At 66.4% G+C, this 91,046-nt stretch carries 85 protein-coding genes, 1 pseudogene and 1 riboswitch; of the genes and pseudogenes, 50 read left to right on the forward strand and 36 right to left on the reverse strand.

Annotated features, from left to right (window positions below):
• Nucleotides 1-101: 101 nt before the first annotated feature.
• Complete coding sequence (gene infA, locus B4920_RS14625; protein ID WP_079435438.1) at nucleotides 102-365, forward strand: translation initiation factor IF-1; 264 nt, start codon at nucleotides 102-104, stop codon at nucleotides 363-365.
• A gap of 135 nt (nucleotides 366-500) precedes the next feature.
• Here the strand turns inward: infA and B4920_RS14630 are convergent, their stop codons facing one another.
• Entirely contained in the window at nucleotides 501-1,277 is a 777-nt protein-coding gene (locus B4920_RS14630) for a ferredoxin--NADP reductase (RefSeq protein ID WP_079435439.1), read from the reverse strand.
• Nucleotides 1,278-1,390: 113 nt separating this feature from the next.
• Here B4920_RS14630 and B4920_RS14635 point away from each other — a divergent pair, with 113 nt between their 5' ends.
• Nucleotides 1,391-2,110: a PEP-CTERM sorting domain-containing protein gene (locus tag B4920_RS14635; RefSeq protein WP_139379516.1), complete on the forward strand. Its 720-nt coding sequence runs from the start codon at nucleotides 1,391-1,393 to the stop codon at nucleotides 2,108-2,110.
• Nucleotides 2,111-2,216: 106 nt separating this feature from the next.
• On the opposite strand, the gene B4920_RS14640 is transcribed toward B4920_RS14635, so the two are convergent.
• A complete protein-coding gene (locus tag B4920_RS14640; protein ID WP_079435441.1) occupies nucleotides 2,217-2,945 on the reverse strand; it encodes a YebC/PmpR family DNA-binding transcriptional regulator in 729 nt (242 codons plus the stop codon).
• A 77-nt stretch (nucleotides 2,946-3,022) separates the two neighbouring features.
• Entirely contained in the window at nucleotides 3,023-4,570 is a 1,548-nt protein-coding gene (locus B4920_RS14645; protein WP_079435442.1) for a PHB depolymerase family esterase, read from the reverse strand.
• Between the two features lie 160 nt (nucleotides 4,571-4,730).
• On the opposite strand from B4920_RS14645, the gene B4920_RS14650 reads away from it, so the two are divergent.
• A complete protein-coding gene (locus tag B4920_RS14650; protein ID WP_079435443.1) occupies nucleotides 4,731-6,275 on the forward strand; it encodes a helicase HerA-like C-terminal domain-containing protein in 1,545 nt (514 codons plus the stop codon).
• A gap of 56 nt (nucleotides 6,276-6,331) precedes the next feature.
• Here the strand turns inward: B4920_RS14650 and B4920_RS14655 are convergent, their stop codons facing one another.
• Entirely contained in the window at nucleotides 6,332-7,039 is a 708-nt protein-coding gene (locus B4920_RS14655) for a uracil-DNA glycosylase family protein (RefSeq protein ID WP_079435444.1), read from the reverse strand.
• Between the two features lie 20 nt (nucleotides 7,040-7,059).
• The gene (locus B4920_RS14660; protein ID WP_079435445.1) at nucleotides 7,060-8,322 is read right to left on the reverse strand and encodes an AmpG family muropeptide MFS transporter; all 1,263 of its coding nucleotides are present in this window, start codon (nucleotides 8,320-8,322) and stop codon (nucleotides 7,060-7,062) included.
• A gap of 112 nt (nucleotides 8,323-8,434) precedes the next feature.
• Between B4920_RS14660 and B4920_RS14665 the strand changes: the two genes are divergently transcribed.
• Nucleotides 8,435-8,749, forward strand: a complete 315-nt coding sequence (locus B4920_RS14665; protein WP_079435446.1) for a hypothetical protein — start codon at nucleotides 8,435-8,437, stop codon at nucleotides 8,747-8,749.
• A 39-nt stretch (nucleotides 8,750-8,788) separates the two neighbouring features.
• Here B4920_RS14665 and B4920_RS14670 read toward each other — a convergent pair whose 3' ends face one another.
• The gene (locus B4920_RS14670) at nucleotides 8,789-9,748 is read right to left on the reverse strand and encodes a diguanylate cyclase (protein ID WP_079435447.1); all 960 of its coding nucleotides are present in this window, start codon (nucleotides 9,746-9,748) and stop codon (nucleotides 8,789-8,791) included.
• A 147-nt stretch (nucleotides 9,749-9,895) separates the two neighbouring features.
• Here B4920_RS14670 and B4920_RS14675 point away from each other — a divergent pair, with 147 nt between their 5' ends.
• From B4920_RS14675 to B4920_RS14685, 3 genes are read left to right on the forward strand one after another with little or no spacing between them, the layout of a single operon-like run.
• On the forward strand, nucleotides 9,896-10,486 hold the full coding sequence (locus B4920_RS14675; RefSeq protein ID WP_079435448.1) for a cytochrome c oxidase subunit 3 family protein: 591 nt from the start codon (nucleotides 9,896-9,898) through the stop codon (nucleotides 10,484-10,486).
• A complete protein-coding gene (locus tag B4920_RS14680; protein WP_079435449.1) occupies nucleotides 10,483-10,755 on the forward strand; it encodes a cytochrome C oxidase subunit IV family protein in 273 nt (90 codons plus the stop codon). The genes B4920_RS14675 and B4920_RS14680 overlap by 4 nt, the downstream gene beginning before the upstream one ends.
• Nucleotides 10,752-11,549 (forward strand): CbbQ/NirQ/NorQ/GpvN family protein, encoded by a 798-nt coding sequence (locus B4920_RS14685; protein WP_079435450.1) that lies wholly within the window; start codon nucleotides 10,752-10,754, stop codon nucleotides 11,547-11,549. The genes B4920_RS14680 and B4920_RS14685 overlap by 4 nt, the downstream gene beginning before the upstream one ends.
• Before the next feature lie 24 nt (nucleotides 11,550-11,573).
• Here the strand turns inward: B4920_RS14685 and B4920_RS14690 are convergent, their stop codons facing one another.
• The 3 genes from B4920_RS14690 to B4920_RS14700 all read right to left on the reverse strand — a co-directional run bounded on the left by B4920_RS14690 (nucleotide 11,574) and on the right by B4920_RS14700 (nucleotide 16,450).
• Nucleotides 11,574-12,209, reverse strand: a complete 636-nt coding sequence (locus B4920_RS14690) for a trimeric intracellular cation channel family protein (protein ID WP_079435451.1) — start codon at nucleotides 12,207-12,209, stop codon at nucleotides 11,574-11,576.
• Between the two features lie 93 nt (nucleotides 12,210-12,302).
• Entirely contained in the window at nucleotides 12,303-16,004 is a 3,702-nt protein-coding gene (gene metH / locus B4920_RS14695; protein ID WP_079435452.1) for a methionine synthase, read from the reverse strand.
• 85 nt (nucleotides 16,005-16,089) lie between these two features.
• Nucleotides 16,090-16,161: riboswitch (S-adenosyl-L-homocysteine riboswitch) on the reverse strand.
• Nucleotides 16,162-16,210: 49 nt separating this feature from the next.
• Nucleotides 16,211-16,450, reverse strand: a complete 240-nt coding sequence (locus B4920_RS14700) for an oxidoreductase-like domain-containing protein (protein ID WP_079435453.1) — start codon at nucleotides 16,448-16,450, stop codon at nucleotides 16,211-16,213.
• 151 nt (nucleotides 16,451-16,601) lie between these two features.
• Between B4920_RS14700 and B4920_RS14705 the strand changes: the two genes are divergently transcribed.
• Both B4920_RS14705 and B4920_RS14710 read left to right on the forward strand, forming a co-directional pair.
• Nucleotides 16,602-17,483 carry a toll/interleukin-1 receptor domain-containing protein gene (locus tag B4920_RS14705; RefSeq protein ID WP_079435454.1) on the forward strand — a complete coding sequence of 294 codons (882 nt, stop codon included), beginning with the start codon at nucleotides 16,602-16,604 and terminating at the stop codon, nucleotides 17,481-17,483.
• A gap of 65 nt (nucleotides 17,484-17,548) precedes the next feature.
• Complete coding sequence (locus B4920_RS14710) at nucleotides 17,549-18,982, forward strand: AAA family ATPase (protein ID WP_079435455.1); 1,434 nt, start codon at nucleotides 17,549-17,551, stop codon at nucleotides 18,980-18,982.
• Here the strand turns inward: B4920_RS14710 and B4920_RS14715 are convergent.
• From B4920_RS14715 to B4920_RS14730, 4 genes are all read right to left on the reverse strand, one after another.
• Complete coding sequence (locus B4920_RS14715; RefSeq protein WP_079435456.1) at nucleotides 18,961-19,284, reverse strand: hypothetical protein; 324 nt, start codon at nucleotides 19,282-19,284, stop codon at nucleotides 18,961-18,963. The genes B4920_RS14710 and B4920_RS14715 overlap by 22 nt on opposite strands.
• 36 nt (nucleotides 19,285-19,320) lie before the next feature.
• The gene (locus B4920_RS14720; RefSeq protein ID WP_088179476.1) at nucleotides 19,321-20,622 is read right to left on the reverse strand and encodes an ammonium transporter; all 1,302 of its coding nucleotides are present in this window, start codon (nucleotides 20,620-20,622) and stop codon (nucleotides 19,321-19,323) included.
• A 318-nt stretch (nucleotides 20,623-20,940) separates the two neighbouring features.
• Nucleotides 20,941-22,320 carry a cbb3-type cytochrome c oxidase subunit I gene (locus B4920_RS14725; RefSeq protein WP_079435457.1) on the reverse strand — a complete coding sequence of 460 codons (1,380 nt, stop codon included), beginning with the start codon at nucleotides 22,318-22,320 and terminating at the stop codon, nucleotides 20,941-20,943.
• 26 nt (nucleotides 22,321-22,346) lie between these two features.
• Complete coding sequence (locus B4920_RS14730) at nucleotides 22,347-22,772, reverse strand: cytochrome c (RefSeq protein WP_079435458.1); 426 nt, start codon at nucleotides 22,770-22,772, stop codon at nucleotides 22,347-22,349.
• Between the two features lie 290 nt (nucleotides 22,773-23,062).
• Between B4920_RS14730 and B4920_RS14735 the strand changes: the two genes are divergently transcribed.
• The gene (locus B4920_RS14735; RefSeq protein WP_079435459.1) at nucleotides 23,063-24,280 is read left to right on the forward strand and encodes a RimK family alpha-L-glutamate ligase; all 1,218 of its coding nucleotides are present in this window, start codon (nucleotides 23,063-23,065) and stop codon (nucleotides 24,278-24,280) included.
• A 10-nt stretch (nucleotides 24,281-24,290) separates the two neighbouring features.
• Nucleotides 24,291-25,409 carry a phosphoserine transaminase gene (locus tag B4920_RS14740; RefSeq protein WP_079435460.1) on the forward strand — a complete coding sequence of 373 codons (1,119 nt, stop codon included), beginning with the start codon at nucleotides 24,291-24,293 and terminating at the stop codon, nucleotides 25,407-25,409.
• A gap of 228 nt (nucleotides 25,410-25,637) precedes the next feature.
• Here the strand turns inward: B4920_RS14740 and B4920_RS14745 are convergent, their stop codons facing one another.
• From B4920_RS14745 to B4920_RS14780, 8 genes are all read right to left on the reverse strand, one after another.
• Entirely contained in the window at nucleotides 25,638-26,297 is a 660-nt protein-coding gene (locus B4920_RS14745; RefSeq protein ID WP_079435461.1) for a NapC/NirT family cytochrome c, read from the reverse strand.
• 23 nt (nucleotides 26,298-26,320) lie between these two features.
• Nucleotides 26,321-26,809, reverse strand: coding sequence for a nitrate reductase cytochrome c-type subunit (locus B4920_RS14750; RefSeq protein ID WP_079435462.1), 489 nt, complete (start codon nucleotides 26,807-26,809; stop codon nucleotides 26,321-26,323).
• Entirely contained in the window at nucleotides 26,809-27,669 is an 861-nt protein-coding gene (gene napH / locus B4920_RS14755; RefSeq protein ID WP_079435463.1) for a quinol dehydrogenase ferredoxin subunit NapH, read from the reverse strand. Before napH ends, B4920_RS14750 begins: the two co-directional genes overlap by 1 nt.
• A 2-nt stretch (nucleotides 27,670-27,671) precedes the next feature.
• Nucleotides 27,672-28,595, reverse strand: coding sequence for a ferredoxin-type protein NapG (napG, locus tag B4920_RS14760; protein WP_173862670.1), 924 nt, complete (start codon nucleotides 28,593-28,595; stop codon nucleotides 27,672-27,674).
• Nucleotides 28,596-28,687: 92 nt separating this feature from the next.
• Nucleotides 28,688-31,252, reverse strand: coding sequence for a nitrate reductase catalytic subunit NapA (gene napA / locus B4920_RS14765; protein WP_079435464.1), 2,565 nt, complete (start codon nucleotides 31,250-31,252; stop codon nucleotides 28,688-28,690).
• Complete coding sequence (locus tag B4920_RS14770) at nucleotides 31,249-31,536, reverse strand: chaperone NapD (RefSeq protein ID WP_079435465.1); 288 nt, start codon at nucleotides 31,534-31,536, stop codon at nucleotides 31,249-31,251. The genes napA and B4920_RS14770 overlap by 4 nt, the downstream gene beginning before the upstream one ends.
• Nucleotides 31,533-32,033 (reverse strand): ferredoxin-type protein NapF, encoded by a 501-nt coding sequence (gene napF / locus B4920_RS14775; RefSeq protein ID WP_079435466.1) that lies wholly within the window; start codon nucleotides 32,031-32,033, stop codon nucleotides 31,533-31,535. Before napF ends, B4920_RS14770 begins: the two co-directional genes overlap by 4 nt.
• A gap of 110 nt (nucleotides 32,034-32,143) precedes the next feature.
• A complete protein-coding gene (locus tag B4920_RS14780) occupies nucleotides 32,144-33,286 on the reverse strand; it encodes an ABC transporter substrate-binding protein (RefSeq protein ID WP_254050946.1) in 1,143 nt (380 codons plus the stop codon).
• 100 nt (nucleotides 33,287-33,386) lie between these two features.
• Between B4920_RS14780 and B4920_RS14785 the strand changes: the two genes are divergently transcribed.
• The gene (locus B4920_RS14785; RefSeq protein ID WP_079435467.1) at nucleotides 33,387-36,722 is read left to right on the forward strand and encodes an ATP-binding protein; all 3,336 of its coding nucleotides are present in this window, start codon (nucleotides 33,387-33,389) and stop codon (nucleotides 36,720-36,722) included.
• Nucleotides 36,723-36,735: 13 nt separating this feature from the next.
• Here the strand turns inward: B4920_RS14785 and B4920_RS14790 are convergent, their stop codons facing one another.
• Genes B4920_RS14790 through B4920_RS14800 form a run of 3 tightly spaced genes read right to left on the reverse strand, consistent with a single transcriptional unit; the run spans nucleotide 36,736 to nucleotide 44,964 of the window.
• Nucleotides 36,736-40,689 (reverse strand): response regulator, encoded by a 3,954-nt coding sequence (locus B4920_RS14790; RefSeq protein WP_079435468.1) that lies wholly within the window; start codon nucleotides 40,687-40,689, stop codon nucleotides 36,736-36,738.
• Nucleotides 40,690-40,693: 4 nt separating this feature from the next.
• Entirely contained in the window at nucleotides 40,694-43,783 is a 3,090-nt protein-coding gene (locus tag B4920_RS14795) for an ATP-binding protein (RefSeq protein ID WP_079435469.1), read from the reverse strand.
• On the reverse strand, nucleotides 43,780-44,964 hold the full coding sequence (locus tag B4920_RS14800; RefSeq protein WP_079435470.1) for a two-component system response regulator: 1,185 nt from the start codon (nucleotides 44,962-44,964) through the stop codon (nucleotides 43,780-43,782). Before B4920_RS14800 ends, B4920_RS14795 begins: the two co-directional genes overlap by 4 nt.
• A 327-nt stretch (nucleotides 44,965-45,291) precedes the next feature.
• On the opposite strand from B4920_RS14800, the gene rpoH reads away from it, so the two are divergent.
• Entirely contained in the window at nucleotides 45,292-46,146 is an 855-nt protein-coding gene (gene rpoH / locus B4920_RS14805; protein ID WP_079435471.1) for an RNA polymerase sigma factor RpoH, read from the forward strand.
• Nucleotides 46,147-46,258: 112 nt separating this feature from the next.
• Here the strand turns inward: rpoH and B4920_RS14810 are convergent, their stop codons facing one another.
• Nucleotides 46,259-46,867, reverse strand: coding sequence for an SCO family protein (locus B4920_RS14810; RefSeq protein ID WP_079435472.1), 609 nt, complete (start codon nucleotides 46,865-46,867; stop codon nucleotides 46,259-46,261).
• A 128-nt stretch (nucleotides 46,868-46,995) separates the two neighbouring features.
• Here B4920_RS14810 and B4920_RS14815 point away from each other — a divergent pair, with 128 nt between their 5' ends.
• The 5 genes from B4920_RS14815 to B4920_RS14835 all read left to right on the forward strand — a co-directional run bounded on the left by B4920_RS14815 (nucleotide 46,996) and on the right by B4920_RS14835 (nucleotide 51,880).
• A complete protein-coding gene (locus B4920_RS14815; protein WP_079435473.1) occupies nucleotides 46,996-47,469 on the forward strand; it encodes a DUF2244 domain-containing protein in 474 nt (157 codons plus the stop codon).
• A 44-nt stretch (nucleotides 47,470-47,513) separates the two neighbouring features.
• The gene (gene coxB / locus B4920_RS14820; protein WP_079435474.1) at nucleotides 47,514-48,689 is read left to right on the forward strand and encodes a cytochrome c oxidase subunit II; all 1,176 of its coding nucleotides are present in this window, start codon (nucleotides 47,514-47,516) and stop codon (nucleotides 48,687-48,689) included.
• 10 nt (nucleotides 48,690-48,699) lie between these two features.
• A complete protein-coding gene (gene ctaD, locus B4920_RS14825; RefSeq protein ID WP_079435475.1) occupies nucleotides 48,700-50,298 on the forward strand; it encodes a cytochrome c oxidase subunit I in 1,599 nt (532 codons plus the stop codon).
• A gap of 141 nt (nucleotides 50,299-50,439) precedes the next feature.
• Nucleotides 50,440-50,997, forward strand: coding sequence for a cytochrome c oxidase assembly protein (locus tag B4920_RS14830; RefSeq protein ID WP_079435476.1), 558 nt, complete (start codon nucleotides 50,440-50,442; stop codon nucleotides 50,995-50,997).
• A 10-nt stretch (nucleotides 50,998-51,007) separates the two neighbouring features.
• A complete protein-coding gene (locus tag B4920_RS14835) occupies nucleotides 51,008-51,880 on the forward strand; it encodes a cytochrome c oxidase subunit 3 (RefSeq protein ID WP_079435477.1) in 873 nt (290 codons plus the stop codon).
• On the opposite strand, the gene B4920_RS14840 is transcribed toward B4920_RS14835, so the two are convergent.
• Nucleotides 51,877-52,071, reverse strand: a complete 195-nt coding sequence (locus tag B4920_RS14840) for a twin transmembrane helix small protein (protein WP_088179474.1) — start codon at nucleotides 52,069-52,071, stop codon at nucleotides 51,877-51,879. The genes B4920_RS14835 and B4920_RS14840 overlap by 4 nt on opposite strands.
• Nucleotides 52,072-52,099: 28 nt before the next feature.
• On the opposite strand from B4920_RS14840, the gene B4920_RS14845 reads away from it, so the two are divergent.
• The 4 genes from B4920_RS14845 to B4920_RS14860 are packed head-to-tail and all read left to right on the forward strand — an operon-like array spanning nucleotide 52,100 to nucleotide 55,368.
• The gene (locus tag B4920_RS14845; protein WP_254050947.1) at nucleotides 52,100-52,831 is read left to right on the forward strand and encodes an SURF1 family protein; all 732 of its coding nucleotides are present in this window, start codon (nucleotides 52,100-52,102) and stop codon (nucleotides 52,829-52,831) included.
• The gene (locus B4920_RS14850; protein WP_079435480.1) at nucleotides 52,831-53,385 is read left to right on the forward strand and encodes a hypothetical protein; all 555 of its coding nucleotides are present in this window, start codon (nucleotides 52,831-52,833) and stop codon (nucleotides 53,383-53,385) included. Before B4920_RS14845 ends, B4920_RS14850 begins: the two co-directional genes overlap by 1 nt.
• A gap of 25 nt (nucleotides 53,386-53,410) precedes the next feature.
• Nucleotides 53,411-54,310: a heme o synthase gene (gene cyoE / locus B4920_RS14855; RefSeq protein ID WP_079435481.1), complete on the forward strand. Its 900-nt coding sequence runs from the start codon at nucleotides 53,411-53,413 to the stop codon at nucleotides 54,308-54,310.
• Nucleotides 54,307-55,368, forward strand: a complete 1,062-nt coding sequence (locus tag B4920_RS14860; protein WP_079435482.1) for a heme A synthase — start codon at nucleotides 54,307-54,309, stop codon at nucleotides 55,366-55,368. Before cyoE ends, B4920_RS14860 begins: the two co-directional genes overlap by 4 nt.
• Before the next feature lie 105 nt (nucleotides 55,369-55,473).
• On the opposite strand, the gene mpl is transcribed toward B4920_RS14860, so the two are convergent.
• Complete coding sequence (gene mpl, locus B4920_RS14865; RefSeq protein WP_079435483.1) at nucleotides 55,474-56,820, reverse strand: UDP-N-acetylmuramate:L-alanyl-gamma-D-glutamyl-meso-diaminopimelate ligase; 1,347 nt, start codon at nucleotides 56,818-56,820, stop codon at nucleotides 55,474-55,476.
• A 152-nt stretch (nucleotides 56,821-56,972) separates the two neighbouring features.
• On the opposite strand from mpl, the gene B4920_RS14870 reads away from it, so the two are divergent.
• The 11 genes from B4920_RS14870 to B4920_RS14920 all read left to right on the forward strand — a co-directional run bounded on the left by B4920_RS14870 (nucleotide 56,973) and on the right by B4920_RS14920 (nucleotide 66,215).
• Nucleotides 56,973-57,533, forward strand: a complete 561-nt coding sequence (locus B4920_RS14870) for a hypothetical protein (RefSeq protein ID WP_254050952.1) — start codon at nucleotides 56,973-56,975, stop codon at nucleotides 57,531-57,533.
• Nucleotides 57,530-58,090, forward strand: a complete 561-nt coding sequence (locus B4920_RS14875) for a TlpA disulfide reductase family protein (protein WP_079435485.1) — start codon at nucleotides 57,530-57,532, stop codon at nucleotides 58,088-58,090. Before B4920_RS14870 ends, B4920_RS14875 begins: the two co-directional genes overlap by 4 nt.
• A gap of 60 nt (nucleotides 58,091-58,150) precedes the next feature.
• Nucleotides 58,151-58,648 carry a type II 3-dehydroquinate dehydratase gene (gene aroQ, locus B4920_RS14880; RefSeq protein ID WP_079435486.1) on the forward strand — a complete coding sequence of 166 codons (498 nt, stop codon included), beginning with the start codon at nucleotides 58,151-58,153 and terminating at the stop codon, nucleotides 58,646-58,648.
• A gap of 58 nt (nucleotides 58,649-58,706) precedes the next feature.
• Nucleotides 58,707-59,168: an acetyl-CoA carboxylase biotin carboxyl carrier protein gene (accB, locus tag B4920_RS14885; protein WP_079435487.1), complete on the forward strand. Its 462-nt coding sequence runs from the start codon at nucleotides 58,707-58,709 to the stop codon at nucleotides 59,166-59,168.
• Between the two features lie 9 nt (nucleotides 59,169-59,177).
• Entirely contained in the window at nucleotides 59,178-60,539 is a 1,362-nt protein-coding gene (accC, locus tag B4920_RS14890; protein WP_079435523.1) for an acetyl-CoA carboxylase biotin carboxylase subunit, read from the forward strand.
• A gap of 47 nt (nucleotides 60,540-60,586) precedes the next feature.
• Nucleotides 60,587-61,489, forward strand: coding sequence for a 50S ribosomal protein L11 methyltransferase (gene prmA / locus B4920_RS14895; RefSeq protein WP_079435488.1), 903 nt, complete (start codon nucleotides 60,587-60,589; stop codon nucleotides 61,487-61,489).
• On the forward strand, nucleotides 61,486-62,934 hold the full coding sequence (locus tag B4920_RS14900; protein ID WP_079435524.1) for a DUF3426 domain-containing protein: 1,449 nt from the start codon (nucleotides 61,486-61,488) through the stop codon (nucleotides 62,932-62,934). Before prmA ends, B4920_RS14900 begins: the two co-directional genes overlap by 4 nt.
• A gap of 98 nt (nucleotides 62,935-63,032) precedes the next feature.
• Nucleotides 63,033-63,968 carry a carbohydrate kinase family protein gene (locus tag B4920_RS14905; protein ID WP_079435489.1) on the forward strand — a complete coding sequence of 312 codons (936 nt, stop codon included), beginning with the start codon at nucleotides 63,033-63,035 and terminating at the stop codon, nucleotides 63,966-63,968.
• A gap of 11 nt (nucleotides 63,969-63,979) precedes the next feature.
• Nucleotides 63,980-64,435 (forward strand): glycine zipper 2TM domain-containing protein, encoded by a 456-nt coding sequence (locus B4920_RS14910; RefSeq protein ID WP_079435490.1) that lies wholly within the window; start codon nucleotides 63,980-63,982, stop codon nucleotides 64,433-64,435.
• A 272-nt stretch (nucleotides 64,436-64,707) separates the two neighbouring features.
• Nucleotides 64,708-65,466: a GNAT family N-acetyltransferase gene (locus B4920_RS14915; RefSeq protein WP_079435491.1), complete on the forward strand. Its 759-nt coding sequence runs from the start codon at nucleotides 64,708-64,710 to the stop codon at nucleotides 65,464-65,466.
• A 77-nt stretch (nucleotides 65,467-65,543) separates the two neighbouring features.
• Complete coding sequence (locus B4920_RS14920; protein ID WP_173862668.1) at nucleotides 65,544-66,215, forward strand: 1-acyl-sn-glycerol-3-phosphate acyltransferase; 672 nt, start codon at nucleotides 65,544-65,546, stop codon at nucleotides 66,213-66,215.
• Between the two features lie 3 nt (nucleotides 66,216-66,218).
• On the opposite strand, the gene B4920_RS14925 is transcribed toward B4920_RS14920, so the two are convergent.
• The 3 genes from B4920_RS14925 to B4920_RS14935 are packed head-to-tail and all read right to left on the reverse strand — an operon-like array spanning nucleotide 66,219 to nucleotide 69,940.
• Nucleotides 66,219-67,052, reverse strand: coding sequence for a symmetrical bis(5'-nucleosyl)-tetraphosphatase (locus B4920_RS14925; protein WP_079435492.1), 834 nt, complete (start codon nucleotides 67,050-67,052; stop codon nucleotides 66,219-66,221).
• A gap of 3 nt (nucleotides 67,053-67,055) precedes the next feature.
• Nucleotides 67,056-68,921: a nucleoside-diphosphate sugar epimerase/dehydratase gene (locus B4920_RS14930; RefSeq protein WP_079435493.1), complete on the reverse strand. Its 1,866-nt coding sequence runs from the start codon at nucleotides 68,919-68,921 to the stop codon at nucleotides 67,056-67,058.
• An 8-nt stretch (nucleotides 68,922-68,929) separates the two neighbouring features.
• A complete protein-coding gene (locus tag B4920_RS14935) occupies nucleotides 68,930-69,940 on the reverse strand; it encodes a glycosyltransferase family 4 protein (protein WP_079435494.1) in 1,011 nt (336 codons plus the stop codon).
• 176 nt (nucleotides 69,941-70,116) lie between these two features.
• Between B4920_RS14935 and B4920_RS14940 the strand changes: the two genes are divergently transcribed.
• From B4920_RS14940 to B4920_RS15000, 12 genes are all read left to right on the forward strand, one after another.
• Entirely contained in the window at nucleotides 70,117-70,929 is an 813-nt protein-coding gene (locus tag B4920_RS14940; RefSeq protein WP_079435495.1) for an ABC transporter permease, read from the forward strand.
• Complete coding sequence (locus B4920_RS14945; protein ID WP_079435496.1) at nucleotides 70,919-72,169, forward strand: ABC transporter ATP-binding protein; 1,251 nt, start codon at nucleotides 70,919-70,921, stop codon at nucleotides 72,167-72,169. Before B4920_RS14940 ends, B4920_RS14945 begins: the two co-directional genes overlap by 11 nt.
• On the forward strand, nucleotides 72,150-73,130 hold the full coding sequence (locus B4920_RS28445) for a GNAT family N-acetyltransferase (protein ID WP_161493308.1): 981 nt from the start codon (nucleotides 72,150-72,152) through the stop codon (nucleotides 73,128-73,130). Before B4920_RS14945 ends, B4920_RS28445 begins: the two co-directional genes overlap by 20 nt.
• A complete protein-coding gene (locus B4920_RS14960) occupies nucleotides 73,131-74,171 on the forward strand; it encodes a glycosyltransferase family 4 protein (protein WP_079435498.1) in 1,041 nt (346 codons plus the stop codon).
• The gene (locus tag B4920_RS14965) at nucleotides 74,158-75,054 is read left to right on the forward strand and encodes a lysophospholipid acyltransferase family protein (protein WP_079435499.1); all 897 of its coding nucleotides are present in this window, start codon (nucleotides 74,158-74,160) and stop codon (nucleotides 75,052-75,054) included. Before B4920_RS14960 ends, B4920_RS14965 begins: the two co-directional genes overlap by 14 nt.
• Entirely contained in the window at nucleotides 75,051-76,133 is a 1,083-nt protein-coding gene (locus tag B4920_RS14970; protein WP_079435500.1) for a glycosyltransferase family 2 protein, read from the forward strand. The genes B4920_RS14965 and B4920_RS14970 overlap by 4 nt, the downstream gene beginning before the upstream one ends.
• Before the next feature lie 16 nt (nucleotides 76,134-76,149).
• Nucleotides 76,150-77,013: a PIG-L deacetylase family protein gene (locus B4920_RS14975; protein ID WP_079435501.1), complete on the forward strand. Its 864-nt coding sequence runs from the start codon at nucleotides 76,150-76,152 to the stop codon at nucleotides 77,011-77,013.
• Nucleotides 77,014-77,089: 76 nt separating this feature from the next.
• A complete protein-coding gene (locus tag B4920_RS14980; protein ID WP_216819881.1) occupies nucleotides 77,090-77,731 on the forward strand; it encodes a hypothetical protein in 642 nt (213 codons plus the stop codon).
• Between the two features lie 22 nt (nucleotides 77,732-77,753).
• The gene (locus B4920_RS14985) at nucleotides 77,754-79,478 is read left to right on the forward strand and encodes a type I secretion system permease/ATPase (RefSeq protein ID WP_079435503.1); all 1,725 of its coding nucleotides are present in this window, start codon (nucleotides 77,754-77,756) and stop codon (nucleotides 79,476-79,478) included.
• 29 nt (nucleotides 79,479-79,507) lie between these two features.
• Nucleotides 79,508-81,235 carry a type I secretion system permease/ATPase gene (locus B4920_RS14990; RefSeq protein ID WP_079435504.1) on the forward strand — a complete coding sequence of 576 codons (1,728 nt, stop codon included), beginning with the start codon at nucleotides 79,508-79,510 and terminating at the stop codon, nucleotides 81,233-81,235.
• 34 nt (nucleotides 81,236-81,269) lie between these two features.
• On the forward strand, nucleotides 81,270-82,643 hold the full coding sequence (locus tag B4920_RS14995; RefSeq protein ID WP_079435505.1) for an HlyD family type I secretion periplasmic adaptor subunit: 1,374 nt from the start codon (nucleotides 81,270-81,272) through the stop codon (nucleotides 82,641-82,643).
• A 3-nt stretch (nucleotides 82,644-82,646) separates the two neighbouring features.
• The gene (locus B4920_RS15000; protein WP_079435506.1) at nucleotides 82,647-84,026 is read left to right on the forward strand and encodes a TolC family outer membrane protein; all 1,380 of its coding nucleotides are present in this window, start codon (nucleotides 82,647-82,649) and stop codon (nucleotides 84,024-84,026) included.
• A gap of 66 nt (nucleotides 84,027-84,092) precedes the next feature.
• On the opposite strand, the gene B4920_RS15005 is transcribed toward B4920_RS15000, so the two are convergent.
• From B4920_RS15005 to B4920_RS15030, 6 genes are all read right to left on the reverse strand, one after another.
• Nucleotides 84,093-85,382, reverse strand: a complete 1,290-nt coding sequence (locus B4920_RS15005) for a glycosyltransferase (RefSeq protein WP_079435507.1) — start codon at nucleotides 85,380-85,382, stop codon at nucleotides 84,093-84,095.
• Between the two features lie 62 nt (nucleotides 85,383-85,444).
• Entirely contained in the window at nucleotides 85,445-86,650 is a 1,206-nt protein-coding gene (locus B4920_RS15010) for a Calx-beta domain-containing protein (RefSeq protein WP_079435508.1), read from the reverse strand.
• An 83-nt stretch (nucleotides 86,651-86,733) separates the two neighbouring features.
• Nucleotides 86,734-87,249 carry a hypothetical protein gene (locus tag B4920_RS15015; protein WP_079435509.1) on the reverse strand — a complete coding sequence of 172 codons (516 nt, stop codon included), beginning with the start codon at nucleotides 87,247-87,249 and terminating at the stop codon, nucleotides 86,734-86,736.
• A gap of 27 nt (nucleotides 87,250-87,276) precedes the next feature.
• Nucleotides 87,277-87,564: a type II toxin-antitoxin system RelE/ParE family toxin gene (locus B4920_RS15020; RefSeq protein WP_254050948.1), complete on the reverse strand. Its 288-nt coding sequence runs from the start codon at nucleotides 87,562-87,564 to the stop codon at nucleotides 87,277-87,279.
• A 28-nt stretch (nucleotides 87,565-87,592) separates the two neighbouring features.
• On the reverse strand, nucleotides 87,593-87,844 hold the full coding sequence (locus tag B4920_RS15025) for a type II toxin-antitoxin system prevent-host-death family antitoxin (RefSeq protein ID WP_079435511.1): 252 nt from the start codon (nucleotides 87,842-87,844) through the stop codon (nucleotides 87,593-87,595).
• Between the two features lie 127 nt (nucleotides 87,845-87,971).
• Complete coding sequence (locus B4920_RS15030; protein WP_079435512.1) at nucleotides 87,972-88,229, reverse strand: hypothetical protein; 258 nt, start codon at nucleotides 88,227-88,229, stop codon at nucleotides 87,972-87,974.
• Between B4920_RS15030 and B4920_RS28830 the strand changes: the two genes are divergently transcribed.
• From B4920_RS28830 to B4920_RS15050, 5 genes and pseudogenes are all read left to right on the forward strand, one after another.
• Nucleotides 88,228-88,539 (forward strand): hypothetical protein, encoded by a 312-nt coding sequence (locus B4920_RS28830; RefSeq protein ID WP_139379519.1) that lies wholly within the window; start codon nucleotides 88,228-88,230, stop codon nucleotides 88,537-88,539. The genes B4920_RS15030 and B4920_RS28830 overlap by 2 nt on opposite strands.
• Nucleotides 88,499-89,683 (forward strand): ATP/GTP-binding protein, encoded by a 1,185-nt coding sequence (locus B4920_RS15035; protein WP_079435513.1) that lies wholly within the window; start codon nucleotides 88,499-88,501, stop codon nucleotides 89,681-89,683. Before B4920_RS28830 ends, B4920_RS15035 begins: the two co-directional genes overlap by 41 nt.
• A 9-nt stretch (nucleotides 89,684-89,692) precedes the next feature.
• Nucleotides 89,693-90,199 carry an RloB domain-containing protein gene (locus B4920_RS15040; RefSeq protein ID WP_139379520.1) on the forward strand — a complete coding sequence of 169 codons (507 nt, stop codon included), beginning with the start codon at nucleotides 89,693-89,695 and terminating at the stop codon, nucleotides 90,197-90,199.
• A gap of 367 nt (nucleotides 90,200-90,566) precedes the next feature.
• Nucleotides 90,567-90,686: pseudogene (locus tag B4920_RS30470) on the forward strand (type II toxin-antitoxin system RelE/ParE family toxin); the annotation flags it as partial.
• Entirely contained in the window at nucleotides 90,676-90,993 is a 318-nt protein-coding gene (locus B4920_RS15050) for a helix-turn-helix transcriptional regulator (RefSeq protein WP_079435515.1), read from the forward strand. The pseudogene B4920_RS30470 and the gene B4920_RS15050, both read left to right, overlap by 11 nt.
• Nucleotides 90,994-91,046: the final 53 nt, after the last annotated feature.

The following is a 91,046-nucleotide window of genomic DNA, read 5'->3' on the forward strand; positions in this document are numbered from 1 at the left end:
CTTCGAGGCCCTGGCACAACCTGGCCCACCAAGGCGGTGGCGGGCCGCGGCCGACGCGCCCCATCCCGGGATGCCGCCCGGCCACCCTATGGAGCATGCACATGGCCAAAGAAGAACTTATCGAGATGCACGGCAAGGTTACTGAAGTTCTCCCCGACGGGCGTTATCGCGTCACCCTCGACAACGAGCACAACCTGATCGCCTACGCAGGCGGCAAGCTGAAGAAGAACCACATCCGCATCATCGCCGGTGACGAAGTCACCCTCGAAATGTCCCCCTACGATCTGAGCAAGGGACGCATCACCTTCCGCCACCTGCCGCCCAAGACCGGCAACATGGCGCCGCCGCCGGCCCGCCGCTACTGAGCACCTGCGCCGCAGAACAGCCTCACATCCGCCGCCGCGCAAACATGGCAGCGGATCATGAAAAAGCCCCTGACGACACAACGGCAGGGGCTTTTGATTTCGTACTTCAGCTGAACGCGTCTTTGCGTACGGCCATTACTTCTCCACGAAAGCGTGTTCGATCACGTAGTCACCGGGGTCGCCGATCCGTTTCGACATCTTGAACCCGCGCCGATCCAGCAGTTCGCGGGAATCCTTCAGCATCGCAGCACTGCCGCAGATCATGACCCGATCGACGGCCGGATCCAGCGGCGGCAGGCCGATATCCTCGAAAAGCTTGCCGCTTTCGATCAGGTCGGTGAGCCGCCCCTGGTTGCGGAAAGGCTCACGCGTCACGGTCGGGTAGTAGATGAGCTTGTCCCGCACAGCCTCGCCCAGGAACTCGTGATGCGGCAGCTCGTTGGTGATGTAGTGTTCGTAGGCGACTTCACTGACGGTGCGCACGCCATGGATCAGGATGACCTTCTCGAAACGGTCGTACACATCCAGATCGCGGATCACGCTCATGAACGGCGCCAGGCCGGTTCCGGTGGAGAACAGGTACAGATGCTTGCCCGGCAGCAGGTCGTGCAGCACCAGCGTCCCGGTAGGCTTGCGCGACACCAGCAGATCGTCCCCCGGCTTGAGGTGCTGCAGACGGGAAGTCAGCGGGCCATTGGGTACCTTGATACTGAAGAACTCCAGGGTCTCTTCGTAGTTGGCGCTGGCAATCGAGTAGGCACGCGTCAGCGGACGGCCATCCACCTCCAGACCGATCATCACGAACTGACCGTTCTCGAAGCGGATCGCCCGGTCACGCGTCGTGGTGAAGGAAAACAGGGTGTCGTTCCAGTGATGAACGGACAAGACTTTTTCGGTGATGTAGGCAGCCATGGGTTCCGTGAAAAAGAACGAAAGAACAAGGGCCAAATTCTATCGCGGGACACCCACTCCAATGCAGCCCACCCTCCGCGGCGCCTCTTCAAACGTGAAAAATCTATCGCAGAGTGTTACCAGCACCTCAAAACGGGCAGAAGGCCGACTTTCGTCACGGACGGTGCGCCAGTGGCTCCGCTATAAAGGCAGCCAATCTGCTCAACGGTGGCACCCAGGTCAAGAGCGGGGCTACGCTGTTCCCGGGCGGCGCCTTCATCACGCCTCAATCCCCTCTGCAGGATCTGAACAAGGACGGTCAGGTCAACGACCCGGGCTGGATCATGCTCGGCAAGTTCGAGCAGCAAGCCAATGGAGTCTGGGGCTTCACGGCAAACACCGTCGGCGGCCGCAGCGACATCGTGCCGAGTTCCTTCTTCAACGCCACCATCACCGGCGCCGGCACCGGAACCTGGTCGTTCACGCCCGACGCCACCGTTGCCCAGCGCACGAGCACTCTCCTCGGTCGTAACTACTTCGACCAGTTCGCGCTGGTGTTCAAGGCCGCCGACGCCTTCTCGATCTATGACTTCACGCCCGAGCAGTTCGGCATGGCCGCGCCGGAAGTGGACGATCCGGTCATGAACTGGTCCGGCACCTACGATGTAAGCGACACGCTGCGCGCCGGTGGCAAGGATGGCCTGAAGAATCCGGCCGGCCTGTCGCACATCAGCCTGTGGGTGCGCGACCCGGCGCAGACTGCACAGACCAGCCAGGTGCCTGAACCCAGCACGCTGGCGCTGCTGGGCCTGTCTGCCGCCGCACTGATCCGGACGCGCCGCAAGGCCGGCTGATCGCCAGCCCCGCAACAGGGCAAAAAAACCGGCACCGCCCCATGGCGCTGCCGGTTTTTTCATGGGCAGCCGTCCCGCGGGGGAAAGGCTGCAGCAAGAAGCGGCCTTACTCCTCGTCGATCGCTGCGGACGTATACACAGCCTGCACGTCGTCAAGTGACTCCAGCGCATCGAGCAGTTTCTGCATGCGCACGGCGTCATCACCGACCAGCTCGGTTTCGTTGAGGGACTTCATCGTCACTTCGCCGAACTCGGCGGTGAAGCCGGCCTTCTCGAGCGCCTCCTTCACGTCGCCGAACTGGTAGGGATCGGTAAGCACTTCGATGGAGCCGTCATCGTTACTGGCCACGTCATCGGCGCCGGCCTCCAGCGCAGCTTCCATCAGCGCGTCTTCCGACGTGCCCGGCGCGAACAGCAACTGCCCACAGTGCTTGAACTGAAAGGACACGCAACCGTCGGTCCCCATGTTGCCGCCGTACTTGTTGAAGGCGTGGCGCACATCCGCCACGGTACGGGTCTTGTTGTCGGTCAGGCAATCGACCATCACCGCCGCCCCGCCGATGCCATAACCTTCGTAACGGGCCTCCTCGTAAGTGACGCCCTCCAGCTCGCCCGTGCCCTTCTTGACCGCCCGGTCGATGTTGTCGGCCGGCATGTTCACCGCCTTGGCCTTGTCCACCGCAAGACGCAAGCGCGGATTAAAAGCAGCGTCGCCTCCGCCCATGCGGGCCGCGACGGTGATTTCCTTCGCCAGCCGCGAGAAGACTCGACCGCGCTTTTCGTCCTGCCGGCCCTTGCGATGCTGGATATTGGCCCACTTGGAATGACCCGCCATGATGCGCTAAACCTATAAATCGAAAGCTTTAAAGTATAGCGCACGGGCAGACCGGCTGCCCATGCGCGCGCATTCGATCAGGGACAGGTCTTCGTGGTCGGCCGCTTGGACTTGGTCACCGCCGTGTTCTTGGCCAGCGAGAAGTACGGATCACAAGCCGGAGCGAGCGTGGCAGTACGCGCGTCGGCCGCCGCAGACCAGGCCACATCGCCGCTGCCGAGCTCCGCGCTGACCCGGTAACGATAGGCACTGTCCGGGCTCAGCGCACCATCCACGAAATTCGTGCGGGACGCCGGGACTTTACCCACCTCGACCTCAGCCGCACCACCACTGGCGCGTGTCACGCGGTAAGCCGCAGCTCCCACCACCGGCGTCCAGACCAGCGCGACCTGGCGGGCACTGCGATCCACGACCTGCAGCGCCGGCACGCTTGCCTCCGGTGCGGACGGCGGCACAGGCGTCACGCGGGCAGCCAGCTTTTCGGCCATCCGCCACACCGCCGCGATCTGCGCGCCGCCCTTCTGGGCATAACGGCCGGCACTGGTGTCGTAGAGGAAATCGTTGTAGCCCCACCAGTCCCAACAGCCCATCGGATTCGTCGGCACGGACGACGAGGCCGGCGTAGTGATCGTGGATTGCGCCTGCGGGTACAACACCACGATGCGGTTCCTGTCCGCCCATTCGTTGAAGCCGGCGCCCGCCGCGAACTGGCTGCCGATGGAGCCCGCATCCTGCATGCAGCCATGGAAGGCGATGTGCAGACGACACGGTTCCCCTGCCTTGCAAGCCTGCGGAACATAGACATAACCGGTGTCGCCCATCGCCAGACGGATCGGCATCACCGGCGCGCCCTGGCGGTCCCGCGTGAAGGGCGTCTGCTCGAAGGCCTCCAGGCTACTGCCCAGCTGGGCTGTCACCGTACGCTGCAGAGGACCGTAGAAAAGCTGCAGCGCCGCGCCGGCGGCATCGTAAAGCCCGCCGGCACCAGGCTTGTCGGCGCAGGCATTGATGAACTTGCCGCCAGTCTGCGCACAGGGATTACAGGAACCGCTCGACGCGTCGGCACAGGCGGCGGAAATCTGCGCGTGGCCCGCGTTGAGATCATCCTTGTAGAAAACCTGGCTGGCCGGCGTGAAGCCGCCGTACCAGTCGCGCAGGGCATCGTTGGCCGGCTTCTTGACGATGCCGTCGTTATAGCCGTGGAACAGCCACACGGTCTGCCCGGCCAGACCGTCCACCGGGTCGACCAAGCCCCGGGCCGACCAGGCACGGGCTGCCGCCTGCATCTGCGCCAGCGTGTCGGCGGTGATCGGCGTCACGCCGTAGTCCGGATCACCCTGCATGCAGCGCCGGATCGCCCGGCTCACTCCGGCACCGCCCAAGGCGTCCTGCAACGCACAGAAGTACGGTCCGCCAGCCGTCGCAGCCACGCCCTTCACGGCGGCAGAATGGGCGACGCCCATCTGCACCGCCATGAAAGCCCCCGACGAAATGCCGGACACCGTGGTCTGGCTGAGATCGACGTTCAGTTCGGGCAGCGGTGCGGCCTGCAGCGCGGGGGCGAGCCCCAGCAGGACGGCCAGACGAAATGCCGCCGACGGCGACGACAGGGAAACGAAATGCATGAGCAGCTCCTGACGATGACAAATGGGATCAATCCAGCTTAGACGCCAGTGCTGCACAGCACAATGACAAAAAGATGATCGTTCGACGAACCTGCCCAACTGGCCGAAGTGACCTAATCCCGCTACCCTCACGGCTTCACCCGTTTGCCTGGAGCACCCCATGACCGAACCGCTGCTCATCGCCAAGACCAAGAACAAGGAAATCCACCTGCTGCCCCAGCTGGCCAACCGCCACGGCCTGATCACCGGCGCCACCGGCACCGGCAAGACGGTCACCCTGCAGAAGATGGCCGAGTCCTTCGCCCGCATCGGCGTACCCGTGTTCATGGCCGATGTGAAGGGCGATCTGTCGGGCATCGGCGCCGCCGGGGTCGAATCCGCCAAGTTGAAGGAGCGCCTGGCCGCCATCGACATCCACGAATTCACGCCGCGGGCCAACACCGCGGTGTTCTGGGACGTCTTCGGCGAAGCCGGCCACCCCGTGCGGGCCACCATCTCCGACATGGGCCCGCTGCTGCTGGCGCGCCTGCTCAACCTCAACGACACGCAAACCGGCGTGCTGCAACTGGTCTTCAAGATCGCCGACGACCAGGGCCTGCTGATCATCGACCTGAAGGACCTGCGCGCCACCATCCAGTACGTCGGCGACAATGCCAAGGACTTCACCACCCAGTACGGCAACATCTCGGCGGCCTCCATCGGCGCCATCCAGCGCGGCCTGCTGACGCTCGAGACCCAGGGCGGCGACAAGTTCTTCGGCGAGCCGATGCTCGACATCGCCGACCTGATCCAGACCGACGCCGACGGCCACGGCGTGATCAACGTCCTCGCCGCCGACAAGCTCTACAACTCGCCCAAGCTGTACTCCACCTTCCTGTTGTGGCTGCTCGCCGAGCTGTTCGAGCAACTGCCGGAAGTGGGCGACGTGGACAAGCCCAAGCTGGTGTTCTTCTTCGACGAAGCCCACCTGCTCTTCAACGAAGCACCCAAGGCCCTGCTGGAAAAGATCGAACAGGTAGTGCGCCTGATCCGCTCAAAGGGCGTCGGCGTCTATTTCGTCACCCAGAACCCGCTCGACGTGCCCGAATCCGTCCTCGGCCAGCTCGGCAACCGGGTCCAGCACGCACTACGGGCCTTCACGCCGAAGGACCAGAAGGCCGTCAAGACCGCCGCCGAAACCATGCGCGCCAACCCGGAATTCGACGCCGCGACGGCCATCATGGAACTGGGCGTCGGCGAGGCACTGATCTCCTTCCTCGACGAAAAAGGCCGTCCCGCCATCGTCGAACGCGGCTTCATCGTCGCCCCCGAATCGCGCCTCGGCCCGCTGACGCCGGCCGAGCGCAAGGCCGCCATCGAGGGCTCGGTGATCTACGGGCATTACGAACAGATGGTGGACCGGGAGTCGGCCTTCGAGAAACTCACCGGCGCGACCGCCTCCGGCAATGGCGCATCGGCAGCAAACGGCAGCGCCATACCGGGCAATACCGCCCCCGCGCAGGAAGAAAGCAGCGGCGGCGGCCTGTTCGGCGGCCTCAGCGAGATCCTGTTCGGCAGCACCGGGCCACGTGGCGGGCGTCACCCCGGCCTGGCGGAAACCGCCGCCCGCAGCGTGGCGCGCACCGTCGGCTCGACGATCGGGCGGGAAATCGTGCGCGGTGTGCTGGGCTCCATCCTCGGCGGCAGCAGCGGCCGCCGGCGCTGACGCAAAGGGCGAATGAATTCGCCCATCGCAGGAGAAAAAACCGCCCCAGTACAGCCTTACCAGACCCCTAGCGCGCTGAGCTGCTTCGTCGCCGCTTCACTCCAGCCCCGGTTGGCTGCCGGGCTGGCCGGGCTGGGGTGCAGCACGCGGCCGAACTTCAGCGGCAGACCGGCCAGCGCCTCGCGGGCGCGCAGCTCGGCCCACGCGCCGACCCCGATCACCCACTCCGGCTGCAGGGCCTCCACCACCTGGCGCAGATGTACGTCGCAGGCCGCCAACAGGGGCCCCTGCTCGGCCGCCGGCAGCTTGTCCGGCGTCACATTGCGCCCACCGTCGAAGAAGGCCAGCGGACAGTAGTTGGCGACGAAATGCTCGGCAAAGAAGGCCTCCGCCGAGCCGAAGCGTTCGGCAAACAAACCCCACAGACGCCGCCCGCTGACTTCCGAACGGGCACAGCCGAAGCCCTCGATGGGGCGCTTGGGGTTTTCTTCGGCCGGCTTCACGACCTCCGCCTCGATCCCCATCCAGTCGCGCACCGCGGCGATCTCGCCGAAGGGCACGCCGGTCTGCACCATGCCGAAGGGACCCGGGTTCATGCCGACGAAGACCACCTTCTTGCGGCCCTGGCCAAAACGCTGCAGGTACAGCGCGTTGGGCGCCCACGCATAACTGAGCGGGTTGTAGACGTGGGACACCGGCGCGGCAAAGCGCATCGGGTCGAGAATGTCGCACAGCGTGCGGGCAGCGGATTCGAGAGGCGTCATCGGTATCGGAAACGAAAGTCTCAGGCGGTCGCGACGCGCACTTCGCGCCACGGCGCCACCTTGAACAACAGCAGCATGCCGGGCACCGCCAGCACGCCGCACAGCATGAAGAAATCGAACCAGCCCAGGCTTTCCACCAGCCAGCCGGCGGAGGCGTTGATGAAGGTCCGCGGCACCGCCATCAGGCTGGTGAACAGAGCCAGCTGGGTCGCTGTATAGGCCGGGTGGGTGGTGCGCGCCATGTAGGCGACGAAAGCCGTCGTGCCGAGCCCCACCGCCAGCGCCTCCAGGCCGATGACCACCGCCAGCACGCCCAGGCGGCCGGCATCGGCCTCGGCCGGGCCGAGCCAGGCCAGCCACGCAAAGCCGTAGATCGCCAACCACTGGACGAAGCCGAACACCCACAGCGCACGGTTGATCCCCAGCTTGATCATCCACAAGCCGCCCAGCAGGCCGCCGATCACGCTCGGCCACAGGCCGGCGTTCTTCGCCACCAGGCCGATCTCCGTCTTCGAGAAGCCCATGTCCAAATAAAAGGGCGTCGCCAGCGCAGTACACAGGGAGTCGCCGAGCTTGTAGAGAAAGATGAAGGCCAGCACCACCAGCGCCGAACGCACCCCATGCCGGCCGAAGAACTCCCGGAAGGGCTCCACCACCGCGTCACGCAGCGTGCGCGGCGCCCCGCTCGCCGTCGCGGGCTCCTTCACCAGCAGCGTCATCGCCAGGCCCGGCAGCATGAACAGCGCGGTCACCAGGAAGACCTCAGCCCACGGCAGGTGATCGGCCAGCACCAGGGACAAGGAGCCCGGCACCAGCCCGGCCAACTTGTAGGCATTGACGTGGATCGCGTTACCGATACCCAGCTCGATCTCCGGCAGCAGCTCGCGCCGGTAGGCATCCAGCACGATGTCCTGGGTTGCCGACAGAAAGGCGATCAGCGCCGTCAGCCCTATCACCAGGCCGAGGTTGGCCGTCGGCGACAGGCTGCCCAGCCAGGCGATGGCTGCCAGCAGCAACAGCTGCGTCGCCCCCATCCAGCCCCGCCGCCGGCCAAGCAGCGGCAGCGCGTAGCGGTCGAGGAAAGGCGACCAGACGAACTTCCAGGTGTAGGGAAACTGGATCAGCGCAAAGGCGCCGATGGCCTTCAGGGACAGGCCCTCGGTCTTCAGCCAGGCAGGGACCAGGTTGAGCAGCAGGTACAGCGGCAACCCGGAAGAAAAACCGGTCAGCACGCAGATCAGCATGCGGCGATTGGCGAGGGCACGCCAGGGGGATTCGGTCATGGGGGACAAACGCTCGGAACGAGCGTTGAATGATAACAATCGGTTACTTGCTTCCGGCGATCCGGCGCCGAAAAATGCCACAAGGCTGGCAAAAGGGACAACGGAGAACAGCATGCATCAGGTCATCGTCGTGTTGCGGGCCGACCGGGAATACGAATTCACCGTGCACGCGGACGAAATCGCCAGCATCAGCAGCGAAAGCGCGCGGACATGGCTACTGGCGGAGTTCGACGCGCTGGAATGCACGCCGAGCAATCCAGTGGGCAAGATCCTGATCCTCGACGTGATCCTCAATGTCGCCAAGTACGCCGGCGAGGCACGCTTCGCCCAGGGCGGAGAATGGGCGCGGCGCTTCGCAGCCTGTGTGGGCGTAACCCTCGACCGGCCGGCAGTACGCGTGGACGTGCCAGCCTTCGTGGTCGGCTGACCCCCCAGCCGATGGCCTTCCTGACCAACCCTTATCGCTCTAGGGCGACTCGACGGCGACGGCGCACACCTCCGCGCGATTGCGCCCATCCCGCTTGGCTTGGTAGAGATTGGCGTCGGCACTGCGAAAGAGCAGTGCCAGGCGGCCTTCCGCCCGCTCCACGTAGGCACCGCCCACCGACAGGGTGACGATGCCCCAGTCGGCATTGAGGGCGTGGAGGATCTCCAGCCGACGCACCGCCTCGACCACCTTCTCGGCAACGTTCAGGTAATCCGCCTCGGCACAACGCGGCATCAGCACCGCGAACTCCTCGCCGCCATAGCGGGCAACGAAGGCATCCCGGGCCAGGCCGTCGGCATTGGCTTGCCCGGCCACCGCGGCAATGGCCCCGGCGATCGCCTTCAGGCAGTCATCACCGGCCTGATGGCCGTAGTGATCGTTGTAGCGCTTGAAATTGTCCACATCCACCAGCAGCAGGCCGAAGGGCGCCCCGCAGCGCAGCGCCTCGCCCCATTGGTGATCCAGGCGCAAGTCCATGTAGCGGCGGTTGTAGATGCCGGTCAGGCCGTCCTGGTGGGCCAGGGCCTCGAGCTTGTAGTTGGCCTCGAAGAGCTGTTTGCGCAGGCCCGCGATGCGCGCCATGGCCTTCATCTTGGCCTGCAGCACCGCCTCGGGCACCGTCTTGGCAATGAAATCGTCGCCGCCGGCCTCGATGGCGGTGACCAGATTCTCGGGCGTGTCGGATGCGGTAAGGAAGATGATCGGCGTCCACGCCCAGTCCTGCCGCGCCTCCAGGGCGCGGATCCGCTCGGCGGCAACGAAACCGTTCATCACCGGCATTTCCACATCCATCAGCACCAAGTCCGGCGGACAGCAGGCAAAATTCGCGACCCCCACCTCACCGTTCTCGGCCTGCGTCACCTCATGACCAAGAATGGTCAATCGGGCAGCCATCACGGCCGCCACCGCGCGCGAATCATCCACCAGCAGAATCCGCATCGTGCCCTCTTTCGATTTCTTTATATCGAAAGTAATAGTAGCGCAGTCCACACCGGAAATTGGCCTGATTACACATGCCTTAACAAGTCCTCGCGGAACTTGGGACAGATCAAGGTTTTGGCTGCTCCAGGCGATCAAACTGCCGGCATGGACATCGCCCCCGACACCCACCACACCGTCCCGGCGTCCGCACCACCGGGCGATCTGGCGATCTGGTTCTTCATCCTCGCCGAGCTGCTCGCCTTCGGCGTGTTCTTCGCCGCCTACGCCTTTGGCCGCGCGCACAACGTCGAGCTGTTCAACGAGATGCAGCAGACGCTGGACCGCAAGGCCGGCGCCGTCAACACCGTGCTGCTGATCACCGCCAGCTGGTGCGTGGCGCGCGCCGTCGAAGCCGTCGGGCGCAGCCGCCCGGCCACCGGCGCGCGCTGGCTGCTGGCCGGCATCGCCTGCGGTGGCGGCTTCCTGGTGGTGAAGGGTTTCGAATACGCCGACAAGATCAGCGCCGGCATCAACCTGTCCACCAACACCTTCTACATGTTCTACCTGTCGCTGACCTTCTTCCACTTCATGCACGTGATCCTCGGCCTGGTGATCCTCGTCGCCCTGTGGGTGAAGACCCGCCAGGGCGCCTACGGCCCGGCCGACATGAACGGCATCGAGAGCGGCGCGGCCTACTGGCACATGGTGGACCTGGTGTGGATCGTCCTCTTCCCCCTCGTCTATGTGATGCGATGAACACCCGTCACCTCAACACCGTCTGGGTCGTGCTGATGCTCGCCACGCTGGCGACGCTCGGCATCGGCGAGTTCGGCGCCCGCTTCGGGCTCGCCGGCCCCTTGGCGATGGCGGCGCTGCTGGCCATCTGCTTCGTCAAGGGCCGCCTCGTGGTGCTCGACTTCATGGGCCTGCGCGGGGTCAAGTTCTTCTGGCGCGGCCTGCTCCTCGGCTGGCTGCTGCTCGTCTCGGCGCTGATCGCCATCGCCTACTGGATCGCCCTCAAATGAACGCACCGCTGCCCACCGAAATCCCCTTCTACGAAGCCGCCGGCAACGAGATCACGGTCTTCGAGCAGGCCTGGAAGAACCGCCTGCCGCTGCTCATCAAAGGCCCCACCGGCGTCGGCAAGACGCGCTTCGTGGCTCACATGGCCGCCCGCCTCAAGCTGCCGCTGTACACCGTAGCCTGCCACGACGACCTCACCGCCGCCGACCTGGTCGGCCGCCACCTGCTCGGCGACGGCCAGACGGTGTGGTGCGACGGTCCGCTGACCCGCGCGGTGCGCGAAGGCGGCATCTGCTACCTGGACGAAGTGGTGGAAGCCCGCCGCGACACCACGGTGGTGATCCACCCGCTGGCCGACGACCGCCGCACGCTGCCCATCGAGCGCACCGGCGAAGTCCTGCACGCGCCGGACCGCTTCATGCTGGTGATGTCCTACAACCCGGGCTACCAGAATTTCCTCAAAGGCCTCAAGCCGTCCACCCGCCAGCGCTTCGTCAGCCTGCGCTTCGACTTCCCGGCAGCCAGCCGTGAAGAGACCATCCTCGTCGGCGAAACAGCCTGCGACCCGCTGCTGGCCCGCCAGCTCGTCTCCATCGCCCAGCGCCTGCGCAGCCTGAAGGACGTGGACCTGGAAGAAGTGGTATCGACGCGCCTGCTGGTCTACGCCGCCAAGCTCGTCAAGGTCGGCCTCGACCCGGTGGACGCCTGCCGCTCGGCGCTGGTGGAGAGCCTCACCGACGACGAGGATGTGGCAGACGCGCTGCTCGAGGTGGTGAAGGCGACCTTCGGGCGCTGAGTCCGGCGGCCCTGGGGCGACGCGTCAGCGCCCCTTTTCCGGCGGCCAGGCGGGAATCCGCCAGCCCCGACCCACGGCCAACAGACGCAGGCCGGTGATGGTGCAGATGCCGGTCAGCGTGGACAGCTGCGGTGCCACGCCCAGCGCATGCAGGCCGAGGAACAAGCCGCAGCCAATGAAGGCGCACAGCGTGTACGGCCGGTGGTCGTGGAAAACCTTCGGAATCTCGTTGCACAACACATCGCGCAGCACCCCGCCGAACACCGCGGTGATGGCCCCCATCAGCACCGCGACGATGCCCGGCATGCCCGCCGCCAGCGCCACCGACGCGCCGGAAATGGCGAACAGGCCCAGCCCGCAGGCATCGGCGGCCTCCATCAGGGTATCGGTCAGCTGCAGCCGGCGCGCGCGCAGCAGCAGCGGCGTGATCAACGTCATCCCGAGCACCAGCCACACGTATTCCTGATGCTGCACCCAGAACAGCGGGCGACGGTCGAGCAGCACGTCGCGCAAAGTGCCGCCGCCGAAAGCGCTGACGAAGGTCACCGAGAACACCCCGATGACGTCCATGCGCTTGCGCGTGGCCTCGATGAGACCCGACAGTGCAAAAGCGATGGTCGCGGCGATTTCGATGGCGGTGAGGAGGAGTTCGATCTTCATGGTGGAAACGGGGTGTCTGTACCAGCCCCCTGAAAAGCGCGGAGGGCGGCCACAGCCGCCCTCCAATCTAGACCGTTTTGCGCGATCGGCGTATTACAGCAGCGGCGTCAGCCACTTGCGGGCTTCGTCCACCGTCATGCCGGTGCGCGCCGCCCAGTCCGCCAACTGGTCCTGGCCGATCTTGCTGACCGCGAAGTAATGGCTGTCCGGGTGGGCGAAGTAGAAGCCACTGACCGCCGCCGCCGGCGTCATCGCGAAGCTCTCGGTGAGGCCCATGCCGGTGTTGGCCGGCGCGTCGAGCAGCGTGAACAGGTCGCCCTTGACGGTGTGGTCCGGGCAGGCCGGGTAGCCCGGCGCCGGGCGGATGCCGCGGTAGGTTTCCTTGATCAGCTCGTCGCAGCTCAGGGTCTCGGCCGGCGCGTAGGCCCACAGCTCCTTGCGCACCTTGGCGTGCAGCCATTCGGCGGCGGCTTCGGCGAAGCGGTCGGCCAGCGCCTTCAGCATGATCGCGTGGTAGTCGTCGTGGGTGCGCTCGTAGGCGGCCAGGCGGCCCTCGATGCCGAGGCCGGCGGTCACCGCGAAGGCCCCCACGTAGTCGGCCACGCCACTGTCCTTGCCAGCCACGAAGTCGGCCAGGCAGTAGTTGGGCTTGCCGGCCGGGCGTTCATGCTGCTGGCGCAGGCCGTGCCAGCTCATCAGCACCTCACTGCGTGACTCGTCAGCGTAGATCTCGATGTCGTCGCCCACCGCGTTGGCGGGGAACAGGCCGACCACCGCGCGAGCCTTGACCCACGGGTTGGTGTCCTGCTCGGCGACCATGCGGGCCAGCATCACTTCGGCGTCGGACTTCAACTCGCGGGCGGTTTCGCCGACGATGTCGTCGTGGAGGATCTTCGGGTAGCTGCCGGCCAAGTCCCAGGTCTGGAAGAACGGGCCCCAGTCGATGTAATCCACCAGCTCGGCGAGGTCGATGTCGAAGGCCTGCACGCCCAGCTGGGCTGGCTTCGGCGGCACGTAGGCCGGGTCGCCGTTCCACTTGAACGCATTGGCGCGGGCCTCCTCGAGCTTGACCAGCGTGACGCCCTTCTTGCCGGCGTGCTGGGCGCGGATCTTCTCGTAGTCGGCGGCCACCTCGGCAGCGTAGCTGGCGCTCTGCGTCTCGGACAGCAGGCTGGTCACCACGCCGACCGCGCGGGACGCATCCGGCACGTAGATCACCGGCTGGTCGTAGTGCGGGGCGATCTTGATCGCGGTGTGGGCGCGACTGGTGGTGGCGCCGCCGATCAGCAGCGGCACATCGAAGCCCTGGCGCTTCATCTCCGACGCCACATGGCTCATCTCTTCCAGCGACGGCGTGATCAGGCCGGACAGGCCGATGGCCTGGGCGCCGTGCTCCTTCGCTGCGGCAAGGATCTTGTCGCAGGGCACCATCACGCCCAGGTCGACGATGTCGTAGCCGTTGCAGCCGAGCACCACGCCGACAATGTTCTTGCCGATGTCGTGCACGTCGCCCTTCACGGTGGCGATGACGATCTTGCCCTTGCTGGTGGCGCCGGTGCGGGCCTTTTCCTCTTCGATGAAGGGGATCAGGTGGGCCACGGCCTGTTTCATCACGCGGGCCGACTTGACCACCTGGGGCAGGAACATCTTGCCGGCGCCGAACAGGTCGCCCACCACGTTCATGCCGGCCATCAGCGGGCCTTCGATCACCGCGAGGGGCGGCTTGCCTTCGGCGGCCAGCTTGGCGCGCACCTCTTCGGTGTCGGCGACGACGAAATCGGTGATGCCCTTCACCAGCGCGTGGCTGAGGCGCGCCTCGACGGGCTGCTCGCGCCACGACAGGTCGGGACCGGAATCCTTGGCCTTGCCTTCCTTGACGGTCTGCGCGAACTCCACCAGCGCCTCGCCGGCACCGGGGTTGCGGTTGAGCACCACGTCCTCGACCTTGGCGCGCAGCTCCGGCTCCAGGTCGTCATAGACGCCGAGCATGCCGGCATTGACGATGCCCATGCTCATGCCGGCCTTGATGGCGTGGTACAGGAAAACCGTGTGGATCGCCTCGCGCACCGGGTCGTTGCCGCGGAAGCTGAAGCTCACGTTGGACACGCCGCCGCTGATCTTGGCGTAGGGCAGGTTCTCCCGGATCCACGCCACGGCGTTGATGAAGTCCACCGCGTAGTTGTCGTGCTCCTCGATGCCGGTGGCGATCGCGAAGATGTTCGGGTCGAAGATGATGTCTTCCGGCGGAAAACCGATGCCGGTCAGCAGTTCGTAGGCCTTGGCGCAAATCTCGGTCTTGCGGGCGAAGGTATCGGCCTGGCCCTTCTCGTCGAAGGCCATCACGATCACCGCCGCGCCGTACTGGCGGCACAGGCGCGCCTGGCGCAGAAACTCGGCCTCGCCCTCCTTCATGGAGATGGAGTTGACGACGCCCTTGCCCTGGATGCACTTGAGGCCGGCCTCGATGACGCTCCACTTGGAGGAGTCGAGCATGATCGGCACGCGGGAGATGTCCGGCTCGGAGGCGATCAGCTTGAGGAATTTCTCCATCGCGGCCAGCGAATCGAGCATGGCCTCGTCCATGTTGATGTCGATGACCTGCGCGCCGTTCTCCACCTGCTGGCGGGCCACCGCCAGCGCGTCGTCGAAGCGGCCTTCGAGGATCATCCGCGCAAAGGCGCGGGAGCCGGTGACGTTGGTGCGCTCGCCGACGTTCACGAACAGCGATTCCGGGCCGACGTTGAAGGGCTCCAGGCCGGACAGGCGCAGCTTCTTCTCGATGTGCGGGATGCTTCGCGGGGTGACCAGCGCGACCGCCTCGGCAATCGCCTTGATATGCGCCGGCGAGGTACCGCAGCAGCCACCGACGATGTTCACCAGGCCGCTGCGCGCCCATTCGACGATCTCGGTGGCCAGTTGCTCCGGCGTCTCGTCGTAGCCGGTGGGCGACAGCGGGTTGGGCAGGCCGGCGTTGGGGTGGGCGGAGACGAAGGTGTCGCAGACGGTGGACAGCTCATCCACGTACTGGCGCAGCTCCTTGGCGCCCAGCGCACAGTTGAGGCCGAAGCTGATCGGCTGGGCGTGGCTGAGGGAGTTCCAGAAAGCCTCGGCGGTCTGGCCGGACAGGGTGCGGCCGGAGGCGTCGGTGATGGTGCCGGAGATCATCACCGGCACGCGCTGCTTGATGTCGGCGAACAGCTTCTCGACGGCGAAGACGGCCGCCTTGGCGTTGAGCGTATCGAAGATGGTCTCGATCAGCAGGATGTCGGCGCCGCCTTCGAGCAGGCCACGGGCCGAGTCGTAGTAGTCATCGACCAGCGCATCGAAGCTGATGTTGCGGAAGCCCGGATCGTTCACGTCCGGCGAGATCGACAGGGTGCGCGACGTGGGGCCGACCACGCCGGCACAGAAACGTGGCTTGGCCGGGTTGGCGGCGGTGAATTCGTCGCACAGCTCACGCACCAGGCGGGCGCCCTCCACGTTCAGCTCGTAGGCCACGTCGCCCAGCCCGTACTCGGCCTGGGACACGCGGGTGGCGTTGAAGGTGCAGGTCTCGATGATGTCCGCACCGGCTTCCAGGTAGGCCCGATGGATGCCGCCCACTACATCCGGGCGGGTCAGCACCAGCAGGTCGTTGTTGCCCTTCAGGTCCTTGGGATGATCGGCGAAGCGCTGGCCGCGGTAGTCGGCCTCACCGAGCTTGTGCTGCTGGATCATCGTGCCCATCGCCCCGTCGAGGATCAGGATGCGGTGGGTCAGGGCGGACTGGAGTTCGGCGGTGCGGTCGGCTTGCATGGATCTACCTCGGTACGGATTTGTCAGCCGGGAGAAATGCGCTGCAGCGACGCAAAAGCGAACGGCGCGGCAAACCCGGCTGGAAGGTTTGCGAGCGCCGTTGATGATTGCCGAGCCTGGCCCACGGCTTTCGCAGGTCGCAACGCTCCTCGGCAAGGGGCGGATTTTACGGGGTTTTCAGTCCATCTGCCAAGATCGGGCAGCGTTCAGGCGCTGGCAGCGGCGAGCAATTCGCGGGCGTCATCCCGCCACCAGCCGAGGGCCGCATAAAAGCCTTCCCACACGCAGCCGTTGCAGCCGCGCCCGCAGCAGCTGGTCGGCGCCGGCGGCGGATTGCGATGCGCCAGCCCGGCGGCGGCGAGCAGGCTGCGGATCGCCGCGATCTGCGCCTCGGCCTCGGCGAGGTTGGTTGAGCGACGGGTGAAGGGATCGGCAAACGCAGTCATGGCGGCAGCTCCGGCGGGGCCGCGACGATAACACGACGGCGCGGAGCGCCCCCAAAGGTCGATGGACTCTCCCTCCGCGCTGAACTAGATTCAAGACTGCGATCGGCTGCGATGCCCGCCGGGTATCGAGCTCACCGACAGGAGCGTTCCGATGCCCCGAGAAATCACCAGCAAACGCCCCAAGGCCGCCTCCCGCCCCCGTCAGGAGCGTGAAGGGACGGCGCCCCCCGACCACCCTTACGACGTGTTCGTCTCCCACCAGGCCGGCGACATCGAGCTGGCCCGCGACCTGTACCGGCACATCCGCGACACGCTGGGTTACGAGGCCTACTTCGACGAGCAGGACAGCGCGCCCGAGATGGATCCCGACACCGTCGATGCACGCACCGCCGAACGCCTGCGCAAGATCATGCGCAAGGCCGCCAGCCTGATCCTGGTGATCGGGCCGAACACCGCGCAGTCACGCTGGGTGCCCTGGGAACTGGGCTTCTTCGACGGCCGCCAGAGCTCCCAGCGGATCGGCATCTACCTGGCCGAAGGCGCGCAACTGCCCCCACAACAGGAGTACCTGGGCATCTACCCGAAGGTGCTGCGCAAGGCCGACGTACGCCACTTCCTGGCCGAAGCCACGATGGATGCCGCCGCCCTCGACAGCGTCACGCCGGACCTGCTGGAACGCCATCTGCACCATCTGCAGCGGGCCCCGTTCGACTACTGGCTGTCCCTGCTCCAGTGGCAGTTCGGTTTCCTCGGCAATCTGCTCGCCGACCACCCCGCCCAGGGGATGGCCGGCGATTTCCAGCCGGACGACCGGCCCGAAGTCCTGCAGGCCAATCCCTGGCTGGCCGCCCTGCGGCTGTGGCAGGACCAGCTGGCCACGGCCCGCCTCAACCTGTGGGAGACGAGCCGGCAGGGCCGTTTGCATCCCCTGGTCCTGCCCGCCCTCGATGCCGCAGCCTGGTGGCCACAGGGCCTCGGTGCCCCGGGCCCTGCGGCCGTCACCGTGGAGTACGGCCCGCGCGCCGGGCATTAGCGCCAAAGCGGGCGAACAGCCGGTTTTGCCCGCATGCTGCAACGCGGGGAGAGGATAATGCCGCCATGTCCGCCCCGCTCCCTCCCTGGCTCGAAGACTTCCGCGCACAGCTCGGCGCCAAGCTCGTCGAAACCCATATCTCCTGGCTGCTGCTCGCCGACGGTTTCGCCTGGAAGCTGAAGAAGCCGATTACCCTGCCTTTTCTCGACTACAGCTCGGCGGCCCGCCGGCAGTTCTTCTGCCAGGAGGAACTGCGCCTCAACCGGCGCTTCGCGCCCGAGCTCTACCTGGGCCTGGAGCCGGTCGGCGACAGCGGAGAATGGGCGATCAAGATGCGCCGCTTCGCCGAGAGCCAGCGCCTCGACCACGTGTGCGCCCGCGGTGCGCTGACGCCCGCTCACCTGTCGGCCCTCGCCCGCGTCGTGCATGCCTTCCACCGGGCCGCGGCGACGGCCCCGGCCGACAGCCGCTTCGGCAAACCGGAGCAGATCCGCAGCCCCGCCATCGACAACTTCACCGCCATCCGCGACCTGCGGCCGGACGCCGCGCCGCGCCTCGCCCGCCTGGAAGCCTGGAGCGAAGCTGAATTCACCCGCATCGCCCCGCAACTGGCAGCCCGCAAGGCGGCCGGCCGGGTGCGCGAATGCCATGGCGACCTGCACCTGGGCAACCTGGTTCTGCTGCATGGCGACGTGATCCCCTTCGACTGCATCGAGTTCAACGACGACTTCCGCTGGATCGACGTGGCCTCCGAGCTGGCCTTCACCTATGTGGACCTGCTCGACCACCAACGACCGGGGCTGGCCGCCTGGCTGCTCAACGAATGGCTGACCGAGTCCGGCGATTTCGACGCGGTGCCGGTGCTGCGCTTCTACGCGGTGTACAAGGCGATGGTGCGCGCCAAGGTCGCCGCCTTCGCCGGCCAGCCGGACACCACCGACGACTATCTGGCCCAGGCCGAGCGCCTGACCGCACCGCGCCGCCCGCGACTGGTGATCACCCACGGCCTGTCCGGCTCCGGCAAGAGCAGCCTCAGCGCCGAACTGCTGCGCGCCGATCCCCACGCCGCCACGCTGCGCCTGCGCTCCGACGTGGAACGCAAGCGCCTGTTCGGACTGCCACCGCTGGCCAGCAGCCGCTCCTGCGTGGCCGGCGGCATCTATACCCCGGAGGCAACCCGCCGCACTTACACGCGGCTGGCCGAGCTGGCCAGCCGGATGCTCGACGCCGGCTGGTCGGTGATCGTCGACGCGGCCTTCCTCAAGCGTAGCGAACGCGACAGCTTCGCCGAGCTGGCCCGGCGCCACGGCGCCGAATTCGCGATCCTCGCCTGCGAGGCGCCACTGGACGAACTGCGCTGCCGCTTGCGGGCCCGCCGCAACGACCCTTCCGAAGCCACCGTCGAAGTGCTCGAACGGCAGCTGGAGTGGATCGAAGCGCTCGACGCGGACGAGCAGGCCCGCGTCATCCCGCCGCCTCAGCGCAGGGAACCGACGTAACGCTCGGTCGGGTGGGTAGCGTTGGGCCGGGATGAACGCAGCCGCTCGAGGAGGCCCCGGGCCACCCGGTCGTTGGCGGCGTCACCGTCGGCCGACGACTCCTCCAGCCCCATGGCGGCGGTCAACCGCGTGGCCAGGTCGGCCAGCTCCGCATTGCCGGCCTCCAGGGCCAGGCGCACGATCTCCCGCGCATAGTCCTTGTTCACCCGCATGTATTCCACGTCGGTGATGCGGTTGCTGACCCTGCGCAGCAGCAGGTGGATACGGCCCAGCAGGCCGTAGATGACGGTATCGGATTCCATCGCGATTCCTTTCCGGTTCCGTTGAAAATGGGTTGATCAGGCGTGGCCGATGGTTTCGCCGTGTTCGACGAGATCAAGGCCTTCCGCTTCGGTCCGCTCGTCCACCCGCAAGCCCACCAGGCGGTCGACGAGCAGCAGCACGCAGAAGGTGGCCCCGCCGCTATAGACCAGCGTGGCGGCAATGCCGGCCAGCTGGGCCAGCAGGTCGCCCCGCACGCCACCGATGGCCGGCGAAGCCAGCCAGCCGGTCAGCAGCGCACCGAGGATACCGCCGACACCGTGGATGCCGAAGGCGTCCAGCGCATCGTCGTAGCCGAGCATGCGCTTCAGCAGCGTGGCGCCCAGGTAGCAGCCGACACCGGCGACGAGGCCGATCAGCAGCGCCGCCTGCGGCGTGACGTAGCCGGACGCCGGCGTCACCGCCACCAGCCCGCCGACCGCGCCGGACACCAGGCCGAGGGCGCTCGGCCGGCCGCGCATCAGCCATTCGGTACCCATCCAGGCCACCGCGGCCGTCGCCGCCGCCAGCGGGGTGGCCAGCATCGCCATGCCGGCGCGGCTGTCGGCCGCCAGCGCCGAGCCGGCATTGAAACCGAACCAACCCACCCATAGCAGCGCCGCGCCGGTCAGCGTCAGGGCCAGGTTATAGGGGGTCATGGCCTGCCGGCCGAAACCATCCCGCGGCCCCAGCACCACGGCGCAGACCAGACCGGCTACGCCGGCGTTGATGTGCACCACGGTGCCGCCGGCGTAATCCAGCGCCCCCATCGTCGCCAGCCAGCCGCCCGGCGCCCACACCCAGTGGGCCACCGGCGCATACACCAGCACCGACCACAGGGCCGCGAACAGCAGAACCGCCGAGAATTTCATGCGCTCCGCGAAGGCACCCGGCACCAGCGCGGTGGTGATGATCGCGAAGGTGAGCTGGAACATCGCGAACACCGACTCGGGAATGCCGGCCCCGGCATTCCCGGCCAGGGCATCCAGCTCCAGGCCGTCGAGGAACAGGCGGTCAAGACCGCCCAGCCAGGCAGAACCAGGTCGCAACGCCAGGCTGTAGCCGACGAGACACCAGGTCAGCGTCACCACGGCGGCAATCGCCACGCTCTGGCTCATGGTGGACAGCACGTTGCGGCGCCGGACCATGCCGCCGTAGAACAGCGCCACGCCGGGCAGCGTCATCAACAGCACCAGCGCACTCGCCGTCAGCATCCAGGCGGTGTTGCCGGCGTCGGAATGGGCCGGCGGCCCCGCCAGGACGACATCGGAAAGCAGTGACAGGAACGAGGGCAGCGCGGCATGGCGGACCAGGGCGGACAGGACGGGACTCTTCGGCATGAACACTTTCGGCAGACGGACAGCGCCCAGGTGGCGCATGTGCACATGCAGCAAATCTTGTGCCGGGCAAAATCGGCCGGAAAACCCCTGTTCTTGCGCCTCTTGCGCCCCCGGATGGCTCACTCACCCGACATGAAGCACCGGCCTGGTGCAGACCGCTGGCATCCGCCTGCAGCCAGTACGGCAAAGTCCGAGGGCGAATGAACTCGCCCCGACAGGCTTTCTCCGCCCTGCCGATCCGGCTCCGGACCGCCCCAAAATGCGCAAAGCCCGGCCGGAGCCGGGCTTTGCTACGTTACCGCGTCAGGAAGCGAAGGATCAGGCCGCCTTGGCCTTCTCGTTGCCGCCGACAAAGAAGCTGACGATGTAGAGCAGCAGACCGATCAGGAACATCACGCCGGTGCCTTCACGCAGCCAGTAGAAGATCGAGATCTGGTCCTGGGCCGCCATGAACGGGATCGGGGTGCTGCTGTAACGCTGCAGCCACACCTGCAGGATGCCCGCGGCGGTCAGGAACAGGGTGATGAACACCATCGCCACGGTCATCAGCCAGAAGGCCCACATCTCCAGCACCTGGGAACGCTCGCTGTTGGCGGCACGACCGCGCAGGATCGGCATCGCGTAGCTGATGATGGTGAGAACAACCATCGCGTAAGCGCCGTAGAAGGCCATGTGACCGTGGGCGGCGGTGATCTGCGTGCCGTGGGTGTAGTAGTTCACCGGAGCCAGGGTGTGCAGGAAGCCCCACACGCCGGCGCCGAGGAAGGACATCACGCCGGTGCCCAGGGCCCACAGGGTGGCGGCCTTGTTCGGGTGCTCGCGGCGGCGGCGGTTCACCATGTTGAAGGCGAACACGGTCATCGCGAAGAACGGGATCGGCTCCAGCGCGGAGAACACGGAACCCCACCACTGCCAGTATTCCGGCGTACCGATCCAGAAGTAGTGGTGGCCGGTACCGATGATGCCGGTGACCAGGGTCAGGGTGATGATCACGTACAGCCACTTCTCGATCACTTCGCGGTCGACGCCGGTCACCTTGATCAGCACGAAGGCCAGCAGGGAGCCGAGGATCAGTTCCCACACGCCTTCGACCCAAAGGTGCACGACCCACCACCAGAAGTACTTGTCGAGCACCAGGTTGGACGGGTTGTAGAAGGAGAACAGGAAGAACACCGCCAGGCCCCACAGACCCATCATCAGCACCAGGCTGATCGAGGTCTTGCGGCCCTTCAGCATGGTCATCGTGAGGTTGAACAGGAACACCAGCGCGACGACCACGATGCCGACCTTGGTGATCAGCGGCTGTTCAAGGAACTCCCGCCCCATCGTCTCGAGGATGTCGTTGCCGGTCAGGTGCGCCAGCGTGGCGTAGGGGACCAGCAGGTAGCCGAGGATGGTGGCCGCCCCCGCGACGAGGAAGACCCAGAACATCGCAATCGCCAGTTTCGGCGAATACAGCTCGGTCTCGGTTTCCTCCGGGATCATGTAATAAGCCGCGCCCATGAAGCCGAACAGCAGCCAGACGATCAGCAGGTTGGTGTGGACCATGCGGGCCACGTTGAACGGGATGGCGGGGAACAGGAAGTCCCCGATGACGTACTGCAGGCCCATGATCAGGCCGAACAGCACCTGACCGAGGAACAACCCGATGGCCGCGATGAAGTAGGGCTTCGCGACCGACTGGGAGGAATATTGCATGGTGATGGCTCCTTTCAGATCGGCGATCAGCCTTCGATGTTCGGCGGCCAGTTGGCGGTGTTGATTTCCGACGAGTACTTCAGGAATTCAACGAGGTCATTCAGCTGCTGTTCCGTCAGGTGGAAATTGGGCATCTGGCGACGGCCCGGCGCGCCGGTGGGCTGGGACTGGATCCACGCCTTGATGAACTCGGGGCCGCGACGCTTGTAGACGTTGCCCAGCTCCGGTGCAAAGTAGGCGCCCTCACCCATCAGGGTGTGGCAGCCGATGCAGTTGTTGGTCTCCCACACCTTCTTGCCCGCCACGACGGCCGGGGTGAGATTGGCGTGGTTGTCCCGCTTGGGGATGGTCTGCATCGAATCGAAGGTCAGCGCGAGGAACAGGAGCGCAAAAAACACGGTGCCCCCGTAAAAGATGTTACGCGCCATGGATTTTGTGAATGTCCCGCTCATGGAACCTCCCTGGATGGCTTCGCTGCACGGCGCAGCTTGGGCCGGATGTTCCGGATCGCGGGGGGCGACGTCCTTGACTCGGGTCAAGGGCGCCGGATGGCGCTCCGCGGCCGACGCCCCGCAACGCCATGGGAATACGCCCGCGCGCCCCCGCCAGGCGGTGCGGCATGCCGGATGGGAGACCCCGGTGGACGACCGGATGGTCGCCGTGAAACACGACGGTAGTCAGCCCTGCGGCGAGGCCCGATAATCGCGACCGTCCGAACGATCCCCGCGCCTCGCGCCCCGCCATGCCGCTCCGCCCCGAACTCGACTTCATCGGCCTTGCCCCCTTTCTGCGCCTGAGCATCGCCGGCGGTGACCTGCGCCAGGTGGCCCAAGTGCTGCTGGAGCAGGCCCGGCAGGACCAGGACAACCCCAACCTGTGGATGAACCTGGCCACCGCCTTCTTCACCCTCGGCGAGCGGGAGCTCGGCCTGACGATTCAGGGCCAGGCGTTGCAGATGCAGCGCCGCTACACCCTGCCGGCCCGTCGCCAGCCGGCCCGCTACCGCCTGCTGGTGCTGCTCAATGCCGGCGACCTGGCCGAGAACACGCCGATCGACTGCCTGCTCGAGGACAGCGACGTGGAGCTGATCTACCAGTACGTCAGCCAGGCCGAGCCGCTGCCCGCCGATCTGCCGGAGCACGACGCCGTCCTCGTGGGCCTGTCTGTCACCGACACCAGCCAACCCATCCTCGACGCCCTCGTGCCGCTGCTTGCCCACTGGCCACAGCCGGTCATCAACGCCCCGCAATACATTCCGAACGTGGAACGCGAGGCCGCCAGCGCGCTGCTGCAGGGCGTCCCCGGCCTGCTGATCCCGGCCACCTGGCCGGTGGATCGGTCCGCCCTGGCTGCCTTCGCCGACGGCAGCCGGGCCATCGAAGACAGCTTCCCTGGCGGCCGCTTCCCGGTGATCCTGCGGCCTACCGGCTCCCACGGCGGCCACGGTCTGGCGCGCATCGACAGTGCGGCGGAGATCGACGCCTACCTGGCGGCCGAGCCCGAAAACAGCTTCTACCTGTCGAACTTCATCGACTACAGCGGCCCCGACGGCCTGTTCCGCAAGCTGCGCGTGGCGCTGATCGACGGCCAGCCCTTCCCCTGCCACATGGGCGTGTCGTCCCACTGGATGATCCATTACCTCAACGCCGGCATGTACGAGGACGCCGCCAAGCGCGCCGCGGAGTTCGCGTTCATGGAAGGCTTCGCCGACTTCGCCGCACGCCACGCTACCGCGCTGGAGGCGATCCACCGCCGCTCGGGGCTGGACTACCTCTGCATCGACTGCGCCGAAACCCGTGACGGCACGCTGCTGATCTTCGAGATCGACCACGCGATGGTGGTCCATGCGATGGACCCGGAAGAACTCTTCCCCTACAAGCAGGTGCACATGCTGAAGGTGAGGCAGGCTTTCGAGGATTATCTTTACCGTCTCCAGGCTTCCCGGCCCACCCCGCTCTGAGCGCCCACCGATGACCATCCCAGCATCCAACCCGCTGAACGCGCTCAACTTCTCCGGCGGCCCCGGCGTGCTGCCAGACGTCGTGCTGCAGCAGGTGCAGGAAGCCATCCAGGCCGTGCCCGGCGTCGGCCTGTCCATCCTCGGCATCAGCCATCGCTCCGACTGGTTCGCGGCGGTGGTCAGCGAACTGGAGGACAACATCCGCAAACTGATGGGTCTGCCGGCGGACTACCGCGTGCTCTTCCTGCAAGGCGGTGCCACCCAGCAGTTCTCCATGCTGCCGATGAGCCTGCTGGCCGGCAGCACGGAACCCGCCGACTACCTGCACACCGGCTACTGGAGCGGCAAGGCGCTGCCCGAGGCGCGCAAGGTCGGGCCGGTGCGCGTGCTGTGGAGCGGTGAGTCCTGTCGCTTCCGGCAACTGCCGGCCGACGACGAACTCGATTTCAACCCCCAGGCGCCCTACCTGCACTATGTCTCCAACGAGACCGTCGAGGGCCTGCAGTTCCACCGGGTGCTCGGCCGCGACGACGTGCCGCGCATCTGCGACATGTCCTCCGACTTCCTGTCGGCGCCGGGCGACTACAGCCGCTTCGCGATGATCTACGCCCACGCCCAGAAGAACATCGGCCCGGCCGGGGTGACGGTGGTGGTACTGCGCGACGAACTGCTGGCCAACGCGCCGGACGACCTGCCGGCCTTCCTCGACTACCGGGCGCAGATCGCCGCCCACTCCATCCTCAACACCCCGCCGGTTTTCGCCATCTACGTGGTGCTGCTGGTAACCCGCTGGCTGCTGCAGGACATCGGCGGGCTCGCCGAGATGGACCGCCGCAACACCGCCAAGGCCGCGCGGCTGTACGGCGCGCTGGACGCCAGCCACGGCTTCTACACCGGCCACGCGGCCCCCGCCGACCGCTCGAAGATGAACGTGGTATTTCGCCTGCCGACCCCGGAACTGGAAGCCGCGTTCATCACGGAGGCCCGCTCGGCCGGCTTCTCGGGCCTGAATGGCCACCGCAGCATCGGCGGCATCCGCGCCTCGATCTACAACGGTCTGCAGCTGGCCGCCGTCGAAAAGCTGGTGGATTTCATGGACGGCTTCCGGCGGCGGGCACCGGCCCCCTGAGCACGCAGCAGGACTGCTGCTGTTGGGGGCGAATTCATTCGCCCGCGGAGGTGAAGTCACGCACAGAGGGCGAATGAATTCGCCCCAACAGGAAGGGCAGCCCCGACAGGCGCCCCTCCAGCCTGTATTTCCGGCACGCCAAAAAGCAGACGGGCCGCGAATGCGGCCCGCCTACTCCCCAGGGGCCGGGCCCGAAGACCCGGCGTCTGCTCCCCCCTTTTACAGCTCTCAGCTCTTCGGTGCCTTGTCCGCGGCCTCCGGCTTGGCCTCTTCGGGCTTCAGCGGCGGGTGGAATTCTTCCGGCGTCGCCCCGTCCTTCGGCGCACCGATGGCCTGTTCGACGGCCGGCAGCGTATGGGCGATGCCCTTGTGGCAGTCGATGCAGGTCTTGCCTTCGTTGAGGCCGGTCTGGTGCATGCGTGACGAACGGCGGCCCTGCTCGGCGTAGTCGAAGCCCTCGAAGTTGTGGCAGTTACGGCACTCGCGGGAATCGGTCTTCTTCATCCGCTCCCATTCATGCTTGGCCAGTTCCAGGCGCTTGGCGTTGAACTTCTCCGGCGTGTCGATGGAGCCGAGGATCTTGTGCAGCACCTCGTTGGACGCCTGGATCTTGCGGATCATCTTGTGCGTCCAGTCCTTCGGCACGTGGCAGTCCGGGCAGGTAGCCCGCACGCCCGAGCGGTTGGAGGCGTGGATGGTGTTGCGGTATTCCTGATAGACGTTGTCCTTCATCTCGTGACACGAGATGCAGAACTCTTCCCGGTTGGTGAATTCCATCGCGGTGTTGAAGGCGCCCCAGAACAGGATGCCGCCGATGAACAACATCGCGGCAAAACCCCAGCCCACTGAGCGGATGCGGCCGATAAAGCCTTTCTTGTTGGTATCCATTTGTCAGACTCCCTGGCTGGCGGTCAGCGCATGCCGGCGCCGGGCTTGAAGGTATTGCCCACCAAGGGGCGGGCGTCGCTCTGCGGCACGTGGCACTGGTTGCAGAAGTAGCGGCGCGGCGACACGCTGGACAGCTCCTGGCCTTCCCGGTCCTTGAAGTGGGTCACCGAGATCTTGGTCGCGCCGGTTTCCTTGGCGCGACTCCAGGCGTGGCAGTCCAGGCACTTGTTGAAGTTCTTGGTGATGTTGTAGCCGCGGATCTGGTGCGGGATCAATGGCGGTTGCTGCACGAAATCCCGCGGCAGCGGCGGCTGGTCGCGCCCGTAGCGGGTGCCGTCGCCTTCCGGATCGCTGGCGTTGATTTCGGCACCGCGCAGGCTTTGCAGCTTGACGGGCGCCTCCGTGGCGGCTTCGGCAACGGGAGCGAAAAAGCTCTGGACGAGGGCCGCAGACAGGGTCAGGGCCAGTGCGGCAGCCCGCAGACGGGCGGAATTGAAGGTCGGCTTGTTCATCACTCGCTCCTTTGGTCGAACCTATGAGTCATTTTGAAAACCTGTTTGTCACATACGTCGATGCAGCGCCCGCAGGTGGTGCAATCGGACGAAAGAATCAGCGGCCCGGCTTGCCCGACCGCCTTCAGCGCCGGGCGGATCACCTGCGGCTCGGGGCACACGGCAAAACAGTCCATGCAATCGTCGCAGGCGCTGCGCTTGGCGGCGGAAACCCGCAGCAGCGCGGTCCGGCCGAGCAGCCCGTAAAAGGCGCCCATCGGGCACAGGTGGCCGCACCAGCCGCGGCTGGCCACCAGCACGTCGTACACAAAGATGCCGGCGATCACGAACAGCCCGCCGCCCATTCCGAAGATCAGCCCCCGGTGCAGCAGGGACACCGGATTGACCCACTCCCAGGCCAGCCGGCCAGCGACGGCGGCGGCCACGAGGATGCCGCCGAGTAGCCAGTAGCGCGTTGCCGCGTCGGGCACCCGGCCGGTCTTGATGCCCAGCCGGCGGCGCGTCCATGCGGCAGTGTCGGTCACCACGTTCACCGGACACACCCAGCCGCAGAACACCCGCCCGCCGACCAGCAGATAGAAACCCAGCACGATGGCCGCGCCGGTCAGCGCCGCCGAATACGGCAGATGGCCGGTCAGCAGGGTCTGCAGCGCCAGCAGCGGATCGGTCAGCGGCAGCACGCCCAGCGTCAGCGACGAGGACAGGTTGCCCTTGGCGATCCACAGCCCGAACCACGGCCCGGACAGGAAGGCCAGCAGCACCAGCGCCTGGCTCAGCCTGCGCAACACCAGCCAGCGCTGACGCTGCCACAGGCTACGCGGCACGGAGGAATCGCTCGAAGACACGGGCAGGCGGGCCATGATCAGGGCTTCCAGTGGGAATCCAGACCACGGCGGAGCCCGCCGGACGCCTCCTTCGGCGACGGTACGGATGCCGCAGACGGGGCGGCGGAGGGCGCCGGCACGACGGGTGCCACCACCGTCTCGGTTGCGCTGCGCCCGGCCGTCGAGCCTTCGAAGCCGCGTACCGGCAATTCCACCTGCTCGCCGATCAGCGAGCCGCCATGGCGGGCCTTCTCTTCCCAGCCCTTGCGGTAATGGGCCGGCAGCGCGCCCTGGACCAGCTTGCGTGGCAGGACCTTGATCGCCGCCTCCGGCAGCACGCAGGACTTCTCGCACTTGCCGCAGCCGGTGCAGGCATCGGAATGCACCGTCGGCAGCAGCATCGCGTGGCGGTCCGAGCGCGGGTTGTGCTGGGTCTCCAGCGTAATTGCCTTGTCGATCGCCGGGCACACCCGGTAGCACACGTCGCAGCGCAGGCCGAGGAAGTTCAGGCAGCTCTCGTGGTCCACCAGGGCCGCAAGGCCCATGCGGGCCTGGTTGATGTCGGTGAGCGCCCGATCCAGCGCACCGGTCGGGCAGGCCTTCACGCACGGAATGTCCTCACACATCTCGCAGGGGAGCTGGCGTGCGGTGAAATACGGAGTGCCGGTCGACACCGGCTCGCCGAGATCGGCCAGCTTGAGGATGTGGTAGGGACAGTCGCGCACGCACAGCCCGCAACGCACGCAGGCGGCCAGAAAATCGTCTTCCGCCAGCGCCCCCGGCGGCCGCAGGGCCTGAGCCAGCAGCGCCGATGCACTACGCGAATACAGCCCCGCGCCGAGCGCCAGCAGGCAGCCGCCACCGGCGGCAGCGGCCACGCCGTTGATGAAACGGCGCCGCGCCGCCGATGCCGGCGATTCGGCAGCGGGCGACTTGCGAGCGGGTTGGCGGGCGGAATCCACGATCAGTCCATTCAGCGGGCACGTGCGACCCACGTCCCCGTGGGGGCGAATTCATTCGCCCCCACGGGTCGCGTCGCGCGTCATCCTCTAGCTCAGGCGCGCACCACCTTGACCGCGCACTTCTTGAAGTCGGTCTGCTTGGAAATCGGACAGGTCGCGTCGAGGGTGACCTTGTTGACCAGCTTGGACTCGTCGAAGAAGGGCACGAAGATCAGCCCAACCGGCGGCTTGTTGCGGCCCTTGGTTTCCAGGCGGGCAGTCATCTCGCCACGCCGGGACTGGACCTTGACCACCATGCCACGCTGCAGGCCGCGCTTCTTGGCGTCATCCGGGTGCATGAAGACCTGGGCTTCCGGTACCGCCTTGTGCAGCTCGGGCACGCGCCGGGTCATCGTGCCGGTGTGCCAGTGCTCCAGCACGCGGCCGGTGCACAGCCACATGTCGTAGTCGGCATCGGGCTTCTCGGGGGGATCCTGGTAAGGCAGCGCGAAGATCACCGCCTTGCCGTCCTTCTGGCCGTAGAACTTGATGCCCTCGCCGGCCTTCACATACGGGTCGTAGCCCTCGCGGTAACGCCACAGGGTTTCCTTGCCGTCCACCACCGGCCAGCGCAGACCGCGGGCCTTGTGGTACATGTCGAAGGGCGCCAGATCATGGCCGTGGCCGCGACCGAACAGGGCGTATTCCTCGAACAGACCCTTCTGCACGTAGAAGCCGAAAACCTCCGCTTCGTCATTGGTGTAGTTCTTGATGGCGTGCTCATTCACCTTCTGCACGTCGCTCTTCGGGAACTTGTTCACCACCTTGTTGGCGTACAGCACGTCGTACATCGTCTTGCCCTTGTACTCGGGCTTCTTGGCGAGCAGCTCGGCCGGCCACACCTCTTCCATCTTGAAGCGCTTGGAAAACTCGAGGAACTGCCACAGGTCGGACCTGGCCTCACCAGGCGCCTTGACCTGCTGGCGCCACACCTGGGTTCGCCGCTCGGCGTTGCCGAAGGCACCCTCCTTCTCGGTCCACATCGCTGCGGGCAGGATCAGGTCGGCGGCCATCGCCGACACGGTCGGATAAACATCGGAGACCACCACGAAGGCCGCCGGATTACGCCAGCCCGGATAAATTTCCTGGTTGACGTTGGGGCCGGCCTGCATGTTGTTGGTGGTGCTGGTCCAGTAGCACTTGAGCTTGCCGTCCTTCAGCGCGCGGCTCTGGGCCACCGCGTGATAGCCGATCTTGTCGGGGATGGTGCCTTCCGGCAGCTGCCAGATTTCCTCGGCGTGGTGGCGATGTTCGGGGTTGGTCACCACCATGTCGGCCGGCAACCGGTGGGCGAAGGTACCGACTTCCCGCGCGGTGCCACAGGCGGAGGGCTGGCCGGTCAGGGAGAACGGGCCGGACCCCGGCGTGGCGATCTTGCCCACCAGCAGGTGGACGTTGTAAATCATGTTGTTGGCCCAGGTGCCACGGGTGTGCTGGTTGAAACCCATGGTCCAGAAGCTGACGACCTTCTTCTTCGGGTCGGCGTACAGCTCGGCCAGCTTCTGCAGGCGCTCCTTCGGCACGCCGGACAGCTTGGAGGTGTAGTCCAGCGTGTAGGTGGACACGAACTTCTTGAAGTCCTCGAAGGTGATCGGCTTGGCGTCGTTGGGGTTGTTCTTCGGCTTGCCGTCGGCGCCGGGATAGCCGTTGAACTTGGCGTCCTTCTCCAGCGGGTTGTTGGGACGCAGGCCGTAGCCGATGTCGGTCTCGCCCTGCTTGAAGTTCACGTGGGCCTTCACGAACTCCTGGTTGACCTTGCCCGACTGGATAATGTGGTTGCAGATGTAATTGAGGATCGCCAGGTCGGTCTGCGGAGCGAAGACCATGCCGTTGTCGGCCAGCTCGAAGCTGCGGTGCTCGAAGGTGGACAGCACGTGCACCTGCACGTCGGTCTTGGTCAGGCGGCGGTCGGTGATGCGGGTCCACAGGATGGGGTGCATCTCGGCCATGTTGGAGCCCCACAGCACGAAGGCGTCGGCCTGTTCGATGTCGTCGTAGCAGCCCATCGGCTCGTCCATGCCGAAGGTGCGCATGAAGCCGGTCACCGCCGAGGCCATGCAGTGGCGGGCGTTGGGGTCGAGGTTGTTGGAGCGGAAGCCGGCCTTCATCAGCTTGGAAGCGGCGTAGCCCTCGAAGATCGTCCATTGGCCGGAGCCGAACATGCCGATGGCGCCCGGCCCTTCGGCCTTCAGCGCGGCCTTCCACTTCTCGGCCATGATGTCGAAGGCCTGGTTCCAGCTGATCGGTGTGAATTCGCCGTCCTTGCTGTACTTGCCGTCCTTCATGCGCAGCAGCGGACGGGTCAGGCGGTCCTCGCCGTACATGATCTTGGACAGGAAGTAGCCCTTGATGCAGTTCAGGCCGCGGTTGACCGGCGCGTCCGGGTCGCCCTGGGTGGCCACCACGCGGCCGTTCTGCACGCCGACCAGCACCGAACAGCCGGTGCCGCAGAAGCGGCACGGCGCCTTGTCCCAGCGCACCGCGTTGGCGTTGCCGGCGTCGGCCGGCGTCGGCGCGGCCTCTTTCTTGGCTGCGAGGGCGGGCAGCGAAACGCCGGCCGTGGCGGCAGCCGCGGCAATCGCCTGGGTCTTGATGAAGTCGCGTCGGTTGATGGTCATGATTGAGCCTCCTCGCAGGGGGAATCCGTTTCGGACTGTTGATTCGAAAGCAGGGGATCGTCGCGGTGCTCGTACGCCAGGGTGGCGGCCAGCACCTGCGGAATCCGGTGAATGGCGATCAGGGTGTCGGTCATCGCGGCGCCTTCCGCGTCCTCGACGGTGACGATCAGCTTGCCGTCGTCGGACATGCCGTGGCACTCGACGCCCGGAAAGGCAAGCAGCGCCGCTTCGGCGGCGGCGCGGGCATGGGGATGGATGCGCAGGACGAGACTGGCGATGTTCATGGCAACTCCGGAACAGGATCGAGGGCGACGCGCAGGATGGCCGTCGTGGGGCAAGGCGCCAGACAGGCGCCGCAACCGGTGCACAGGGTGTTGTCCACCTCGGGCACCGGAACGCCGCCGATGCGCGGCCGGAAACGGATCGCCGCCACATCGCAGATCTCGCCGCACACCCGGCACTCCACGTGGCGGGCCGCCAGGCAGCGCTCCTCGATGCGGATACCGAAGGCCCATGGGCTTTGCGTGGTGTCGCGGCCGATAGCGCCGGTGGGACAGGCCTTGGCACAGTCGCCACAGAAGGTGCACGCGGAGGACGTGAAATCCGCTTCCGGGTAGCCGCCGGCACCGCGCTTCAGCAAGCCGGTCGGGCAGGCCGGCAGACAGGCATCGCAGCGGGAACACAATTCGGTGAAGCGGTCTTCGGTGATGCTCCAGGGCGGGCGGAATGGAGACCCGCCGGGTGCCCTGACACCCAGAAAACGACGGCGGGAAACATCCATGGCAGGCTCGTGGTTTTTGTCGGACGGGGCGATCCTATTCCCCACCATAGAAAGAAACCTTGATCTATGCGAAGGAATTCGGCGCACAGCCGCACCAGGCCTGCCCGACGTCACCGGAAGCGCACGAAACGCCCGTCGCGGATCTCGGTAAAGAACACCTGGCGCGGCGTGTCGCCGTTGGCGTCGAAGGCGATCTGCTGCTGCAGGCCCTGATAGGGGCCGTACCGCAGCACCGCGTCCTTGACGCTCTCGCTCCGGCCATCGCGGCGGGCCAGCGCCTCCAGCAGCACAGTGGTGGCGTCGTAGGCGGACACCGCGCTGTAGCCCGGATTCTTCTGGAAGCGCTTGAAGTAGGCCTCGCGGAACAAGCGGAAACGTGGCGAGTCATCGTCCCGGTCGTAGTTCTGCACGATCACCAGGCCTTCGACCATCTGACCACCCAGTTCCAGCAACTGCTCGGTAGCCGCCCATTCCGAGGCTCCGAGCGGGAGCGCCGGCGCCAGGCGGCGAGCCTGCTGGGCGAGGCGGGCCACATCGAGGGCGCCGCTGATGAAGAACAGGCCATCGGGCCGGCCGGACAGCATGGTCCGGAGCACTGCGCCGAAATCCGTGTCGGCCGACGACTCGTAGGGCACCTCGGCCGCCAGACGACCGCCGAGGGCCGTGAAGGCATGGCGGAACTCCACCAGCCAGGATTCGCTGAACGAGCGATTGCGCACGTCGAAGGCGATCGCGATGCGGCGCTGGCCGCGCCCGTACAGCACCTTCGCGTAATCGGCGGCGTTGTCGCGGGTGGAGCGGTTGATGCGGACGAGGTTGTCGTCCTTGCCATAGAAATCCATCGAGGTCAGCGTCGGACTGACCGCCAGGATGCCGTGGTAGGCCAGGGTCGGCACTACGGCTGCCGCAACCCCGCTGGTGAACGGCCCGATCACGGCCTCCACCTTGGCCTGGGCCAGCTCGCGGGCCGAGCGCACCGACGTTTCCCGGTCCTGGGCGTCGTCGCGGGAGATCAGCTCGATCCGGCGACCGTGGATGCCCCCCGCCCGGTTGGCCTGCTCGATGGCCAGGATGACCCCGCTCTGGCCCGCCTGGCCGACATCGGAATTGCGGTCCGACAGGCCGCCGATGAAACCGATGCGGATCGGCTCCTGGCGCCCGCAGCCCGACAGGAACAGGGCAGTCAGAATCACCAGCAGACAGCGCACCAGCAGCGTGGGACTTTCTTTCGGATCGAGCAGGACAGATTTCACTTCCAAATTTTTATATTTCTGATAATAATATCAATTATACCAATTTTGTCGAATACATACAGACTTGCTGAAACGCTCCAGTTTCCGACGGAAGTTCTCCATGTACTCCCCGCCTCTGGTCAACGCGCTGCTTCCGTGGCGCAGTTCGTTACGGCTGCGCATGGTCGTCCTGGGCCTTGCCCCGCTGCTGATCGCCTTTCCGCTGATCCTCGGCATCCTCGTCATGGCCGGCGGCGCCCGTTACGACGAAATCCTCAGCGCCAACGCACGCAGCAATCTGGCCAGCGCCCATGCCTACATGGAGCAGATGCGCAACCAGACCCGGCAGCAGATCGAGGAGGTCACCCATTCGGAGCGCCTGACCCGCTGGCTGGACGACCAGGGCGACAACGCCGCCCGACTGCCGAACGCGCCCCTCGACCAAGCACTATCGGCCCGGGCCGAGGCTGCCCGCCTCGACTTCCTGATCGTCGCCACCCAGGACGGCCGGATCATCGCCTCGAGCGGCGGGCTCGCCCCCGGCAGCCTGCTGCCCCGCAGCTTCATCGCCCGCCAGGCCGCCATCGGAGTGTCCGGTGTCGCCTACGAGCTGTTCGACATGGCCGCCCTGCACGCGCTGTCTCCCGCGCTACCGGCCCGGGCCCGCCTCGAAGCGGGCGAGCATGGCGAGGCCGCCGAAACCCGCGGGCTGCTGATCACCGCCGCCGCCCACTTCCCCCTCAGCAACCACCACCCGGACGCGATCGTCGTCGGCGGCGTATTGCTCAACAACAACCAGACCGGCATCGACCGCATCCGCGATGTGGTCTTCCCGGTCGATCCCCACGTCGGCAGCAGTGACGGGGCGGCCTCCCTCTTTCTCGGCGAACGGCGCATTGCCACCACCCTCCCCCAGCGGGACGGACGCCGGGCCCTCGGCTCCCACGTCGCCGCCGGCGTGGCCGAACAGGTGATCGGGCGCGGTGAATCCGAAGCCCGGCGGGTGCCGGTGCTGGACAGCGGCTACTTCGCCGCCTACGAGCCGATTACGGACGGCGAGGGGCAACGCATCGGCATGCTCAGCACCGGCTTCCCCGAAGAGAAATTCCGCCAGGAAAAATGGCTGCTGACCGGCAGCGTCGGCGCCCTGCTGGCCGTCAGCATGCTGCTGCTGTCCCTGTCCTTCCTGCGTGGCGGGAATCGGCTGGCCAGCCGTCTGCTGAAGATCTCCGACACCATGCAGGCGGTACACGACGGCCAGCGGGCAGCCCGCGTCCCCGTCGATGGGGAACGCGACGAGATCGCCCAGCTGGGCGCCCATTTCAACACCCTGCTCGACACGCTGGACGCCCAGGACCAGGCACAGCGCCAGGCCCAGCAGGAGATCGCCCAGGAAGCCCTGCGCCGCCGCGCCCTGTTCGAGATGAACCGCGACGGCATCGTGGTGCTCGACAAGGCGGGCCGCGTCTACGAGGCCAACCCCCAGTTCGCGGCGATGCTCGGCTACCCCCTGGAAGCGCTCTCCACGCTGCATGCCTGGGACTGGAACGCCCTGTACGACCGGACCGCCATCCTCAATCAGATGCGCAGCCTGCCGCCGGAAGGCGAATCCCTCGAATTGCTGCTGCGCCGCCGGGACGGCAGCACCTCCCCCGCCGAAGCCCGGATCAGCCGCGTCCATTGGGGCGACGAGAGCTACGTGCTGTGCGTGCTGCGCGACATCACCGAACGCAAGCAGATGGACGATGAACTGCAGCGCTACCGCAACCACCTGGAAGAGCTGGTCGAACAACGTACGCTCGAACTGGCCGCCGCCCGTGACGAGGCGGAAAGCGCCAACCGGGCCAAGAGCGCCTTTCTGGCCAACATGAGCCACGAGATCCGCACCCCGATGAACGCCATCATCGGCCTGACCCACCTGCTGACACGGGACATCCGGGATGCACGCATCCTCGAACGCGTGCACAAGATCGGCTCCGCCGCCCAGCACCTGCTGCGCATCATCAACGACATCCTCGATCTGTCGAAGATCGAGGCCGACAAGATCAGCCTGGAGAACATCGACTTCTCCCTGCGCTGCCTGCTCGAAAAGACCGCTGGCCTGCTCCGCGACAGTGCCAGCCAGAAAGGGCTGAGCCTGGCGGTGGAGATCGACCGCGGCTTGCCCGAACACCTGCGCGGCGACCCGGTGCGGCTGGAACAGATCGTCGTGAACTTCCTGTCCAACGCGGTCAAGTTCTCCACCCACGGCCGCATCACCCTACGCGCCCGCCACATCGGTGAAGACCCGCAGGGCACCCGCGTCTGCCTCGAGGTGGAAGACTACGGCATCGGCCTGAGCGAAGAACAGCAGGCCGCGATATTCCGCGCCTTCGAACAGGCCGACAACTCCACCACCCGCCGCTATGGCGGCACCGGCCTGGGGCTGGCGATCAGCAAGCGCCTGGCCGAGCTGATGGGCGGCGAAATCGGCGTACGCAGCGTTCCCGGCGATGGCAGTACCTTCTGGGTCAACGTACGCCTGGAACACGCCCACGGCACCCCGCAGCCCTGCACCACACTGGCGGAAACCCCGGCCCTGCCGGAAGACGAGATCGGCAGCCTCTGCCAGCGCCTGCGCCAGACGCACGCCGGCCGCCTGGTGCTGCTCGTAGAGGACAACCGGCTCAACCAGGAGATTGCCGGCGAGCTGCTCAACGACGCGGGCCTGCGGGTCGTCGTGGCCGGCAACGGCGCCGAAGCGGTGGACAAGTTCCAGTCCGGCAGCGTGGAACTGATCCTGATGGACATGCAGATGCCGGTGATGGGCGGTCTCGAAGCCAGCGCGCTGATCCGTGCCCTGCCCGATGGTAACGTGGTGCCGATCCTGGCGATGACCGCCAATGCCTTCGACGAGGACCGCCGGCGCTGCCTGGAGGCCGGCATGAACGATCACGTGGCCAAGCCGGTGGACCCGGCCGTGCTATACCGGCAGCTGCTGCGCTGGCTCCCGGTTGCCGCCCTCCGTTCGGTGGCGACGGCCCCTGAATCCACCAGCGCCGCGCCTGCCACGCCCCTGCCCGGCCTTGATGTCGCCAGTGGCCTGCTGCGCGTCCGCGGCAAATGGGATCGCTATCGCCACATGCTGAAACTGTTCGCCAGCACCCATCCGGAGGATCCAGCCCGGATCGGCGCCCTGCTCGCCGCCGGCAACCGGGAGGCGGCACGGCTCGTGGCGCACACACTCAAGGGCAGTGCCAGCACCCTGGGCGCCGGCGGCGTCGCCACCGAGGCCGCCAGCCTGGAGCGGGCCATCATCGGCGATCTGCCGCCGGAGCGGCTGCAGCCGCTGCTCGAACAGCTGGCCCAGGCGCTGCAGTTCGTCGTCAGCGGCATCGAGACCCATCTCCACGCCGAGCCGGACGACGGCATGTCTCCTCAGGAAAGACAAGCCGAAGCGCTGCCAGCCGGCCTCTGAGGGCCGTCCCGCCCTACAGCGGGATGCCCCGCTCTGCCGCACAGGTCTGGAGCAGTTCCAGCGCATGAGCGCTGTCGAAATCCGACACGGCCTGTGCGAAGGCCTCGAAGCGCGCCCCCAGGGCCGCCTGCAGCAGCGCCTGCTGAGCCTCCAGCACCTGGCGGCTGGAAAAATCGTCGGCGGCCAGCAGGCGGGCAAGGCGGCCGAACACGTCGGCCATGGCGCCCGCATCCAGCTCGACTTCCGGCGTTGCCGGCGCGGATGCCGGCAACGCCGCACCGATCGCGTCGATGAGGGCCGCCAGCCGGGTTACCACGGCAGCCTGCAGGGGCGCCGAAGCACGCGGCTCATCCTGCCGGCGCAGGGCCTGTTCCAGTTCGGCGGCGCCGGCGGCGAGCTCATGGGCGCCGATCTGCGCCGCAACGCCCTTCAGGGTGTGGGCGAGCCGCGTGGCGGTGCTCCAGTCCTGCGCCTGCAGCGCATCGGCCAGACGCCCGGGAAAATCCTGCTGCCCCTTCACGAACTTGTCCAGCTGGGACAGGTAGAGCGCCTCCCGGCCGAGGGCGTGGTGCAGACCGGCCGCCACGTCCAGGCCGGCAATCGCCCCCAGCGGCAGGGCCGCCCCGGCGACAGCCGGCAAGGCCCCAGGCCCGGTGCCCGGCAGCGCGATCCAGCGCATCAGCGTCGCCCACAGGGCTTCCGGATCGATGGGCTTCGCTACGTGATCGTTCATGCCGGCCTCGAGACAGCGTTCCCGGTCGCCGGCCATGGCGTTGGCAGTCATCGCGACGATGGGCGTGGTGGCGCAGGCAGGCAGCCGGCGGATCTCGCGGGTGGCGGTCAGGCCGTCCATCACCGGCATCTGCACGTCCATCAGGATCAGGTCGTAGCGCCCGCCGGCCGCCTTGTCGACGGCAATCCGGCCGTTGTCGGCGACGTCCACCTGCAGGCCAACCTGCAACAACATCTCGCTGGCCACCTCCTGGTTGAGTTCGTTGTCCTCCACCAGCAGGACGCGGGCGCCGCGCAGCGGTCCGGGCTCGACCGGGATGGCCGCCTCCGGTGCAGACCTGGCACCCAGGCCCCGGTCGCTTCCCAAGGTGCGCATCACCGTATCGAACAGCAGGGAGGCGCCGACCGGTTTGATCAACACATCGCGGATGCCCGCTTCTTCGGCAGCCTTCATCAACTCGTCGCGCCCGTAGGCGGTGACCATCACCAGGCGCGGCGGCGGGTCGAGGGACAGGCGGCGGATCTCCTCGGCCGTCACGATGCCGTCCATGCCGGGCATCTGCCAGTCGAGGAAGATCACCTCGTATGGGCTTCCGGTCGCCGCCGCCCGCCCCAGTTCGGCCAGTGCCGCCGGCCCCGAGCCCACCGCGTGCACGGAGAAGGCCATCCGCCGCAGCATCTCGCTGATGACATCACGGGCATTGGCGTTGTCGTCCACCACCAGCATGCGCCGGCCGCGCAGATCCGCCCCCGGCAGCAGCCGGCGCACCACCGCCGTGCCGCGGCCGAGACGCGCCGTGAACCAGAAGGTGGAGCCCACCTCCGGCGTGCTGTCCACACCGACCTCCCCGCCCATCAGTTCGGCCAGACGCTTGCTGATCACCAGACCCAGACCGGTGCCGCCGTACTTGCGGGTGGTGGACGAATCGGCCTGCTCGAAGCTGCGGAACAGGCGGGCGCGCTGCTCGCCACTGAGTCCGATGCCGGTGTCGCGGACCTCGAAGCGCAGCAGCACGTCGTCGCGGCCCGCCTCGGCAAGCCGCACGCGAATCGCCACCTCGCCGCGCTCGGTGAACTTCACTGCGTTGTTGGCGTAATTGACGAGGATCTGGCCGAGGCGCAGCGGATCGCCGACCAGGCTGCCGGGCACTTCGTCGGCCACATCCACGATCAGCTCCAGCCCCTTGCTGGCGATCTTGTCGGCGATCAGGCTGGAGACGCTGTCGAGAACCCGCTCCAGCTCGAAGTCGGTGCGTTCGATGACCAGCTTGCCGGCCTCGATCTTGGAGATGTCCAGGATGTCGTTGATGATGCCCAGCAGATGCTGGCTCGATCCCTGGATTTTCTCCAGGTAATCGCGCTGGCGCGGCGTCAGCTCGGTACGCAGGGCCAGGTAGGCCATGCCGACGATGGCGTTCATCGGGGTGCGGATCTCGTGGCTCATGTTGGCCAGGAAGTCGGACTTCATGCGGGCCGCCTCTTCGGCCATCGCAGTGGCCTGCCGCATGGCGTCGATGGCATCCCGCTCGGCGCTGATGTCGTCGATGATCCACACCGAACCGCGGGCGTGGTCGTTCACATCGACGGCGCGGGCGGTGAGCCGCGCCCAGAACAGGCTGCCGTCGCGGCGCATCAGCTGTTGCTCGCGGCGGTGCGTTTCGCCGCGCCAGATCTGCGCATAGGGCTCGCCGCCGATCTGCCAGGCCGCCTCGTCGACGTACCAGATGCGGGTCGGCCGCCCCAGCATGGCGCCCGGCGGCCAGCCGAACATGTCATGCAACTGGCGGTTGCCACGCTGCAGCGTGCGATCGACGATCAGCGCCATGCCCGAGGTTGCCGCCTCGAAGATCGCCTGCTGTTCGGCATAGGCGAGACGCAGCATGTCGGCGGCCTCCCGTTCGGCGGTGATGTCCTCGAAGATGCCGACCACCCCCCGTGACGGATCGCCCCCATCCACTGCATGGGCAGCCATGCGCACCCAGAAGCGCGTGCCGTCCTTGCGCACGGTCTGCTGCTCCCAGGTGTGCGTACCGCCGCGCCAGAGGGTTTCATACACAGCCTTGCCGACGTGCTCGTAGGCCGCGTCGTCCGGATACCAGATGCGGCTCGACTGGCCGACCTGCTCGCCGGGCGCGTAGCCGAACATCTCGTCGAGGCGGCGGTTGCCGCGCACGATGCGCCGCCCACGGGTCAGCACGATGCCGATGCTGGCCGACTCGAACAGCGCCTGCTGCTCGGCCATCGCCGCGGCCAGATCGGCGGTACGACGCACCACCTCCTCCTCCAGACGATCCCGCGCGAGCTCACTCTCATGGCGCGCCAGGCGCACCTCGTCGAGCGCCTGGCGCAATTCCTCGGTACGAGCCTCGACGCGCCGACGGAGCTGGCGGCTCCAGACCACCAGCGCAAGCACCACCAGCCCCAGCAAGATGACGCCGTAGCCGGCATGGCGCAGATAGGGCAGCGCCGGTTGCTGCAGCAGGGCACCGAACCACTTCTCGTTGATGAGCCCCAGATCCTCCGCGGGGATGGCCGCAAAACCATTGGCGATGAAGCGCTGCAAGGCCTCGTCATCCCGCCGCACGGCCCAGTGGAAATGCTTCACATACATCGGCGCGGTATGCCGGAAATCATCCGCCACGCCGAACTGGTGCAGCAGATACGCGGCCGGGCGCTCGTCCATGCAGAACACCCGCACCTGCCCTTCCGCCGCACCGCCGACCAGCGCCGCAAAGCTGCGGTAGCGACGCACGTTGGTGGAGCCCTCGATGGCCAGCCGCTCGGGGCAGGTGTCGCCGTCCTTCACACCGACCACGAAGCCACGGCTCGAGGCGGCATCGACGATGCCCGACAAGTCCTGCTGGAAGAACAGCATGGTGTCGAGACGGGCATAGGGCGCAGAGAACAGGTAGCGCTTGTCCCGTTCGGCAGAGTGGGTGATGGTGTCGATGACGTCCGCCGTGCCGGCCCGCATGGCCTCCTCGGCTTGCGCCCCGTCCAGGCCCAGCAGGCGGACCGGCACGCCGGTCTGGTCCTGCCAGGCACGCCAGCGATCCGGCACCACGCCCTGCAGGGCGCCGCTCGCATCGCGCAGCGTGTAGGGCGGGAAGTTGTCGTCGAGCACCACGGTGAGCGACGCGCGCGGCGATGCATCCCCTTCGGCCATGGCCATCCCGACGCCGAGGCAGGCCCCGGCGAACAGGACAGGCAGACGACGCAGGAAGAAGGGAGGCATGCGTTCAGTCCATGACCGACACTTGGTTCAGGGCCGTGCGCAAGGTCATCAGCGCATGGTCGAAATCGAAATTGGCGATCTGCTGCGCCAGCATTTCGGCGTGGCGGCCGAAAGCCGCCCCGAGCAGGGCCTGGTGCTCGCTGAACAGCGATGTGCAGCCCAGGTCGTACTCGGTCAGCAATTCTTCGAGGCGCGCAGCCACCTGGCGCACTTGCAGCCAATCCACCCGCGCCGGCAACGGGGGCGCAACCGCAGTCGGCAGGACATCATGCAGGGCGTGGCAGAGCGCGACAAAATCGGCCTCGAGGGCTGCCGCCTGCACCACCAGTTCGCCCATCGGCACGCTGCCGCCGTCACGCAGGGCGCCTTCCAGAAGCAGGGCGGCGGCCTGCAGGCGGGCGATGCCGAGGGTCGCCGCCAGCCCCTTGAGGGTATGGGCATGGCGATGGGCCGTCTTCACGTCCCCGGCGACCAGCGCCCGCTTGAGCTCGGCCGGCACGTCGCTGGCGGTGAAGCTGTCGAGCAAGCGGGCATAGGTATCCACACGCCCTCGCGTGGAACGCAGACCCGCCACCAGATCGAGACCTTCGATCGCCGCCAGGCGTGCCTGCAGAGGGTTCTCCTCGGCACGTCCCGGCACCGGCGCCGGGCCGGCAACCGGCTCGACCGGCCCCGCCGGCAACCACTGGAGCAAGGTCCGGTAGAGGGTCTCCGGCACGACCGGCTTGGCGATGTGGTCGTTCATGCCGGCAGACAGGCAGCGCTCCCGGTCCTCATCGAAGGCATTGGCGGTCATCGCCAGGATGGGTGTGGCAGCATGGTTCGGCACACCCCGGATCAGGCGGGTGGCCGCCAGACCGTCCATCACCGGCATGTGGATGTCCATCAGGATGATGTCGTAGGACATGCAACGGGCCTGGTCCACCGCCGACTGGCCATCGCCGGCGACATCCACCTGCAGTCCGACCCCCTCCAGCAACGCCAGCGCCACTTCCCGGTTGATCGGATTGTCCTCAACCAACAGGATCCGCCCGCCATGACGCTGGAGCAGGCGGCTCTCCGCGTCGCCGGCAGGCGCCGCCACGGACTCCGGCAGGCGGGCCGGCGGCGGCAAGCGCCCTTGACCGGCGTGCAACGGCAGCTCGATCCAGAAAGTGCTGCCGCACCCGAGCTCGCTGCTCACGCCGATACGCCCTCCAAGGAGCTGGGTGAGGCGCCGGGAAATCGCCAGACCCAGGCCGGTGCCGCCGTACTTGCGGGTTGTCGAGGCATCCGCCTGCAGGAAAGGCTGGAACAGCGCGGCCTGCTGCTCGGCGGACAAGCCGATACCCGTGTCGCAGACTTCAAAACGCACCCACAGGCGGCCGGCATCCGTGGACAGGGGACGGGCACGCAGCACGATTTCCCCTCCCTCGGTGAACTTGACCGCATTGCCGGCAAAGTTGAGCAGGATCTGCTGCAGGCGCAAACCGTCCCCGCGCAGCAGCGACGGCACGCCCTGCAGATCGGCATGCACCGCGAGGCGCTTGGCGTCGGCCTTGTCGCGGATCAGGCTGATCACGTTGTCGATGATCCGCCCGACCTCGAAATCGACCGATTCAAGTTCCAGTCGGCCGGCCTCGATCTTGGAAAGGTCGAGGATGTCGTTGATGATTCCCAGCAGATGGTGGGCCGCGCCGGAAATCTTGGACAGCCGGTCGATGTGGCGCGGTTCGGCCAGATCGCGCCGCAACAGATGGGTCAGGCCGATGATGGCGTTCATCGGGGTGCGGATCTCGTGGCTCATGTTGGCCAGGAACTCGCTCTTGCTGCGGCTGGCGGCCTCCGCGGCCTCCTTGGCGACCATCACTTCGGCGCTGCGCTCGGCCACCAGTTGCTCCAGGTGGTCGCGGTGGCGCTCCAGCTCCTCCGCGTTGCGCTTCTTCTCGGTGATGTCTTCCTTGATCGCCACGTAATGGGTAACGCGGCCATCCGCCTGGCGCACCGGCGCGATGTTGGCCAACTCCACGTATTCGCTGCCGTCCTTGCGCCGGTTGATGAGTTCGCCGCGCCAGGAGTCGCCTCGCGCCAGGGCCGCCCACATGCTGTCGTAGGTCGCCTTCGGGGTCTGCCCGGACTGCAGGATGCTGGGATTCTGGCCGATGGCCTCCTGGCGGGAAAAGCCGGTATTGCGCGCGAAGGCCTCATTCACGTACTCGATGCGCGCATCCAGGTCGGTGATCACGATACTCTCCGGGCTCTGCTCGACGGCCATCACCAGCTTGTGAAGCTCGGCCTGAGCATCCTCCTGGGCGATCAGCGCCTGCCGGAAGGCCAGCACAGCGCCGGCCAACCGGCGCAGCACGCTGCGTGGGTCGGCGCCCAGACGCTCCACCTCGGCCAGATCGGGCGGGTTTACCTGCCCGGCGGCGAGCCCCTGCAGCACGACGCTCAAACCGTGCAGGCGGTGGGTAACCCAGCGGATGATGAAGGCCCAGAACACCATCAACATCAGCATCACCACACCGCCGAACAGGGCGATGCGCCAGGCGTGCAGGGTGACCCCGCGGGCCTGCGTGTCGCTGCGCGCGGCTGCCGCCGCCGACAGGGCGGCGGCGATGGCGTGCGTGTGCTCCGACAGTGCCACGTAGCTGTCCGCAGCCTGATAGGCCTGGCGCATGGCCTGCGGCACATCGCGAGCCGCCAGTTCGCCAGCCGCCGTGATCCGGCTGCGGAAGGCATCGAAATCGGTCTGCGCCTCGCGGGCCTGCACACCGTCCACACCCGACTCCAGCAGCGCCGACCACTGGGCGTCCAGCGCCTCCATGCGCAGCCGGACATCACTGCGCAGGCGGCCGAGTTCATCGGCTGGAAGAGTCCCCGCCGCCGCCCGCTCCAGGCTGGCCCCGACCATCCGCTGAACGGCCGCGGCCTCCTGGTTGAAGCGGGTGGCACTGGCCAGCGCGGCGATGTCCTTCGCCTGCAGCGCGTCGATGATCCGCTGGTCAGTCTGCAGGCTGTACAGGGAGAACAGGTTGAAGCCAGCCGCCAGCACGGTGACCAGGGCAACCGGCAGAAAGAACAGCAGCTGGTAGGGCAGGCGGAGGGACTTCATGGGTGGTCCCCATCCGCCTCCGGCTCGGGATCGGCGAAACGCGTGGCTATGTCGGCAAAACGCTCACGGCAGGCGATAAAGGCATCCACCACGTCCGGATCGAAATGGCTACCGCGTCCGGCAACGATGATCTGCGTGGTTTCGTCGAGACTCATCGGCGGCTTGTAAACACGCCGGCTCATCAGCGCATCGAAGACGTCGGCCAGCGCCATCAGGCGCGCCGACACCGGGATCGCATCGCCGGCATGGCCGCCGGGATAGCCGCTGCCATCCCACTTCTCGTGGTGCCCCAAGGCAATCTCACGGGCGATGCACAGGAAAGCGAAGGCCTCGCCGGCCTGGGCGGCGGAGGCCTCGTCGGCGCTCTCCAGGGCCTGGGCCATGGCCTTGTCGATGGCATCGGCGCCAATGGCCGGGTGCGCCTTCATGATCTCGAATTCATCGGCGGTCAGCCGGCCGCGCTTGAGGAGGATGCTGTCGGGGATGCCGACTTTGCCGATGTCGTGCAGCGGCGCGGCCTTCACCACCATACCCAGGCGGGCGCCGCCCAACGCCGAGTTGAAACGGGGATGCACCGCCAGATGGCGGGCCAGCAGATCGACGTAGGTCTGGGTGCGCACGATGTGGCGTCCCGTCTCGTTGTCGCGGGCCTCGCTGAGACAGGCCAGGGCCCGCACGCTGAGCTCCTGCACCAGCAGGTTCTCGTTCATGCGCCGGCCGACCTCCCGCTCCAGCCACTCGTTCTCGTTGGCCAGCCGGTCGCGGGCCTGCTTGAGCTCCAGGTGGGTGCGCACCCGCGCCAGCACGATGGCCGGATTGATCGGCTTGGTGATGTAGTCCACGGCGCCCAGGGCCAGGCCGTGCTCCTCGTTCTCGGCGGCGTTCATGGCCGTCACGAAGATCACCGGAATATTGCGGGTAGCCGGGTCGGCATGCAGGTGCTGCAGCACTTCGTAGCCATCCATGCCTGGCATCATCACATCGAGCAGAATCAGGTCGGGACGCGGAGCAAGCCCCGCCGCCCGCAATGCCCGCTCGCCGGAGTTGGCGGCGCGCACCCGGTAGTGGGGTTGCAGCAGTTCGCCCAGCACAGCAAGATTCTGCGGCGTGTCGTCGACGATCAGGATCGTATGCTTCGCCGCAGGGGCCTCGGGCTTGTCGCTACTCGCGTAAATACTCATCAGGAAGTCTCCACCCGGGGCCGGGGTGTCAGCAAGGGCAGGAACGGGAGGACGGACCGCGCGGCACACGGCGCGCCCCACATGACATTCAGTTTAGCAACCCCACTACCGAAGCACCGGTACATTTTGTTGTCTCAGCCTTAACGGCGCCGAACCCGATGCCTTTAGCTGCACCATCCATCGTGCGCCCCTCCCGGCGCCCATCGACTCCGGCGGCTTTTCCGGAACCTGATAAGCTCAGCAGAAATAATGAGCTACGGAACCATTCGCCCCCTTAGCACTCCTACAACCAGAGTGCTAATATTGCTGCGAAGGAGGTAGTCGTCGATGTCCCAAACCCTGTCGTTTCCTGTCCCATCCGCGGTTGGCAGTCTGGATCAGTACATCCAGAGCGTGAATCGCATCCCGCTGCTGACCGAGAAGGAAGAATCCGACCTCGCCCACAGCTTCCGGGAGCACGAGGATCTGGAAGCGGCGCGCAAGCTGGTGCTGTCCCACCTGCGTCTGGTGGTCGCCATTGCGCGCGGCTATCTTGGTTATGGCCTGCCCCATGCGGACCTGATCCAGGAAGGCAACGTGGGCCTGATGAAGGCCGTCAAGCGTTTCGACCCGGACCGCGGCGTGCGGCTGGTGTCTTTCGCGATCCACTGGATCAAGGCCGAGATCCACGAGTACATCGTCAAGAACTGGCGCCTGGTCAAGATCGCCACCACCAAGGCCCAGCGCAAGCTGTTCTTCAACCTGCGCAGCCTGAAGAGCAGCAGCAACACGCTGCAGGGTGAGGAAGTACTGGCGGTCGCCGATCAACTGGGCGTCAAGCCGGAAGAGGTCCGCGAGATGGAGACCCGCCTGTCCGGCCAGGACGTGGCACTGGAAAGCGGGCCGGACGACGAGGAAGAACGTTTTGCGCCGATCGCCTATCTGGCCGATCCGCACGCCGAACCGTCCGAAGTCATCGCCCAGCGTCAAGCCTCGCGCCTGCAGGACGTGGGCCTGCACGAAGCGCTGGCCAACTTGGACGAGCGCAGCCGGACCATCGTGCAGCGCCGCTGGCTGACCGAAGGCGATGCCGCCACACTGCACGAACTGGCCGCCGAATACGGCGTATCCGCCGAGCGCATCCGCCAGATCGAAGCCAAGGCCATGCAAAAGATGCGCAGCCATCTGGCCGCACTGGCCTGAACGCCCCACGCAGCCCAGACATAGAAGAACTCAGGGTCTGAACCTCCCCTTGTGAGGGAACTCCCTTCACCGCATCCGACGCCCCCACTCTGGGAGCGTCCAGGGCTGTCTTTTATTTCCCGGCTAGCAGGCGCTTCAGGTCGGCGACGATGGCCGCCGGCTTTTCACCGTGCTTGATATATAGGCGCAGCCGCCCCTGCGGATCGAAGACATAGGTACCGGTGGAGTGATCCACCGTGTAGCGGCCGCCCTGCACATCCCCCTGCATCTGGTAGAACACCTTGAAATCCCGAGCCACGGCCTGCGTCGTGGCCAGGTCGCCGTATAGACCGACGAAACGGGAATCGAAGGCCGGCACGTACTGGGCAAGCAGTTCCTGGGTATCCCGCTCCGGGTCGACAGTGATGAACAGCACCTGCACCCTGTCGGCATCCGGCCCCAGCTCACGCATCACCTGCGCCATGTTGAGCAGATTGGTGGGGCACACGTCCGGGCACTGGGTGTAGCCGAAGAACAGGGTCACGACCTTGCCCTTGTAGTCGGCCAGCGTACGCGCCTGACCGCGATGATCGGTCAGATGAAATCCGCTCGCATAATTCGCCCCGGTGATATCCGTGCTGGCGAAACCCTCCCGTGGCCCGCTGCCGCCCTCCGGCGAACACGCCGCCAGCACGCAAAGTGCTGCAAAACCAGCAATGCTGCATCGCAACAACGCAAACATTTAAAAAATCCTTATGGTTCAATTAACTGCGTTTTCAATAAGTGCACTACAAAACGCAGGGCGATGCTACACTGGCGCCAGAATTTGATCTGGGTCAAAAAGACTCAGACGGGCCTGGAGGAGACGCCATGGCTATAACAATGAAAGAAGCTGCGGGCGCGCGATCATGGGTCGCGCGCCCCAACTGCTCCCTGACGCCAATACTGCGTCGTGGCGTGATCGCCCTGATCCTCGTCGCGAGCCTCGTCATCAGCGCGGCCTTTCTGCTGGCCGGTGCCTGGTTGGTATTACCTTTCGCCGGCCTCGAACTCTTCCTGCTGTATCTCGCCCTGCGCGCCATCGACCGCCGGGCATTCGACTACGAATCCATCCAGCTCGACGACGACAGCCTGATCGTCTCGACCCGCCTGTCTTCCGCTTCGTTCCAGCAACGCTTTCACGCGGCCTGGGCTCGCGTCACGTTAGAAGCCGCCGACGGCCCCGACCCGCTGGTATGCATCCGCTCCCACGGTCACGCGGCCCGGGTAGGACGCCTGCTGACACCGGACGAACGCAGACTGCTTTTCTCGGATCTGTCCCGCCACCTCGCCAGACCTCACTAGCGCCGACGCGGGCCCGATCATCCCACGAAAAGAGAGGTAGAGACTTGAGCCAAACCGCCCCCCGCCTCCAGGCCAGACTTCTCGCTGCACTCGGCCTCGTCTTCGCTTCCGGCTCCGCTCTCGCCGACTTCACGTGGAATTTTCCCAAGCCCGTCACTCCGATCGGGCGTGACACGCTGTCGATGCACAACCAGTTCATGATCATCATCACGGTACTGTTCGTGGTGGTGTTCGCAATCATGGTGTATTCCATGATTGCGCATCGCAAGAGCATCGGCGCCGAACCCGCCCGCTTCAGCGGCCCACGCGGCGCCTTGCAGTGGTTCTGGGTGCTGGTGCCCTTCGCGATCCTGCTCTTCATCGACTTCGTCCTGATGGGCATCCCGGCCTTCCATGCGGTGATCGACATGGAGGACACCCGCACCAAGGCCGACATGGTGCTCAAGGTGACCGGCATGCAGTGGAAGTGGCAGTACGAATACCCGGACTCCGGCATCAAGTACATCAGTACCCTGACCACCCCCCGCGAGCAGATCGAGGGCAAGGAGGCCAAGGGCGAGCACTACCTGCTCGAAGTGGACAACCCCGTGGTGCTGCCGGTCGGCAAGAAGGTGCGCATCCTGCTCACCTCCACCGACGTGATCCACACCTGGTGGGTGCCCCAGTTCGGCGTCAAGCGCGATGCGATTCCCGGTTTCCTGCGGGAAACCTGGGTACGCATCGAGGAGCCCGGCATCTACCGCGGCCAGTGCGCCGAGCTGTGCGGCAAGGATCACGGCTTCATGCCGGTGGTCGTCAAGGCCGTGCCGGAAGCCGAATACGTGGCCTGGGTGGACAAGAAGAAGACCGAACTGGCCGCTGCGGCGGCCAGTGGCGACCGCACCTGGACCCGCGACGAGCTGATGGCCCACGGCAAGGAAACCTACGACAAGATCTGCGCCGCCTGCCACCAGGCCACCGGCCAGGGCCTGCCGCCGGCCTTCCCGGCGCTCGCCGGCAGCAAGATCGTCAATGGTCCGCTGCTGTCGCCGGACGGCAAGCTGATCCCCGACAGCCACGTGGACCGGGTCATGAACGGCAAGGCCGGCACTGCGATGCAGGCCTTCAAGACCACCCTGTCCGACGCCGATCTTGCCGCCGTCATCACCTACGAGCGCAACAGCTTCGGCAACACCAAGGGCGACATGATCCAGCCCGCCCAGATCAAGGCACTTCGCTGAGGAGCCCAGCATGAACACCGCGTCCCATGCCCTCGATCACCATGACGGCCACCACCCCACCGGTCTGCTGCGCTGGCTCACCACCACCAATCACAAGGACATCGGCACGATGTACCTGAGCTTCTCCCTGCTGATGTTCTTCGTCGGCGGGGCGATGATCCTCGGGGTGCGCGCCGAACTGTTCCAACCCGGCCTGCAGCTGATGAAGCCGGAGTTCTTCAACCAGCTGATCGGCGTGCATGCGCTGGTGATGATCTTCGCGGCGCTGATGCCGGCCGCCACCGGCTTCGCCAACTGGATGATCCCGCTGATGATAGGCGCGCCGGACATGGCCCTGCCGCGCCTCAACAACTGGGGCTTCTGGCTGCTGCCGCCGGCCGCCCTGCTGCTGACGATGCCCTTCTTCCTGGCGCTGTTCGGCATCGGCGACGGCGCCGTCGCCACCGGCTGGACCCTCTACGCACCGCTGTCCGTGCAGGGCGGCATCGGGGTGGATTTCGCGATCTTCTCGATCCACATCCTCGGCATCAGCTCGATCATGGGCTCGATCAACATCATCGCCACCATCCTCAACATGCGCGCCCCCGGCATGACGCTGATGAAGATGCCGCTGTTCTGCTGGGGCTGGCTGGTCACCGCGGTGCTGCTGATCATCACCCTGCCGGTGCTCGCCGGCGGCGTGACCATGCTGCTCACCGACCGCCACTTCGGCACCCATTTCTTCAACGCTGCCGGCGGCGGCGACCCGATCCTGTTCCAGCACCTGTTCTGGTTCTTCGGCCACCCGGAGGTCTACATCCTGCTGCTGCCGGTGTGGGGCCTGATGCCCCACGTGCTGTCAACCTTCACCCGCAAACCGATCTACGGCCATACCGCCCAGGTGTGGTCCTTCGTCGCGATTGGCGTGCTGGGCCTGATCGTGTGGGCCCACCACTTCCTTACCTCCGGTCTGCCGGTTCCGGCCCTGCTGTATTTCATGTACAGCACCATGTCGATCTCGCTGCCGCTGGCGGTGCTGTTCTTCTGCTGGATCGCCACCATGTGGCGCGGCGCGATGAGCTTCGAGACGCCAATGCTGTTCGCCCTCGGCTTCATCGTACTGTTCGGCATCGCCGGGCTGACCGGCCTCGTGCTGGCCGACGTGGCCGCCGACGCCCAGTATCACCACAGCTACTTCGTGGTGGCCCACTTCCACTACGCGCTGTTCGCCGGCGGCATCATGGGCGTGATGACCGGCGTGTACTACTGGCTGCCCAAATGGACCGGCCACATGTATAGCGAGAAGCTCGGCAAGCTGCACTTCTGGCTGACCGTGATCAGCTTCAACTTCACCTTCATGCCCCAGTTTTTCCTGGGCCTCGCCGGCATGCCCCGGCGCATTCCCGACTACGCATTGCAGTTCGCCGAATTCAATGCGATATCCACGGTAGGGGCCTTCGCGCTGGGCCTGTCGCAACTGATCTTCGCCTACAACGTGTGGCGCTGCGTGAAAGGCGGCGACAAGGCGACCGACCGGGTGTGGGAAGGCACCGAGGGGCTGGAATGGGAACTCAGCTCCCCGCCGCCCCACCACTCCTGGGAAACCCAGCCCGTCATCAAAGCAGGCTGATCAAGTAGGAGGACATCATGCATTTCACGTCCGATGACCTGGCCGAGCGCCGTCGCGCTTCGTCACGCTTCGCCTGGATACTCGGCGCCATCGCGCTGGGCCTGTACCTGATCGGCTTCCTGATCGAGCGCTGACACCGCCATGCGGGAAGCCGCCCTCAATCCGCCGCCGCACCGGCACGGCAGGCTGGTCATCCGCCTGTTGCTGGTGGCGGCGGCCTTCTTCGCCTTCGGCTTTGCGCTGGTACCGCTCTACGACACCCTGTGCCGCGCGGTGGGCTTCAACGGCAAAACCTTGAAGGACACCATCCAGGCCAAAGACGTACCGCCGAGCGCGGTGAATTACGCCCGCAGCCTGGGCGTGCAATTCACTTCCACGCTGATGCCCGGCCTGCCGTGGGAGATCCGCCCCCTCGAGCCATCCATCGAGATCCATCCCGGCGAACTGCGCACCACCCGCTTCCTGGTCCGCAATCTGTCCGACCAGACCATCGTCGGCCAGGCCGTGCCCAGCGTATCGCCGACCGTGGCGGCCCGCCATTTCCGCAAGCTCGACTGTTTCTGCTTCAAGCAACAGACCCTCGCCCCCGGCGAGAGCCGCGAGATGGCCCTGACCTTCGTCATCGACGGCGACATCGGCGAGGAAGTCAGCGAGCTGACGCTGGCCTACGCCTTCTTCCCGGCACCGAATCCTAACTAGGGAGTCCGCCTTGAACGCCTCGCACGCCAACTCCGCCGCGCCGCACGCCGGCCACTACTATGTGCCGCAGCCCACCCTCTACCCGGTCTTCCTGTCGGGCGGCATGTTCCTGCTGGCGCTGGGCTTCATCCTGCTGATGAACAAGTTCGCGCCGGGGCCATGGGTGATGGCTGGCGGTTCGGCGGTGATCATCTTCGTGCTGTTCAAGTGGTTCGGCGCGGTGATCGCCGAAAACCAGCGCGGCGCCTACACCGACTGGGAGGACAAGTCCTTCCGCCAGGGCATGGTGTGGTTCATCGGTTCGGAGGTGATGTTCTTCGCAGCCTTCTTCGGCGCGCTGTTCTACTGCCGCAACATCTCGGTGCCGGCCCTCGCCCACATGGACCCGGCCTTCACGCTGTACAAGGACTTCACCGCCGCCTGGCCGACTGCCGGCCCGAAGGGCGCTCCGTTCACGCCGATGGGCGCCTGGGGCATCCCGGCGATCAACACGGCCCTGCTGCTGAGCTCCGGCGTCACGCTGACCTTTGCCCACTGGGGCCTGATGAAGGGCTCCCGCAGCCAGCTCAACCTGGGCCTGATCCTCACCGTACTGCTCGGCGTGATCTTCCTCGGCTTCCAGGCCTACGAATACCACCATGCCTACACCGAAATGGGCCTGACGATGGGCGCCGGCGTGTATGGCGCCACCTTCTTCATGCTGACCGGCTTCCACGGTTTCCACGTCACACTAGGCGCGATCATGCTGGCCGTCGTCACCGGCCGCTGCCTGGCCGGGCACTTCGACGCCAGACGCCACTTCGCCTTCGAGGCGGTGGCCTGGTACTGGCACTTCGTGGATGTGGTGTGGCTGCTGCTGTTCGTCGTGGTCTATTGGCTCTAGCGCCCCACGGCGCCGAAATGCCAGGCCAGCAGCAGGCCGAGAAAGAGCACAAGGGAGAGGTAGACGCGCAAGGTGAGCGCCCGCACAACCCGGTCGCCGTTGCCTTTGTCGCGATACAGGAAGAACAAGCCCGAAAAGAGGCTGCCGACCACCAGCAACAGCATGAACACCACGGCCAACTTGAATGCCACAGCCCGCTCCCCGAACCCGGTTCGCCGATTGTGCGCCGGCGTCCGGGCCATCACAAGCGGCCGCCGCTTCCGCCCTTCCCTGTGGGGCGGCGTGCTTTCGCTGGCCGTCGCCGCCGGCTGCCTCCAGCTCGGCCACTGGCAGTACGGCAAGGCCGAACGCAAGCAGGCCGCCCAGGCCGTGCTCGACCAGCGCAGCACCGACGCGCCGGTCAGCCTTGGCAGCACGCCGATGGATGCCGACAGCCTGCGCTCGCGGCCAGTGCTGATCCGTGGCCGCTTCGAGACCGAACGCCAGTTCCTCGTCGACAACCGTGTCCATCGGGAACAGGCCGGCTACCACGTGATCACCCCCTTCCACATCGACGGCGGCAACATGCGCGTGCTGGTGAACCGCGGCTGGATTCCGGCTTCCGCCCGCCACACGGACATTCCACAGGTGGATACGCCGAGCGGCCCGCTGGAGCTGCGCGGCACCGCCGTCGTACCGAGCACCCGCTTCTTCACGCTGGGCGACGGCGACAGCACCAACTGGCAGCCGGTCTGGCAGAACCTCGACCTGGCCCGCTTCGTCCGGCTCGTACCGTGGCCGGTGCAACCGGTGGTGGTACAGCTGGATGCCGCCGCGCCTGCCGGCTTCGTGCGCGACTGGCCGCGCCCGGACGAGCGCCTCGAACGCCATCTTTCCTACGCCTATCAGTGGTACGGCTTCGCCGCCTCCGCGATGCTGATCTGGCTGGCCCTCGGCTGGAGGCGCCGCTGATGCGCCGCTACCGCCCGCTGCTATTGATCCTGGCCTTGCTGCTGATGCCCTTCGCAGTCGGCGCAGGGTTGTATGCCTGGGGCTGGCATCCGGACCAACCCGGCAACCACGGCGAACTGCTGTCCCCGCCGCGCGCGCTGCCGCCGCTGGCCGACGCTTCCGGCCAGCCTCTCGGCAAACAGGACTTCGACGGCCACTGGAGCCTGGTGGTCGCCGGCCCCGGCCCTTGCGACACCGCCTGCCGCAACTGGATCGTCGCCACCCGCCAGATCCACGTCGCCCTCTACAAGCAGATGCCGCGGGTCCAGCGCACCTGGCTGTCCGATCAGGCAGCGCCCGACGTCGCCCCGCTGCACGCCCTGCAACCCGACCTGCATGCCGCCGTGGCGCGCAGCGCCGCCGCCCGCGCGGCCTTCGACCTGGATGGGCACGGGCACCGGGTGTACGTGGTGGACCCGCTCGGCAAGATCATCCTGCGCTACGCCCCCGACGCCGACCCGCACAACATCCTGAAGGACATGGAACGCCTGCTCCGCTATGCCTGGGCCGGCTGAGAACGCATTCCCCGGAGAGACCACGATGCCGACGACCTTCCGCAGCACCGCCGCCCCCGCGCCTCTCGGCCTGCGCCTCGCCGCCTTCCTGACCCAGTGCAAACCGCGGGTGAACAGCCTGATCGTGTTCACCGCGCTGATCGGCATGTTCCTCGCCGTACCCGGCTGGCCGCCGGCCGGCCTGATGCTCGCCGCCACCGTCGGCATCGCGCTGGTGGCCGGTGCCGCCGCGGCGATCAACTGCCTGGTGGAGCGGAGCATCGACGCCCGCATGGCACGTACCCGCGGCCGTCCGCTGCCGCTGGGGCTGATCAGCCCGGCGGAGACCCTCGGCCTGGCCTGCCTGACCGGCGGCTCGGGCCTGTGGCTGCTGCACGTGGCGGTCAATCCGCTGACCATGTGGCTGACCCTCGCCACCTTTCTCGGCTACGCCATCGTCTACACCGTGATCCTGAAACCGGCCACCCCAATGAACATCGTCATCGGCGGTGCTTCCGGCGCCATGCCGCCGGTGCTCGGCTGGGCGGCAATGACGGACAGCATCGGCCTGCCGGCGCTGGCCCTGTTCCTCATCATCTTCCTGTGGACGCCGCCCCACTTCTGGGCACTGGCCTGCTACCGGCGCGAGGAATACGCCCGCGCCGGCCTGCCGATGCTGCCGGTCAGCCACGGCGTGGCGCTGACCTGCCTGCACATCCTGCTATACACCATCCTGCTGGCGGCCGTGTCCTACCTGCCGTGCACGCTGGGCCTGTCCGGCGGCGTCTATCTGGCGCTGGTCAGCCTGCTCAACCTGGGCTACCTGCGGGAGGCCTGGACCCTGTGGCGCGATTACTCGGACGCCCGTGCGCGGCACGCCTTCCGCTATTCGCTGATCTACCTCACCGGCCTGTTCGCGGCCCTCTTCCTGGACCGCCTGGCATGAGGGCGCGCCCATCCGGCCGGCGTAGCCTCGCCATCGTCGCTTTCCTGCTTGCCCTGGTGGTGGTTTCCCTCGGGGCCTGGGTGCGCCTGTCCGACGCCGGCCTCGGTTGCCCGGACTGGCCCGGCTGCTATGGTCATCTGGTTGGCGTGCCGGAACGTGCCCACGAAGTAAGCGCTGCGGAAACGGCCTTCGGCCAGCGCATCGAGGCCGGCAAGGCCTGGAAAGAGATGATCCACCGCTACGCCGCCGGCACGCTGGGTCTGTGCATCGCCGGCCTGGCGGTGCTCGGCTGGCGGCAACGCGCCCGGCGCAAGCCGACGCTCGAACTGGCCCTGCTCGCCGTGGTGCTGGTACAGGCTACCCTCGGCATGCTGACCGTCACCCAGTTGCTGAAGCCGGTGATCGTCACCTGCCACCTGCTCGGCGGCATGACGACACTGGCGCTGCTGGCGGCCCTGGTGCTGCGGGAAGGGCGCGGTCTCCGTCCGGCGGCAGGCACCAGCGCCAGTCTGCGGGCGCACGCCGGCGCGGCGCTGGCCACGGTCATCGTGCAGATCGCCCTCGGTGGCTGGGTCAGCAGCAACTACGCCGCGGCCATCTGTCCGGACTTTCCAACCTGCCAGGGCAGCTTCAGCCCGCCGCTGGATTTCCATCATGCCTTCACGCTGGACCGCGAACTGGGCATCACCGCCAGCGGCGCCCTGCTGCCAGCCAGCGCCTTGACCGCCATCCACTGGACGCATCGCCTGTTCGCCGGCGTGGTGCTGCTGGTCGCCGGCGGCCTCGGCGTCCGCCTGCTGGCCCGCCGACACAGCCATTGGCCTGGCCTTGCACTGCTCGGCGCACTGGGCCTGCAGATCGGACTGGGCATCGCCAACGTGCTGCAGCAACTGCCGCTGCCGTTGGCCGTCGCCCACAACACCGGCGCTGCGCTGCTGCTATGCGTCACCCTGGCCGTGGTCCTGCCCCTTTTGCAGAAGAAAAAAGCCCGCCACCGGCAACCGGTAGCGGGCTTTCCGCGACGTTTCGACAAGCTGGATACGGAATCGGCACGCTGAATGACGGGAGCGCCGGGACCGGACGCTCCCTGCTTGTTAGGACGAATCTGTGGGGGCGGACGAGTTCGCCCTCACAGGAGCCCCCCGCAGGGGATACCCCCTGGCTTACTGCCCGAGGGCGGTCAGCAGCTTGCCGTGGATGCCGCCGAAACCACCATTGCTCATGACCAGGATCCGATCACCGTCGCGGGCTTCAGCGACGATGGCGGCCACCAGCGCCTCCAGATCATCCTCGACCACCGTTTTGCCAGCGATCGGCGCCAAGGCCGCGCGGGCGTCCCAACCCAGGTTGGCGGCGTAGCAGAAGACCTTGTCGGCCTGGGTCAGGCTGGCCGGTAGCTGGTCCTTCATCACGCCGAGCTTCATGGTGTTGGAGCGCGGCTCCAGCACCGCCAGGATGCGCGCATCACCAACCTGGCGGCGCAGGCCTTCGACGGTCAGCGTGATCGCGGTCGGGTGATGGGCGAAATCGTCATACACCGCCACCCCGCGCACCGTGCCACGCAGTTCGAGGCGGCGCTTGACGCCCTCGAAACGGCTCAGCGCATCCAACGCCACTTCCGGCGTAACCCCCACGTGCCGCGCCGCGGCGATCGCCGCCAGCGCATTGGCGCGATTGTGACGGCCGGACAAAGGCAAGCGGCGGCGTCCGATCTCCTTGCCCAGGTGACGGACCACCACCTCGTCCTCGCTGGCCCCCTCCACCACCGACCAGCCCGCCGCGTCGTTGAACCATTCCAGCTCGGACCAGCAGCCGCGCTGCATGACCCGCGGCAGGGATTCTTCGGCGGCATTGGCGACGATGCGGCCGAGCCGCGGCACGGTGCGCACCAGGTGGTGGAACTGGGTTTCGATGGCCGCCAGGTCGGAGAAGATGTCGGCATGATCGAACTCCAGGTTGTTCAGGATCAGCGTCCGCGGACGGTAATGAACGAACTTGGAGCGCTTGTCGCAGAAGGCCGTATCGTATTCGTCGGCCTCGATAACGAAGAACGGCGACTCGGTCAGCCGTGCCGACAGGCCGAAGTTCTTCGGCACGCCGCCGACCAGGAACCCCGGATTGAGGCCGGCATCCTCGAGGATCCAGGCCAGCAGCGAAGTGGTGGTGGTCTTGCCGTGGGTACCGGCAACGCCCAGCACCCAGCGCCCCTGCAGCACGTTCTCGGCCAGCCATTGAGGACCCGACACATAGGGCAGGCCCTTGTCGAGGATCTCCTCCAGCAGCGGATTGCCGCGGGAAATCGCGTTGCCGACGACGAACATGTCCGGCTCCAGGTCGAGCTGCTCAACCCCGTAGCCCTCGACGAGGCGGATGCCCTGCTCTTCGAGCTGGGTGCTCATCGGCGGATAGACGTTGGCATCGCAGCCCGTCACGGTATGGCCGGCAGCCCGCGCCAGCAGGGCCACGCCGCCCATGAAGGTTCCGCAGATTCCAAGAATGTGTATGTGCATTATTCGTCTAAGCGACAGAAACAGTGCCGCAACAGTCGTGTGTAGAATGGTTGGCATTCTAATCGAACGGGGAGCTCCGACCGCCCATGCCGCGCCCTGCCGTTCCACACCGCAGCAATCTGCGCCGCGAGATCGCCGCCCTGGCGGCCCGCATGATCGCCGAAGACGGCATCAGCGATTATGGCTTTGCCAAGCGCAAGGCCGCCCGCCAGCTCGGCGCCCTCGCCGCCGACGAACTGCCCAACAACGCGGAGATCGAAGCCGAAGTCCGCACTTACCTCGCCGTTTTCCAGGACGAAGAACACCTGGAGCGCCAGTACGTCATGCGCTCGGCCGCCGTCGCAGTGATGCGCGAACTGGAGCCTTTCCGTCCTTACCTCACCGGACCGGTGCTGGAAGGCACCGCCGGTCGCTACTCGGAAGTAGAGATCGACCTGTTCCCCGAGAGCGCCAAGGAAGTGGAGATTTTCTTCCTCAACAACGACGTCGCCTACGAACACCGGGAGCCGCGCCGCAACCAGCCCGACGGCCCGGAAGCCATCCTCGTCTTCGACTGGGACGACATCCCGTTCAAGCTGCGCATCTACTCCCCCGACGTGGAGCGCCTGAACCGCCGCGGCAACCATGGCGCACGCCAGATGGAACGCGCGCGCCTGTCCGTCGTCGAAGCGCTCATCAACGAAACTTCGGCAGAAGCCCACATCCATCCATGAGTCGCAGCACCACCCTCGCCCTCGTCACCGCCGTCGCCCTGACCTCCGGAGCGGCCGGTTTGTATACCTCCTACGCCAGCAACGCCATCGCCGCGACACCGGCAAGCAACCTATCCCAGACCCAGCGCACCGCGCTCGGTAAGCTGCTGGCACTCGATCTGCCCGACGCCAAGGGCACCCAGCAACCGTTCTCGGCCTGGAAGGGCAAGGTGCTGGTCGTCAACTTCTGGGCCACCTGGTGCCCGCCGTGCCGCAAGGAGATCCCGGCGTTCTCGGCCCTGAGCCGCAAATATGCCGGCAAAGGCGTGCAATTCGTCGGCGTGAGCATCGATACTGCCAAGAATGTGGCCGGCTTCCTGGCCAAGCAACAGGTCGCCTACCCGCTGGTGATTGCCGATCCGTCCCTGGTCCAGCTCACCGAGGAACTCGGCAACAGCTCCCAGGGCCTGCCTTTCACGTTGGTCATCGATCGCAACGGCAGCATCAGCCTGGTCAAGCTGGGCGAATTGTCCGAGCAGGAGCTGGACCGCAAACTCGCCGAACTGAGCAAGTCCTGACGCTTCCGAGCAGGGCTGCGCGGTGGACAACTTGCGCGTAATTACGGCAAACTTGCACTCATGACGCGCAAAACCCGCACCCAGGAAGCCCATAATGACAACCCGCCGCAACAGCGGATTCTCGTTTTGCATGGTCCCAACCTGAACCTGCTCGGCCGCCGGGAGCCCGGCATCTACGGACTGACGACCCTCGCCGACATCCATGTCGCGATGGAAAGTCGGGCCAAAGCCGACGGCGTACTGCTGGAGTCCTTCCAGAGCAACCACGAGGGCGAACTGATCGACCGCGTGCAGGCTGCGGAAAGCGAAGCCGTCGATTTCATCGTCATCAATCCGGCAGGCTACACGCACACCAGCGTCGCACTGCGGGACGCCCTCGCCGGCGTCGCCATTCCGTACGTCGAAGTGCACCTGTCGAACATCCACGCCCGCGAGCCGTTCCGCCATCACTCCTACTTTTCCGACAAGGCGGTGGGAGTGATCTGCGGGCTGGGCGCCCAGGGCTACCAACTCGCCCTCGAATTCGCCCTCGCCCGTCTGCGCGCAGCTCGCGCCTGAACAAGACATCGGCGGGCCGGCCATGCTGCCGGCCGCCTCACATATCAAGGGGAATAATATGGATCTTCGCAAGCTCAAGAAATTGATCGACCTGGTCCAGGAGTCTGGCATCTCCGAGCTGGAAGTCACCGAAGGCGAGGAAAAAGTCCGCATCGCCAAGCACATCTCCGGCCCCGCGCCGGTCAGCTACGTCGCCCAGGCCCCCGTTGCGCCGGTCGCCGTCAGCGCTCCCGCCTTCGCCTCGGCAGCACCTGTCGCTGCCGCAGCCGAATCGGCCCTGCCGGAGGGCAATGTGGTCAAGTCGCCCATGGTCGGTACCTTCTACCGCGCCTCCGCGCCGGGCGCCAAGCCCCTCGTCGAAGTGGGCCAGAGCGTCGCCGTCGGCGACGTGCTGTGCATCATCGAAGCCATGAAGCTGATGAACGAGATCGAAGCCGAAGTAGCCGGCACCGTGAAGGCCATCCTCGTCGAAAACGGCGAGCCGCTGGAATACGGCGAACCCCTCTTCGTCATCGGCTAAATCATGGCGATGTTCGAAAAAATCCTGATCGCCAACCGGGGCGAGATCGCCCTGCGTGTGCTGCGCGCCTGCCGCGAACTGGGCATCAAGACCGTCGCGGTCCATTCCGAGCCGGACGCCGAGGCCAAGTACGTCAAGCTGGCCGACGAGTCGGTCTGTATCGGCCCGGCCTCGTCGGCCCTCAGCTACCTCAACATCCCGGCGCTGATCTCGGCCGCTGAAGTCACCGACGCGGAAGCCATCCACCCGGGCTACGGCTTCCTGTCCGAGAACGCCGACTTCGCCGAGCGGGTCGAGCAGTCCGGCTTCGTCTTCATCGGCCCGCGCGCCGAAACCATCCGCCTGATGGGTGACAAGGTTTCCGCAAAGGATGCCATGAAGGCGGCTGGCGTGCCCTGCGTGCCCGGCTCCGACGGTGCGCTGCCGGAAGACCCGAAGGAAATCGTCAAGATCGCCCGGGCCATCGGCTACCCGGTAATCATCAAGGCCGCCGGCGGCGGCGGCGGTCGCGGGATGCGCGTGGTGCACACCGAGGCCGCGCTGATCAACGCCGTCACGACGACCCGCGCCGAAGCCGGTGCAGCCTTCGGCAATCCGACGGTTTACATGGAGAAGTTCCTGGAGAATCCGCGTCACGTGGAAATCCAGATCCTGGCCGACCAGCACGGCAACGCCATCTACCTGGGCGAACGCGACTGCTCCATGCAGCGCCGCCACCAGAAGGTCATCGAGGAAGCCCCCGCTCCGGGTATCGAGCGCCGCCATATCGCCCGTATCGGCGAGCGTTGCGCCGAGGCCTGCCGCAAGATCGGCTACCGGGGCGCCGGTACCTTCGAATTCCTGTACGAGAACGGTGAGTTCTACTTCATCGAGATGAACACCCGTGTGCAGGTCGAACACCCGGTCACCGAGCTGATCACCGGCGTGGACATCGTGCAGGAACAGATCCGCGTCGCCGCCGGCCAGAAGCTCAACTACCGGCAGAAGGACATCGAGTTCCGCGGCCATGCAATCGAATGCCGCATCAACGCGGAAGATCCGTTCAAATTCACCCCCTGCCCCGGCAAGATCACCAACTGGCACGTGCCCGGTGGCCCCGGCATCCGCGTCGACTCCCACGTATATAGCGGCTACACCGTGCCACAGCACTACGACTCGATGATCGGCAAGCTGATCGCCTACGGCGACACCCGCGACCAGGCCATCCGCCGCATGCGCATCGCGCTGTCTGAGATGCTGGTGGAAGGCATCAAGACCAACATCCCGCTGCACCAGGAACTGATGCTCGATGCCCGCTTCGTCGAGGGCGGCACCAGCATCCACTACCTGGAGCACAAGCTGGCGGGCCGCAACGACGTCAGCAAGAACTGATGATGGCGCGCCCCCACTCGCTCAATCCGTCATCCAAGGAGGCCTGAATGTGGATCTCGGTCATCCTGCAGGCTGACGCGACCCGCGCCGAAGCCTTGTCAGAAGCCCTGATGGAGCACGGCGCACTGTCGGTCAGCATCGACGATGCAGATGCCGGCACCGACGCGGAAAAACCCCAGTTCGGCGAGCCGGGCATGCACCCGGCCAGCCTGTGGGACCACAGCCGGGTCGTCGCGTTGTTCGACACCGACACCGATCTCGCCACGGCACTGGCCACCGCCTCGGCTGCCGCTGGGCTGGAAACGGTGCCGCCGTTCACCATCGAAGAGGTCGAAGAACAGAACTGGGTGCAGCTCACCCAGAGCCAGTTCGATCCGATCCGCATCACCGAGCGGCTGTGGATCGTGCCGTCGTGGCACGAATCCCCGGATGCGGACGCGATCAACCTGGTGCTCGACCCGGGCATGGCTTTCGGCACCGGCTCGCATCCCACCACCCGCCTGTGCCTCGAATGGCTGACCGGTGAGATCACGCCGGGCGTCAGCGTCCTCGACTACGGCTGCGGCTCCGGCATCCTGGCGATTGCCGCCGCCAAGCTGGGGGCCGGTGAGGTCACCGGCGTGGACATCGACGAGAAGGCGGTCGACACCGCAGCCGACAACGCTGCCAACAACGGCGTCAGCCTGCACCTGCAGGTTTCGGCCAAGCCCCTCGACGGCACCTTCCAGCGCGTCGTCGCCAACATCCTGACCAATCCGCTCAAGATGCTGGCCCCGCTGCTCGCCGCCCGCGTCGCCCCCGGCGGCAAGCTGGCCCTGTCCGGCGTACTGGAAGCCCAGGCCGGCGACGTCATCGAAGCCTACGCCCCCTTCATCGCCCTGCATGTGGGTGCCACCCTGGACGGCTGGGTCCGCCTCGAAGGCGAGCTGCCGTTATCGGCCGAGTCATGATCCTTGCGCGCTGCCCGGCGTGCTCAACCACCTTCCGGGTGCGTCCCGAGCAATTGAGCGCCCGCCACGGGCGGGTGCGCTGCGGCCAGTGCCAGCATCCCTTCAACGCGCTGGAAAACCAGGTCGAGGAAGAGGCGCTGGCCGACGACCTGCCGCGGGAGCCGGTGCATGCCCCCGCGGTCAGCACGGCCCCGTCGCTGTTTGTCCTGCAGGAAAAGCCCCCTGAAACAACCGGCGATCCCGCGGAGCCTCCCCTGGACGACGCCGCCCCATTCCCGGCAGAACCTGCCCGGGAAGAAGCGCCGGCTCCCGACAGCACAGCCACAGACGAAGTGGCGTCGCCGGGCGAGCCGACCCCGCCGACTTCACAAACGGAAGCCCCCGCGGACAGCGATGCACTGGAGGCCCCGGCGTTCATCACCTTCGAAGACGAGCAAGCCCCATCGTCCGATGCCCCGCCTGAGGCACCACAGAGCGTGGACGAACGCATCGAACCCATAGGCGAAATCCAGTTCGAAGCCCTCGACCAATGGCCGGAAGAAGACATCCAACCCACGCCCGAGGCGTCTACGGCGGACGAAGCCCTGGCCGACGATGCGCTAGACGAGGATGAAGATGGATCGGCGGCAGACGCCGGAGCCCCCGTTGCCCCATTCGCGTTCAAGCCCGATTGGCCGGACGCGTCTGAACTCGACCTGAAGAGCCCCCCCGACGCATCCCTCATCGACGAAGGTCCGCTGGATTTCGACTCGCTGCTGCACAAGAAGGTGGTGGACGACACCCCCGGCACACCCTTGCAGGCACTGGAGGAGGACCTTCCGGTAGCAAGCGCCGAGGCACAGGCCTTGGCAAGCGGACTCCCGATCGAGCGCCCCCCTGCCGACGCCAGCTCAAGCGAGCCCGAGGAGGACGAGCCGGAAGAGCGCGAAGCCTTCACGGAAGAGCCTGAGGAGGCCACCGGTCCCTCTGCCCTGCAACAGGTGGCCTGGGCCGCCGGCGCCACGCTGCTGGTGCTGGCCCTGCTGGCCCAGGGGGTGCTGGTGTTCCGCAGCGAAATCGCCCAGTCATCAGCGCAGATGCGGCTTTTCATGGAGAGCGTATGTGCCGGCATGGGCTGCGAGCTGCCGCTGCCCCGCGAGTCCACATCGATCACCATCGAAAGCTCCGACATCCAGCCGGACGCCAGCCGGGAAGCCTTCTTCACCCTGCACGCCACCCTGCGCAACCGCGCCGAGTTTGCGCAGGCCTGGCCGCACCTCGAGATCACCCTGACCGACGCCCGCGACAAGGCCCTGGTCCGCCGGGTCCTGGAGCCCAAGCAATGGCTGCCCGCCGACATGCCCCAGGATGCCTTCCCGGCACGCAAGGAAGTGGCCGCCCGGGTCCGCTTCGAAGCGCCCGGCGTGGCCGCCGCCGGCTACCGGGTCTACGCGTTCTACCCCTGAACGGTCAGACCCGCGGGGGTAACATCCGGCAACATTCGCCCGCGCTCGCCCTGTCCGGGCGGACCCTATAATCGATTCGCCTACACCTTCCCGACGCCATGTCCACGCTCATCTGCGGTTCCATCGCCTTCGATTCGATCATGGTCTTCCAGGACCATTTCAAGAATCACATCCTGCCCGAGCAGATCCACATCCTGAACGTCTCCTTCCTGGTGCCCGAGATGCGCCGGGAATTCGGCGGCTGCGCCGGCAACATCGCCTACAACCTCAAGTTGCTCGGCGGCGATCCGCTGATCATGGCCACCGTCGGCGACGACGCCGGCCCCTACCTGGAACGCCTCGAGCGCCTCGGCCTGTCCCGCGCCCATGTCACCCACGTTCCCGGCACCTACACGGCCCAGGCCTTCATCACCACCGACCTGGACGACAACCAGATCACCGCCTTCCATCCGGGCGCGATGGTGCATTCCCACCTCAACAAGGTGGAGCACACCAAGGGCGTCACCCTCGGCATCGTCGCCCCCGACGGCCGCGACGGCATGCTGGAACACTCGCGCCAGTTCGCCGAGGCCGGCATCCCCTTCGTCTTCGATCCCGGCCAGGGCCTGCCGATGTTCAACGGCGAGGAATTGCTGGCCTGCCTGCAACTGGCCGACTACTGCACGGTCAACGATTACGAGGCGCGCCTGCTCAGCGAGCGCACCGGACGCAGCATCGAAACGCTGGCCAACGAGGTCAAGGCCTTGGTCGTCACCCGTGGCGGCGAAGGCTCCGAGATCTACACCGGCGGTCGCCGCATCGACATTCCATGCGCCCGCGCCGCCGCCCTCGAAGACCCCACCGGCTGTGGCGATGCCTACCGGGCCGGCCTGCTCTACGGCATCGAGCACGAACTGGACTGGGATCAGACCGGACGCTTGGCCTCGTTGATGGGCGCACTCAAGATTGCCAGCCGTGGCGGGCAAAACCACGCCCCCAACCGCGACCAGATCGCCGACGCCTACCGCACGGCTTTCGGCTCAACCCTGTGGTGAAAGGACACCCCATGCGACTCCTGACTCTGACCCTCGCCCTGCTGACCGCCGTCAACCTGACCGGCTGCGCCTCCGGCCTCGGTGGCGGCGACTATGAACGGACTGAAACCCGCCGCGTGATGAGCGTGCGCATGGGCGTCATCGAAGGCGTCCGCCCCGTGAAGCTGGAAGGCACCAATACGCCGCTCGGCACCGTTGCCGGCGCCGCCATTGGTGGCGTAGCCGGTAGCACGGTCGGTTCCGGCAAGGGCGCCGCAATCGCCGCAGTGGTCGGTGCCGTCGCGGGCGGCATCGCCGGTGCGGCCGCCGAAGAGGGCTTCACCCGCAAGCAGGGCGTGGAAGTCACCCTCAAGATGGACAACGGCGAACTGCTGGCCATCGTGCAGGAAGACGGCGGCGAGAACTTCAAGCCCGGCGAGCGCGTACGCCTGCTGCAGGACGGTCGCAACACCCGCGTCAGCCGCTGAGGTGCTGGGGTGCTGAGGTGCTGAGGTGCTGAGGTGCTGAGGTGCTGAGGTGCTGAGGCCAAGGAGCCTGCAGAAAGATCCTGTGGGGGCGAATGAATTTGCCCCCACAGGCACAACCCGCACGAGGGCTGCGCCGGCGCCCCCCTGTCGGGAGGGCCAGTCAGGCTGCGGCACGCATCAATCGCCCCCGGTCACACGGCCGTAACCGCCCCTTCACGGCACCGCAATGCAGCATTTTCACAATGCGCGGAAACCCAATGAGGATTCCGTCAATGCTGCACAAGGAACAACACGTCGCCCAGCGCCCCGGCCGTAATCTGTACGTCGGGTTGGCAAGCTGCTCCACCGAGATTCTGGAGGCCCAGAAGCTGCGCTACCGCGTGTTCGCCGAGGAAATGGGGGCCCGCCTGTCGAGCCGCACACCAGGCGTCGATCGCGACCTGTACGACGCTTTCTGCGAGCACCTGATCGTGCGTGACGAGGATGCCGGCCGCATCGTCGGCACCTACCGCATCCTGTCGCCGTCAGCGGCCCGCGAAGTGGGCAACTACTATTCCGAGAGCGAATTCGACCTGACCCGCTTGCGCCACCTGCGCGGCCGCATGGTGGAAATTGGCCGTTCCTGCATCGATCCCGACTACCGCTCCGGCGCCGTCATCACGCTGCTGTGGGCCGGCCTCGCCCGCTACATGCTCGAGAACAATCATGACTACCTGATCGGCTGTGCGTCGATCAGCATGGCCGACGGCGGGCACGCCGCAGCCAGCCTGTATAATCGCCTCAAGGACGAACATCTGAGCCCGCTCGAATACCGGGTCTTCCCCCGCACGCCGCTGCCGATCCATGCCCTGCGCCAGGATCTCGATGCCGACACGCCGCCGCTGATCAAAGGCTACCTGCGGGCCGGCGCATGGATCTGCGGCGACCCGGCCTGGGACCCGGATTTCAACACGGCCGACCTGCCGATCCTGCTGCCGGTTTCCCGGCTCGACGCCCGCTACGCCAAACACTTCATGGGACGCAAGGACTGAAACCCGCCGGCTCCACCCCCCGCCTGATCCGCATCTTCCGTGCAGCCCGCCTGACAGGACATCTGCTGCAGGGCCTGTTGCTGGCGGCGCTCGCCTTTCCCTTCCTGCCCGCGGCCAAGCGCCTGCGTCAACGCCAGCGCTGGTCGGCCCGCCTGCTGGACGTCCTCGGCATCCGCCTGCAGGCCGACGAGCCCTTCGTCGTGCCCGGCTGCCTGCTGGTGGCCAACCATGTGTCGTGGATAGACGTGTTCGTGATCAACGCGGCCTATCCGGCCGCCTTCGTATCCAAGGCCGAGGTCCGCCAGTGGCCGCTGATCGGCTGGCTTGCCGCGAAGAACGAAACGGTCTTCCTGCGCCGCGGCAGCCGTGGCCACGCCAGGATCGTGAATGGGGAAATCGGCGCTCTGCTCGGCCAGGGCCGCCACGTAGCGATCTTTCCGGAAGGCACCACCACCGACGGCAGCCACGTGCTGGGCTTCCACGCCGCCCTGCTGCAGCCGGCCATCGAAGCCGGCGCACCCATCCAGCCGCTGGCCATCGCCTACCGCCTGCCGGACGGCCGCCATACCCGCGCGCCGGCCTACGATGGCGACATCAGCCTGCTCGATTGCATCAAGGCGATCATCGCCGAACCGGAAATCATCGCCCGCGTACGCGTCGCACCGGCGATCCCGCCCGGTGCGCTGCCGGACCGCAAGGCCATCGCCCACGCGGCGCGGGAAGCCATCGTGGCGCGAATCGGCGACTGACGTTCAGGAAGGTTTCGGCTTGCCGTGGGCCAGGCCCGGACAGGCCACCTGGAAGACGGTCCGGTCTTCCAGGCGCACGGCGGTCAGCTCACGCCCCCACAGACAGCCGGAATCCAGCGCCAGCAGGTTCGGCTCCACGCGCAGGCCCAGCGCAGACCAGTGGCCGAAGACGACGGTGGTTTCGGCGCTCTTGCGCCCCGCGACCTCGAACCAGGGCAGGTAGCCCTTCGGCGCCTTGGCCACCTCGCCCTTGACCTTGAAATCCATAACGCCGTCCGCCGTACAAAAGCGCATGCGCGTCATCGCATTGACGATCACCCGCATTCGTTCGTAGTCGCGTAGCCCATCGCTCCACGCAGCGGGCTCGCTGCCCCACATGTTGCGCAACAGGTCCGCGTGGTAGGGTCCGGCCAGCGCCCCCTCCACCTCCCGCGCCAGCGCCCGGGCCTGCTGCACCGTCCAGCCCGGCAACAGGCCGGCATGGACCATCGCGAAACCGTTCTCGACATGCATCAAGGGCCGCGTGCGCAGCCAGTTCAGCAGGTCCTCACAGTCCGGCGCATCGAGCACTGCCTGGATGGTGTCGTCCTTGCCCCGGCTGCGGATCGCTCCGTGGGCCACCATCAGCAGATACAGGTCATGGTTGCCCAGCACGGTGACCGCCGCCGGCCCCAGATCGCGCACGAAACGCAGGGTGTGCAGGGAATCCGGCCCCCGGTTGACCAGATCGCCGACCAGCCACAGGCGATCCCGGGCCGGATCGAAGGCAACCCGATTGAGCAGCGCGGTCAGGGACGAGAAACAGCCCTGGATGTCGCCGATTGCATAAGTCGCCATTCTTCAGCTCCCTGCTGCGGTCTTCACTACCGGACGCAGATGCGGCGCGGTGATATTGGCAGGCGTGTATTCGGGCACCCAGCGACGCAACTCCCGGCGCACCTCGGGCCCCTCCACGGGCCGACGCTGACGCAGCCACAGCAGCAACGCATCGAGCCAGCCCTCCTCGACGGTCAGCGCCCGTGCGATGCGCAGTTTGGGATGATGGGTGGCCCGGGTTTCCTCGCTGTCGGCCAGAACCTCCTCATACAGCTTTTCGCCTGGACGCAAACCGGTGAACACGATGCGGATCTCATCCGCGCTGCGCCCCGACAGGCGGATCATGTCCTGGGCCAGCTCGGCGATCTTCACCGGCTCCCCCATGTCGAGCACGAAGATCTCACCACCCTTGCCCATCGACCCCGCCTGCAGCACCAGCTGGGCCGCCTCGGGGATCGACATGAAATAGCGGGTGATTTCCGGGTGGGTCACGGTCACCGGCCCACCGGCGGCAATCTGCTCCTGGAACTTGGGAATCACACTCCCTGCGCTGCCGAGCACATTGCCGAAGCGCACGATCTCGAACTGCGTCCGCCCCTGGGCCGCCAGCGACTGGCACACCTGCTCCGCCAGGCGCTTGGTGGCGCCCATCACATTGACCGGATTGACAGCCTTGTCGGTGGACACCAGCACGAAACGCGGGATGCCGAAAGCCACTGCACTGCGCGCCACCTGCCAGGTTCCCAGCGCGTTGTTGCGCACCGCCTGCCAGGCATTGTCGTCCTCCATCAGCGGCACATGCTTGTAGGCCGCGGCGTGGAAGATCACGTGGGGGCGGTAGCGGTTGAGCACCTCGTCCACGCGGACCGCATCCTTCACGTCACCGGCCAGTGGCACCAGCTGCACGTTCGGGAAATAGGCGTGGAACTCCTCGCACAAGCGGTACAACGCAAATTCGGACAGCTCGAAACAGACCAGCACCGACGGCTCGAAGCGGGCGATCTGGCGGCACAGCTCGGAACCGATGGACCCGCCGGCGCCGGTCACCATCACCGTCTTGCCGCGCAGATACTCCTTGACCTCCGCCGCATTGATGCGCACCGGATCGCGCCCCAGCAAGTCCTCCACATCCACCTGGCGGACATCGCCCACCTTGACCCGGCCCAGCATCACGTCCTCGATGGCCGGCACCGTCAGCGCCTTGACGCCGGCCCGTACACAGATGCTGGTCACACTGCGGCGCAACTCATGGCGCTCCTGGGGCAGGGCGATGATGGCGTGGCCAACCCGGTATTCCGCCGCCACCCGCGCCAGGTCGGAAAAGGCACCCAGCACCTTGCAGCCGTAGATTTCGCGCCCTTCGCTCTCGCGCGTCTTGTCGAGCAGACCGACGACCCGCCACTCCGACGAGCGGGACAGTTCCCGGATCAGGCCTACTGCCGCCTCTCCAGCGCCCATCACGATGACCGGCTGCCCCTGGGCGCGCAGCGCGCCATACAGGCGAAACTCCTTCCAGGTCCGGTACAGGGCCCGCGTCCCCCCCATGTACATGATCAGCAGCAGGGGCTGCAGGATGTAGATCAGCCGCGGCACCGTCGGGTGGTAACGCACCGCCACGACCAGCACCAGCGGCGTCACCAGGGTGGCGACCCCCACTGCGCGCAGAATGCGCAACAGGTCCGGCAAGCTGGCAAACACCCAGACACCCCGGTACAGCCCGAAGGTCCGCAGCAACATGCCCTGCAGGAGCAGCACGACGGGCAGCGCCACGCCGAAGGCCGGCATGAAATCGGCGGGGATATCGGTATTGAAACGGATCAGATAGGCCAGCCACCACGTCAGCGCGACCCCGAACAGGTCCGACAGGAACACCAGCAATGACCGCGACATAGATTCTTTCAGGATTTGGTGGTCTCGGCGGCGTTGAAACGCCGCCAGCGGCGGTCGATCCACACGCCCACCACCAGAAAAACGATGGCCCACATTGTAAGCGTGATGCACTGCAGCGAAAACCCTGACGGCAGGATCAGCACCGCCGAGATACCCGTTCCAAGCATCAACGCATAGGCCCGCAGTGCGGTGCCCCGATGCCCGAGGCCCATCCGCACCATGCGCTGGTAATAGTGGCTGCGGTGCGCCTGCCACACCTTCTCGCCGCGCAGGGCGCGCCTCAGCAAGGTGACGGAAGCATCCAGCACGAAGGGGGCGAAGACCAGCAGCGGGAACCACAGCGGCCATGCCCCGCCGCCCCAGCCCACCAGGCCGAGGGATCCCGCCAGGAAGCCGAGCGGCACCGACCCCACGTCGCCCATGAAAATGCGCGCCGGATGAAAATTGAACAGCAGGAAGCCGGCGGCCCCCGCCGCGACGGCGGCACTCGCCAGCGCCAGGCCGAAGCGCCCCCCCAGGTAGGCCGCCACCGCATAGGCAGAGAAGCCGAACAGGGCCATCCCCCCGGCCAGCCCATCCGAGCCGTCCATGAAGTTGTAGAGATTGGCCAGCCACACCAGGGACACCAGCAGCAGGGCGCCCGTCACCCAGTCCAGCGAAAAACCCGCGCCATACAGGAAGCCGCCGGCCACCAGCACCTGCACGAGGAAGCGCAGGCGCGCCGGCAGGGTGTGACGGTCGTCGAGCAGCCCGAGCAGGGCCAGCACGCCCGCCCCGCCGAAAGCCAGCAGCACGTTGGCCGGCAGCCAGCCTGACGCCGCCGTCAGCCCCACCCCGACCAGACTGCCGACCATCACGCCCACGCCGCCGGTACGCGGAATAGGCTGCGAATGCAGGGAACGATCGTTCGGATGATCGAGAAAATACAGCCGACTCGCGGGATGACAACACGCCCGCGTGGTCAGCCAAGCCGCCAGCCATGCCATCGGCACGGCCAGCCAGCGCAATGCATCGGACATGCTTGCCTGTCGTGAAGGAAACGGAAATCCGCCCCAGTATCAGGCAACAGCCTTTCCCGCCGCAACCGCGGTGGGGACCCGCGGCTTACGGAGCGATCACGTATTTGCTATATTCGCGGGCCTGTTCGATGTACCCGGCAACGCGCCCGTCGGCGCCGGTCCGCCCCCGCCCCCCCATGCCGAGCCTGCCGTTCTTCCTGCCCCTCGCCTATCGCACGCTCATCTGGCAGCTTGGCCGGCGCGAGGTGCTGGGGCGCTATCGCGGCTCCCTGCTCGGCGTAGGCTGGTCCTTCGTGACCCCGGTGATGATGCTGGCGGTCTACACCTTCGTCTTCGTGGACGTTTTCAAGGCCCGCTGGCCGGGCGCCGGACATGGCAGCGGCGGCGGATTGACCTTCGCCCTGTACATCTTTGCCGGCCTGATCGTCTTCAACCTGTTTGCCGAAATCGCCGGGCGCGCCCCACGCCTGGTGGTGGACCAGCCCAACCTGGTCAAGAAAGTCGCCTTCCCTCTCGAGATCCTGCCGTGGGTAGCGGTGCTGTCGGGGCTGTTCCACCTGGCGCTGAGCGTGCTGGTCCTGCTGGCCGCAGTCGCCTTCCTGCACCCGGGCGGCGTCCAGCCCAGCGCCGCGGCCCTGCCGCTGGTGCTGCTACCCTTCCTGCCCTTCCTGCTGGGGCTCGGCTGGCTGCTGTCGGCGCTGGGGGTGTTCATCCGCGACATCGGACAGATCATGAACTTCGTGGTCAGCCTCGCCATGTTCCTGTCGCCGGTGTTCTATCCGCTGGAGTCCCTGTCCGAACCGATGCGGACCTGGATGTACTTCAACCCGCTGACGACCATCATCGACAACGTGCGGCGCGTGCTGCTGCAGGGCCTGTGGCCCGACTGGAACGCGCTGGCCCTGTTCGCCGCCGCCGCCAGCGCCTTCGCCGTGCTGGCAGCGGTCCTGTTCCAGGCCACGCGCAAGGGGTTTGCCGATGTCCTCTGACGTCATCGCCATCCGCGCCAGCGGCCTCAGCAAGAACTACCAGCTGTACGACAGCCCCTTCGACCGCCTCAAGCAACTGCTGACCGGCGACCGGCACCGCTACGGCCGCACCTTCCACGCCCTGCAGGACGTCAGCTTCACCCTCCACAAGGGCGAAGTGCTGGGCCTGATCGGGCGCAACGGCGCCGGCAAGTCCACGCTGCTGCAGCTGATCTGCGGCACCCTCACCCCCACCGAAGGGCAACTGGAGGTCAACGGCCGCATCGCCGCACTGCTGGAACTGGGCGCCGGCTTCAACCCGGACTTCAGCGGCCGCGAGAACGTCTTCCTCAACGCCTCCATCCTTGGGCTCAGCCGGGCCGAAACCGAGGCGCGCTTCGATGAGATCGTGGCCTTCTCGGGCATCGGCGACTTCATCGATCAGCCGGTCAAGACCTACTCGAGCGGGATGTACGTGCGCCTGGCCTTCTCCATCGCCACCAGCATCGAGCCCGACATCCTGGTCATCGACGAAGCCCTGTCGGTCGGCGACGGCGAATTCGCCCGCAAATCCTTCGACCGCATCATGCAGCTGCGCGACAAGGGCGCCACGATCCTGTTCTGCTCCCACTCGATGTACCACATCGAGGCCATCTGCAGCCACGCCCTGTGGCTGGAACGCGGCAAGGTCCGCATGGAAGGCGCACCGGGCAAGGTGACCCAGGCCTTCAACACCGCCCTGCTGGTGGACAGCCCGGCCCCCCCGCAGGCCGAAGCCAGCGACGGCGCAGCCCCCGCCGCCCCGGTGGCCGCCGGCGAAGCCCGCTTCGTCAGCATCACCGCCGAGGCCGATGGACAATCCGGCACGCGCGTCTGCCTGCGCGCCGGCGAATCCGACCTGACGGTGCGCATCGCCTTCACCTCCGACCCGTCCCTGCCGACCCCCTCCATCGCCTTCGGCATCGAGAACAGCAGCGGCCTGACGGTCACCAGCGCCGGCAGCCTGTACGACGGCACCCCGCTGCAGCGCCGTCCGGACGGCAGCGGGGTAGCGGAACTGCGGCTACCGCGCATCCCGCTGATGCGTGGCGAATACAGCATGAGCCTGTTCCTCGGCTGCGAGCGCATGATGCACATCTACGACCATGCCCCCCACTGCGTGCAGATCGAGGTCATGCAGACCGGCATCGAACAAGGCGTGGTCTTCATCCCGCGGGAATGGCATACCCCGGAGACCCCGAATGAAAGCACCCGCCGCTGACGGCACCCTGCAGGTCCGCCAGGCCACACCGGCCGACATGCCGCAGATCCAGGCCCTGTTCCAGGAGGTTTTCAAGCTCCCGATCAGCCCGGCCATGCTGCACTGGAAATATGCCGAAGGACGTGGCCAGTCCTGGGGTGCCTGGGAGGCCGACGGCCCGCTGCTGGTGCACTGCGGGGTGTTCTTCCGGCGCATCCTTGCCGGCGGTCGACCGGCACGGGCCGCGCAACTGGGCGACCTGATGGCCAGCGCACGCAAGCCCAGCGGGCTGGCCCGCCAGCAATCCCCTTTCGCCGGCGTGATCCACACACTGCTGGCCGCCCAGGCCGGCCCCGACAATCCCGACGCGATCTGTTTCGGGTTCCCGAGCGAACGGGCCATGCGCCTCGGCGAGAGGCTCGGTGTCTTCACCCAGATCGACAGCGTTTTCAAGCTGAGCTTCACGCCACACCCTGCCGGCTGGCGCGCGGATCGCTGCACGGCCAGCAGCCTCGACGCAGCCGACGCAACGACCATCGACCGGCTATGGGCAGCAATGGCTGCCAACCTGCCCGACGAACTGGTCGGCATCCGCGATGCCGCCTACCTGCGCTGGCGCTACCTGGAGCACCCGCTCAACCGCTACCAGCTGTTCATCGTGCGCAGCCGCTGGCTGGGGCGCCCGCTCGGCGCCTTCGTCGTACGCGGCGACGGCGCCGAGCGCGAGCTGATGGATCTCATCGGCCCGCTCGAACACCTTCCCCGCGTCCTGCAGTCCTGCCGCGAATGGCTGGCGCACAGCGGCGGCCAACGCCTCGACCTGTGGCTGAGCAGCCGCTTCGCCCGGCGTTTCGGCGCCCTCGCCGACAGCTGCGAGCCGCTCGAATTCCGCATCATGGCCAACCCCCTCGGCCCGGCCCACATCCTCGAACGCTTCCACGAGGCCTGGTGGCTGACCGGCGGGGACACGGACTACCGCTAGATGCACATCTGCTACCTCCTGATGTCGGCCGAGCTGTGCGGCGGCGTGCGTGTCGTCTTCGACCAGGCCCGCTTTCTCAGACAGCGCGGGCACCGGGTCAGCATCCGGGCGGTACGCGGCAGTCACGACTGGTATCCCTACCCCGTCGACATCGAATACCTGAGCGACCTGGACGCCCCCTTTGCCGACGGCCCCCCGGATGTCGTCGTCGCCACCTTCTGGTTCACCGTCTGGCCCGCCCTGCAGATCGGCGCCCGCCGCACGGTGCACCTGTGCCAGGGCTATGAGGGCGACATCCGCGAATACCGGGACATCCGGGCGCAGATCGACGCCGCCTACCGCCAGCCGATTCCCAAACTGACCGTCGGCCCCTGGCTGAGCGAGCGCCTGCACCGGGAGTTCGGCGCCGCCTTCCCGGTGTACGACATCGGCCAGATCGTGGACGTGGACCTGTTCACGCCCCCCCAGCCGTGGCCCCGCTGGCAGCGGCGCCTGCGCGGCGCGCCGTGGCGCGTGCTGGTCGTCGGGCAATACGGGATCGACGTCAAGGCCATCGACGACGCGCTGCAGGCGGTCCGCATGCTGCGGGCGCGAGGCACGGCCATCGAACTGCTGCGCGTCGCCACCGTCGCACCGGGCGACGAAGAGCTCGCCATCACACCGGTGGATGCCTTCCACGTGGGCATTTCCCCCCGCCAGATGCACGACCTGATCTGCTCGGCCGACGTTTCCGTATCGCCGTCGCTGGAAGGGGAAGGCTTCGGCCTGCCGCTGGCCGAGGCCCTCGCCTGCGGCATCCCCTGTGTGGCGACACGCATCGCCTCCTTCACCCGCTTCGACCCGCAAGCCGACTATGCCGTGTTCGTCCCGCCGGGCGATCCGGCCGGCCTGGCCGACGGCCTGCAAGCGGTCCTCGACGATGCCGCCCTGCGTCGCCGCCTGCGCCGCCGCGGCCCGCCACTGATCCGCCGCCACTACAGCGGGGCAGCCGTTGCCCGGCGCCTCGAAGAAGCCTTGAAGAACCCCGATGACCCTGCGTGACGACCTGCCGGCCTGGCGCCATTACTTCATCGACACCCCCTTCTGGGCCGCCGGCCTCGGCGGACGGCGCATGGAGGCACGGATGCAGCACTTCCACCGGGCAGACCTGGCGCCGACCCGTCATGCGCTGCAGTTCCTGTGGGGCGCCGCCGCAACGGACGAGGCCCTGGATGCAGCCTGCCGGCAGGCCCTGCACTGCAAGATCGAGCGGGAAGCCGATGCCTACCGCTGCCAGCTGCCAGCCTCGCCGAGCTACACCATCGAGGGACTGCCCCATCTGCAGGCAGCCTGCCAGCAGAAAGGCCCGGTCTTCCTGCTCACCGGCCACCTGGGCAGCTTCTATACCATCGCGGTCGCCCTCCAGCGCGTCGGCATCCCGGTTTTCCCGGTGGCCCGCAGCGTGGACGACAGCCCGGCCAATCCGACGCCGCGACGCCTGTTCGAGCGCTTCAACTACGCCAGCACCGAAAGGCGCATCGGCGGCCATTACCTGTACACCGATTTCGCCGGCTGGATGGACAAGCGCATCGTATCGGTGTGCCGCCAGGGCGGCGTCGTGCTGGTCCTGCCCGACCTGCCCCGCCGCCTGTTCCCGGGCGGACGGCACCCGGTCACCCTCTTCGACCGCCCGGCCACGCTGCCCGCGCGGCTGTTCGAACTGGGCCACAAGTACAAGGCGCGTTTCCTGCCGACCTGGAGCCTGATCGGCACGACGCGGCGGGCGCGCAGCCTGCGCATCGAAGCGCCCCTGCCGACGGAGTCGGTCGCAGCCACCCTCCAGGGCTACGCGGACAGCCTGAGCCGCATCGTGCGGGAGGCACCGGCCCAGTGGATGGCCCTGCCGATCATCGAGCAGTACCTGGAAACCCCCGACGCCCCATGAAGATCTCCGCCCTGCTGGTCAATTACCACACGGCACCGCTGCTGGCCGGCGCCGTCGCCTCGCTACTGGCGCAGCCCGACATCGACGGACTGGAGATCATCGTCGCCGACAACAGCGAGTCCGACGAGGAATACGCCCGTCTGCGCAGCCTGCTGCCAGCGTCCGTGCAGACGGTGCAGAATGCCCGCAACACCGGCTTCGCCGCCGCCTGCAACGCGGCCCTGACCCAGGCCAGCGGGGATGCCATCCTGCTGCTCAACCCGGACGCCCGGCTGCAGCCCGGCGCCCTCGCCCGGCTGGCCGCCACGCTGTTCGCCTCCCCACGCACCGGCGCCGTCGGGCCGCTCACCTTCTGGGACGACGACGCGCGCTTTGCGCTGCCGCCCAGCACCTTCCCGTCCCTCGACGACTATCTGCGCCGCGCCGTGTCGCGCCTGCATCCCACCCTCGGGACACGCTACGCCCAGGCCTTCCGCCGCAAGGCCCTGCAGATGTGGACCGCCACGGCCCCGGTGCGCGTCGAAGCCCTGTCCGGCGGCCACGTGCTGCTCAAACGCAGCGCCATCGACAAGGCCGGCGGCCTGTTCGACGAGCGCTTTTTCATGTACTGGGAAGACTCCGACCTGATGCAGCGCCTGCACGACGCCGGCTACCGCCTGTTCGTCGACCCTGTGGCCCGCGCCGTCCACCAGTACGACCATCACCCGGGCAAGGACGCGATGATGTCCCGCGGCTGGCCCCTGTACCACGCCAAGCACTTCCAGGGTCGCCTGCGCGCCCGCCTGGCGGAATGGATCGAGCGCCACGCAGCCCCCGGCCCGGCCCTCCCGCCCGAACTGCAGCCCATTGCCGGCGAACCGATCCGCCTGCCCGTCCCTGACGCGCTGCAGGCCGGCTGGGTGCTGGAAGTCAGCCCGGCGCTCAACTTCGTACCGGCCATGGGCCGCATCGGCCACGGCCCCTGCGCCGAAATACCGGCGGAGTGCTGGCAGCGCTTTACCGGCGGGCGTTACTTTGCCCGCCTCGGCTCGCCCACCGACGCCCCCGAGCTGCAGCGCTGCTGGAGCTGGCTCAACTAGACGGATTCAGCCGCCCATGGAAGACACCCTCATCCCCTACCAGGCCGGCCCCCTGCCGGCGGACCGGCACATCCTGGTATTGGCCCCGCACCCGGACGACGAGATCTTCGGCTGCGGCGGAGCCCTGGCCCTGCACGCCGACGCGGGCGCCCAACTCCACGTGGTCCTGGTCACCGGCGGCGACGCAGCCGGCGAAGCCGCCGCCCGCCTGGAGGAAAGCCGGGCCGCCGCGCGGGCGCTGGGCATTCCGGCGCCGGCCTGCTGGGGCATCCCCGATCGCCACGTCCGCAACGATGCCGACCTGGCCGGACGCATCCGCGACGCCATCGTGGCCAGCGGCGCCAGCCTGATCTACGCCCCATCCCTGTGGGAGAACCACCCGGACCACCGGGGTCTTGCCGAAGCCACGCTGCAGGTCGTGCGCGAACTCAGCCACGTCGGCTGGATGGCCTACGAGGTCAGCGCGCCCCTGCGCCCCAACCTGCTGATCGACATCGGCCCGGTCCTGGCACGCAAGCATGCAGCCATGGCCTGCTTCCCGTCCCAGCTCGCACTGCAGGCCTACGACCGCCACCTCAACGCCCTCAACGTGTTCCGTACCTACACCTTGCCGGCATCGGTACAGGCCGCGGAAGCCTACGAGTACTACCCGCCGGGCGCCCTCTCCGGCGACAGCCCGACGCTGCTTGCGCAAGAGCTCAAACGGCTGGCCGGCCTGCAGGCACCACAGCCCGCCACCCCAGCGGAAAACCCCTTGCAGGCCGAGGTGGACGCCCTGCGCCGTCAGCGGGACGAACTGCTGGCGTCCACGTCCTGGCGCATCACGGCCCCCCTGCGTGCACTGGGCTATCTGCGCAACCGGTTCGGCAGACGGCACTGACCCCACCCGGGCAGACGAGGGGGTAAAAAGTTCATATAGGAGAATCCGTGGTATATTCTCCTATATGAACTTTTCCATGCACATTCCCCTCGATGCCCAGCCCGAGCAGCTGGAGCGTCTGGCCGCCCTGCAACGGGCGGTAGCCGAAGTGTGCAATGCGCTGGCGCCCATCGTCCGGGAAACCCGCTGCTGGAACCGGGTCGGCCTGCATCACCTGGCCTACCGCAGCCTGCGCGAACGCTTCCCGCAGGTCGGCTCGCAGATGGTCTGCAACGCGATCTACTCGGTGTCGCGCACCTGCCGGCTGCTGTTCCAGCACCCGCAAAGCCCGTTCAACGTCGCCCGCCATCCCGACAAACCGCTGCCGCTGCTGCAGTTCCAGCCCAGCCTGCCGGTGTATTTCGACCGTCACACGCTGAGCGTCAAGGTCGGCCAGCTGTCCATGTACACCCTCGACGGGCGCATGAAGTTCCAGCTCAACCTCACCGACGCCGACGTGCAGCGTTTCAAGGAAAACAAACTGCGCGAAATCGTGCTGATCCAGACGCCGGACGGCTACCGCCTGTCCTTCACCTTCGCCGATCCCCAAGCGGGCGAAGACGAAGGCGCTGACGCCAGCCTCGACGCAAGCGGCGACCTGCCCGAATACGTACTCGTCTCCGAAGACAGCCCTTCCCCACACCCGACTGCGGAAACCGCCCAGTCGGCGTCCATGTAAAAGCCCCCTCCAGGTAACAGCCATGAAGCCCGGCGAAAAAATATCCGCACTGCGCGAAGCATTGATGCTGCAGAAATCATCCTTCCACAGGGTGATCTTCTTCAGCTTCTTCATCAACCTGCTGGTCATGGCACCCACGGTGTACATGCTCCAGGTGTACGACCGGGTGGTGAACAGCCGCAGCCTGACGACCCTGGGCATGCTGACCCTGCTGATCGTCGTGCTCTACATCGTCATGGAAGCCCTCGAATGGGTGCGCAGCGGCATGCTGCACGAGATCGCGCTGAAGTTCGACGCACGCATCGACGAGCGGGTCTTCAACACCGTCTTCGAGGCCAACCTGCGCCGCATTCCCGGCGCCACCGCCCAGGTGCTGCAGGATCTGCGCAGCGTGCGCGACTTCATCTCCAGCCATGCGCTGACGGCGATCATCGACGTCCCCCTGTCGATGCTCTACATCTTTGCGATCTTTTTCATCAACCCGGAAATGGGCTGGATGTCCATCGTCGGCGCCCTGATACAGGTCGGCCTCGCCTGGCTCACCGAACGCGAAACCCAGGCCCCCCTCAGCGCCGCCAACCGTGCCGCCATCTCGGCGCAGAACTACGCCGCCAACAGCCTGCGCAACGCCCAGGTCATCGAGGCCATGGGCATGCAGGGCGGCATCCACAAGCGCTGGCTCAAACGCCAGAACGAAACCCTGCGCCAGCAGGCCGTGGCTTCCGACAAGGCCGGCGCCTACTCGGCCCTGTCCAAATTCGTGCAGCAATCCCAGTCCTCGCTGCTGCTCGGCGCCGGCTGCTGGTTCATCATCATCGGCCTCTTTCCCCATGGCGGCGGCCTGGTCATCGTCGCCTCGACCCTCGGCGGCAAGCTGCTGTCGCCGATCGTGCAGGTCATCGGCTCCTGGAAGCAGGTGGTGGCAGCACGGGAAGCCTATGCGCGCCTCAATGCCCTCCTCGACAACGTCGCCCTGCGGGAGCCGGGCATGCCGCTGCCCGCCCCCACCGGCCAGCTGACGGTCGAAGGCGTGGTGGCCGGCGCCCCCGGCACCCAGGCGGCCATCCTGCGCGGCGTGACGTTCGGCGTCGCCCCCGGCACGGTGGTCGGCCTGATCGGCCCGTCCGCCTCCGGCAAATCCACGCTGGCCCGCCTGCTGGTCGGCGTATGGCCCGCCGCCAGCGGCAAGGTGCGTCTGGACGGGGTGGACATCTACCCGTGGAACAAGGCTGAACTGGGCCCCTACCTCGGCTATCTGCCCCAGGAAGTGGAACTCTTCGACGGCGCACTGGCCGAGAACATCGCCCGCTTCGGCGAGGTGGACATGGCCAAGGTGGAAGCCGCAGCCCGCGCCGTCGGCATCCACGACATGATCATGTCGCTGCCCGACGGCTACGAAACCAACATCGGCGACGACGGCTGCCGCCTGTCCGGCGGACAGCGCCAGCGCATCGGCCTGGCCCGGGCAATCTACGACACGCCGCGCTTCATCGTGCTCGACGAGCCCAACTCCAGCCTCGACGAAGCCGGCGAACGCTCGCTGGTGCAGACGCTGCTGAGCCTCAAGGCCCAGGGCTCGACGATCATCGTGATCACCCACCGCACCAGCGTGCTGGTGGCCGTGGACAACCTGCTCCTGCTCACCGATGGCCAGGTGAAAGCCTACGGCCCGCGGGACGAGGTCCTCGCCGCCCTGCAACGCGGCGCCCAGCAGGCCGTGGCCGCGCCCCAGCCGGTTGCCGCCTGACCCCCACACCCAGCCCATCGCGAATCCTGATGAAGACTCCTTCCTCCTTCCAGCACAGCGAGCTGCGCGCCGCCCTGTGGGCCTTCCGCCGCGAGTTCGCGGTGTGCCTGGTTTTCTCGGTGCTGATCAACATCCTGATGTTGACCCCGACGATGTACATGCTGCAGCTGTTCGACCGGGTGATGCTCAGCCAGAACCTCGTCACGCTGACGGTGCTGACCATCGTCATGCTGCTCTGCTTTGCCGCCGTCGCCTTTGCCGAATGGTCCCGCTCGCGGGTGCTGGTGCGCCTCGGCGTCAAGCTCGACCAGCAGCTCAACTCCCGCGTCTTCGCCGCCAGCTTCGAAGCGGCGCTGCGCCAGCAAGGCAAAACCCCCACCCAGGGCTTCGGCGATCTCGCCAACGTCCGCCAGTTCCTCACCGGCAACGGGCTGTTCGCGCTGATGGACGCCCCGTGGACGCCGATCTACCTGATCGTGCTGTTCTTGCTGCACCCGTGGCTCGGCATCCTGGGCATCGTCTTCTCGCTGATCCTCGGCGGCATGGCCTGGGTGTCCCACCGCATGTCCCACGCATCCATCGAAGCGGCCCAGGAAGCCGGCGGCCAGGTCGGCGGCTACATCCACAGCAAGCTGCGCAACGCCGAAGTCATCGAGGCGATGGGCATGCTCGCCAACCTGCGCGCCCGCTGGAAAGCCCGCCAGCAGCACTACCTGGAGCTCAACCGGCAGGCCAGCGACGTGTCCGAGCGGGTCAAGGCACTGACCAAGTTCGTGCGCTACACCCAACAGTCCCTGGCCCTGGCCGCCGGCGCGGTATTGGTGATCCGCGGCGAACTGAGCCCCGGCGCGATGATCGCCGCCAACGTGCTGCTCGGCCGCGTCACCCAGCCGGTGGACATGATCGTGATGACCTGGAAGTCCTTCCTGTCCGCCCGCAAGGCCTTCCTGCGCCTGGAAGAAACCCTGGCCCAGAACCCGCCGCGGGACACCACCCTGGTCCATGCCGAACCCAAGGGACAGCTGAGCCTGAAGAACGTGATCGCCACCGCGCCGTCGCGCCCGCAGGCCATCCTCAAGGATCTCACCATCGACTTCCCGGCTGGCGAGGTGATCGGCGTGGTCGGGCCGTCCGGCTCCGGCAAGTCCACACTGGCCCGCACCCTGGTGGGCATCTGGCCCTATACCGACGGCCGCGTGCAGCTCGACGGCGTACCGCTGGAACGCTGGGAACGGGATGAGCTGGGCCCCTACCTGGGCTACCTGCCCCAGGACATCGAACTGTTCGAAGGCTCGATCGCCGAGAACATCGCCCGCTTCGGCGAGGTCGAGCCCGACAAGGTCATCCGTGCCTGCCAGCGCGCCGGCGTGCACGACATGATCCTGCGCTTCCCCCAGGGCTACGACACCGAGATGGGCCAGGCCGGCGGCCTGCTGTCCGGCGGCCAGCGCCAGCGCATCGCCCTGGCCCGGGCGATGTACGGCGACCCCAAGCTGCTGGTGCTCGACGAGCCCAACTCCAACCTCGACGACGTCGGCGAGACCGCACTGCTGAAAGCCGTGCAGGACCTCAAGCAGCAGGGCAGCACCGTCTTCGTCATCACCCACCGGCCCAGCGTCCTCAGCGTTGCCGACCGCCTGCTGGTACTCAACGACGGCCGCATCGCCCTGTACGGCCCCCGCGCCGACGTCATCGCCACGCTTCAGGCCCAGGCCGCCGCCCAGCCGGGCCCCAGCCCCGCCGCCCAGCCCGCCTGACCCCAGTCGCCCCCAATTTCTCAGAGAAACCGTCATGGTCAATCAAACCGCACCCCATTCCGGCGGCCTGCCCGTCGCCGCCAAGCAGTCTCAGGACACCGAGGCCCCGCTGCCCACCGATACCAGCCGCCCGGCCCGCATCGGCCTGTGGGTGCTCGGCCTCGGCTTCGGCGGCTTCCTGCTGTGGTCATCGCTCGCGCCGCTCGACGAAGGCGTCCCCACCTCCGGCATCGTGACCCTGGACACCAAGCGCAAGACCATCCAGCACCTCAGCGGCGGCATCGTGAAGGAGATCTTCGTCAAGGAAGGCGAGTTCGTGAAGGCCGGCACGCCGCTGGTACGCATCGACGACGCCACCACCCAGGCCAATTTCGAATCGGTCCGCCAGCACTACCTGACCGTCCGCGCCATGGAAGGGCGCCTGGTCGCCGAACAGACCGGCCAGGGCAAGATCACCTTCCACCCCGACCTGCAAAAAGTAGCCGGCGACGCCCAGGTCAAACAAACCCTGGACACCCAGCAGAGCCTGTTCCAGTCGCGCCGCAACGCACTGGCGGCCGATCAGCAGGCCTACGAAGAGAGCATCCGCGGCCTGGAAGCCTCGATCCAGGGCTACCAGGGCGTCCTGGCCAGCCGCAAGGCCCAGCACGACAACCTGCAGGAAGAACTGAGCGGCATCCGCGACCTGGTCAAGGACGGCTACGCCCCGCGCAACAAGCAGCTCGAACTGGAACGCATGCTGGCCGACGCCACCGCGGCGATGGCCGACCTGCAGGGCAACATCCTGCGTGCCCGCCAGGGCATCGCCGAAGCCCGCTCCCGCGCACGCCAGCGCCAGGAGGAATACCGCAAGGAAGTGGACAGCCAGCTCGCCGACGTACGCCGGGAAGTGCAGGCCGACGCCGACAAGCTGAAGGCCTCCGGCGACGAACTGACCCGCACGATCATCCGTTCGCCGGTCGAAGGCCAAGTCGTCTCCCTGGCCACCCAGACCGTCGGCGGCGTCATCGGACCGGGCCAGAAGCTGATGGACGTGGTGCCGCGCCATGAATCCCTGCTGCTGGAAGCCCACGTGCCGCCGCACCTGATCGACCGCCTCCAGCCGGGCCAGGAAACCGACGTGCGCTTCTCGACCTTCGCCCACTCGCCGGCGCTGGTCGTCGAAGGCAAGGTGGACTCCATCTCCACCGACCTGATCGTGGAACCGGGCAACGCCGGTGCGCCCAACAACGCCTACTACCTGGCCCGCATTTCCCTGACCGAAAAGGGCCTGAAGGAACTCGGCAATCGCCAGATGCAGGCCGGCATGCCCGCCGAAGTCGTCATCAAGACCGGCGAGCGCACCGTCCTCAACTACCTGCTGCACCCGCTGCTCAAGCGCCTCGCCGCGTCGATGAAAGAGGAATAAGCCGTGTCCGCCATCCGCAAGCTCACCCGTATCCTGCCCGGCTCCGGCCTGTCGCGCCTGACCGCCGCCGTCGGGCTGGCGCTGGCTGCCGCGCCGGCCGGCGCCATCGACTTCATGCAGGCCTACGAACGCGCCCTCAGCCAGGACGCCAGCTTCCAGGCCGCCCGCGCCGACACCGACGCCCGCCGGGAAGCCGTGCCCCAGGCCCGCGCGCAGCTGATGCCCAACATCTCCAGCAACCTGTACCGCAGCAAGGCCAACACCGACCAGCGTTCCATCAACGTCCTCGGCAACCCGGTCAAGCAGAGCTACGACTACTTCAGCAGCAACTACGGCATCAGCCTGCGCCAGCCGCTGTTCCGCAAGTACAACTTCGCCCTCTACCGGCAAGCCCAGTCCGACGTGGAAAGCGCCGAAGCCAATCTCGACAAGAACCAGCAGGATCTCGTCGTGCGCATGGCCGGAGCCTACTTCGAAGCCCTGATGGCCAAGGCCCAGTACGCGCTGATCATGGCCCAGAAGGATGCTTACGGCTTCCAGCTGGAAGCCGCCAAGCAGAGCTTCGCCAAGGGCCAGGGCACCGTCATCGACGTGGATGACGCCCAGGCCCGCTACGACATGACCGTCGCCCAGGAACTGGAAGCCCGCCAGAACCTCGGCTACACCCGCCGCGCCCTGCAGGTCATCGTCAATGAACCGGTGGAAGCCCTCGCCGATCTCGTGCCGGCACGCCTGGAACTGACCCCGCCCTTCCCGACCGACGTGGAGGAATGGATCACCCGCGCGGAAGAGATCAACCCCGAGTTGCGCGCGATGCGGGCCAACATCGAATCGGCCAACCAGGAACTCGCCAAGGCCCGCGCCGGCCACTACCCGACCGCCGACCTGGTCATCCAGCGCAGCATGAGCGAGAGCGAAAACAACGTCTCCATCAACAGCCGCTACCTGACCTCCCAGGTCGGGGTGCAGGTCAATGTTCCGCTGTTCTCCGGCGGCTACGTGTCCTCGCAGATGCGCCAGGCCCGCGCCAACATCGAGAAGATCCAGCAGCAGTACGAAGCCCGCCGCCGGGAAATCAGCCTGCAGGTGCGCAAGGAATACCAGAACATCACCGAAGGCATCGCCAAGATCCAGGCCCTGCAGCAGGCCGAGCGCTCTGCCGAACGGGCCCTCGACTCCAACCAGAAGGGTTTCCCGGCCGGCACCCGCAGCCGCGTGGACATCCTCAACGCCCAGCAGCAGCTGATCAACACCAAGCGCGACCTGGCCCAGGCCCGCCTCACCTACATCCTGGCCCGCGTCCGCCTGCAGGGGCTGGTGAGCTCCCTCAACGAGAAGGAAATCGAGACCATCAACGCCTGGCTGGACACACCGCGCGGCTGAACCTGCGGCGGGCGAATGAATTCGCCCCCACAGGTAATTCGCCCTGACCCCACAGGTAATTCGCCGCTACAGGAGGGCGAGGATGTCGCGCAGGCTGCTGCGCAATTCGGCGGAGCCGGGCGCCGCGGCAGGCGGCTCGGCGGTCAGCCCTTCGACCCACGCCAGTTGCTGTGCCAGGCATACCGTCCGCACGTCATGCTGGCTGACGACGAATGCCCGGGCCTGGCGCCCAAGGCGCTCCCGCGCGTCGGGATCGGCCAGCAGCGCGCAGACCTCGTCCGCCAGCGCCTGGCTGTCGAAGAAATCCACCAGTTTGCCGGTCTCTCCATCCTGCACGGCGGCCTCCAGCGGAGCCGTCCGGCTGCCGACGATGGCACAGCCGACGCTCATCGCCTCCAGCAGGCCCGGTGCAGCCACCGACGGATAGCTCAGCTGGACATGCACCGTAGCCAACTGCAGCAGCCCGATCCACTGGGGCGCAGCCAGCGCACCGACGAAATGCACCCGTGCCCACTCGGCCTCGGTGAGCTGTGACTTCAGCGCGATAGCCAGGGACTCCCGCCAGACCCTCCCGCCCGGGGCGGCCGTCTCATGCGCATCGCCACCGGCGATCAGCACCTGGGCGGCCGGCCGGCGCCGCAGGATGTCCGGCAAGGCGCGCATGAAGACGTGGAAACCCGCCTGGGGCACCAGTTCGCGGCAGGCAAAGGTGAGCACCTCGTCCTGGCGGGTCAGTGCCAGTTGCCCGTTCAAGGTCAGGCTGATGTCCGCCTTCGGCCCCACCGCATCGGTGTCGATCCCATCCGGCACCACCGACAGGCGATCACGCCAGGACTGCGGGAAGGAATCGGCCTGCCAGCGGGTCGGCACCATGCCCTGGTCGGCCTGCTCGAACTGCAGGCGCTGGGCCAGTTGCTGCATCCGCAGACGCGGCCCCTGGGCCGGATCAGGGTCGGCAAACTCCGCCTCGAAGGCCCCGTCGGCAGGCTGCCGGAAATGGTCGCAGCAGATGCCCAGCCGCGCTTCCGGCCAGACGTCCTTGATGAACAGGCTTTCGCCCCAACCCGAATGGGCCACGATCGCGTCGGGTTCGAAGCCCTCGGCCTTCAGCCCGAGCGCGGCGCGCATACAGGCCTCGCCGACGGCGGTCTTGCCCTCCAGGTCGGCCAGCCACGGATGCACCCCCGGCGTGCTGCCGCGCAACAGCGCAAACGGGACCAGGCGGACGCCCTCCCATTCCTTCACGGTCACGGCTTGCATCGTCAAGGCGACAACGGTGTGCCCGGCCTGGACCAAGGCGGGAGCCAGATGGGAGAACTGGCCGGGGAAATGCGGATGAATGATCAGGATGTTCATGCAGATAAGATTTCAGGAACCACGGGGGCGAATGAATTCGCCTCAACGGGGAAGATTCGAGATCACGCGACAACGCCGCCGTCGTCATTGACGATGGTGCGCACCGCGGTCAATTGGACCACCCCATCGCCGAAGCTGCCGCCGACGGGGTGGGTAAGATCGAGATAAAAGGCTTCGTCGGGCTCCGCCACGGTGTCGCCGACGATCTCGACGGGAATCACCGCCTGGTTCTCACCCGGATAGAGCTTCAGCGTACCGTGGACCGCCACGTAATCCTGGCCGGCCTTGGCCGTGCCGTCGCGAGTCGCAAAATCCACGCTGAGAATCTCGTTGGGATCGCTGCGCACACCGGTGAATTGCAGCAGGAAGTAGGCGAGGGTCGTCCCGCTGTTCCCCTCCGGCACCGCCTTCTTCACGTCCTCCGGCTTGGTCGGCGCGTCGGGATAATGGGTGCGCAGGCTCTGGTCGATCCACTGCTGGTAATAGCTGACCCGTTGCCACGCGGCGATCTCGCCAAAGCTGCTGTTCAGGTTGGCATCGATGTCCGGGTGAACGCTGCCCTGATACAGGCTCGCCGTATAGGTGGCGATACCCGCAAGCTGCCCCTGGATGAAGGCCGGACCGCCGCTATCGCCCGAGGCGATCAGCCCCTCGTCGACACCGAGTCCGGCGTCGTACAGGTTGAGCAGCTGGCCCAACGCATCATGGGTGATCACGCCATCGTCGAAATCAGCCAATAACTGGGACTCCGCCGGCGCAGTCCATGACAGGGAATTGCCCAGACCCGCCTGCAAGGTACCGAAATCGGCATCCATCCGGTTCTCGGCCTTCAAACGCAGATCGCCCGCGTTATAGCCCGCCAAGGTTCCCGTCGCACCGAAACCCGGCAGACCATAGCCCACCAGCGTCGCCACCTGGCCGATATCGTCGCTGTCCCGGTAAAGGGTGTAGCGCTCGGCCGCCTGCGGCGCACTCTGCCCCAGCCATACCAGAGCGAGATCGCTGCTCCCGTTGTGGTTGTACAGCGGATGCACCACCACACTGGACGAAGCAATCGTCTGGATGCCGCTGGCCGTCTCGAAACGCACGCTGGCCGTCATGCTGCCATGGTCGAACAGATGGGCCGCGGTCAGCACCGCCTGCCCGTCGTAGAGCAGCACGCCGGTGCCGTAATACCCACCTGCCGACACGCGCACGACCCCGTCGTAACCCTCTCCGGGCAGGGCACGGTTACGGAGATCGGTAAAGGAAGTGACAGTGGTGACCATGGAATGGGCGCTACGGAGCGGCGGGACAGTAGTGAGACAAGGCTTCGCCCCGCATTATCCTTGATCGCGGGGCGGCCCGCGCGTCAGTGCAGCACCATCGCGGGCGGCGTGCCGGCCGGGATCGGCTCGGCCAGCCACGACGGCCAGGCCTCCAGCGGCCATCCGCCCGCAACGCATTGCGCGTGCAGGATGCCCAGCCACTGCCGCAGGGCCTGCGCCTGCAGCACCAGCGACACCCGCGCGTCGTCCTCGCCCCGAAACACAAGCTGCAGCGCATCGTCGCCGGCCGTCACATCCACCGACTGCACCAGCCAGCTGCGCCGAGCCTGCTCCGGCGCCACCGGCGGCTGCGGCACCAGCGACTGCAGCGCCGCCTGCAGGGCGAAACCCTGCAGCGCATCCGCCACACCGGCATCCTCAGATGCAAGGCCCATTCCGCCCTGCTTCTCCAGCCAGGCGCAGAGATGGGGAACGAGACGGTCGACCAGGCGCCGGGTCAGCCACACAACCTCCGCCTCCCCCGGAGCGCTCTCGCCACTCAAACGGATACGGTCTTCCAGATCCACGTACTCCGTGGTCAAACGCTGCAATTCAGTCATCAATGTCTAGCCAGCGGCAAACCCAAACTACTCTCCGCCCAACAAACGATCCACTGCTGCACGGTAGACCGCCATGTCTTCACGCTTGGCCACCGCCAGCACCAGGACAACCAACACATCATCCTCGACCTGGTAAACCAATCGGTAGCCTTGTTTGCGCAGCTTGATTTTGTAGCAGTCGCGCAGATCTCGATGGAGCTCAGCCCCCGGCATGTGAGGCTGCTCAAGGCGCTTCTTCAGGAGTTTCCTGAGAAGCTCCTTGACGCTGCCATCAAGTGCGTTCCACTCCGCCAGAGCCGCAGGCAGGAACTTCAAGCGATACCGCGTTGGCCCCCCGGTTGAATCAGATCTGGTCAATATCCACCTCGACCGCGCCATCCTTCTGACTCAAGCGCTGACGAGCAAGATCCACTAGATCACGGTCCGCAAACTCCTCCACCAAGGCCTCGAACAGCCTGGGCGTAACCATGTAGAAGGCGGGTCGGTTGTGATTGAGTACCGCAACCGGCTTTTCACCTGCCGTCCGCAGGACTTGGGCCGGATTCTTCTTGAACTCGGACATACTGACCGAGTAGTCGGCGTAAATCGCATCCATGACATTATCTCCGCACATATTCGGAGACAAATATAGAGCCATTTCCAGAGCCTAACAAGACACAGTCTTCAGAGATCCACGTACTCCGTGGTCAAACGCTGCAATTCAGTCATCGAGACGGCGCGGCTCACACCAGCAACAGGGTCAGGGCCCCCTCCTCCGTATCCTGCGGCAAGCCGACGATACTGATGACGCTCACGTCAGCACCCGGCCGCTCCGCGGCGTGGAGGTAGGCATCGTCGCCCAGCGGCCACCAGCCGATGGATTCCGCCTCGATGGCACGCAGCTCCAACGCTTCGTCCACGCAGGCGCCTTCGGCCGCGGAGGTGGGGCTTTTCACATTGGGCGCGAGGGTCGTGCCGCTGATAATCAGAATGTCGTTCATGGCGCCCGAAGTATCACAGTGGGGATATGGCATACCTGTCTGGCCGGCGTGGCTCTGGGTCGAATCGCTGGCATCAGTCACCCGTCAGCAGCGCCTTGAGGTCCTTGAGGATCCGGAGATAGCGCTGCGCACTCTGGAGCCACTCTCAAAAGGCCACCAAGATTCAATTACCACAAATTTTCGTCAAAAATTACCAATAATGTATTTATTTTATCTGCAAAACAGCCCATCATACAAAAAAATGTCGAAACAGGCCGAAGAGAAAGATCATGCTGCGAGCGTTCACCCTGCAGAACTTCCAGTCATTTAGAGACCCCGTGCGGATCTCGCTTGAACTGAATCGCCACACACCAGAGGACGACCGATCCTGCACGTCTGGCATCGGCACGCGTCTGTCGAAAGCGATGGCGGTCATTGGTGCCAACGCGAGTGGCAAGACAACCCTCATCAAGTCTCTGGTCTTTGTGGATTGGTTCGTAAAGCACTCCTTCCATGCCAAACCGGACGACCCAATTCCTCTCGCAGCGCATTTTTCAGCAGAGGCCGAGCCAAGCACCTTCGAGGTGGAGTTCGAACTTGACGGTCGAGAGTGGCGCTACCGACTCGTCGCCTCGAGGGAGCGCGTTTTTCACGAGTCGCTCTACACGAAGCAGAGTCGCGCCTTCTCGTACGTGTTCACCCGCGAATGGAATCCTGAGCGCAAGGGCTATGTGCTCAAGCAGCAGCAGTTCGGTCTGCTGCAGAAGGAGGCTGAAAAAGTTCGCGAGAACGCATCATTGATCTCGACTGCCGCGCAGTACGAAGTTGATCTAGCCCTGAAGCTGACTTCAGCCAACGTTCTGAGCAACGTTCATGGCTTGGGTCGTCAGGCTATGGATCACGATCAAATCATGCGCGCATCCGAGTTCTACGCAAAGAACACCGCGGTCCGTACCCATATGGCTGGACTGTTGCACCAGTGGGATTTTGGCCTGTCCGATGTGCGGGTAGAAAAACACACCGTGACACGCGAAAGCGGCAAGACTGAAGAAATGCACATCCCTTTCGGTATTCACCGTGTAGGCGACCAAGAGCATCCACTGACGTTATTTCAGGAGTCCAGTGGCACCCAGGGCGCATTCATTCTGCTTTCTCGCATCCTGCCGGCACTGCACAAAGGTGGCCTGGTCCTTATCGACGAACTTGAGGCTGACCTGCATCCCCATATGCTGACGCCGATTCTGGACCTGTTCTTCTCTCCCAAAACCAACCCACACAATGCGCAGATCATTTTTACCTGCCACTCGATCGAGGTGTTGAGCCTCTTGCACAAAGCCCAGGTGGTGCTGGTGGAAAAAAGCGACACATGCGAAAGCGATGCCTGGCGCCTGGACAGTGTCAAAGGTGTACGGGCCGACGACAATCTCTACGCCAAATACATGGCTGGCGCCTATGGCGCCATCCCTCAACTGTGAGGGCCCGAGATGGCACGCAAACAGCATCGGGTCCGAAAAACCTTGCTGGTCGTTGGCGAGGGCGATTCGGAGGAAGCATTCCTCAAGCACCTGCGTGAACTTTACTGCTCCGGTGGTGCAGGGGTTACCGTCACGGTGCGCAATGCCCACGGCAAAGGGCCAGAAAATGTCATCGACCATACGGTCAAGCAATCCAGGATCGCGAGCCATGACAAGCGCGTCGCCTTGCTCGACACCGACATCCCCTGGACCGACAAACTGAAAAAAGACGCACGCAGTGCCAAGATTGAAATGCTTGGCTCCAAGCCCTGCCTCGAAGGGCTACTGCTTTCGATCCTGGGTAAACGCCCCCCTGCGCAATCTGCGGACTGCAAGAAGGCGCTTGAGCAACTGTTGGGCATCAATCTGACGGAGCGCCAAAGCTATGCCAGTCATTTCTCGAAGGCAGTGCTCGACTCGGCCAGGCAGACAATCACCGAGCTGGATCAACTGCTCAAATTTTTCGAAGGGCGCTGAGTACGCCCTGCGTGATCTTCACGTAAAAAAACCATTGGGTGGTATGAAAATTGAGCCTGTCAGAATTCTTGTGTTTGAGGCATAACGTAATCCCCGAAAGGAATGGTTATGCCAAGGAAGAAACAGAAGCTCCCGCTGCCTGCCAATCAGCGCACTTTGGGTGCCCCACCCACTTCCCACCCATGCACCGGAACTGGCCGGCAGGATGGGCGAACCCGGCCGGTTAGCTGCCGGGCATCGCCCTTGCCGTGACTGAGCGGTTGCGTGAAGTGCCGACTTGCGGCTACCGCACTCTCGCGCCATGGGCGATGGTCTCTTCGAACTGCGCTGCAAGGGCGAGGAAGGAATTGGCTGAGCGTTCTACTGCACGATGGTCGGGCGCCAGATCGTGATCCTGCACAGCTTCATCAAGAAGACTCAGGAAACACCTGACCGGGAACTGAAGACAGCCCGCAAGCGACTGAAGGAGGTCAAACATGCACAGTGAGCAATTCAAGCCGGTTCGCCTGGACACCAAGGCAGAGCTTGCGCACGCCATGCAACGGCCGGGATTCAAGGCCGCGTGGGATGGATTGGAAGAAGAGTACGCAGCACTTAACGAACTGCTGCAGGCCCGTAAGCAGGCGGGCCTGACCCAAGAGGAAGTCGCTGCTCGAATGGGTACGACCAAGAGCGCCGTGTCGCGCTTGGAAGCCTCGATTCGAAGCGAAAACCATTCCCCCTCGTTCGCCACGCTGCGCAAGTACGCACATGCCTGTGGCAAGCGCCGGGCCTGTCGGAATTTTTGTGTTTGAGGCATAACAGCATCCAGAAAGGATGAAGGTATGCCCAAGAAGAAAGAGAAGAC

Origin of the sequence: Zoogloea sp. LCSB751 (genome assembly GCF_002028455.1) — a bacterium.
Lineage (GTDB): Bacteria > Pseudomonadota > Gammaproteobacteria > Burkholderiales > Rhodocyclaceae > Zoogloea.

Coding starts and splice junctions, on each gene's coding strand:
- B4920_RS14670 (WP_079435447.1), bottom strand. CDS start 9,748: ATGCGGATTCTGCTGGTGGATGATTCGCGCGCGGTGGCGGCCGTGATG.
- B4920_RS14995 (WP_079435505.1), top strand. CDS start 81,270: ATGGTCAATCAAACCGCACCCCATTCCGGCGGCCTGCCCGTCGCCGCC.
- B4920_RS14715 (WP_079435456.1), bottom strand. CDS start 19,284: ATGGAATCCGATACCGTCATCTACGGCCTGCTGGGCCGTATCCACCTG.
- cyoE (WP_079435481.1), top strand. CDS start 53,411: ATGCCGACGACCTTCCGCAGCACCGCCGCCCCCGCGCCTCTCGGCCTG.
- B4920_RS14940 (WP_079435495.1), top strand. CDS start 70,117: ATGCCGAGCCTGCCGTTCTTCCTGCCCCTCGCCTATCGCACGCTCATC.
- B4920_RS28830 (WP_139379519.1), top strand. CDS start 88,228: ATGGCGCCCGAAGTATCACAGTGGGGATATGGCATACCTGTCTGGCCG.
- B4920_RS14945 (WP_079435496.1), top strand. CDS start 70,919: ATGTCCTCTGACGTCATCGCCATCCGCGCCAGCGGCCTCAGCAAGAAC.
- B4920_RS14800 (WP_079435470.1), bottom strand. CDS start 44,964: ATGAGTATTTACGCGAGTAGCGACAAGCCCGAGGCCCCTGCGGCGAAG.
- B4920_RS14815 (WP_079435473.1), top strand. CDS start 46,996: ATGGCTATAACAATGAAAGAAGCTGCGGGCGCGCGATCATGGGTCGCG.
- B4920_RS14985 (WP_079435503.1), top strand. CDS start 77,754: ATGAAGCCCGGCGAAAAAATATCCGCACTGCGCGAAGCATTGATGCTG.
- B4920_RS14665 (WP_079435446.1), top strand. CDS start 8,435: ATGCATCAGGTCATCGTCGTGTTGCGGGCCGACCGGGAATACGAATTC.
- B4920_RS15015 (WP_079435509.1), bottom strand. CDS start 87,249: ATGACTGAATTGCAGCGTTTGACCACGGAGTACGTGGATCTGGAAGAC.
- napA (WP_079435464.1), bottom strand. CDS start 31,252: ATGACCATCAACCGACGCGACTTCATCAAGACCCAGGCGATTGCCGCG.
- B4920_RS14735 (WP_079435459.1), top strand. CDS start 23,063: ATGCCGCTCCGCCCCGAACTCGACTTCATCGGCCTTGCCCCCTTTCTG.
- B4920_RS14970 (WP_079435500.1), top strand. CDS start 75,051: ATGAAGATCTCCGCCCTGCTGGTCAATTACCACACGGCACCGCTGCTG.
- B4920_RS14685 (WP_079435450.1), top strand. CDS start 10,752: ATGAACGCACCGCTGCCCACCGAAATCCCCTTCTACGAAGCCGCCGGC.
- napF (WP_079435466.1), bottom strand. CDS start 32,033: ATGGATGTTTCCCGCCGTCGTTTTCTGGGTGTCAGGGCACCCGGCGGG.
- B4920_RS14915 (WP_079435491.1), top strand. CDS start 64,708: ATGCTGCACAAGGAACAACACGTCGCCCAGCGCCCCGGCCGTAATCTG.
- B4920_RS14710 (WP_079435455.1), top strand. CDS start 17,549: ATGTCCGCCCCGCTCCCTCCCTGGCTCGAAGACTTCCGCGCACAGCTC.
- B4920_RS28445 (WP_161493308.1), top strand. CDS start 72,150: ATGAAAGCACCCGCCGCTGACGGCACCCTGCAGGTCCGCCAGGCCACA.
- B4920_RS14680 (WP_079435449.1), top strand. CDS start 10,483: ATGAACACCCGTCACCTCAACACCGTCTGGGTCGTGCTGATGCTCGCC.
- B4920_RS14935 (WP_079435494.1), bottom strand. CDS start 69,940: ATGTCCGATGCATTGCGCTGGCTGGCCGTGCCGATGGCATGGCTGGCG.
- B4920_RS14860 (WP_079435482.1), top strand. CDS start 54,307: ATGAGGGCGCGCCCATCCGGCCGGCGTAGCCTCGCCATCGTCGCTTTC.
- rpoH (WP_079435471.1), top strand. CDS start 45,292: ATGTCCCAAACCCTGTCGTTTCCTGTCCCATCCGCGGTTGGCAGTCTG.
- B4920_RS14830 (WP_079435476.1), top strand. CDS start 50,440: ATGCGGGAAGCCGCCCTCAATCCGCCGCCGCACCGGCACGGCAGGCTG.
- B4920_RS14875 (WP_079435485.1), top strand. CDS start 57,530: ATGAGTCGCAGCACCACCCTCGCCCTCGTCACCGCCGTCGCCCTGACC.
- B4920_RS15030 (WP_079435512.1), bottom strand. CDS start 88,229: ATGAACGACATTCTGATTATCAGCGGCACGACCCTCGCGCCCAATGTG.
- B4920_RS15050 (WP_079435515.1), top strand. CDS start 90,676: ATGCACAGTGAGCAATTCAAGCCGGTTCGCCTGGACACCAAGGCAGAG.
- B4920_RS14960 (WP_079435498.1), top strand. CDS start 73,131: ATGCACATCTGCTACCTCCTGATGTCGGCCGAGCTGTGCGGCGGCGTG.
- B4920_RS14870 (WP_254050952.1), top strand. CDS start 56,973: ATGATCGCCGAAGACGGCATCAGCGATTATGGCTTTGCCAAGCGCAAG.
- B4920_RS14675 (WP_079435448.1), top strand. CDS start 9,896: ATGGACATCGCCCCCGACACCCACCACACCGTCCCGGCGTCCGCACCA.
- B4920_RS14730 (WP_079435458.1), bottom strand. CDS start 22,772: ATGAGCGGGACATTCACAAAATCCATGGCGCGTAACATCTTTTACGGG.
- B4920_RS15035 (WP_079435513.1), top strand. CDS start 88,499: ATGCTGCGAGCGTTCACCCTGCAGAACTTCCAGTCATTTAGAGACCCC.
- B4920_RS14690 (WP_079435451.1), bottom strand. CDS start 12,209: ATGAAGATCGAACTCCTCCTCACCGCCATCGAAATCGCCGCGACCATC.
- accB (WP_079435487.1), top strand. CDS start 58,707: ATGGATCTTCGCAAGCTCAAGAAATTGATCGACCTGGTCCAGGAGTCT.
- mpl (WP_079435483.1), bottom strand. CDS start 56,820: ATGCACATACACATTCTTGGAATCTGCGGAACCTTCATGGGCGGCGTG.
- B4920_RS14965 (WP_079435499.1), top strand. CDS start 74,158: ATGACCCTGCGTGACGACCTGCCGGCCTGGCGCCATTACTTCATCGAC.
- aroQ (WP_079435486.1), top strand. CDS start 58,151: ATGACGCGCAAAACCCGCACCCAGGAAGCCCATAATGACAACCCGCCG.
- B4920_RS14750 (WP_079435462.1), bottom strand. CDS start 26,809: ATGAACAAGCCGACCTTCAATTCCGCCCGTCTGCGGGCTGCCGCACTG.
- B4920_RS14990 (WP_079435504.1), top strand. CDS start 79,508: ATGAAGACTCCTTCCTCCTTCCAGCACAGCGAGCTGCGCGCCGCCCTG.
- B4920_RS14930 (WP_079435493.1), bottom strand. CDS start 68,921: ATGTCGCGGTCATTGCTGGTGTTCCTGTCGGACCTGTTCGGGGTCGCG.
- B4920_RS14910 (WP_079435490.1), top strand. CDS start 63,980: ATGCGACTCCTGACTCTGACCCTCGCCCTGCTGACCGCCGTCAACCTG.
- B4920_RS14745 (WP_079435461.1), bottom strand. CDS start 26,297: ATGGATACCAACAAGAAAGGCTTTATCGGCCGCATCCGCTCAGTGGGC.
- B4920_RS14850 (WP_079435480.1), top strand. CDS start 52,831: ATGCGCCGCTACCGCCCGCTGCTATTGATCCTGGCCTTGCTGCTGATG.
- B4920_RS14905 (WP_079435489.1), top strand. CDS start 63,033: ATGTCCACGCTCATCTGCGGTTCCATCGCCTTCGATTCGATCATGGTC.
- ctaD (WP_079435475.1), top strand. CDS start 48,700: ATGAACACCGCGTCCCATGCCCTCGATCACCATGACGGCCACCACCCC.
- B4920_RS15010 (WP_079435508.1), bottom strand. CDS start 86,650: ATGGTCACCACTGTCACTTCCTTTACCGATCTCCGTAACCGTGCCCTG.
- B4920_RS14790 (WP_079435468.1), bottom strand. CDS start 40,689: ATGCCTCCCTTCTTCCTGCGTCGTCTGCCTGTCCTGTTCGCCGGGGCC.
- B4920_RS14980 (WP_216819881.1), top strand. CDS start 77,090: ATGCACATTCCCCTCGATGCCCAGCCCGAGCAGCTGGAGCGTCTGGCC.
- B4920_RS15025 (WP_079435511.1), bottom strand. CDS start 87,844: ATGGATGCGATTTACGCCGACTACTCGGTCAGTATGTCCGAGTTCAAG.
- B4920_RS14795 (WP_079435469.1), bottom strand. CDS start 43,783: ATGAAGTCCCTCCGCCTGCCCTACCAGCTGCTGTTCTTTCTGCCGGTT.
- infA (WP_079435438.1), top strand. CDS start 102: ATGGCCAAAGAAGAACTTATCGAGATGCACGGCAAGGTTACTGAAGTT.
- B4920_RS14725 (WP_079435457.1), bottom strand. CDS start 22,320: ATGCAATATTCCTCCCAGTCGGTCGCGAAGCCCTACTTCATCGCGGCC.
- B4920_RS14925 (WP_079435492.1), bottom strand. CDS start 67,052: ATGGCGACTTATGCAATCGGCGACATCCAGGGCTGTTTCTCGTCCCTG.
- B4920_RS14740 (WP_079435460.1), top strand. CDS start 24,291: ATGACCATCCCAGCATCCAACCCGCTGAACGCGCTCAACTTCTCCGGC.
- B4920_RS14705 (WP_079435454.1), top strand. CDS start 16,602: ATGCCCCGAGAAATCACCAGCAAACGCCCCAAGGCCGCCTCCCGCCCC.
- B4920_RS14630 (WP_079435439.1), bottom strand. CDS start 1,277: ATGGCTGCCTACATCACCGAAAAAGTCTTGTCCGTTCATCACTGGAAC.
- metH (WP_079435452.1), bottom strand. CDS start 16,004: ATGCAAGCCGACCGCACCGCCGAACTCCAGTCCGCCCTGACCCACCGC.
- B4920_RS15005 (WP_079435507.1), bottom strand. CDS start 85,382: ATGAACATCCTGATCATTCATCCGCATTTCCCCGGCCAGTTCTCCCAT.
- B4920_RS15040 (WP_139379520.1), top strand. CDS start 89,693: ATGGCACGCAAACAGCATCGGGTCCGAAAAACCTTGCTGGTCGTTGGC.
- B4920_RS14975 (WP_079435501.1), top strand. CDS start 76,150: ATGGAAGACACCCTCATCCCCTACCAGGCCGGCCCCCTGCCGGCGGAC.
- B4920_RS14660 (WP_079435445.1), bottom strand. CDS start 8,322: ATGACCGAATCCCCCTGGCGTGCCCTCGCCAATCGCCGCATGCTGATC.
- B4920_RS14810 (WP_079435472.1), bottom strand. CDS start 46,867: ATGTTTGCGTTGTTGCGATGCAGCATTGCTGGTTTTGCAGCACTTTGC.
- B4920_RS14640 (WP_079435441.1), bottom strand. CDS start 2,945: ATGGCGGGTCATTCCAAGTGGGCCAATATCCAGCATCGCAAGGGCCGG.
- B4920_RS14645 (WP_079435442.1), bottom strand. CDS start 4,570: ATGCATTTCGTTTCCCTGTCGTCGCCGTCGGCGGCATTTCGTCTGGCC.
- B4920_RS14900 (WP_079435524.1), top strand. CDS start 61,486: ATGATCCTTGCGCGCTGCCCGGCGTGCTCAACCACCTTCCGGGTGCGT.
- B4920_RS14650 (WP_079435443.1), top strand. CDS start 4,731: ATGACCGAACCGCTGCTCATCGCCAAGACCAAGAACAAGGAAATCCAC.
- B4920_RS14655 (WP_079435444.1), bottom strand. CDS start 7,039: ATGACGCCTCTCGAATCCGCTGCCCGCACGCTGTGCGACATTCTCGAC.
- B4920_RS14700 (WP_079435453.1), bottom strand. CDS start 16,450: ATGACTGCGTTTGCCGATCCCTTCACCCGTCGCTCAACCAACCTCGCC.
- prmA (WP_079435488.1), top strand. CDS start 60,587: ATGTGGATCTCGGTCATCCTGCAGGCTGACGCGACCCGCGCCGAAGCC.
- B4920_RS14720 (WP_088179476.1), bottom strand. CDS start 20,622: ATGCCGAAGAGTCCCGTCCTGTCCGCCCTGGTCCGCCATGCCGCGCTG.
- B4920_RS14785 (WP_079435467.1), top strand. CDS start 33,387: ATGTACTCCCCGCCTCTGGTCAACGCGCTGCTTCCGTGGCGCAGTTCG.
- napH (WP_079435463.1), bottom strand. CDS start 27,669: ATGGCCCGCCTGCCCGTGTCTTCGAGCGATTCCTCCGTGCCGCGTAGC.
- accC (WP_079435523.1), top strand. CDS start 59,178: ATGTTCGAAAAAATCCTGATCGCCAACCGGGGCGAGATCGCCCTGCGT.
- B4920_RS14770 (WP_079435465.1), bottom strand. CDS start 31,536: ATGAACATCGCCAGTCTCGTCCTGCGCATCCATCCCCATGCCCGCGCC.